The sequence below is a fragment of the Rivihabitans pingtungensis genome (assembly GCF_003201855.1).
GTDB classification, from domain to species: domain Bacteria; phylum Pseudomonadota; class Gammaproteobacteria; order Burkholderiales; family Aquaspirillaceae; genus Rivihabitans; species Rivihabitans pingtungensis.
Genome location: NZ_QJKI01000015.1, coordinates 1 through 82,641, shown reverse-complemented (window position 1 = coordinate 82,641; position 82,641 = coordinate 1). Strand labels below are relative to the sequence as shown.

63 protein-coding genes and 2 pseudogenes are annotated in these 82,641 nt (G+C 63.7%); 40 read left to right on the top strand and 25 right to left on the bottom strand.

The window, feature by feature from the left end; translation table 11 throughout:
* The 9 genes and pseudogenes from DFR34_RS17390 to DFR34_RS11410 all read left to right on the top strand — a co-directional run.
* Window positions 1–205, top strand: a 205-nt coding sequence (locus tag DFR34_RS17390; RefSeq protein WP_211309382.1) for a hypothetical protein, incomplete at its 5' end; no start/stop codon positions are given.
* A gap of 419 nt (window positions 206–624) precedes the next feature.
* Window positions 625–1,020, top strand: coding sequence for a MerR family transcriptional regulator (locus DFR34_RS11440; protein WP_110391290.1), 396 nt, complete (start codon window positions 625–627; stop codon window positions 1,018–1,020).
* 125 nt (window positions 1,021–1,145) lie between these two features.
* Window positions 1,146–2,318, top strand: a complete 1,173-nt coding sequence (locus DFR34_RS11435; protein ID WP_110391289.1) for an isovaleryl-CoA dehydrogenase — start codon at window positions 1,146–1,148, stop codon at window positions 2,316–2,318.
* 31 nt (window positions 2,319–2,349) lie between these two features.
* Entirely contained in the window at window positions 2,350–3,948 is a 1,599-nt protein-coding gene (locus tag DFR34_RS11430) for a carboxyl transferase domain-containing protein (protein ID WP_110391288.1), read from the top strand.
* A 16-nt stretch (window positions 3,949–3,964) separates the two neighbouring features.
* Window positions 3,965–4,765, top strand: coding sequence for an enoyl-CoA hydratase/isomerase family protein (locus tag DFR34_RS11425; RefSeq protein WP_110391287.1), 801 nt, complete (start codon window positions 3,965–3,967; stop codon window positions 4,763–4,765).
* 22 nt (window positions 4,766–4,787) lie between these two features.
* Window positions 4,788–6,131 (top strand): annotated as a pseudogene (locus tag DFR34_RS11420) (acetyl-CoA carboxylase biotin carboxylase subunit); the annotation flags it as partial.
* Between the two features lie 42 nt (window positions 6,132–6,173).
* Entirely contained in the window at window positions 6,174–6,746 is a 573-nt protein-coding gene (locus DFR34_RS17955) for an acyl-CoA carboxylase biotin carboxyl carrier protein subunit (protein ID WP_444544403.1), read from the top strand.
* Window positions 6,747–6,775: 29 nt separating this feature from the next.
* Window positions 6,776–7,690, top strand: a complete 915-nt coding sequence (locus DFR34_RS11415; protein ID WP_110391285.1) for a hydroxymethylglutaryl-CoA lyase — start codon at window positions 6,776–6,778, stop codon at window positions 7,688–7,690.
* A 197-nt stretch (window positions 7,691–7,887) separates the two neighbouring features.
* The gene (locus DFR34_RS11410) at window positions 7,888–9,834 is read left to right on the top strand and encodes an acetoacetate--CoA ligase (protein ID WP_110391284.1); all 1,947 of its coding nucleotides are present in this window, start codon (window positions 7,888–7,890) and stop codon (window positions 9,832–9,834) included.
* Window positions 9,835–10,050: 216 nt separating this feature from the next.
* Here the strand turns inward: DFR34_RS11410 and typA are convergent, their stop codons facing one another.
* Together typA and DFR34_RS11400 are read right to left on the bottom strand one after the other, a co-directional pair.
* A complete protein-coding gene (typA, locus tag DFR34_RS11405) occupies window positions 10,051–11,865 on the bottom strand; it encodes a translational GTPase TypA (RefSeq protein ID WP_110391283.1) in 1,815 nt (604 codons plus the stop codon).
* A gap of 195 nt (window positions 11,866–12,060) precedes the next feature.
* Window positions 12,061–12,684 (bottom strand): MarC family protein, encoded by a 624-nt coding sequence (locus DFR34_RS11400; protein ID WP_110391282.1) that lies wholly within the window; start codon window positions 12,682–12,684, stop codon window positions 12,061–12,063.
* A gap of 228 nt (window positions 12,685–12,912) precedes the next feature.
* On the opposite strand from DFR34_RS11400, the gene DFR34_RS11395 reads away from it, so the two are divergent.
* Entirely contained in the window at window positions 12,913–14,106 is a 1,194-nt protein-coding gene (locus DFR34_RS11395) for a DesA family fatty acid desaturase (protein WP_110391281.1), read from the top strand.
* Between the two features lie 118 nt (window positions 14,107–14,224).
* Window positions 14,225–14,587: a RidA family protein gene (locus DFR34_RS11390; protein WP_110391280.1), complete on the top strand. Its 363-nt coding sequence runs from the start codon at window positions 14,225–14,227 to the stop codon at window positions 14,585–14,587.
* Window positions 14,588–14,677: 90 nt separating this feature from the next.
* Here DFR34_RS11390 and DFR34_RS11385 read toward each other — a convergent pair whose 3' ends face one another.
* On the bottom strand, window positions 14,678–15,628 hold the full coding sequence (locus tag DFR34_RS11385) for an RsmB/NOP family class I SAM-dependent RNA methyltransferase (RefSeq protein WP_110391279.1): 951 nt from the start codon (window positions 15,626–15,628) through the stop codon (window positions 14,678–14,680).
* A 164-nt stretch (window positions 15,629–15,792) separates the two neighbouring features.
* Here DFR34_RS11385 and DFR34_RS11380 point away from each other — a divergent pair, with 164 nt between their 5' ends.
* Both DFR34_RS11380 and DFR34_RS11375 read left to right on the top strand, forming a co-directional pair.
* Window positions 15,793–17,205, top strand: coding sequence for an exonuclease domain-containing protein (locus DFR34_RS11380; protein ID WP_110391278.1), 1,413 nt, complete (start codon window positions 15,793–15,795; stop codon window positions 17,203–17,205).
* Window positions 17,206–17,468: 263 nt separating this feature from the next.
* Window positions 17,469–20,354 carry a TIR domain-containing protein gene (locus DFR34_RS11375; protein ID WP_110391277.1) on the top strand — a complete coding sequence of 962 codons (2,886 nt, stop codon included), beginning with the start codon at window positions 17,469–17,471 and terminating at the stop codon, window positions 20,352–20,354.
* 243 nt (window positions 20,355–20,597) lie between these two features.
* Here DFR34_RS11375 and DFR34_RS11370 read toward each other — a convergent pair whose 3' ends face one another.
* Both DFR34_RS11370 and DFR34_RS11365 read right to left on the bottom strand, forming a co-directional pair.
* Window positions 20,598–21,965, bottom strand: a complete 1,368-nt coding sequence (locus DFR34_RS11370; protein WP_245906877.1) for a deoxyguanosinetriphosphate triphosphohydrolase — start codon at window positions 21,963–21,965, stop codon at window positions 20,598–20,600.
* A 128-nt stretch (window positions 21,966–22,093) separates the two neighbouring features.
* On the bottom strand, window positions 22,094–22,741 hold the full coding sequence (locus tag DFR34_RS11365) for a histidine phosphatase family protein (RefSeq protein WP_110391275.1): 648 nt from the start codon (window positions 22,739–22,741) through the stop codon (window positions 22,094–22,096).
* Between the two features lie 257 nt (window positions 22,742–22,998).
* Here DFR34_RS11365 and DFR34_RS11360 point away from each other — a divergent pair, with 257 nt between their 5' ends.
* The 3 genes from DFR34_RS11360 (at window position 22,999) to DFR34_RS11350 (ending at window position 26,850) form a co-directional block, all read left to right on the top strand.
* Complete coding sequence (locus DFR34_RS11360; protein WP_110391274.1) at window positions 22,999–23,490, top strand: DUF2867 domain-containing protein; 492 nt, start codon at window positions 22,999–23,001, stop codon at window positions 23,488–23,490.
* The gene (locus DFR34_RS11355; RefSeq protein ID WP_110391273.1) at window positions 23,484–24,956 is read left to right on the top strand and encodes an amidase; all 1,473 of its coding nucleotides are present in this window, start codon (window positions 23,484–23,486) and stop codon (window positions 24,954–24,956) included. The genes DFR34_RS11360 and DFR34_RS11355 overlap by 7 nt, the downstream gene beginning before the upstream one ends.
* Window positions 24,957–25,206: 250 nt before the next feature.
* Window positions 25,207–26,850 carry a methyl-accepting chemotaxis protein gene (locus tag DFR34_RS11350; protein WP_110391272.1) on the top strand — a complete coding sequence of 548 codons (1,644 nt, stop codon included), beginning with the start codon at window positions 25,207–25,209 and terminating at the stop codon, window positions 26,848–26,850.
* Between the two features lie 192 nt (window positions 26,851–27,042).
* On the opposite strand, the gene DFR34_RS11345 is transcribed toward DFR34_RS11350, so the two are convergent.
* The 4 genes from DFR34_RS11345 to DFR34_RS11330 form a co-directional block, all read right to left on the bottom strand.
* Window positions 27,043–27,597: a hypothetical protein gene (locus tag DFR34_RS11345; protein ID WP_158281802.1), complete on the bottom strand. Its 555-nt coding sequence runs from the start codon at window positions 27,595–27,597 to the stop codon at window positions 27,043–27,045.
* Window positions 27,598–28,124: 527 nt separating this feature from the next.
* Window positions 28,125–28,820, bottom strand: a complete 696-nt coding sequence (locus tag DFR34_RS11340) for an RNA ligase family protein (RefSeq protein ID WP_110391270.1) — start codon at window positions 28,818–28,820, stop codon at window positions 28,125–28,127.
* A 13-nt stretch (window positions 28,821–28,833) separates the two neighbouring features.
* Window positions 28,834–29,376 (bottom strand): hypothetical protein, encoded by a 543-nt coding sequence (locus DFR34_RS11335; RefSeq protein WP_110391269.1) that lies wholly within the window; start codon window positions 29,374–29,376, stop codon window positions 28,834–28,836.
* Window positions 29,373–30,701 (bottom strand): DUF3696 domain-containing protein, encoded by a 1,329-nt coding sequence (locus DFR34_RS11330; protein ID WP_110391268.1) that lies wholly within the window; start codon window positions 30,699–30,701, stop codon window positions 29,373–29,375. The genes DFR34_RS11335 and DFR34_RS11330 overlap by 4 nt, the downstream gene beginning before the upstream one ends.
* Window positions 30,702–30,914: 213 nt before the next feature.
* Between DFR34_RS11330 and hrpA the strand changes: the two genes are divergently transcribed.
* The 3 genes from hrpA (at window position 30,915) to cysN (ending at window position 37,540) form a co-directional block, all read left to right on the top strand.
* Window positions 30,915–34,787: an ATP-dependent RNA helicase HrpA gene (gene hrpA / locus DFR34_RS11325; RefSeq protein ID WP_110391267.1), complete on the top strand. Its 3,873-nt coding sequence runs from the start codon at window positions 30,915–30,917 to the stop codon at window positions 34,785–34,787.
* A 227-nt stretch (window positions 34,788–35,014) separates the two neighbouring features.
* On the top strand, window positions 35,015–35,935 hold the full coding sequence (gene cysD, locus DFR34_RS11320; RefSeq protein ID WP_110391266.1) for a sulfate adenylyltransferase subunit CysD: 921 nt from the start codon (window positions 35,015–35,017) through the stop codon (window positions 35,933–35,935).
* Between the two features lie 168 nt (window positions 35,936–36,103).
* Complete coding sequence (gene cysN, locus DFR34_RS11315) at window positions 36,104–37,540, top strand: sulfate adenylyltransferase subunit CysN (protein WP_110391297.1); 1,437 nt, start codon at window positions 36,104–36,106, stop codon at window positions 37,538–37,540.
* A 140-nt stretch (window positions 37,541–37,680) separates the two neighbouring features.
* On the opposite strand, the gene DFR34_RS11310 is transcribed toward cysN, so the two are convergent.
* Window positions 37,681–38,922, bottom strand: a complete 1,242-nt coding sequence (locus tag DFR34_RS11310; protein WP_211309381.1) for an eCIS core domain-containing protein — start codon at window positions 38,920–38,922, stop codon at window positions 37,681–37,683.
* A 686-nt stretch (window positions 38,923–39,608) separates the two neighbouring features.
* Between DFR34_RS11310 and htpX the strand changes: the two genes are divergently transcribed.
* Entirely contained in the window at window positions 39,609–40,460 is an 852-nt protein-coding gene (gene htpX, locus DFR34_RS11305; RefSeq protein ID WP_110391295.1) for a protease HtpX, read from the top strand.
* A gap of 70 nt (window positions 40,461–40,530) precedes the next feature.
* Here htpX and DFR34_RS11300 read toward each other — a convergent pair whose 3' ends face one another.
* From DFR34_RS11300 to DFR34_RS11265, 8 genes are all read right to left on the bottom strand, one after another.
* Entirely contained in the window at window positions 40,531–40,929 is a 399-nt protein-coding gene (locus DFR34_RS11300) for a hypothetical protein (protein WP_110391265.1), read from the bottom strand.
* Window positions 40,930–40,986: 57 nt separating this feature from the next.
* The gene (locus tag DFR34_RS11295; RefSeq protein WP_146215131.1) at window positions 40,987–41,853 is read right to left on the bottom strand and encodes a hypothetical protein; all 867 of its coding nucleotides are present in this window, start codon (window positions 41,851–41,853) and stop codon (window positions 40,987–40,989) included.
* Between the two features lie 382 nt (window positions 41,854–42,235).
* Window positions 42,236–43,021 (bottom strand): enoyl-CoA hydratase-related protein, encoded by a 786-nt coding sequence (locus tag DFR34_RS11290; protein ID WP_110391263.1) that lies wholly within the window; start codon window positions 43,019–43,021, stop codon window positions 42,236–42,238.
* A gap of 109 nt (window positions 43,022–43,130) precedes the next feature.
* Window positions 43,131–43,928: an alpha/beta fold hydrolase gene (locus tag DFR34_RS11285; RefSeq protein ID WP_110391262.1), complete on the bottom strand. Its 798-nt coding sequence runs from the start codon at window positions 43,926–43,928 to the stop codon at window positions 43,131–43,133.
* A gap of 242 nt (window positions 43,929–44,170) precedes the next feature.
* A complete protein-coding gene (locus tag DFR34_RS11280; RefSeq protein ID WP_110391261.1) occupies window positions 44,171–44,437 on the bottom strand; it encodes a hypothetical protein in 267 nt (88 codons plus the stop codon).
* Window positions 44,434–44,838, bottom strand: coding sequence for a hypothetical protein (locus DFR34_RS11275; protein WP_110391260.1), 405 nt, complete (start codon window positions 44,836–44,838; stop codon window positions 44,434–44,436). The genes DFR34_RS11280 and DFR34_RS11275 overlap by 4 nt, the downstream gene beginning before the upstream one ends.
* Before the next feature lie 444 nt (window positions 44,839–45,282).
* Entirely contained in the window at window positions 45,283–46,083 is an 801-nt protein-coding gene (locus DFR34_RS11270) for a hypothetical protein (RefSeq protein ID WP_110391259.1), read from the bottom strand.
* 86 nt (window positions 46,084–46,169) lie between these two features.
* Complete coding sequence (locus DFR34_RS11265; protein WP_110391258.1) at window positions 46,170–47,525, bottom strand: TrpB-like pyridoxal phosphate-dependent enzyme; 1,356 nt, start codon at window positions 47,523–47,525, stop codon at window positions 46,170–46,172.
* Between the two features lie 220 nt (window positions 47,526–47,745).
* Between DFR34_RS11265 and DFR34_RS11260 the strand changes: the two genes are divergently transcribed.
* Together DFR34_RS11260 and map are read left to right on the top strand one after the other, a co-directional pair.
* Window positions 47,746–47,970: a ParD-like family protein gene (locus DFR34_RS11260; protein ID WP_110391257.1), complete on the top strand. Its 225-nt coding sequence runs from the start codon at window positions 47,746–47,748 to the stop codon at window positions 47,968–47,970.
* Complete coding sequence (gene map, locus DFR34_RS11255) at window positions 47,970–48,767, top strand: type I methionyl aminopeptidase (protein ID WP_110391256.1); 798 nt, start codon at window positions 47,970–47,972, stop codon at window positions 48,765–48,767. Before DFR34_RS11260 ends, map begins: the two co-directional genes overlap by 1 nt.
* Before the next feature lie 204 nt (window positions 48,768–48,971).
* On the opposite strand, the gene DFR34_RS11250 is transcribed toward map, so the two are convergent.
* From DFR34_RS11250 to DFR34_RS11235, 4 genes are all read right to left on the bottom strand, one after another.
* The gene (locus DFR34_RS11250) at window positions 48,972–50,600 is read right to left on the bottom strand and encodes a tyrosinase family protein (RefSeq protein ID WP_110391294.1); all 1,629 of its coding nucleotides are present in this window, start codon (window positions 50,598–50,600) and stop codon (window positions 48,972–48,974) included.
* 78 nt (window positions 50,601–50,678) lie between these two features.
* The gene (locus tag DFR34_RS11245) at window positions 50,679–51,380 is read right to left on the bottom strand and encodes an alpha/beta hydrolase (RefSeq protein ID WP_110391255.1); all 702 of its coding nucleotides are present in this window, start codon (window positions 51,378–51,380) and stop codon (window positions 50,679–50,681) included.
* A gap of 317 nt (window positions 51,381–51,697) precedes the next feature.
* The gene (locus tag DFR34_RS11240) at window positions 51,698–52,924 is read right to left on the bottom strand and encodes a branched-chain amino acid ABC transporter substrate-binding protein (RefSeq protein WP_110391254.1); all 1,227 of its coding nucleotides are present in this window, start codon (window positions 52,922–52,924) and stop codon (window positions 51,698–51,700) included.
* A gap of 196 nt (window positions 52,925–53,120) precedes the next feature.
* The gene (locus DFR34_RS11235; protein WP_110391253.1) at window positions 53,121–54,344 is read right to left on the bottom strand and encodes a branched-chain amino acid ABC transporter substrate-binding protein; all 1,224 of its coding nucleotides are present in this window, start codon (window positions 54,342–54,344) and stop codon (window positions 53,121–53,123) included.
* Between the two features lie 654 nt (window positions 54,345–54,998).
* Here DFR34_RS11235 and DFR34_RS11230 point away from each other — a divergent pair.
* From DFR34_RS11230 to ubiG, 5 genes are all read left to right on the top strand, one after another.
* Window positions 54,999–57,059 carry a TonB-dependent receptor plug domain-containing protein gene (locus DFR34_RS11230; protein ID WP_110391252.1) on the top strand — a complete coding sequence of 687 codons (2,061 nt, stop codon included), beginning with the start codon at window positions 54,999–55,001 and terminating at the stop codon, window positions 57,057–57,059.
* 126 nt (window positions 57,060–57,185) lie between these two features.
* Window positions 57,186–58,490, top strand: a complete 1,305-nt coding sequence (locus DFR34_RS11225) for an ABC transporter substrate-binding protein (RefSeq protein WP_110391251.1) — start codon at window positions 57,186–57,188, stop codon at window positions 58,488–58,490.
* The gene (locus DFR34_RS11220) at window positions 58,487–59,821 is read left to right on the top strand and encodes a di-heme oxidoreductase family protein (RefSeq protein WP_211309380.1); all 1,335 of its coding nucleotides are present in this window, start codon (window positions 58,487–58,489) and stop codon (window positions 59,819–59,821) included. Before DFR34_RS11225 ends, DFR34_RS11220 begins: the two co-directional genes overlap by 4 nt.
* A gap of 182 nt (window positions 59,822–60,003) precedes the next feature.
* Window positions 60,004–61,317 carry a TRZ/ATZ family hydrolase gene (locus tag DFR34_RS11215; protein WP_110391292.1) on the top strand — a complete coding sequence of 438 codons (1,314 nt, stop codon included), beginning with the start codon at window positions 60,004–60,006 and terminating at the stop codon, window positions 61,315–61,317.
* Between the two features lie 277 nt (window positions 61,318–61,594).
* A complete protein-coding gene (gene ubiG, locus DFR34_RS11210) occupies window positions 61,595–62,296 on the top strand; it encodes a bifunctional 2-polyprenyl-6-hydroxyphenol methylase/3-demethylubiquinol 3-O-methyltransferase UbiG (RefSeq protein ID WP_110391250.1) in 702 nt (233 codons plus the stop codon).
* Between the two features lie 2 nt (window positions 62,297–62,298).
* Here the strand turns inward: ubiG and DFR34_RS11205 are convergent, their stop codons facing one another.
* Complete coding sequence (locus tag DFR34_RS11205) at window positions 62,299–63,294, bottom strand: alpha/beta fold hydrolase (RefSeq protein ID WP_110391249.1); 996 nt, start codon at window positions 63,292–63,294, stop codon at window positions 62,299–62,301.
* Between the two features lie 149 nt (window positions 63,295–63,443).
* Here DFR34_RS11205 and DFR34_RS11200 point away from each other — a divergent pair, with 149 nt between their 5' ends.
* Both DFR34_RS11200 and DFR34_RS17385 read left to right on the top strand, forming a co-directional pair.
* On the top strand, window positions 63,444–64,676 hold the full coding sequence (locus DFR34_RS11200) for a spore maturation protein (protein ID WP_110391291.1): 1,233 nt from the start codon (window positions 63,444–63,446) through the stop codon (window positions 64,674–64,676).
* Between the two features lie 286 nt (window positions 64,677–64,962).
* Window positions 64,963–66,936: a methyl-accepting chemotaxis protein gene (locus tag DFR34_RS17385; RefSeq protein WP_211309379.1), complete on the top strand. Its 1,974-nt coding sequence runs from the start codon at window positions 64,963–64,965 to the stop codon at window positions 66,934–66,936.
* Between the two features lie 115 nt (window positions 66,937–67,051).
* Here DFR34_RS17385 and DFR34_RS11190 read toward each other — a convergent pair whose 3' ends face one another.
* Window positions 67,052–69,052: a methyl-accepting chemotaxis protein gene (locus DFR34_RS11190; protein ID WP_158281801.1), complete on the bottom strand. Its 2,001-nt coding sequence runs from the start codon at window positions 69,050–69,052 to the stop codon at window positions 67,052–67,054.
* Here DFR34_RS11190 and DFR34_RS17150 point away from each other — a divergent pair.
* The 9 genes from DFR34_RS17150 (at window position 69,036) to accD (ending at window position 79,036) form a co-directional block, all read left to right on the top strand.
* Complete coding sequence (locus tag DFR34_RS17150) at window positions 69,036–69,374, top strand: hypothetical protein (RefSeq protein WP_158281800.1); 339 nt, start codon at window positions 69,036–69,038, stop codon at window positions 69,372–69,374. The genes DFR34_RS11190 and DFR34_RS17150 overlap by 17 nt on opposite strands.
* Before the next feature lie 334 nt (window positions 69,375–69,708).
* Entirely contained in the window at window positions 69,709–70,677 is a 969-nt protein-coding gene (locus tag DFR34_RS11185; RefSeq protein WP_110391246.1) for an Asd/ArgC dimerization domain-containing protein, read from the top strand.
* A 156-nt stretch (window positions 70,678–70,833) separates the two neighbouring features.
* Complete coding sequence (locus tag DFR34_RS17775) at window positions 70,834–73,908, top strand: motility hub landmark protein FimV (RefSeq protein ID WP_146215130.1); 3,075 nt, start codon at window positions 70,834–70,836, stop codon at window positions 73,906–73,908.
* Between the two features lie 6 nt (window positions 73,909–73,914).
* Complete coding sequence (locus tag DFR34_RS11175) at window positions 73,915–74,592, top strand: CbiQ family ECF transporter T component (protein WP_110391244.1); 678 nt, start codon at window positions 73,915–73,917, stop codon at window positions 74,590–74,592.
* A gap of 11 nt (window positions 74,593–74,603) precedes the next feature.
* Window positions 74,604–75,398 carry a tRNA pseudouridine(38-40) synthase TruA gene (gene truA, locus DFR34_RS11170; RefSeq protein ID WP_110391243.1) on the top strand — a complete coding sequence of 265 codons (795 nt, stop codon included), beginning with the start codon at window positions 74,604–74,606 and terminating at the stop codon, window positions 75,396–75,398.
* 39 nt (window positions 75,399–75,437) lie between these two features.
* Window positions 75,438–76,061 carry a phosphoribosylanthranilate isomerase gene (locus tag DFR34_RS11165; RefSeq protein ID WP_110391242.1) on the top strand — a complete coding sequence of 208 codons (624 nt, stop codon included), beginning with the start codon at window positions 75,438–75,440 and terminating at the stop codon, window positions 76,059–76,061.
* The gene (gene trpB, locus DFR34_RS11160) at window positions 76,048–77,247 is read left to right on the top strand and encodes a tryptophan synthase subunit beta (RefSeq protein ID WP_110391241.1); all 1,200 of its coding nucleotides are present in this window, start codon (window positions 76,048–76,050) and stop codon (window positions 77,245–77,247) included. Before DFR34_RS11165 ends, trpB begins: the two co-directional genes overlap by 14 nt.
* Window positions 77,248–77,298: 51 nt before the next feature.
* Window positions 77,299–78,090, top strand: coding sequence for a tryptophan synthase subunit alpha (gene trpA / locus DFR34_RS11155; RefSeq protein ID WP_110391240.1), 792 nt, complete (start codon window positions 77,299–77,301; stop codon window positions 78,088–78,090).
* Window positions 78,091–78,169: 79 nt separating this feature from the next.
* On the top strand, window positions 78,170–79,036 hold the full coding sequence (gene accD / locus DFR34_RS11150; protein WP_110391239.1) for an acetyl-CoA carboxylase, carboxyltransferase subunit beta: 867 nt from the start codon (window positions 78,170–78,172) through the stop codon (window positions 79,034–79,036).
* Window positions 79,037–79,783: 747 nt separating this feature from the next.
* On the opposite strand, the gene DFR34_RS17145 is transcribed toward accD, so the two are convergent.
* Window positions 79,784–79,924, bottom strand: coding sequence for a hypothetical protein (locus tag DFR34_RS17145; RefSeq protein ID WP_158281799.1), 141 nt, complete (start codon window positions 79,922–79,924; stop codon window positions 79,784–79,786).
* Window positions 79,925–80,043: 119 nt separating this feature from the next.
* On the opposite strand from DFR34_RS17145, the pseudogene tnpA reads away from it, so the two are divergent.
* Both tnpA and DFR34_RS11140 read left to right on the top strand, forming a co-directional pair.
* Window positions 80,044–80,358: pseudogene (gene tnpA / locus DFR34_RS11145) on the top strand (IS200/IS605 family transposase); the annotation flags it as partial.
* A gap of 214 nt (window positions 80,359–80,572) precedes the next feature.
* Window positions 80,573–82,641, top strand: a 2,069-nt coding sequence (locus tag DFR34_RS11140) for a DUF4347 domain-containing protein (protein ID WP_146215129.1), incomplete at its 3' end; no start/stop codon positions are given.

Below are 82,641 nucleotides of genomic sequence, written 5' to 3'. Positions count from 1 at the left end.
GCGCCTACACTTATCGGTTGTCTTTTCTGTTAAAGATCAGTTGCTTTCTGAATCAGAACCCGGTAACGTCAGCGGTTTGTTTCGCTTCGTTTCGTTGTCTGCGTCAGCAGCAGAGATGCGAACTATACGCACCGACCCTGAAACCGTCAACCCCCCGCAACACACTTTTTTGCAGAAAAATGCGAAAAACACGACAATCCGTTGAATTAACAGCGAATCTTTTTTGAAGATTTTTGCAAAAAACTGCACTTACCCGGCGAATTCTCGAAAAACACCGCAGCAAATCTTCTTTCAGCATGGGCAATTTTTTGCCTGAGCCGGCAAAAATCCGCAAAACAGGGCGGTTTTTCTTGGCCGACGGACCGATTTACCGCTGCCCGCCGCACGCAAACACCCTCACCCCCGCCTATTCCAGACCGCCAGCACGACAGATCACCCCGATTTCAGCTTTATTCCTTAATATATGTAAAAAACCACCCACTCAGCCAACACGCCACCACGCTGACATCTCATTGACACACCACCCCCACCGCACCAGCGCAAACACACCCGCCTCGCCACCCGCTTGCCAAATGCAAAGGCATAGTTTACGCTTACGTAAACGTCACAAAAGCGAGCCCCGCGATGCGTCGCACTTACACCATCACCGAGTTGTCCAGCGAGTTTGGCGTTACTTTGCGCACCATTCGTTTTTATGAAGAGCAAGGCATGCTCTGCCCGGCCCGCCAAGGACGCAGCCGGGTGTACGCCGCGCGCGACCGGGTGCGGCTGAAGTTGATCCTGCGCGGCAAGCGCCTGGGCTTGTCTTTGTCGGAAATCGCAGAAATCATTGATCTATATGAAGTTGCGCGAGATGAATCGTCGCAGGCGCTGACCCTGCTGAATAAATTGTCCACGCGCAAAAAACAGCTGATTCAGCAGCGTGAAGACATCGAGCAGGTGATGCACGATATCGAGCAACTGGAGCAATACTGCCATAGCGTGTTGCAGCCACCGGGCCTGCGCGCCGACTGCGCATAAGGATTTTCACTCGCCGCTTGATTTACGTTTACGTAAGCGTAATACACTTACCCACACTATAAATTCCCGCAGCACAGCCGGCCACGCTGCACGGCGCGCGGATCACCACCGAGGAGATTGACACCATGTCGTACACCAGCCTGCATTTTGCCTTGAGTGAAGAACTGGACATGCTGCGTGACAGCGTGCGCCACTTTGCCGAGCAGGAGATCGCCCCTTACGCCGCCGAAATCGACCAGAGCAACCAGTTTCCGCCGGCGCTGTGGCGCAAGCTGGGTGAGATGGGCCTGCTGGGCATCACCGTGGAAGAAGAATACGGCGGCGCCCATATGGGTTACCTGGCGCACATGATCGCCATGGAAGAAATCAGCCGCGCTTCGGCCTCGGTGGCGCTGTCTTACGGCGCGCACTCCAATCTGTGCGTCAACCAGATTCGCCGCAACGGCACCGCGGCGCAAAAACAAAAATACCTGCCCAAGCTGATTTCTGGCGAGCATGTCGGCGCGCTGGCGATGTCTGAACCCAACGCCGGCTCGGATGTGGTGAGCATGAAACTGCGCGCCGACAAGCGCGGCGACCGCTATGTGCTCAATGGCAGCAAGATGTGGATCACCAATGGCGGTGACGCCGACACCCTGGTGGTGTACGCCAAGACCGACGTCAACGCCGGTCCACGCGGCATCACCGCGTTCTTGATCGAAAAAGACTTCAAGGGCTTCTCGGCCGGTAGCAAGCTGGACAAGCTGGGCATGCGCGGCTCCAACACCTACCCGCTGTTTTTTGACGAGTGCGAAGTGCCGGAAGAAAACGTGCTGGGCCAGGTGGGCGAAGGCGTGAAAGTGCTGATGAGCGGGCTGGACTACGAACGCGCGGTGCTGGCCGCCGGCCCGCTGGGCATCATGCAGGCGTGCATGGACATCACCGTGCCTTATCTGAAAGAGCGTCAGCAGTTTGGCGAGCCGATTGGCAACTTCCAGCTGATGCAGGGCAAGCTGGCCGATATGTACGTCAGCCTGTCGGCCAGCCGCGCCTATGTGTACGCGGTGGGTCAGGCGCTGGATCGCGGTGAAGGGGGTCGGCAAGTGCGCAAGGACGCCGCCGGGGTAATTCTGTACGCCGCCGAGCGCGCCACCCAGATGGCGCTGGACACCATCCAATGCCTGGGCGGCAATGGCTATATCAACGACTACCCGGCCGGTCGCCTGCTGCGCGACGCCAAGCTGTATGAAATCGGCGCCGGCACCAGCGAAATCCGCCGTTGGCTGATTGGCCGTGAACTGATGGCCGAACAAGGCTGAGCGACATCCTTATCGTCCAAGGGAGGCCAAGATGCCGATTATTGATTCCAAACTCAACCCGCGCGCAGCGGATTTTCAGGCCAACGCCGCGCAGATGCGTACGCTGGTGGCCGACCTGCGCGCAAAAATCGCCCGCAATGCGCTGGGCGGCGGCGAAGGCCCGCGCAGCAAGCATGTGGCGCGCGGCAAGCTGCTGCCGCGCGAACGCATCGACTTGTTGCTGGACCCTGGCGCGCCGTTTCTGGAACTATCACAGCTGGCCGCCTGGGACATGTACAACAACGATGCCCCTGGCGCCGGCATGATCAGCGGCATTGGCCGGGTGTCCGGCATCGACTGCATGATTGTCGCCAACGACGCTACGGTGAAGGGCGGCACCTATTACCCGATGACGGTGAAAAAACACCTGCGCGCGCAGGACATCGCCCGGGAAAACCACCTGCCATGTATTTATCTGGTGGACTCTGGCGGTGCTTTTCTGCCCTTGCAGGATGAGGTGTTTCCCGACCGGGATCATTTTGGCCGCATCTTTTACAACCAGGCCAATCTCAGCGCCGCCGGCATTCCGCAAATCGCCGTGGTGATGGGCAGTTGCACCGCTGGCGGCGCCTATGTGCCGGCGATGGCGGACGAATCCATCATCGTGCGCAATCAGGGCACCATTTTTCTGGGTGGCCCGCCGCTGGTGCGCGCCGCCACCGGCGAAGTGGTGACCGCCGAAGAACTGGGCGGCGCCGATGTGCACACCCGCATCTCTGGCGTGGCCGACCACTACGCGCTGAACGACGCCCACGCGCTGGGCCTGGCCCGGCAGATTGTCAGCCACCTCAACCGCCAGCGCCCGCCGGGCCCTGTGCGCCGCGACAGCCAGCCGCCGCGCTACGCCGCCGAAGAGCTGTATGGCGTGATTCCGGTAGACGCCAAAAAGCCGTTTGATGTGCGCGAAATCATCGCCCGGCTGGTGGATGACTCCGCGCTGGACGAATTCAAGCAAAACTATGGCACGACCCTGGTGTGCGGCTTTGCCCATCTGGACGGCTGGCCGGTGGGTGTGATCGCCAATAATGGCATCTTGTTTTCCGAGTCGGCGCTCAAGGGCGCGCACTTTGTCGAGCTATGCTGCCAGCGCAATATCCCGCTGGTGTTCTTGCAGAACATCACCGGCTTTATGGTCGGCAAAAAATACGAAAACGGCGGCATTGCCCGCGACGGCGCCAAGCTGGTCACCGCCGTGGCCTGCGCGCGGGTGCCCAAGTTCACCGTGCTGATTGGCGGCAGCTTTGGCGCCGGCAACTACGGCATGTGCGGCCGCGCCTACAGCCCGCGCTTTTTGTGGATGTGGCCCAACAGCCGCATTTCGGTGATGGGCGGCGAACAGGCGGCCGGCGTGCTGGCCCAGGTCAAGCGCGAGCAACTGGGCGAGGCATTCAGCGCCGAGGACGAAGAAAAACTCAAAGCCCCGGTGCGCGAGCAATACGAACGTCAGGGCCACCCCTACTATGCCAGCGCCCGTTTGTGGGACGATGGCGTCATTGACCCGGCGCAAACCCGCGACGTGCTGGCCATGGGCCTGTCCGCCGCGATGAATGCGCCGGCTGAGCCAACACGCTTTGGCGTGTTCCGCATGTAGCCACAAGGACGCCACCATGTACTTCGAAACCCTGGAACTGGAACGCAACGGCCCGATCGCCACGGTGTGGATGAACCGCCCCGACCTGCACAACGCCTTTAACGAAACGCTGATTGCCGAGCTGATCCGCGCCTTTGTCGTGCTGGACGGCGACGACAGCGTGCGCGTGGTGATTCTGGCCGGACGCGGCCCCAGTTTCTGCGCCGGGGCCGACCTGGCCTGGATGCGCCGCGCGGCGGATTACAGCGAAGAAAAAAACCGCGCCGACGCGCTGGCGCTGGCGCGCATGCTGAAAACCCTGTACCGCATGCAAAAACCCACCATCGCCCGCGTGCACGGCGCCGCCTTTGGCGGCGGAACCGGGCTGACCGCCGCCTGCGATATGGCGATTGCCGCCGACAGCGCCACCTTTGCCCTGTCCGAAGTGCGTCTGGGGCTGATCCCGGCCACCATCGGCCCCTATGTCGCCGACGCCATCGGCTGGCGGCAGGCGCGCCGGTATTTTTTGTCGGCCGAACGCATCGACGCCGCGCTGGCGCGCCAGCTGGGCCTGGTGCACGAGATCAGCCCGGCGGAGCAGCTGGACGCCCGCATCGGCAAGCTGGTGCAAGAGCTATGCAAGGGCGCGCCCGCCGCCCAGGCCGAAGCCAAGCTCTTGCTGGCCGACCTGCGCGCCGGCTCGCCGCTGGACGACGCCCTGCTGGAAAAAACCGCCTGGCACATCGCCCGCGTGCGCAGCCAGCCCGAGGCGCGCGAAGGGCTGAGCGCCTTTCTCGATAAACGCCCGCCGGGTTGGTTGCCGGCGAAAAAGCCCTGAACTTCGCGATTGAAGGATATTTATGTTCCGCTCACTGCTGATCGCCAACCGTGGCGAAATCGCCTGCCGGATCATCCGCACCGCCCGCGCCATGGGCATCCGCACCATTGCCGTGTATTCCGACGCTGACGCCAGCGCGCGCTTTGTCCGCCTGGCCGACGAAGCCTGGCGACTGGGCCCGGCCCCGGCGCGCGACAGCTATCTGCGCGCCGAGCGGATTCTGGACATCGCCCGCGCCAGCGGCGCAGAAGCCATCCACCCCGGTTATGGTTTTTTGTCCGAAAACGCCGAATTCGCCCAGGCCTGCGCCGATGCCGGCGTGGTGTTTGTCGGCCCACCGCCGGCCGCCATCGCCGCCATGGGCAGCAAATCCGCCGCCAAACAGCTGATGGAGCGCGCCCAGGTGCCGCTGACCCCCGGCTACCACGGCGACGAACAAGACGCCGGCTTTTTGCACCAGCAAGCCGACCAGATTGGCTACCCGGTGCTGATCAAGGCCTCGGCCGGCGGCGGCGGCAAGGGCATGCGCATTGTTGAACGCAGCGCCGACTTTCCCGATGCGCTGGCCTCGTGCCGGCGCGAAGCCAGCGCCAGCTTTGGCGACGACCGCGTGCTGATCGAACGCTATTTGCAAAAGCCGCGCCATATCGAAATCCAGGTGTTTGCCGACCAGCACGGCGAGGCGGTGTATTTGTTCGAGCGCGATTGCTCGGTGCAGCGCCGCCACCAGAAAGTGCTGGAAGAAGCCCCTGCCCCCGGCATGGACGCCGCCCGCCGCCAGGAAATGGGCGAAGCCGCCTGCGCCGCCGCGCGTGCGGTGGGCTATGTCGGCGCCGGCACGGTGGAATTCATCGTCGAGCCCGACGGCCGCTTTTATTTCATGGAGATGAACACCCGCCTGCAAGTGGAGCACCCGGTCACCGAAATGATCACCGGCCAGGATCTGGTGGCCTGGCAGCTGCGCGTGGCGGCCGGCGAGCCGCTGCCGCTGCGCCAGGACGCGCTGCGCATCCACGGCCACGCCATCGAGGCGCGCATCTACGCCGAAGACCCGGACCGCGACTTTTTGCCGGCCACCGGCCAGCTGATCCGCCTGCGTCCGCCCACAGAAAGCGCCAGCGTGCGGGTGGACACCGGCGTGCAGGAAGGCGACGCCATCACCCCCTACTACGACCCGATGATCGCCAAGCTGATTGTCTGGGGCGACGACCGCCAGCAGGCGCTGGCGCGGCTGGACCAGGCGCTGGCCGATTACCGCGTGCTCGGCCTGACCACCAATATCGCCTTTTTGCGCCGGCTGGCGCGCCATCCGGCCTTTGCCGGCGCCGACCTGGACACCGGCCTGATTGCCCGTCACCAGGCCGAGCTGCTGCCGCCGGCCAGCGCCCTGCCCGACGCCGACGCGCTGGTGGCCGCCGCCTGCTGGCTGCTGGCCGGCGAAGCCGCCGCCACCCCGCGCCACGGCTGGCGGCTGAACGCCGAATGCCAGCGCCGCCTGGCGCTGCAATACGGCGAACACGCCCTGAGCATCGGCGCACACCTGCACGCCGACGGCAGTTGGTCGCTGAGCTTGCCCGATGGCGCAGTCGGCCAGGCCCGCGCCCAGCGCAACGGCAGCCAGCTCAGCATCCAGCTGGACGCCCGCCGGCTGCACGCCGACTGCCTGCAACACGGCGACGCCTTGCAGGTGTATCTGCCCAGCGGCCTGACCGCCTTCACCCTGCCCGACCCGTACGCCGCCGAAGCCGACATCCAGCACGGCGACACCCACCTGAAAGCGCCGATGCCCGGCCGAGTGGTGGCGCTGCTCGCCCCGCTGGGCGAGGAGGTGGAAAAAGGTGCGCCGCTGATGATTCTGGAAGCCATGAAAATGGAGCACACCCTGGTCGCCCCCGGGCCGGGTCATGTGGCGGCGTATTACTTTGCCGTGGGCGAGCAGGTCAGCGAAGGCAGCGACCTGCTGGACTTTGTGCTGCCCTGACCGCCGTGATTCACCACAGGACGCCCCACATGCGCTATCCCTCTCATATCACCCTGGTGGAAGTCGGCCCGCGCGACGGCTTGCAAAACGAAGCCACGCCGGTGCCGACCGACGTCAAGCTGCAACTGATCCAGCGCCTGGCCGCCGCTGGCCTGACGCATATCGAAGCCGGCAGCTTTGTCTCGCCCAAGCGCGTGCCGCAAATGGCCGACAGCGCCGACATCGTGCGTGCGCTCCAGCCAGCCGCCAGCCCGCTGCATTACCCGGTGCTCACCCCCAATCTGCAAGGCTTTGACGCCGCGCTGGCTGCCGGCGCGCGCGAAGTGGCGGTATTTGCCGCCGCCAGCGAGCGTTTTTCCCAGCGCAATATCCAGTGCAGCATTGCCGACAGCCTGGCGCGCTTTGCCCCGGTGCTGGCCGCCGCCCGTCAGCACGGCGTGGCGGTGCGCGGCTATGTCTCCTGCGTGCTCGGCTGCCCCTACGAAGGCGACATCGCCCCGCAGGCAGTGGCCGACGTCAGCCTGCGCCTGCTGGAGATGGGCTGCACGGAAATCTCGCTGGGCGACACCATCGGCGTCGGCACGCCAGCCGGGGTGCGCCGGCTGCTGGACGCGCTATTGCCGCAGATTCCAGCCAGCCAGTTGGCCGGGCATTTCCATGACACGTACGGCATGGCGATTGCCAATATCGTCGCGGCGATGGAATGCGGGCTGGCGACCTTCGACAGCTCGGTGGCCGGGCTGGGCGGCTGCCCATATGCGCAAGGCGCGTCGGGCAATGTGGCCACCGAGGATGTGGTGTGGTTGCTGAATGGCCTAGGGGTGGAATGCGGGGTGTCGCTGGAAGCCTTGCTGGACGCCAGCGCCTTGATCAGCGGCTTTTTGGGCAAACCACCGGCCTCGCGGGTGGCGCGGGCCTTGTTGGCCAAGCGGGGGAGTGAATAGCGAAGGGATGAGTTAGGGCAGAACTTCGCTCCGAATCCTATTTGCTGGAGGCTTGAACCCAGCTATACCGTGGCTGCGCGAGCATGACAAAGCGGAAATGGCTGCAGATTTTTCCGTTACAGTCACACGAATAACTTAATTTTGCACAGACATCACGCCGTCCGGCAGCGCCGGGCGGTGATCAGGGAGATTTCAGCATGCACACTCCTTTGTGGACGCCCAGCCCGGAGCGGGTTGCCGGCTGCGCGATGACCCAGTTTCGGGCGCGCGCAGCAGCCTTGGCCGGGCGGGATTTGCCGGATCAGGCGGCGTTGTACGCGTGGAGCCTGGCCGAGCCGGGCGCATTCTGGCGTTTGCTGTGGGACGAAGCCGAGGTGATTGGCGAGCCGGGCGATGTCGCCCTGGCGCCAGGGGCGACGATGCGTGAGGCGCGCTGGTTTCCTGAAGGGCGCTTGAATGTGGCCGAGAACCTGCTGCGCCGCCGGGATGATGGCGAAGCGCTGGTGTTTTGTGGCGAAGGGCAGGTCGAGCGGCGGTTAAGCTGGGCCGAGCTGCACCAGCAGGTGGCGCAGGCGGCGCAAGCCTTGCGCCAGGCGGGCGTGGGGGTGGGCGACCGGGTGGCGGGGATGTTGCCGAATATGCCGGAAGCCATCATCGCCATGCTGGCCAGCGCCAGCCTGGGCGCGGTGTGGTCGTCGTGCTCGCCGGATTTTGGCGTGGATGGCGCGCTCGACCGCTTTGGCCAGGTGGCGCCCAAGGTGTGGCTGGTGCCGGACGGTTATTACTACAACGGCAAGCGGGTGGCGGTGGCGGATAAGGTGGCGGCGATTGCCGCCGGGCTGCCGGACGCGCCGCAAGTGGTGGTAGTGAACTACACTGGCGACAGGGAAGTGGCGGCGCTGGCCGGCGTGGTGAGCTGGGCCGCCTGGCTGGCGCCACACCCCGGCGGCGACATTGAATTTGCCCGCCTGCCGTTCAATCACCCGCTGTACATCCTGTTTTCCAGCGGCACCACCGGCAAGCCCAAGTGCATTGTCCACGGCGCGGGCGGCACGCTGTTGCAGCATCTGAAAGAACACCGGCTGCACGCCGATCTGCGCCCCGGCGACCGGTTTTTTTACTTCACCACCTGCGGCTGGATGATGTGGAACTGGCTGGTCAGCGGCCTGGCCAGCGAAGCCACGCTCTTGCTGTTTGACGGCAGCCCGTTTGCCCAGGATGGCCAGCTGCTGTGGGACTGGTTCGCCCGCGAGCGCGGCACCCACTTTGGCACCTCGGCCAAATACCTGGACGCCGCCGCCAAGCAAGGGCTGGCGCCGGCGCGCAGCCATGATTTGCGCGCGCTGCGGGCGATTTTCTCCACCGGCTCGCCGCTGGTGGCGGAAGGCTTTGATTACGTCTACCGCGACATCAAGGCCGATGTGCAGCTGTCGTCGATTTCTGGCGGCACCGATATTGTCTCCTGCTTTGCCCTGGGCAGCCCGGTGCTGCCGGTGTATCGCGGCGAGCTGCAATGCCGGGGGCTGGGCATGGCGGTGGACATCTGGAACGAAGCCGGCCAGCCGGTGCGCGAAGAAAAAGGCGAGCTGGTGTGCACCGCGCCCTTCCCCAGCATGCCGATTGGCTTCTGGAACGACCCGGACGGCAGCAAATACCACAACGCTTACTTTGCCCGCTTTGCCGATGTCTGGTGCCATGGCGATTTTGCCGAGCTGACCGCGCACGACGGCATGGTGATCTACGGCCGCTCGGACGCGGTGCTCAACCCCGGCGGCGTGCGCATCGGCACGGCGGAAATCTACCGGCAAGTCGAGCGGGTGGAAGAAGTGCTGGAAAGCCTGGCCTGCGGCCAGCGCCATGACGGCGACGAGCGGGTGCTGCTGTTTGTCAAACTGCGCCCCAGCGTCACGCTGGACGACGCGCTGCGCGAACGCATCGCCCGGCAGATTCGCCAAGGCGCCAGCCCGCGCCATGTGCCGGCGCGGATCGTGCAGGTGGCGGATATCCCGAAAACCCTCAGCGGCAAGATTGTTGAACTGGCGGTGAAAAACGTGATTCACGGCGAGCCGGTGAACAATCTGGGCGCGCTGGCCAACCCGGAAGCGCTGGAGCACTTCCGCGATCGGGCAGAACTGCGCAGCTGAGCACCGTGCGCCAATGCCCGTGGAGCTCTGCGGGGTGGATTTGCCGGGACGACCGGCACGGTCTGCGCATGTGGAGCCAGGGCTGTTTTACTGCATTCGGTGAGCACGTCTCACCCCCCACCAAGCGTAACAGGCGTCATGCCCAAACAAAAACCCCCGCCAACGCAAAGCGCCAGCGGGGGTTTTTACTGTGGGGCCAAGCGGCCCGAGCCAGTCTTACAGCAGGCCGCGCACGGCCTTTTTGCGGTCGTGTTCGTTCAGGTGACGCTTGCGAATGCGGATGGATTGCGGGGTGATTTCCACCAGCTCGTCGTCGTCGATGAATTCCACGGCGGATTCCAGCGTCAGCTTGATCGGCGTGGTCAGCCGCACGGCTTCGTCGGTGCCGGAGGCGCGCACGTTGGTCAGCTGCTTGCCCTTGATCGGGTTGACCACCAGATCGTTGTCGCGGCTGTGGATGCCGATGATCATGCCTTCGTACAGCTTGTCGCCGGGGCTGACAAACATGCGGCCACGGTCTTCCAGCTTCCACAGCGCGTAGGCCACGGCGTCGCCGTTTTCTTGCGACACCAGCACGCCATTGTGGCGACCCGGCAGGTCGGCCTTCACCGGGGCGTAGTCGTCAAACACGTGGCTCATCAGGCCGGTGCCGCGGGTCATGGTCATGAAGTCGGACTGGAAGCCGATCAGACCGCGCGCCGGGATGTGGTATTCCAGGCGGGTGCGGCCCTGGCCGTCGGATTCCATATTGGTCAGCTCGCCACGGCGGCGGCCGATTTCTTCCATCACCGCGCCTTGGTGGCCGTCTTCCAGATCGATGGTCAGGTTTTCATACGGCTCGCACTTCTCGCCGTTGATTTCCTTGTACACCACGCGCGGCTTGGCCACGGCCAGCTCGAAGCCTTCGCGGCGCATGTTTTCCAGCAGAATGGTCAGGTGCAGTTCGCCACGGCCGGACACGCGGAACAGATCGGCGTCGCCGGTGTCTTCCACGCGCAGGGCGACGTTGGTCAACAGTTCTTTGTTCAGGCGGTCGCGGATCTGACGGCTGGTGACGAACTTGCCTTCGGTGCCGGCCAGCGGGCTGGTGTTGACCATGAAGTCCATGGTCAGGGTCGGTTCGTCCACCGACAGCATCGGCAGGCCCACCGGGTTTTCGCGGTCACAGATGGTGACGCCAATGCCGATGTCTTCCAGGCCGGAGATGATGATGATGTCGCCGGCTTCGGCTTGGTCCACCGGCACGCGCTCCAGGCCCTTGAAGCCCAGCACTTGGTTGATGCGGCCTTGCGCCACCTGGTCTTCGTGGTTCATCACCACCACGGCCTGGCCCGGCTTGATGCGGCCGTTCAGCACGCGGCCCACGCCCAGGCGGCCGGTGTAGGTGGAGTAGTCCAGCGCGGAGATTTGCAGTTGCAGCGGGGCTTCGGCGTCACCCGGCGGGGTCGGCACGTGTGCGAGCACCACGTCAAACAGCGGGCGCATATCGTTGGATTCTTGATCCAGCTCCAGCTTGGCAAAGCCGTTCAGGCCCGAGGCGTAGACAATCGGGAAGTCCAGCTGCTCGTCGGTGGCGCCCAGTTTGTCGAACAGGTCGAAGGTTTGGTCCACCACCCAGCCCGGACGCGCGCCCGGACGGTCGATCTTGTTGATCACCACGATCGGGCGCAGGCCCAGGGCCAGCGCTTTTTTGGTGACGAAACGGGTTTGCGGCATCGGGCCTTCTTGGGCGTCCACCAGCAGCACCACGCCGTCCACCATGCCCAGCACGCGCTCCACCTCACCGCCAAAGTCAGCGTGACCTGGGGTGTCCACGATATTGATGTGGGTGCCTTCGTATTCGATGGCGGTGTTTTTGGCCAGAATGGTAATGCCGCGCTCTTTTTCCAGGTCGTTGGAGTCCATCACCCGTTCGTCAACCTGTTGGTTGTCACGGAAGGTGCCGGATTGGCGAAGCAGTTGGTCAACCAGGGTGGTTTTACCGTGGTCAACGTGGGCGATGATGGCGATATTGCGCAGATTACGGGACATAAGTGGTTCAATGCGTGGAAAAAAATAGGCGCAATTGTAGCACGGCGCAAGGCGCTGTCACCTTGGCCCGACAAAAATTCATTGCGTCGCAACACAGCGGGGGCAAAACCGCCGCAGAGGGCGGCGGGCAAAACTCCGCGCAGCAGGCTGCGCCCGCCGTGCGCCAAGGTCGGCTTACGCCATCCCGCGGGGGGCTCAATGCCCGAGCGCCGGAAACAGCTTCACTGCCCCATCGGCGATGATTTCCACCGACAAGGCCGCCAGCAGCATGCCCATCACCCGGTTGACGATATTGATGCCGGTCTGCCCCAGCATGCGCGACACCGGCGTGGCGGCAATCATCGCCACATAGCAGGCCAGCGCAATCAGCAAGGCGCAGATCACCAAGCTCAGATAGCCCCACCAGCCATGGGCGTGGCCAGAATAAATAATCACCGTGGAAATCGTTCCCGGCCCGGTCAGCAAGGGCAGCGCCAGCGGCACCACGGCAATATTGGCGCGGCCGCCGGCTTCTTCGGTTTCCTGGCGGGTGGTTTTGGTGGCGGTGGGCGCGGCGTTCATCATCGACAGCGAAATCATCATCACCAGAATCCCGCCGCCCACCTGAAACGAGCCCATGGAAATCCCCAGCAGGCGAATCAGCGAGTCGCCCAGGGCGACAAAGGTCAGGATGATCACCGCCACGGCAATCGAGGCGGTTTTGGCGATGCGCTTGCGCTCTTGCGCGCTGGCGTCCGGGGTGAGGCCGATAAAAATCGGAATCGCGCCGATCGGGTTCACCAGCACCAGCAGGGCAATGAAAATCTTGACGGCATCCATTGTGATTGGCTCCACGGCAGCGCGCCCGGATGGGGCGCAACGCGCCAGCAGGGATAGGGCGGGGCGCGCGGGTTGAATTCAGCGTAGCACGCCTGTTCCGTGGATGTTGGGACAGGCGGTGAGCGCGGCAGTGTAGCCGATTTTGTCCGGCAAATCTTGCCGGCTGCACGCCACAGGCGGCAATTGCGGTAAAATGACCTGTTACGTCATTCGACGAAAGGAAGTCAAATGGAATACCTGAACGGGCTGATTGATCTGCCGTGGTGGGGTTATGTGCTGGTGGCCCTGGGCCTGACCCACATCACCATCGCCTCGGTCACCATCTTTCTGCACCGCCACCAGGCGCACCGCGCGCTGGATTTGCACCCGCTGCCCAGCCATTTTTTCCGCTTCTGGTTGTGGCTGACCACCGGCATGATCACCAAGCAATGGGCGGCCATCCACCGCAAGCACCACGCCCGCTGCGAAACCCCGGAAGACCCGCACAGCCCGCAAGTGCTCGGCCTGAAAAAAGTACTGTGGCAAGGCGCCGAGCTGTACCGCGCGGCCTGCAAAGACCAGTCCATCATGGATAAATTTGGTCACGGCACGCCGGACGACTGGCTGGAAAACAACATCTACACCCCGCGCAACGGCCAGGGTATTTTCCTGATGCTGGCCATCGACCTGATCCTGTTTGGCCCGGCTGGCCTGGCAATCTGGGCGGTGCAGATGGTGTGGATTCCGTTCTGGGCAGCCGGCGTGGTGAACGGCATTGGCCACTACTGGGGCTACCGCAATTTTGAAAACGAAGACGCCGCCACCAATCTGGTGCCCTGGGGCATCCTGATTGGCGGGGAAGAGCTGCACAACAACCACCACACCTTTGGCACCTCGGCCAAGCTGTCGTACAAATGGTACGAATTCGACATCGGCTGGATGTATATCCGCATGCTGGAAATCGTCGGCCTGGCCAAGGTGCGCCGTGTGGCGCCGCATCTGGCGCTGGGTGAGGGTCAGCCGGCCGCCCCGCTGGCTGCCGACACCCTGCAAACCATCATCACCAACCGCTACGCCGTGGCCGCCCAGTACGCCCGCCAGCTGAAGAGCGAATACGCCAGCGAAATCGAACGCCTGCTGAAATCGGCCAAGCTGCCGGATTTCCACGGCATCCACCTGCCGCGCAAGATGAAAATCTGGCTCAAGCAGGATGCCAAGGACACCCCGGAATGCGACCGTGTGGCGCTGGACACCCTGCTGGCGCACAGCGACAAGCTGCACACCATCTACACCATGCGCCAGGAGCTCACCCGCCTGTGGGAGCGCTCCAGCCGTTCGCGTGACGAACTCTTGCACGACCTGCAAGACTGGTGCGCCCGCGCCGAAGCCAGCGGTATCCGCGCCCTGCGCGAGTTCTCGCTGGGCCTGCGCGCCGCCAGCTAAGCACGCGACTGACGCCATCACAGCCCGACGCGCCCACCGGCCCGCCGGGCTGTTTTGCTCAACCCGCCCACCATGAATGGGCGATTTCTGTACTGCAACCCTGATAAAGGATGACCTCATGACCCTGCATCGTCACCTGCCTGGCGCCCGTCTGGCCGAAGCCGTGGTGTGCAATGGCATTGCCTGGCTGGCCGGCCAGGTGCCGGAAAACCTCGACGCCGACGCCCAGGCGCAAACCGCCAATGTGCTGGCGCAAATCGACACCGTGCTGCGCGACCTGGGCAGCGACAAAAGCCAGGTGATCGACGCCACCATCTTTCTGGCCGACCTGGCCGACTACGACGCCATGAACGCCGCCTGGGACGCCTGGGTGATCCCCGGCCAAACCCCGGCCCGCGCCACCGTACAGGCCAAGCTGGCCAACCCGGCCTGGAAGGTGGAAATCAAGATTGTGGCGGCAGTGAACGCCAGCAAAGCATAAGCGCCGCCCCCCGCTCGCAAGCCAACCAAACCTTTCTGGCGCGGTGGCGACCCCTGTCATATTGCGCAAGCTGAATTGTGTCGGCGGCGCTTACTGCGTTGAGCGCTGCTTGACCAGCCGCGTCAGATAAAACCCATCCACCAAGCTATCCGGCAGCACGCGCACGCTGTGCGCCAGCTGCGGGTTAAGCATCTTGCCGTCCCATTCGGTCAGCCCTGGCTGGTGCAGCACCGGGATGTCCACCGGGGTGACTTCCACCGCGTCGCCCAGCTTGTGCAAGGCGGCATGGACAATGCATTCGTTTTCTTCCGGGGCAAACGAGCAGGTGGAATACACCAGCACGCCGCCCGGTTTGAGCGCATGAATGGCCGACAGCAACAGGCGCTTTTGCTTGTGCGCCACCTCGCGCACCTTGCCGGGGCTCCAGTGCGCCATCGAATCCGGGTCGTTCAGATCAAAGCGCGCCTCGCTGGAACACGGCGCGTCCAGCAGCACGCGGTCAAACCGCTCGGGCGTCAACGCGCCCACCGCGCGGCCGTCTTTCTGGTAGCAGTGGGCGATGCTCACCCCCTGTTGGTCCAGATTGTGCTTGAGCCGAAAATACCGGTCGCGCACCGGCTCGACGGCGGATAGCCAGCCCTGATTGCCCATCAGCGCCGCCATCTGGCAGGTTTTGCCGCCGGGCGCGGCAGCCAGGTCCAGCACCATTTCGCCAGGCTGCGGCGCCAGCGCCAAGGGCGCCAGCTGGCTGGCCAGGTTCTGGATGTAAATCTCGCCCTGATAAAACGCCGGGGTTTCGGTCAGCGCGCGCTTGGCGGCGGCGTCCACCACCCAGGCCAGCGGCGACCACGCCACCGGCCGTGGGTTCAGCCCGGCGGCGCGCAGGCCGGCCAGCACGGCGTCCGGCTGTGCTTTCAGGGTGTTGATGCGAAACGCCACATCCTTGACCGCAGCAAAGCTGGCCAGCACACCGTCCAGGCGGTCGGCAGGCAGGATGCGGGTCAGGCGGTCGGCAAAGGCGGCGGGCAGGGTGGCGGTCATGGTGGGCCTCTCGTCAAAATCCGGGGCGGATTGTAATCACAGCGCGCCCCTGCGGGAATTCCCCCGCCTGAAAAAACTGCGCCTCTGCACTATGACTTTCCCGGTGCGGCCTGTCACAATGCCAGCCGGTCGCATCGGGCGGCCGGCGTTTTGAGAGAACTTGCGTGTTTGACACTCCCCTTGCCATCGTGGACCTGGAAACCACCGGCGGCCACATCACCCGCGACCGCATCACCGAAATCGGCATCCTGCTGGTGGACGGCGATCAGGTGCGCCCCTGGCGCGCGCTGGTCAATCCCGGCATGCCGATTCCGCCGTTTATCGAGCAGATGACCGGCATCAGCAACGCCATGGTGGCCGAGGCGCCGCCCTTCGAGGCGCTGGCCGCCGAGCTGCTGGCGCTGCTGCACGGCCGCCTGTTCATCGCCCACAACGCCCGCTTTGACTACGGCTTTTTAAAAAACGCCTTTCGCCGGCTGGAGCTGCCCTGGCGCGCCCAGCAGCTGTGTACGGTCAAGCTGTCGCGCCTGCTCTACCCGCAACACTACAAGCACAATCTGGACAGCCTGATTGCCCGCTTTAACCTGGGCTGCGCCAACCGTCACCGCGCGCTGGACGACGCCGAAGCAGTGTGGCGCTTTTTGGGTGCGGCGCGCGCCGAGCTGGGCGACGACGCCATCGCCCACGCCGTGCGCCAGCTGATGGGCCGCCCAGCGGCGCTGCCGCCGCAGCTGGACGCCAACCTGATTGACGAACTGCCCGACACCCCCGGCGTTTACCGCTTTTGGGACGCCAGCGGCGCGCCGCTGTATGTGGGCAAAAGCATCAATCTGCGCAGCCGGGTGCTGTCGCATTTCAGCGCCGACACCCGCATCAACAAAGAAATGCGCCTCAGCCAGCAAGTGGCGCGCATCGACTGGATCGACACCGTTGGCGAGTTTGGCGCGCTCTTGGTGGAGTCACGCCAGATCAAAACCTTGCAGCCCGTGCACAATGTGCGCGGCCGCCGCGAGCGCGAGCTGTGCGCCTGGCAGCTTTACCCGCGCGAAGATGGTTTTTTGGTGCCCCGGCTGATTCGCGGTGACGAGGTGGACCTGGGCGAGGCCGACAGCGTGTTTGGCGTGTTCCGCAGCGCGCGCGAAGCCAAAAAAACCCTGACCGACGTCGCCGACGCCTACCGGCTGTGCCACGCCGTGCTGGGCATTGACCGGGTGACCGGCAAAAAAGGCCAACCCTGCTTTGCCCGCCAGCTTGGCCGCTGCCACGGCGCCTGCATCGGCAAGGAAAGCGCCGAACAGCACAATCAACGCCTGCTGGCGGCGCTGGCGCGCATGCAGCGCCAACCCTGGCCGTTTGCCGGCGCCATGGCGGTGGTGGAAGAAGACCCGGTCAGCGGCAGCATCGAGCGCCATGTGTTCGACCGCTGGCGCTTTTTGGGCAGCTGGCGCGACGGCGAGCCGGTGCTGGAAGCCGAGCCAGGCTTTGAACTGGACACCTACAAAATGCTGGCCGGCTGCCTGCGCAAACTGCCCAAAGGCGCACGGCTGGAGCCGTGGGACGGCTGGCCGGCGGCGTAATAGCGCGCCTGCGCGCAGGGGCACAGCGTGCTGAACGTGTGGCGCGGCATGCGCACAACAACACCGAACAAATCGCCATGCCCAGACACACCGCCATGCCTCGCGCACGCAGCACGCGCCACGCCGCCATCCCGTGGCGCAGACTTCTGGCATAATTTCTCGCATCATCCGCCCCGCCGCCCTCCTGACCGGATTTCTCATGCGATCAAGCGCGAAGCCGAACGCTGGGGCGGGCATCGAGAAACCACCCCGGAATCCATGCTGTGCGCCAAATATTCATCAGCTATAGCCACCAGGACGAAGACTGGAAGAACCGTGTTGTCAAACAGCTCCGCGTGCTTTCCCGCGCCGGCCTGGACAGCTGGGATGACCAACGCATTGACGCTGGCGATGACTGGCATCCAGAAATTCAACAAGCCATCGAGCGTTGCGATGTAGCGGTATTGCTGATTTCGGCTGACTTTCTTACCTCGTCATTCATTCGCGATCAGGAAGTCCCGCGGTTGCTGCAACGGCGTCAAGAGCAAGGCATCCGGGTGATTCCGCTGATCGTCAGCCCCTGCCAGTGGCGGCGCATCGACTGGCAGGAAGGGATACAGGGCCGGCCGCGCGACGGCAAACCCCTGTCGGGCATGAGCCAACATGACGCTGACCTTGCGCTTTCCAACCTGGCAGGTGAGATCGCCGACCTGCTGCTAGCGCCGCCGCCCGGCACGCTTTCTTCGCCAGAGGCCGAAGCGCCTGAACAGCAAGGGACGTCAAGCGCCACGGGCCAGAACGCCCCCATCCGCACCGACCTCACCCACCTCCCCGCCGGCGCCGCCCACTTCCTCGGCCGCGAGCACGAACTCGCCGCCCTCGACGCCGCCTGGGCCTCTGCCGGCAACACCGCCCTGGTCGAACTCATCGCCCCTGGCGGAACCGGCAAAACTGCGCTGGTCAAGCGCTGGTTGGAAAGCCTCAAGCAGGACAATTGGCGCGGCGCTCGCCGGGTATTTGCCTGGAGCTTCTACAGCCAGGGCAGCGGCGACGAGCGTAACGCCTCGGAAGACGTGTTTCTTGCCGAAGCCATCCAGTGGTTTGGTGTTTCAGTCGCCGCCAGCCTTAACCCCGCCGACAAGGGCCGGGCGCTGGCGGAAGCCATTGTCGCCCACCGCTGCTTGCTGGTGCTGGACGGCCTGGAGCCGCTGCAACACCCGCCTGGCCCGCTGGCTGGCGAGCTGCGCGCGCCTGGCCTTAAAGCCTTGCTCACCCATCTGGCTACCGCCGGCCGCCCTGGCCTGGCTTTGCTGACCAGTCGGGAGGCGCTGAAAGATTTGGACGAATGGGCCAACAGCCCGAGTGTCCAACGCATCGACCTTGGCAATCTGAGCGACAGCGACGGCGCGGCCCTGCTGCATGCCGAAGGGGCCAACAAGGCCGGCAGCGCGCCCATCGCCGCCGACGATGCCGAGCTTCTGCACGCCAGCCGGCAGGTCAAGGGCCATGCTTTGACGCTGAGTTTGCTGGGCAATTATCTCAGACGCGCACATGGCGGTGACATCCTGCGCTGCGGTGACGTGGATTTTGCCAAGGCCAGCCAGAAAAGTGGCGGCCATGCCTTCCGTGTCATCGCCGCCTATGAGCATTGGCTTGCGGGGAACGGCGGCGAGAGTGCGCAAGAACTGGCTGCCCTGCGCCTGCTTGGCTTCTTCGATCGCCCGGCCTCCCCGGAGAACCTGGCTGCGCTGCGCGCGGCCCCGGCCATCACCGGCCTGACGGAAGCGCTGCAAGACATTGATGACACAGACTGGCACATAGCGCTATCCAATCTCGCCGACAGCCGCCTCGTTGAGCATGACGCAGACACCGGCCGCCTGGACGCCCACCCCCTGCTGCGCGAATACTTTGCCGCTACGCTGAGCAAAAACCAGCCTGAGGCCTGGCAAGAAGGCCATCACCGGCTGTACCAGCAACTTAAAGACAGCGTGCCTCATCACCCGGAAGGCTTGACCGGCCTGCAACCGCTTTATCAGGCGGTGGTGCATGGTTGTCGGGCGGGGTTGTATGAAGAGGCGCGTACCGAGGTGTATCGCGACCGCATTTTGCGCGGCACGGGGCCGGACGGCGCCTATAGCACCAAGAAGCTCGGCGCCTTCGGCACCGACCTGGGGGCGCTGGCCTGTTTCTTCGCAGAACCCTGGCAGCGGCTGGCGCCAGGCTTGTCAGCAACTGCCCAAGCCTGGCTGCTCCACCAAGCGGCCTTCCGTCTGCGCGCCCTGGGCCGGCTGGCGGAAGCGCTGGAGCCGATGCGGGTTTCGGGTGAAATGTATGTTCAAGTCGCTCAATGGAAAGGTGCTGCCATCATCTACAGCAATCTTTCCGAACTGCAACTGAGCCTGGGCCATATCGCGCTGGCCGTGGCTGACGCCGAACGCTCGGTGGACTACGCCGACCGCAGTAACGATGCCTCTTACCGCATAATCTTTAGCACCACCCTGGCCGATGCCCGCCACCAGCAAGGCGAGCGGGAAGCCGCTCGTCGCGGTTTTGCCGAGGCCGAGGCCATGCAGGCGGAGTTTCAATCCCAGTACCCGCTGCTCTACTCGCTGCAAGGCTTTCAGTATGGCGAGCTGCTGCTGGCCGAGGCCGAGCGGGCCGCCTGGGGTGGGCCGGCGGCGGGAGTGGGTAGCGAAGACTGTGCAGAAGTGGCGCAGCGGGGCCGGAAAATGTTCGAGTGGCGCGTTCCTGGTGATTCACTCCTCAGCATCGCCCTCGACCACCTCACCCTCGCCCGCTGTGCCCTCTACGCCGACCTGCTGCACGGCCGCACACCCGGCGAGGACGCCCAGCAGCACACCGAAGCCGCTGTCACCGGTCTGCGTCAGGCTGGTGTTGAAGAGTTCATCGTCCTTGGCCTCCTCACCCGCGCCTGGCTACGCCACTGCCTGCACGACCTCGCCGGCGCGCAAGCCGATCTCGCCGAAGCTCAGCGCATCGCCGAGCGCGGCGGCATGAAGCTCCATCTCGCCGACATCGCCCTGACCCGCGCCCGGCTGTTTGAGGACACAACTGAACTGGCCAAGGCCCGTGCGCTGATTGAGGAATGCGGCTACGGACGACGCTTGCCGGAGCTGGAGGATGCCGAGGCGGCTGGCTGGGCTCAGTGACTGAGGGGGATTAACCGCCCCGCCGCTGACCACCCGCCCCCGGCGGGTGATGCCGGGTTTTATGGTCTATTTGCCCCAATCAGCAAAAACCCCCGCGAGTCACCCACGGGGGTTTTTGCTTGGCCCAGCGGCGGGTTGCCCGCCCGCTGTCCGCGGTGGACACGCCTGGATTCCCGCCTGCGCGAATGACTCGGTGGGGTGCGGCGAGGGGTTTGAACCCTTGTGTTTCAGCATGACTGCCTACTACAGAATCCCCACCCCAGAGATTTCCCGCGCCAGGGTGGCGGCGGCGTTGTCGGTCATGGCGCCGATCCAGTCCAGCACGCGCAGGTACGCGGTGTAAGGCGTGTCGTGTTCGCCAATCTGCACATCCTGCAACAAGCCCAGCTGGATCTGCTGGCGCGGGCTGAGCTCGCCGTGACTGACGCGGGCGTGCACCGCCGGCATCACCGCGTCCAGCAGCGCCGCCAGGCAGGGGTAGGCGGCCACTTCGGTGACCAGCTTGGTGCGGTGGCGGTAGATTTTCTGGCTGGCCAGCTCTTTGGCGGCAATCAGCACATCGCGCACCTCGGCGCGGCACACGGCAATCAGGTCTTTGGCCGGAAACTGGCCGGTGAGCAGGTCGTCATGGTGGGCCATGAAGCGGTCGGCCACTTCGTTGACGCAGCGGCCCACCACCGCGCCGCGCATCGCCGCGCAACGCTGCTGCGGGCTGTCGGCGCTCCACACCCGCGCAGGGTCGATCAGCGGGCTCATCAGTTTTTCGAATTCCAGCTCGTGCAGGATGCCGATTTCGGTGGCGTCTTCCAGATCGACAATGGCGTAGCAAATATCGTCGGCGGCTTCCATCAGATAAGACAGCGGGTGGCGCGCCCAGCGGCGCTCGCCCAGGCGGATCAGCCCCAGCGCCTCGGCGGCGGCCTCGAAATACGGCAGCTCGGCGCAGTAGATATTGAACTTGCCATCGCGCGGCGAGCCCAGCGCCGTCCACGGGTATTTCACCAGGCTGCCCAGCGCCGCGCTGGTCAGGCGCATGCCGCCGCTGTCGGCGTACATTTCCAGCGTGGCCACCATGCGCAGGCCGTGGGCGTTGCCCTCGTAGGTTTGCACATCGCAGCGCTCGGCCTCGCTCAGCCCGTGCAGATAATGCGCGTGCGCTGGCTGGCGAAACCAATCGCGCAGGGCGTCTTCGCCGGTGTGGCCAAACGGCGGGTTGCCGATGTCGTGCGCCAGGCAGGCCACCTGCACCACGCTGCCGATGTCAAACGGCGTATAGCCGGCCGGCAGCTGGCCGCCGGCCTGCAACATGGCGCCCACCCGGTTGCCCAGGCTGCGGCCCACGCAGCTGACTTCCACGCTGTGGGTCAGCCGGTTGTGGGTGTGGTCGTGGCTGGCCAGCGGGTGCACCTGGGTTTTGCGCCCCAGCCGGCGAAACGCCCGCGAGAACACCACGCGGTCGTGATCGACATGAAATTCGGTGCGCAGCCCGGCCATGGCGTCGGCGTCGCCGCCGGCCTGCGGGATGATCTGCCCGCCCTGACGCTGAAAACGCTGGGTGGACAGCAGTTGTGTCCAGTGCATGCGGCTTGGGTTCATGGTGGGGCTCGGCATCAAAATGGCTCAGGCTGAGGAAGGCGCTGAACAAAGCGTCATTCCCGCGCAGGCGGGAATCCAGGGTGTTGATTTGGCTGGGTTTTGTTTTTGGCCAACATGGTTTTTTTGAATCAACCCGCGCCTGCTCAGATTTCGTCCAGCGCGGCGCCTTGCAAGTGGCGGGTGTCGGCCCAAAGCTCAATCTGCCAGCCGTCGGCGTCGCGGCGCAGCCAGTTCAGCGCGGCGTTGGGAATCAAAAAATCACGCGGGTGGCTGCTGGGCAAGTTGTAAACATGGCGATAAATAATGTCCAGCACGCCGCCGTGGGTGACCACCAGCCAGGTTTGCCCGGCCGCGCGCGCCGCCAGCGCATCCAGGCAGTCCATCACCCGGTGTTGATGATCGACAAACGATTCGCCGCCGTCCTGCGGTCGCCAATCCGCCGGGCCGCTGCGCAGCAGGGCAAAATCTTGCGGGTGCTGGCTGCGCGCCTGATCCGGCGTCAGCCCCTGAAAACAGCCGTAGTGGCGCTCGCGCAGCGCCGGGGTGTATTCCACCGTCAGCGTGGGCTGCCGCGCCAGCAGTGGGGCGACGGTTTGCCGGGTGCGGGTCAGATCGCTGCACAGGCAGCCGGCAAAGTCATGCGCAGCCAGGCCGGCAATCAGCTGGCGGGCCTGGGTGTGGCCGGTGGGGTTCAGTGGGATGTCCAGATGGCCTTGCAGCCGGCGCGCGGCGTTCCAGTCGGTTTCACCGTGGCGCACCAGACACAGGCGAAGGGGGGCGGATGTGCTCATACGCTGGATGATAACAAACCTGACCAGCATGCCGCACGCGCGCCCTGCATCTGGTGGGCATGTCGTTTCGCTACAAGATCAGCGCCCGGCCTCAGCGCTAACCTATGCCCTGACAGCCGCTTAGAGCGGCTAACAAAACCCTCCTGGTGTGATTGCGCGACTGTGCGGCCACAGCCGGCGCGGTGTTTTGTGAGCGACGCTCGGCACGGCACACCGCGCGCGTGTCGCCATGCCCTTACTTTGCCCGGAGCTTTGCCATGTTTGCCACGTTTGCGGTGGATTCCTGCCTGAATGGACAGGCGGCCGATTACCCGTATCGGGATCATTTTCACACGCCTTGCCCTGGCCAGCCGCCGGACGCGCAGGCGCTGTTGCAGGCTTTTATTGGCGCACCACCGGCCTGGGCGCAGGCGCTGATGCGCGCACGCAACCGGCTGATGGCCCCGCTGGGCCTGAAAACCGCAGAGTTACCCCGCCAAGCGCCGCAGGCGCGCGTGGGCGAGGCGGTGGGGGTGTTTTGCGTGTGGCATGCCGGGCCGGACGAGCTGCTGCTGGGCCAGCGCGACCGCCATCTGGATTTTTGCCTGTGGCTGGGCGTGCGCGCCGGGCGCTTGCATCTGTATACCGGCGTGCGCCCGCATCACCTGGGCGGCTGGCTGTATCTGGCGCTGGTGTGGCCGTTTCACTGGCTGATTGTGCGCCGCAGCCTGGCGCGCATGGCCGCACACTACTCGGAGGCAGCATGCTGAGCGCCACCGCCGCGCTGCGTGCGCTGGCGCTGGGCGATGGCGCCGCCAGCCAACTGCTGGAGGCGCATGTGGCGCGCATTGCCCAGCACAACCCGCGCATCCGCGCGCTGGTGACGCTGGACATCGAGCGCGCCCGCGCCGCCGCGCAGGCGGTGGACGCGCTGCCATTGGCCGAGCGCGCGCGCCGGCTGGCGGGCGAGCAGCCGCTGCTGGGCCTGCCAATCAGCATCAAGGACGCCTTTGCCACCCAGGGCTTGCGCACCACCAGCAGCCACCCGCCGCTGGCGAATTATCTGCCCGCTGCCGACGCCACTCTGGTGGCGCGGCTGAAGGCCGCCGGGGCGATTGTGCTGGGTAAGAGCAATTTGTCTGAACTGGCCGGCGACCCGCAATGCTGGAGTCCGCTGTTTGGCCCCACCCATAACCCTTGGGACCTGAGCCTGACGCCGGGCGGCAGTTCCGGCGGCAGCGCGGCGGCCATCGCCATGGGCTTTGCCGCGCTGGAGCTGGGCAGCGATATTGGCGGCTCCATCCGCATTCCGGCCGCCTGCTGCGGCGTGGTGGGCTTCAAGGCCAGCGAAAACCGCCTGCCGCGCACCGGGCATATTCCGCACCTGCCCGGCCAGCCGCGCAGCGTGCGCCATATGCTGTCGTTTGGCCTGCTGGCGCGCACGGTGGCCGACGTGGCGCACGCCATGCCCAGCCTGGCCGGCGCCGATGGCGAGGATCAGGAAGTCCCGCCGCTGCCGTGGCGGCCGCAGCCCCCGCTGACGCGGCCCTTGCGGCTGGCCTGGTGCGATGATTTTGCCGGCCTGCCGCTGTGCCCGCGCACCCGCGCCGGGCTCACGCAGGCGCTGGCTGGCGCGCGCGCCGCCGGCCATCAACTGCTGCGCCGCCAGCCGGCCGGCCCGCCGCTGGCGCAGGTGTGGCGGGCGTTTGGCGTGCTGGCCGGCAGCGAAATCGGCCTGGCCCTGCCCGCCCGACAACGCTGGCCGCTGGCGCTGCTGGCTGGGCTGCTGCCGGCCAGCCAGCCGATTGCGCAAGGCTTTGCCCAAGGCGCGCGGCTGTCGCTGCGCCGGCAGCAATGGGCACTGGGCGTGCGCGACGCCTGGTTGCGCGCGCTGGAAAGCATGCTGTACGAGGTGGATGCCTGGCTTTGCCCCACCCTGCTGTGCACCGCCTGGCCAGCCAGCCCGCCGCCGCGCCATGGCGGCCTGCCGGCGCCGCTGAATATCGGCGGGCGGCGCGTGCCCTATCTGGAAGCCACGCTGAGCCTGACCAGCCTGTTTTCGCTGTCGGGCAGCCCAGTGCTGAGCCTGCCGGTGGGGGTATTGGATGGCGTGCCGGTGGGCGTGCAATTGGTGGGGCGCAAATGGCGCGACGAGGCCCTGCTGGCGATGGGCGAGTCACTGGCCAGCGCCTGGCCGGCGATGCCAATGCCACCGGGGGCGCAGGTGGACGACTGAGACGCTCAGCCCCCGCGCACCATGACCCTGCGCGGGGGCGGGCCGACAACGCGGACGGCGACTGTACCGGCCGGCTGCCTGCTTGTGAGGGGCTCGATTGTTTTTATCTATGATAATAAGATAAACAATTAATTTTCCCTGTGGCAGACAAACCGGCATACTGGAACCGATTACCCTTCCTCCGGTCATCTCCCCGGTGTCCGCGCCATCATGGCGCGCCGACCGCACTGTGCATCCCAAGGAGCATGTCATGTCACTGTTTTCCCGACTCACCCTCGCCTGGCGGCTGACGCTGGGCTTTGGCCTGGTGCTGGCCCTGATGGTGGGCATCACCCTGACCGGCATCCAGAAGGTCAATTTCATCGACCGCAGCTTGCAGCAAGTCACCGACGTCAACGCCGTCAAACAGCGCTACGCCATCAATTTTCGCGGCAGCGTGCACGACCGCGCCATCGTCATGCGCGACGTGGCGCTGGAAACCGACCCGGCCCGCCACCCGCCCTTGCTGAGCGAAATCACCCGGCTGGAGAAGTTTTACCAAGAATCCGCCGTCGAGCTGGACCGCGCCATCGCCCGTGACGGCGACCCGGAAGAACAGCGCCGCTGGCAAGCCATCCAGGCCATCGAGCAGCGCGCCCAGCCCTTGGTCAAGCAGGCGCTGGCTCATCTGGAATCTGGCCGCCATGACGACACCCGCGCCGTGCTGATGGGCGATTTGCGCCCGGCCTTCACCGACTGGCTGGCGGCGATCAATGCGCTGATTGACTACGAAGAACAAAAAAGCCAGCAAGTCACCCCGCTGGCGCGCGCCGTGGCCAGCCAGTTTCAAACCCTGATGCTGGCGCTGTGCGGCGTCAGCCTGGTGATTGGCGCGCTGGTGGCGCTGGGCATCACCCGCCAGCTGCTGCGCAGCCTGGGCGGCGAACCGGCCGAAGCCGCCGCGCAAGTCACCCAGATGGCCAGCGGCGACCTGCGCGCCAGCATCCGCGCCCGCTACCCGGACAGCATGCTGGCGGCGGTGGCGCATATGCAAACCCGGCTGAAAACCCTGCTCACCGGCATGCTGGACTCGTCCGGCGAACTGGACCAGCGCGCCCGTCACGTCACCCAGGCCGCGCAAACCGCGCAACAAGCCGCCCAGCGTCAATCCGACGCCAGCGCCGGCGCCGCAGCCAGCATCGAGCAACTGACGCAAAGCATCGAGCAAGTGGCGCAAATTGCCCGCCAGACCGAACACAACTCCGGCCAGACCGCCGAGCTCTCGGAAAACGGCCGCCAGGCAGTGCGCACCGCTGCCGACGAAATCGGCCGCATCGCCCAGGCGGTGCAAGGCTCGTCGGCGCATATGCGCGCGCTGCGCCAGCGCTCGCAAGACATCGGCAGCATCGCCAGCGTGATTGGCGAAATCGCCGACCAGACCAATCTCTTGGCGCTGAACGCCGCCATCGAAGCCGCCCGTGCCGGCGAAACCGGCCGGGGTTTTGCCGTGGTGGCCGACGAAGTGCGCAAACTGGCCGAGCGCACCACCAGCGCCACCGCCGAAATCGGCAAGGTGATCGAAGAAATCCAGCGCGACACCGAAACCGCCGCCCGCACCATGGACCGCGCCGTGGAACAAGTGGATAACGGCCTGGCCCGCGCCACCGACGCCACCCAGGTGCTGGAGCACATCCACCGGCAAGCGCTGGATTCGCTGGCGCGGGTGCGCGACGTCGCCCAGGCCACCGACCGCCAGGTGAGCACGGTGAACGAAATCGCCGGGCATATCGAGCAAATCGCCCAGATGTCGGGCGAAACCAGCACGCTGATGCAACGCAGCAGCCAGGCCGCCGGCGAACTGGAACACATCGCCGTCACCCTGCGCGAGCAGACGCGGCAGTTTAAGGTGAGTTGAGCGACGCTAAGAGCCGCTCACAACCCCCCCTGGCGTTGTTGTGTGACCTTGCCGTACTTGTTGTACTGTCTGCGGTCACACGCCTAGCGGGCCGCTTCGCTGAGTTTTGTTAGCGGCTCTAAATAAACAACGCCCCAAAAAAACAGGCCCCGGCAGCGTGCTCGGGGCCTGTTTTTTTGGGGTGAAAATGGCTTAGCGGCCGCCAATGCGTGCGTAATACGAGCGCTCTTCCGCCATCAAATCGCCTTGCGTAGGCGCTTTTTGGTGCAGGCCATAACTGGTGGAAACGGCATTGGCGCCAAATGCCTGAATCAAGGATTGGCGCATGGCCATGCGATATTCATTCTGACTCAGATACCGGTTTGCTTCTGACAGCTGGCTGATGTTCACGCCCGCATTGTCATGCCAGTACACGCTGCCATCCTTGTACAGCACCGCCAATATCTGATCGCCCCGGCGAAACACCGTGTCAGCTTCCATGTTCATCTGCTGAGTCATTTCAGCCTGGCGGGCTTGCGTATCATAAGCCGCAGCCAGATCGGCATCATTTTCTTGCCTGCGCGCAGCCAGTGCTTTGCCTGCTTCAGTGTTAAGCCATTCCTGATTGGAGTACAGCAAGGGCGCATCAGCCTGCGAGCCATCTGCCCGTCGGGAAGGGTTGCTGGTTAATGCGCTGAAATTGCCTTGGGATGCGGGGGAAATCTGCATGGTGACAGTCCTTTTGTGTAAGAGCCGCTCACAAAACACTCCTGGCGTCGTTGCCCGACCTTGCCGTACTTGTTGTACTGTCTGCGGTCGTGCACCTAGCCAGAAACGCTGCGCTGGGTTTTGTGAGCGACTCTAAGTACATACGCGCTGAAAACTGGGTAAGCTGAATGTGCTAGATAGCCGCGCACGGCTCAAAGTTGATAGCCCGTGGTGTTGATAATTATGTACACAGAAATATTGCCAATTATTTTCATGACATCAAGATGGACGCCGCTGCAAAAATTGCCGCAAACATGATCTTGGCTGGCCATGTCATTCAAGAAAAATAGTTTTTATTTCTATTGGAACATATAAATTTTACTCATGCTTTTTTGCTGAGATTTAAAATATTTGTGTTTAATTTTTTATAGGGTAAAGCAATGATGGCATTCCCTATAACGAGTGTCAATGAGTAGTATTACTCTAGTAAAATTACGAATTTTCCGTGCTTGAAACGGTGAGTTGACACCAAGCCGCCCGCCAGAAGGCGGGCGGCTATTTGTGTGCTGTGGTGTGCGGCAGCGGTTTTATGCGGACCCGGCGCGAGAAAAGTCCACCCGGTTCCATTCAATTGCCCGCCGCCGCCAATGCGCGTCAATCGCCTGCGTGAAATCCGGGCGCACCAGCTTGGCGCGCGCTTCACACCACAAAGCCGACTCCTGGCGCACCACCACACCTTCCAGCGGCCCCGGCCGATAACAGCTGGGTTGATCCAATAATTGCCGCAAGGCCGCCAGCGAGGTTTGGCCATGCGCCCGCTGCGGCGTGGTCACCAGCCCCGCCGCCATGGCCAGCGCATTGCGTCGCGGCACACTCCAAAAACGGCCAGCGGCGCGGTCGTACACATCAAACAGCAAAAACCAGTCAGGCAAGGCCGGATAATCCAGCGAATGCCGGGCGGCGCACCATTCGCCAAACAGCATCAAACTTGGCGTCAACGCCGCATGCAGCGCCGCGCCATGCTGCGCCAGCCATGCCGGCAAACGCGCAAACTGCCCACTATGCGGGTCAGCCAGATATTGCCCCCGATTCTGCGCGCGCAATTCGCCATCCGCCGCCAAAGAAAACCCCAGATTGGCGCCATCCAGCTTTTCTTCCACCACCACCTCGCCCGCCAGCAAGGCTTGGGCTTGCGCGGCGGACAACACTTTGTCGTCGCGCGGCGAACCCGCGCCCAGCCAGGCCAGATGAGGAGTGTGTGGGAAGCGGAAAAAATCGGACATGGTTTTATCGTTTTTAGGATGATGGTCGTGACTGGCGTTGCTTTTTCTCAGCGTGCTTTTGACGTGACCAGGCTTCGATAATTGGCTCCAGCAACACTTGATGCTGATGCAGAGCATCCTCCCAGTCATGCCAATCGGTGTCGCCGGCAAATGCCACACATCCTTCGCCATATAATTCATGGGCAGCCAGGGCCGTCGCCACTATTTTTCTGTCTGCGGGGTCATGCACCAGCGCTAAAGTGGGCGGCAAGAGGCCATGCCCGTCAGCGTCATAATCCACCGGCACGAGGTCTACGGCACACATGTCCCATTTGTGCTGAACGACTTGAGGGCCAAAATCATAAAAGCCAAGCTTGTTTTGGTATTCTTCAAAAATCTTTCCAGCATCATCCAGCACCAGATGGGCTGAACTTTGCTGAAACTGAACCAGCCAATGCCATACTTGCTTACGCAGCGCCGGATCTGTCGGCGTGGCGTCAATGTCTTTGGGGTGCTGTGGGTCTGCCGCGCTGGCGGCGATGAGCACATTGGTGTCCACCACATAGCGCGCTCTCATGCTTGCCCCGCTTGCTCACGCGCGGCTTTCTGGCGGGCAAACATCCGGCTGGCCTGCTCGCGGGTTTCGCCCAAGGCATCACCAAAAAAGCCATCTGGCCAGTTTTTCACGCGGCCAAATTCGTCCAGCTCTAATTGGCGCAATGTGGCGGGTGACGGGGTTTTGTGTTCGGCGGCTGGCTGGGCTTCGCGCTCGACAAAATACATGGCCACGCTATCCGGCGTGACTTCTTCTCTGGCCATCAAGGTTTGCATGCGGCGGAACAGATGCTCAGAATGGGTTTCCACAATAAATTGCACTTTGCGCTCTTGACTCACCTGGACAAACAACTCGGCCAGCACCGCTTGCGCCAAGGGGTGCAGATGGATTTCGGGTTCTTCCAGAATAATGGTGCTGCCCGGTGCGGCAAAATACGCCACCACCAGCACCGGCAACACTTGCGAGACGCCAATCCCCACATCACGCAGATTACTCGCTACCCCATCACGATGAATAATCAGTTCGTAGCGGTTAGCGCGCCCTTGCTGGCGCACTTCCAGTTTGTCCGCCACTTTCATGCGCGCCAACCAGCTGGAAACGCCATTTACTACGTAGTTTTGTTCTTCACCTTTCAGCAAGGCGCTGGCCAGCAACACATCCACTGCGCGGCTGCCATCCACCCCGATGTCTCCCGGTTTGGTTCGGTTCCAGGGGTAGTCCCGCTCGGGTTTGCGCCGCAAGGGGCCTAAATAGCTGATGGACTCCAACTCACGGCGAATGGCCAGGCTAAGGTCTTCAAGCAATGGGCCATCGTGCTCAAGCGCAGCAATCGCATCTGCTGAAAATGCGATGGAACGTTCAGGGGCATAATTGCGGCCTTTGCAGCGAGGCTGAGTTTCCTTGTCCACCATAATGGAGTATGCCCCTTTTTCACGGCGAATTGCACGGAAACAGCGCCTACCAGTAGTCAACCACAAATCTTTAACTATGGCTCTGCCAGAGGAGTCTTGGACATAGGTGCAATCAAATGTGTTAATATCAACACCCATGCCATTGTTTTTATGAAATTCAAATGTGATAATGAACTGACGTAACCCTTCGACACCCTGATAAAGTACATCATTAAATCTGCCAAAGTTGAAAAAGTCGTTTACTTCATCACCACTAAGATTCAGATGCATCTTCCGATCAGGAGATTGTGCAGTTTGTTTGAGTAGCAGCAAACTCTGAATTAGAGTTGATTTTCCGGAGGAGTTAGTGCCTAGTAACATGGTCACTGGCTTCAAGTCAACTCCATCCATATGCTGCCATGCTTTAAAGTTGGTAAGTACAAGATGAGTAAACACCAGATTTTATTCCTTGTGCATGAGTTGAAAGATGATAACCTAGGTCAGTTACACTGGCTTGATGTCAGTGGTGTAAAACCTGTGCAGCAAGCCTGTACAGCACAGCCAGCAAATCACGCTGGAAAAATTCTCGCTCAAATTTCTGGCATGCGCCAGCGCCGCTTGCCCACTCCATCGTATAATCCCCGGCTTTCCCGTCACTTTCTGCCCGCAATGACCACCCCCGCCGAACTGAAGCGCGCCCTTGATGAGTGTATGGCGCGCGACCGCCATGCTTTGTTGTCCCGCATCCGCCAATGGGAGCAGCGCCGCCGTGAGGGCAAGCCGACCGACCGGCTGGCGGGCGAGCTGGCGCAGGCGGTGGCGCGTTCAGCGGCGCGGGCGGCTGAGCGGCGCGCGGGGCTGCCGCAGCCGGAGTTCGACCCGGCCTTGCCGGTCAATCAGCGGCTGGACGAGCTGCGCGCGGCGATTGAGCGCCATCAGGTGGTGATTGTCTGCGGGGAAACCGGCTCGGGCAAAACCACGCAGCTGCCCAAGCTGTGCCTGGCGCTGGGGCGGGGCGTGCGTGGGCTGATTGGCCACACCCAGCCGCGCCGGCTGGCGGCGCGTTCGGTGGCGTCGCGGATTGCCCAGGAGCTGAAATCCACGCTGGGCGAGGTGGTGGGCTTCAAGGTGCGCTTTACTGAGCGCAGCTCGGACAAAAGCTATATCAAGCTGATGACTGACGGCATTTTGCTGGCGGAAACGCAAACCGACCGTTATCTGACGGCTTACGACACGCTGATTATCGACGAGGCGCACGAGCGCTCGCTGAATATTGATTTCCTGTTGGGCTTTCTCAAGCAGTTGCTGCCGCGCCGGCCTGACCTGAAAGTGATCATCACCTCGGCCACCATCGACGCCGACCGCTTCAGCCAGCATTTTGACGGCGCGCCGGTGATGGAAGTCTCTGGCCGCACTTTTCCGGTGGAGGTGCGCTACCGGCCGCTGGACGAGCGCGACGAAGACCAGCACGAGCTGGATATGGAGGCGGCGATTGTCGAGGCGGTGGAAGAGCTGGCCCGCCACGGCCCTGGCGATATTCTGGTGTTTTTGCCCGGCGAGCGGGAAATCCGCGACACCGCCGAGCAGCTGCGCAAGGCGCGGCTGAGCGCGTATGAAATCCTGCCGCTGTTTGCTCGTTTGTCCAATGAAGACCAGCAAAAGATTTTCCGGCCCTCGGGCGGGCGGCGCATTGTGCTGGCCACCAATGTGGCGGAAACCTCGCTGACCGTGCCGGGCATCAAGTATGTGATCGACACCGGCCTGGCGCGCATCAACCGCTACAGCCCGCGCGCCAAGGTCGAGCAGCTGCTGGTGGAAAAAATCAGCCAGGCGGCGGCGCGCCAGCGCGCCGGCCGTTGCGGCCGGGTGGCGGCCGGGGTGTGCATCCGGCTGTATTCCGAGCAGGATTTCAACGCCCGCCCGGCGTTTACCGACCCGGAAATTGTCCGCTCGAATCTGGCGGCGGTGATTTTGCGCATGGCGGCGCTGCGGCTGGGCAAGGTGGATGAGTTTCCGTTTTTGGAGGCGCCGTCGTCGCGGCTGGTGGCCGATGGGTATCAGCTCTTGCACGAGCTGGGCGCAGTCAGCGAGCGCGGCGAAATCACCGAGCTGGGCCAATCGCTGTCGCGCATCCCGGTAGACCCGAAAGTGGGCCGCATGTTGCTGGCTGGCGAGCAGTTTGGCTGCCTGCGCGAGATGCTGATTCTGGCCTCGGCCTTGTCGATTCAAGACCCGCGCGAGCGGCCGTTTGACGCCCGCGAGGCGGCCACGCGGGCGCATGCGCGCTTTAGCGACGAGAAATCGGATTTTCTGTCGTTTTTGGCGCTGTGGGACTTTTTTGACGAAGCCCTGCAAAACAAAAGCTCCAACCGCCAGCTGATCCAGCTGTGCCACACGCATTTTTTGTCGCACCTGCGCATGCGCGAATGGCGCGAGCTGCACGCCCAGTTAAGCCAGATTGCCGATGAACTCAAGCTGCGCCGCAATGAACTGCCGGCCACTTACGAGCCGCTGCACAAGGCGCTGTTGACTGGCTTATTGGGCAATGTCGGCATGAAATCGCTGGAAGGCGACGATTATCTGGGCGCGCGCGGCATTCATTTTCATATCTTTCCCGCCTCTGGCCTGAAAAAAGCCCGGCCCAAATGGCTGGTGTCGGCCGAGCTGACCGAAACCAGCAAGCTGTACGCCCGCTGCGTGGCCAGCATTCAGCCGGAATGGCTGGAGGCGCTGGCGCCACATCTGGTCAAGTACCATTACTTTGAGCCGCATTGGGAAAAAGCCCGCGGCGAGGTGGTGGCCAGCGAGCGGGTGACGCTGTACGGCCTGAATATTGTGCCGCGCCGCATGGTGTCGTATGGCCGGGTGGCGCCGCAGGAGGCGCGCGAGATTTTCTTGCGCGAGGCGCTGGCCAATGGCCAGCTGAGCACCCAGGCGCCGTTCTACCGACACAATCAGGCGCTGATTCGCGACATCGAACAGCTCGAACACAAGGCCCGCCGCCAGGATGTGCTGGTGGACGAGCAAACCCTGTTTGATTTTTACGCCGAGCGCGTGCCGGCCGAGGTGTGCACCGCCGCCGGCTTTGACGCCTGGCGGCAGGACGCCGAGCGCAGCAACCCCAAGCTGCTGTATCTCACCCGCGATTACCTGATGCAGCACGCCGCCAGCCATATCACCGAGGACCAGTTTCCGCCCAAGCTGAGCACCCCGGACGGCGAGCTGACCTTGCGTTACCGCTTTGAGCCCGGCCACGCGCTGGACGGGGTGACGGTGGACGTGCCGCTGCCGCTGCTGAACCGGCTGAACCCGGCGCAGCTGGAATGGCTGGTGCCGGGCATGCTGCGGGAAAAACTCGCCCTGCTGATCAAATCCTTGCCCAAGGCACTGCGCCGCGCCTGCGTGCCCGTGCCGGACAGCGTGACGCGCTTTCTGGAGCGTCAGCCGGACGGCCAGGTGGCGCTATTGCCGCAGTTGGCCTTGTTTGTGCAGCGCCTGGTTGGCGCGCCGGTCAGCGTGGCCGACTTTAACCCGGACACCCTGCCGGCGCATGCGCACATGAATATCCGCGTGCTGGACGACGGCAAGCAGGAGCTGGGCATGGGCCGCGATTTGCTGGCGCTGCAACGCCAGTTTGGCGACGTCGCCCAGCTGACCTTCCGCGACACCTCGCTGGATTTCGAGCGCGATTCGGTCACCAGCTGGGATTTGGGCGACCTGCCGGCCACGCTGAAATTTGCCCGCAACCGCCAGCAGCTGACCGGTTTTCCGGCGCTGGCGGTGGAAGACGACCGGGTGGCGCTGCGCTTGTTCGACACCGCCCGCACCGCCGACGCCGCCATGCGCGGCGGGGTGATTCGCCTGTTGCAATACGCGCTGAAAGAGCAAATCAAGCAGTTGAACAAGGGCCTGCCCGGCAATTTCACGCAAACCGCCATGCTGCTGCGCAACCTGGGCCACGCCGACGGCCTGCTGGCCGACGCCATCGCCGCCATTTGTGATCGCGCCTTTATTGGCGAAGACCCGCTGCCGCGCACGGAAAAAGCCTTTAACGAACAAAACAAACGCGCCCGCGCGCGCCTGCCGGCTGTCACCGAGGCCGTCAGCCGCTATCTGGCCGACATCGCCGCCGAATACCAAAAAACCCTGAACCAGGCCGAGCGCCACAAGCTGGGCCCGGCGCTGCGCGCCGAAATCGGCCAATTGGTCTACCCCGGCTTTTTGGCCGCCACGCCGTGGGACAAGCTGGCGCATCTGTCGCGCTACCTGAAAGCCAAGCAGCTGCGCATGGACAAATACGCCGCCAACCCCAGCCGTGACGGCCAGCGCGGCGCCGAAATCGCCCAGCTGTACAAACAATGGGAAGCCAAACTGGCCGAGGCGGAAGCGCTGGAAGGCGCCAGCCAGGGCCTGAAAGACTTCCGCTGGCTGATTGAAGAACTGCGCGTGTCGCTATTCGCCCAAGAGCTGAAAACCCCGTTCCCGGTGTCGCTGAAACGCCTGCAAAAAGCCTGGGGCGAGATCGAGGAAAACCGGCGCTGAGCGGCGCCTTGCCCGGCCGGGTGTGCGTGGCTTATGCCCAAACCCACAGGAAGCACCCGGCTTGCACGTTAATTTCAATATATGGATATGGCGAATTGGTTTATGCGCTTGCTGGCGCTTGCGGTAAAGTGCCAGCCTGCCAGAGCCAAACGCCTCTGACTGTATCCCTTCCGCGCGCCGGCTGCCGGCCCGCCTGACCGAACCTTGCTTGGAAAGCTGCAACCACCATGGCGATTGACATTCCTGACTCCCGGCTGACGCATCTGAAGCAGCTTGAAGCCGAATCCATTCATATCATCCGCGAAGTGGCCGCCGAGTTTGATAACCCGGTGATGCTGTATTCCATTGGCAAGGATTCCGCCGTGATGCTGCATCTGGCGCTCAAGGCGTTTTATCCGGGCAAGCCGCCGTTTCCGCTGCTGCACGTGGACACCACCTGGAAGTTCCGCGACATGATCGCCTTCCGCGACAATGTGGTGAGCAAATACGGCCTGAAGCTGTTGACCCACACCAATCCGGCCGGCGCCAATGGTGAAATCACCCCGTTCACCCACGGCAGCGCCAAGTACACCGACCTGATGAAAACCGACGCGCTCAAGCAGGCGCTGGATTTGCACGGCTTTGACGCCGCCTTTGGCGGCGCGCGCCGCGATGAAGAAAAATCCCGCGCCAAAGAGCGGGTGTACTCGTTCCGCGACAAAAACCACCGCTGGGACCCAAAAAATCAGCGCCCGGAGCTGTGGAACATCTACAACAGCCAGGTGAACAAGGGCGAATCCATCCGCGTGTTCCCGCTGTCCAACTGGACTGAGCTGGACATCTGGCAATATATCTACCTGGAAAACATCGACATCGTGCCGCTGTATTTCTCGGCGCCGCGCCCGGTGGTCAACCGCGACGGCCTGCTGGTGATGGTGGACGACGAGCGTTTGCCGCTGAAAGAAGGCGAAACCCCGGAAATGCGCTCGGTGCGCTTCCGCACCCTGGGCTGTTATCCGCTGACCGGCGCGGTGGAATCCACCGCCGCCACCCTGCCGGAAATCATCCAGGAAATGCTGCTCACCCGCACCAGCGAACGCCAGGGCCGCGCCATCGACCATGATCAGTCGGGCTCGATGGAAAAGAAAAAAATGGAAGGCTATTTCTAAGGCTGCGCTGAACCGCCCGTGATTCCCGACGGGGCTTGACCGTGGCAAACCCGTGTTTTGCCCCGTCAAGCAGCGCACCCCAAGCCCGGCGCAGCGTGCGCCACGCCATTTACCGGATTGCCGCCGCCGCCCGACACGGGCGACGGCCACACAGTAGAGAACCCGATCATGTCCCACCAGTCCGAACTGATTGCCAGCGACATTCTTGGCTATTTGAAGCAACACGAAAACAAAGACCTGCTGCGCTTTATCACCTGCGGCAACGTCGATGACGGCAAATCCACGCTGATTGGCCGCCTGCTGCACGACTCCAAACTGATTTTTGAAGACCACCTGGCCGCCATCGCCAAGGACTCGCAAAAGTACAACACCACCGACCAGGAAATCGACTTGGCCCTGCTGGTGGACGGCCTGCAAGCCGAGCGCGAACAAGGCATCACCATTGATGTCGCCTACCGCTATTTCAGCACCGACCAGCGCAAATTCATCATTGCCGACTGCCCAGGCCACGAGCAGTACACCCGCAATATGGCCACTGGCGCTTCCACCTGCGACCTGGCGGTGATCCTGATCGACGCCCGTCGTGGCGTGCAAACGCAAACCCGCCGCCACAGCTTTATTGTTTCGCTCTTGGGCGTGCGCCATGTCATCGTCGCCGTCAACAAAATGGACCTGGTGGACTTCAGCCAGCAGGTGTTTGACGACATCCGCCGTGACTATCTGGCCTTTGCCGAAGGCCTGAACATCCCCGACATCCGCTTTGTGCCGATTTCCGCGCTGCGCGGCGACAATGTGGTCAGCGCCAGCGAGCGCGCGCCGTGGTACAACGGCCCGACGCTGATGAACCTGCTGGAAACCGTCGAGCTGGAAAGCGACGCCCCGCTGGCCGCCTTCCGCCTGCCGGTGCAATACGTCAACCGCCCCAACCTGGATTTCCGTGGCTTTTGCGGCACCATCGCCGCCGGCCACATCCGCCCCGGCGACACCGTGCAAGCCCTGCCCGGCGGCAAAACCAGCAAGGTGAAAGCCATTGTCACCGCCGACGGCGAGCTGCCCTACGCCCACGCCGGCCAGGCCGTGACGCTGACGCTGGAAGACGAAATCGACATCTCGCGCGGCGATATGCTGGTACACGTGGGCGAAACCGCGCCGAAAGTGGCCGCCACGCTGACCGCGCATCTGGTGTGGATGGACGAAACCCCGCTGACCCTGGGCAAGGAATATCTGTTCAAGCTGGGCGGCAAAAAAGTCACCGGCCGGGTCAGCGCTATCGACGCGCGCATCGACGTCAACACCCTGGCCGCCAGCGCCGCCAGCGAGCTCAAGCTGAACGAAATCGGCCGCGTCACCGTGGCGCTGAACGCCGCCGCCGCCTTTGACGCCTACACCGCCTGCCGTGGCACTGGCGGCTTTATCATCGTGGACCGCATCAGCAACGCCACCGCCGCCGCCGGCATGGTAATCGACGCGGTGGCCGACGCCAGCCAGCACAGCGACGCCGACGAACTCGCCCGCCTGCGCGCCTTTGAAGTGGAGCTCAACGCCCTGGTGCGCCGCTACTTCCCGCATTGGGAAGCGAAGGATATTGTCAGCAAGTTGGCGTGAGCTTGCGGAAAAAAGCCAGGCAATTACGCAACGCTACCAAGTTTTAATGGCCATCCCCGTATTGGCGGGGATGGCCATTTTGGCTTTTGCAATCGAATATCAAGCAGACACCGGGCGCGCCAGAATCACGCCGCAGGTCATCAGGGGGCGGGCTGTGGTGGATCAGCCAATGCGCTGTTTGGGTAGAAAGTGGCATTGCCGGGGCTGTCCAGGGCAAGCTGATCGGTCATCTGGTGTGCCTGCGGACCAAAACTCAGCAAAACACACGCGGTAATCTTGGTTTCATTCCAGCTGTTGGGAAAGAACGTCGAGATTTTCAACTTGTTATTGGCAAGTTGCCCTCGCTGCTTGGTCCACTGTTTGTACACCGTGTTTGGCCCAATCCCGACCGGATTGGTCGGTCCCACCCCAACCGAGGTGGCACCGGCGCCCAGTGCCTTGCTGTGGTAGCCGGTCGGCGGTGCACCGCCACCTCCCCGCATGACGTGGTCACGCACGGCCGTCCAGGTGGCTTGATGGTCACGGACAGAGTTCAAAATCTGTACCCGGCTTTGATTGCTTTTTTTCTTCCAGCCATGGCTGTAGCGTTTGACTGCTGCCACATAATTGGCATTGCATTCGGCTTCCGCGTCTGTCACGGCCTGGTCCGTCACTCTTTGCAGCGTCACGGTGCCTTGGGCAGTGAATGCCGGGGCGGAAACCCTCCGCATTGACACACCCGGCACAGTACGCAGCTGGCTGGCCTTTGCCCCCATCACATCCGCCTCGTGTTCCAGCCCGGCATCATCATTGACCGGTACGCCGCCTTTCATCTGCCGGGTTGGCTTCACCCGTCCCTGGGCCTGTTGCACCACATGCCATGCTTCGTGCGGCAGGTGCTTTTCCTGCCCCGGTGCCACGTGAATATCCGTACCTTGTGCATAGGCCAGCGCATTCAGTTGGGCGGGCTGCGAAGAGTTGTAATGCACGCGCACCTTGTCCAGCGACAATCCAGACAGGGATTCAATCCCGCTCTTGAGCTGGTTTGGCAGGCCGGTGTGATTGAGGGCGGTGGTCTGGTCCTGTCGTGGTGCGCTGGGCGACGTGGCAAACTTGCCCTGAACCTGCAGTTTTTCTTCTTCAGGTGATGCGGCTGGGTGGGCTTTGTGCTGGCGTGGTTCTTCTTCGATCACCTGGCGTTGGACGCTGTTGTCCATGGCCTGCTGAAGCTGGCGTAGCTGTGTGGCCTGCTGGCTGTGTCGGGCGAGCTGGGCGAGACGCTGAACAGTGACACCGCCAGCGCGATGATCGGTAAAACCAGCTTGCAGGCTGGCTTGCCTGGCGGGTGTGGCTGCCGGTGTGTGCTGTTCGCGGCTGATTTTGGCTTGGGAAGAGCGCAGCATGCTTGTTTCCTGTCGCGAGACTGCATCGTCCTGGATACAGTGGCGAAGCAAAGTGGAGAACACATACACTTGGAGCCGCTGACAACACGCCCTTAGAGCCGCTAACAAAACCCTCCTGGCGTCGTTGCACGGCCTTGCCGTACCCGTGTGCTGTCTGCGGCCGCGCGCCTAGCCAGGAGCGCTTCGCTGAGTTTTGTTAGCGACTCTTAATGTTGTTGCACGACCTTGCTGCACAGCCTGTACTGTCTACGGTCGCGCGCCTAGTCAAGAGGGTGTTGTGGGCGGCTCTTATGGCATACAGGGCAAGACTCACGAGGTGGTCTTTGATGCCAATAGTATTGTTGTATCACGCCTTGTGGCTGGCACGCCATGATGATCAGCCATTCTGTATCAGTCATGCCGGTCATGTGAGTTGGCCTTGCCACACCTGGCGTAAGAGCCACACACCAGCCCCTCCTGGTGTGCTCCGCGACACGCCCCGCCAGGACGGCAATAGTGCGTGTTGTGAATAGCGTAAGAGCACGGTGCGGTTGAAATCCTGACGGCTGCCATCCATATACAGAAATGCAGCGTACCCGGTATTCGCCGGGGCTTTTTGCGTTGGCAGGCAGCGAAACTTTTTGTGCTGACTGCCGACACACGGTTTATCTTGTCCATTTTATTGTGCGGAATTGCCTGCGATGAACATCAAACGTGTTGTGTTATTTCTTGCCACCAACCTGGCGGTAATGCTGGTGCTCAGCCTGGTGGCCAGCCTGCTGGGCTTTGGCCGCCATGGCGGCCTGGGCTCTTTGCTGGGGCTGGCCATGGTGATGGGCTTTGGCGGCGCTTTTATTTCGCTGTTCATGTCGAAAATGATGGCCAAGTGGTCTACTGGCGCCGAGATCATCGACCAGCCGCGCAACCAGACCGAAGCCTGGCTGGTGGACACCGTTGCCCGCCATGCCCAGCGTGCTGGCATTGCCATGCCGGAGGTGGCCATTTATGAGGGCGAGCCCAATGCCTTTGCAACGGGGCCATCGCGCAATAATTCGCTGGTGGCGGTGTCCACGGGCTTGCTGCACAGCATGAATCAGGAAGAAGTCGAGGCGGTGATTGCCCACGAAGTGGCGCATGTGGCCAATGGCGACATGGTGACGCTGACGCTGATTCAGGGGGTGGTGAATACTTTTGTGTTTTTCCTGGCGCGGGTGGTGGGCTCGGTGGTGGACAGTGCCTTGCGCCGCGACAATGAATCGTCCGGCCATGGCATTGGCTATATGGTGACGGTGTTTGTCTGTGAAATCGCCTTTGGCATCCTGGCCAGCATGATTGTGGCCTACTTCTCGCGCCAGCGCGAATACGCTGCCGATGCCGGCGCGGCCCAGTTGATGGGGAACACTCGCCCAATGATCAATGCCCTGCGTCGTCTGGGTGGGGTGGATGCCAACGATCTGCCCAAAGATATGCAGGCAATGGGCATTGCCGGCGGCGCGGCATCGCTGTTTGCCAGCCATCCCAGCCTGGAAGAACGTATCGCCGCACTGCAACAGCAATAAAACCCATCACGGCGGTTACGCCACGTCTCAAGCCCCCTGCCACTGCTGGCCTGGGGGCTTTTTCATTGGTTCAGACGCTGGTGCTGATGGCGGTCTTGAGCTGGCCAAGCGCCTGGGTGATGTCTTTGGGTTTGCCCGCCATGGCAGCCTGGGCCAGCCCCAGGGCACTGGCGGCAATCTCCAGTACGCGTTCGATTTTTTTCAGTCGGCGCAATTGGGCCTCGGCGGCCTGGGCGGTGCTGGCCACTTCATCGCGGGCTGCCTTGCTCTGGCGGGCCAGGGCAGTGATGCCCTGGGCGCGCATTTGGGCGCAGGCCTGGTCCAGCGCCACTTCGGCGGCTTCCAGCCGGGTGCGGTCGGTGGCGCTCAGGCTGGCGCGCTGTCTGAGGCGAAAGCGCAGCAGTTCGCTGGAAATCAGCGCAATCTGGTCAGCCAGGTCAAACAGCTGGTCGGCAGAGGCGTCGGGCATGATGGGCTCTCCTGGGTGAAGGGCCGGTGAGGCCGGCCGGGGTGATTTTTTGTTGTGTTAGCGCCTCAGGGTGGCAAGGTGCTTGCGCACGGTGTTGACTTCCTTGCCCAGTTTGCGCAGTTCGGCCAGCAGCTCTGGCCGGGATAGCTGATCGATATTGGCGCGTAATGCGTGCAGAGAGATTTTCAGCTGTGCCACGGCGGCGTGCAAAGCATCAATGGTTTGCTGCTGGGCCTGAAGGGTAGTGATCTCACGCTGGATATCCAGCATGCGCAAACGGGCGTCGATGGGTGCGGCTTTTTGCTGGCGCAATTGCTCAAGCAGCAGCGGTTGATCACGCAGCCGATCGTTGAGCGTGGCGCGATACACCCGTTCGGCATAGCGCGCCAGGGCATCGGCCAGCGCCCCCACGGCCTGCTCGTGGTTGAGGGCCTCGATGATGGCGTCGCGCTGACTGCGCTCCAGCACGCGATGGCCCACAAACCTGATCAGCCCGTTCACCGCATCGACCTGGTCCGCAGGCAGCGCGGAAAAACGCTTGGCCTGCGCCGCGACGGCGTCCAGATCATCGTCGGCGCGCTGTGCCACGCCATCAGCCGCCAAGGCGGCCAGTTGCGCGGCGTATTCGGTCAGGGTATCGGCCAGGGCCAGGGCAGCGGCATTTTCCTGGGCAATCGGCTGGCAGGTGCTGCGGGCTGCAGCCAAGGTAGCCGCGGGATCAAAGCGGGATAGCGGGGCATCGGTGGTATACACCCGACGATCCAGAAAGGCTTGCTCGCATTGCTGGACGGCGTGATCCAGCATCGGGGTAAAGCTGGTGCTCAGCCGGCGGGTGTCATTGGCAAAATCCCGGACGGCCGTCAGCGGGGTGGCGCAGCCGGTCAGCAAAAGCAGACAAAGGCAGGATGACAGTGAAGTGCGCATGTGATTTCCCGTGCCCGGCGCAAAAATGGGCCAGCCACGCAGGCTCCGGACAGGCCTGGCGGGCCGGGGTGTCCGCCTGGGCGGAGTGAAGATATTCACCAAGCATGGCAGAAATGCACAATGGACACAATCACACAAGCTGACCGGCCGCCATGCAGGGCAGGGCGGCCGGTCGTGGTAAGCCACAGTATGGTCTGAGGCGAAGCAGGCACTTGGCTCAGGCTCACTGAGCACGGTAAGGCAGGGCGTCTGACAGATTGCGCAGCGGCGGGCATTTAGACCCCCCCCCTGGCGTCGTTGCGCAGCCTTGCCGTACTCCGTACTGTCTGCGGTGGTGCGCCAGGCCAGGATCGCTTCGCTGAGTGTCGTGAGCGACTCTTACTCAGGCCTGCCAGTTGGGTTTGCGTTTTTCCAGCAGCGCCGCCACGCCTTCGCGGCCTTCGTCGCTGGCACGGGCGTGGGCAATGCGCTCGGCGGTAAAGTCCACCAGTCGCTGGTCAATCACCTTGCCCCACACATCGCGCAGCAGTGCCTTGCTGCCGGCAATGGCGTGCGGGCCGTTGCGCACCAGGGTTTCAGTCAGGTAGGTGACCTGGGCGTTGAGCGCTTCGTGCTCGACCACAATATGCACCAGCCCCAGGCGCTTGGCCTTTTCGGCGTTGAAGCGCTCTGCGGTGATGAAATAGCGACGCGCCGAGCGCTCGCCAATGGCGCGCACCACATACGGCGCGGTGGAGGCCGGAATCAGCCCCAGGCGCACTTCCGAAAAGCCAAACAGCGCTTCGGCGGTGGCCACCGCCACATCGCAGCAGGCCACCAGGCCGGCGCCAACGCCAAAGGCCGAGCCTTGCACGCTGGCGATGGTGGGCAGGCGCAAGGTGTCCAGCTTGTGCAGCACGCGGGTGAGCGCCTGGGCGTCGGCCAGATGCTCGGCCTCGCTGTAACCCTGCATGCGGCGCATCCAGTCTTGATCCACCCCCGAAGAAAAACTCAGGCCATTGCCGGTGAGCACCAGCACGCGCACGTCCGGATTGGCTTCCACTTCGTCCAGCAGCTCGCTCAGGCGGGCAATCAGGGCGTCGTCGATGGCGTTGTGCAGCTCCGGACGGTTCAGCGTCAGCGTGGCCACGCCATTGGCGGCCAAGGAATACAGAATGGAATCAGTCATTGATGAGAACTCGGCGTGCGGACGGGTGAAATTAACAAACATTGTAACGACAAGGGCAGCGCTGTGGTTGACGCTTTCATGACAAGCCACCCCGTCAGATCAGGCGGCATCAGGCCTCGCGCAAAAAGGCGCTGGTCAGCGCGACAAACTGCGGCAGGGCTTCCAGGTGGCTGGCGTGGCCCACGCCCGGCAGCACTTCCAGCCGGGCGCCGGCAATGCCGGCCACCAGCGCGTCGGCCTGATAGCGCGGAGTCATGCGGTCTTCGCTGCCGACCACCACCAAGGTGGGTTGGCGCAATTGGCCCAGCCAGGGGCGGGCGTCGTGCGCCAGTACGCCATTGCTCAGCCGGCGCACCGGCTCCCACGGCGCTTGCGCGGCCAGCGCGCGCATGGCTTGCAGCATGGCTTGCTGGCTGGCCAGAAACTGGCTGCCAAACACCCAGGGCAGCATGTCGGTGAACAATTGGTCGCCGCCGCCAGTGCACTGGGCGGCTTCCCAGCTGGCGGCAATGGCGGCATTGGCGGCGTCGGAATACGCCAGCGTGCTGGCCAGCACCAGCCGCGCCACCTTGGCCGGATGCTGGCGCGCCAGGTGTTGCGCCACCATGCCGCCATAAGACAGCCCCAGCACATGGGCGCGGGCAATGCCCAGCGCGTCCAGCAGGCTGGCCACATCGTCGGCCTGCTGGGCCAACGAGTAGGCGTCCGCCTCGGGCTTGCTGCTTTGCCCCTGGCCGCGCAAATCCAGTGTCAGCACCTGAAACTGGCCGGCGTACAGCGGTGTGTGCCAGCCCCAGGCGGCGGTGTTCATGGTCAGGCCGTTGAGCAAGACCAGGGTGTCCGCGTCGGCGGGACCGCTGAGTTCGTAATACAGCGAATGGCCATCGGCCAGGGTGTGCATGGGCATGTCGGCAAATCCTGCGGGGTGAGTGGGCCAGGCGGTCGCAAGGGCCGCTGGCTGGGATGGCCTAGTGTAACGGCAAGTGCGGGCCATGTCAGCGCAATGGCATGCCCCCGGCCTGTCAGCGCCGGGGGCATCACGGATTTTATGCACAGCGCCAAGCGCCACTCACCACACTCCGCGCACCGGCGCATGACCGCAGACAGGCAAGGTCGCGCCACTACGCCAGGGCATTGAGTGAGCGGCGCTTACTGGCAGGCTTTGACGGCGGCTTCCAGTTGGATTTCGTAGCCCTGGCGTTGCAGGCGTTCGCTGCGCAGCGCCTGCATTTGCCGCCAGATACCGGCATTCAGTGGCAGGGCATCCACCGCAAACGCCGGGCGAGCCACGTCCGGGGCTTTGCATGGCACCGGCACCGGGATGTGCACTTCCTGCACCGGGCCGGGTAGCGGGGCGCTGGCGCAAGCGGCCAGCAACAGGGCGCAGGGCAGCGCGCAAATCAGAGAGCGTTTCATGATGTGGCACGCTCCCGTTTCAGTTCGGCGTCAAAGGCAGCGCTGGCAGCCTGGCAGGCAGCAGCGTGGCCACCGCTGGTGGGGGCGGTTTCGCGTTGCACGGCCTGAGCCTGCACCATCAGCTGCTGGGCCTGGCCCTGGGCTTGGCTGACGGCCTGGCGGGCTTGTTGTTCGCGCTGCTCGGCATCGCTTTGCAACTGGGCGACCGCCGCATTTTGACGCTGGGCGGCGTCGGCCAGCGCCTGATAGGCGCGGGTGGCTTCGGCAGCTTGCTGGCGGGCCAGCTCCAGCCGGGGTTGATAAAAAGCCGAAGCGGCAGCGGCGCCGGCGGCGGCAATCAGCGCGACGCCAATCGCCATGGCCACCCAGCGATAGGGGGCGGGGATCAGGTTGAGTAACATGACTATTCCTTGGGCGTTAAGTGCCGCTCACAAAACCCCGCGCAGCGCGTCCGGCCAGGCGCACGACCGCAGACAGTGCCCGTCGCACAGCAAGGTCATGCAACCATGCCAGGTAAGGTTTGGTGAGCAGCGCTAAATCAGAAGTGCTGCCTGAACAGGAACGCCAAAGGCAAAAGTGTGTGCCATGCCCACTGTAAAAAAATTTGCCCCGGGTTCTGCTGAGCAGCCTAGCGGCGGTCAGCACCCGGGGCATGTTGAGGCGCGTCAGTGGTTTTTGCGTGTGTCGATATACACCGAAAGATCATGCCAGGCAAAAGCAAAGCCTAAAAAAAATCAACCCCCTGGATTCAGGGTGGCGTATATGCGGCGGCTGTTTCAGCCTATCCTTGGAATGCAGCGTCACGCGCCTGGCCAAGCGCGCGGCGCGGGGTGTGGTGAACCAAACTAACTGGCGCTCAGGCCCAGCACGCAGCCCTGGGCCATCACCTGACGGCAGATTTCATCCCATACCGCCCCGGCGGGCAGCAGGGTTTCCCGGCCACGAAAATTATGCGGCAGACGCGGCTGCACCAGATCTTCCAGCGCGCCGACCGGCGTCAGCGTGGGCCGGTTAAAGGCGGCAATCTCGCCAGCAGTCGCCGGTTTGGCCGGAAAAAAACTCACCAGCGCGCCCAGCGGCTGGTTCAGGCAGGCGCCGCGATACACCGGCAGGGAGGTGTCGTCAAAGCAGCTGTCGTTCACCCGGCGAAACAGCTGCGAGACTTGGGTATCGCCTACCGGCGTGCGGCCATTCACCACAAACACCGTGTCCAGGGCAAATTGGCCATGCAGGTGCGAGCCAAACACGACGATATCGCCCGGCTCCAGCCGGCTGAGCATGCGGTTGGGGCTGTCCTTGCCGGGCAAAAACAAAAACGGCGCGTCAAACACAAAAGGATGGGTCGGCAGCGCGCGCACGGCGTCCTTGCCGTGGCGGGCACGGCCGGACAGCACCGGCTGGTGTGCGGCCACCGGCGCGGCTTTGTCGCTGCTGGCCGGTAGCGGGGTGTAGCGGGTGGCTTGCTCCCAGCTGCCCCAGAAGGCCAGCGGGCCTTCTTGCACCGGCGCGTGGGGAGCGGCCTGCCAGTGGCCGCTGGCCACCTGGAAAAACTTGCGCTGGTGGCGCGGGCCAGGGTTGGCGGGGCACAGGCCGCTGGCGTCCGTGCGGGCTTGGGCGGCCGGGTGCATGTACTGGATGAAGCGCATGAATTCAGCTTCCTCTGTGGGCAAAAAACCCGCTCCGGCGGGGGCGGGAGCGGGCTGTCCGGGGGCGCGACCTCAGCGCGGCGGCATCAGGCGCCCACGCACGGCAGGCGCGCCAGCGCGGCGCGGATGGCGTCTTCGGGGTAGTCGTAATCTTCCAGCGCGCCAGCAAAGTATTTGTCGTAGCTCGCCATGTCGAAGTGGCCATGCCCGGACAGGTTGAAGAACAAAGCCTTGGACTCGCCGCTTTCCTTGCAGGCCAGCGCTTCGTCCAGCGCGGCCCGGATGGCGTGGCAAGACTCCGGCGCAGGGATGATGCCTTCAGCGCGGGCAAAAGTCACGCCGGCCTCAAAGGTGGCCAGCTGCGGCACGGCGCGCGCTTCGATCAATCCCTCGTGATACAGCTGGCTGACCAGCGAGCTGGCGCCGTGATAGCGCAAGCCTCCGGCGTGAATCGACGGCGGCATGAAGTCGTGGCCCAGGGTGTATTGCTTCATCAGCGGAGTCAGCCCGGCAGTGTCGCCAAAATCATACGCATAGTGGCCACGGGTCAGCGTCGGGCAGCTGGACGGCTCCACCGCCACCAGCCGCACCGGCTTGCCGCAGGCCTTGTCGGCCAGGAAGGGGAAGGCCACGCCGCCAAAGTTGGAGCCGCCGCCGCACGGGGCAAACACCATGTCCGGGTAGTCTTCGGCCAGGGCAAACTGCTTGATTGCCTCCAGGCCAATCACCGTTTGATGCAGCAGCACATGGTTGAGCACCGAGCCCAGGCCATAGGTGGTGTCTTTGCGGCTGGCGGCTTCTTCCACTGCTTCGGCAATCGCCAGGCCCAGCGAGCCAGGGTTGTCGGCGTCAGCCTCCAGCGCGGCGCGGCCGGCGGCGGTGTGCAGGCTGGGGCTGGCCAGCACTTCGGCGCCCCAGGTTTGCATCATCGAGCGGCGGAACGGCTTTTGTTGGTAGCTGACCTTGACCATGAACACCCGCACATCAATGCCAAAGGCCTGGCCGGCAAACGCCAGCGAGCTGCCCCACTGGCCGGCGCCGGTTTCGGTGGTCATGCGGCGGATGCCGGCTTGGCGGTTGTAATAAGCCTGGGCGATGGCCGAATTGAGCTTGTGGCTGCCGGCCGGGCTGCTGCCTTCGTATTTGTAATAAATGCGCGCCGGGGTGCCCAGCGCGGCTTCCAGCCGGCGGGCGCGCACCAGCGGGGTGGGCCGCCACAGTTGATACAGCTCGCGCACCGGCTCGGGAATGGCAATCCAGCGCTCGCTGGAGATTTCCTGCTCGATGATGGCGTCGGTAAAGATGGCCGACAGCGCGTCCGGCCCGATGGGCTGGCCATCCGGCCCCAGCACCGGCGCGGGCGCGCTGGGCAGGTCGGCGACAACGTTGTACCAGTGAGTGGGAATATCAGTCTCGGGCAGGATGAAGCGGGTGGCGGCCATGATGCTCTTCTCGGGTGAGTGCGGTTGTTGGGTAAAGTGCCCCTGGCCAGATATCCGGACGTTCACGGCATGGGGCAAGCCGTGAGCATAATCCATCGTGACCAGACCGGGCAATTGCCCGCCCGCCAGGCGGAATCGGTCCGCATGGCAGGGCTGTTTTCCTGAACGCGATCATGCTAGTATACGATTCATATACAAACCATATATTTCTACTTTCCCCATGGGTATTGTCAAAATCTCCGATTCCATGCACGAAGCGCTGCGCCACAGCAGCGCCGCGCTCAGCCGCTCGATCAACTCCCAGGCCGAACACTGGCTGCGGGTGGGCATGCTGGCCGAGCTCAACCCCACGCTCAGCTATGCCGACATCTGCCAGTTGCTGATTCAGCAAGCCGCCGCCGCGCCGGCCGATGAAAACTCCCTCACCGTGATGCGGGTGGCGTGATGAGCCGTTCGCGCACCGTGCCGATTCGCAATCAAGAAGAACTCACCCAGCTGCGCCGCGCCGGCGCGCTGGCCGCCGATGTGCTGCACATGATTGGCGAGCACGTCAAAGCCGGCGTCACCACCAACCAGCTGGACCGGCTGTGCCACGATTACATCGTGCATGTGCAGCAGGCCGTGCCGGCCAATGTCGGCTATCACGGCTACCCCAAAACCATCTGCGCCTCGGTCAATCAGGTGATTTGTCACGGCATCCCGTCCGATGCGCCGCTGAAGGATGGCGATATCGTCAATATCGACGTGGCGGTGATCAAGGATGGCTGGTACGGCGACAGCAGCCGCATGTATTGCGTGGGCAAATCCAGCGGGCTGGCGCGCCGGCTGGTGCGCACCACCTACGACGCCATGCGCGCCGGCATTCTGCAAGTGCGCCCCGGCGCCACCCTGGGCGATGTCGGCTACGCCATCCAGCGGGTGGCGCAGCGCGAGGGCTTTAGCGTGGTGCGCGAATACTGCGGCCACGGCATTGGCCGCATCTACCATGACGAACCGCAAGTGCTGCACTACGGCCAGCCGGCCTCCGGGCTGACGCTGAAGGCCGGCATGGTGTTCACCATCGAACCGATGATCAACGCCGGCCGCCCGGACATCCGCCAACTGGCCGACGGCTGGACCGTGGTCACCCGCGACAACAGCCTGTCGGCGCAGTGGGAGCATATGGTGGCGGTCACCGAGCATGGCTTTGAAGTGCTGACGCCCTGGCCGGATGGCCAGGGCGGGTATCCGGCGATTGATTGAAGGCAGGGCGGGATGAAACAGCGCGCCACCCTGCTGATAGGCAGGGTGGCGTTGTGCTGCATTCAGCTTAGAGCCGCTAACAAAATCCCCTGGCGTTGTTGTGTGACCTTGTCGTACTACTTGTACTGTCTGCGGTCACACGCCTAGCCAGGACCGCTTCGCTGGGTTTTGTTAGCGGCTCTTAGTGAACGGCGCTCAGCCGGATCAGGGCTCCAGGCGGATGCGGGCGACTTCCACGTAATTGTCTGCACTGCCGCCTGGCGCGCCCAGCGTTGAGAAGGTGACGCTCAAGGCGCCGCTCTTCCACTTGCCGGTGGCCTGGGCGTGCGCCAGGGCCTCGGCCAGCGGATAGCGGAAGTCCACCGCCGGCGCCGGTTGATGGCCGGCATGCTCGCCAGCCGCCATATTCATCGGCCGGCCAGTGTCGGCATCAAAGCGGAACAGATTCAGACGGCCGACGTGATAAGGCGAATCCAGCGTAGCCGGCGCATCCTTGGGCAGGTTGACGAACACATGAATCGGCGCGTGCGGGCGTTTCAGCAGCCGCACGTCTTCCAGCACCAGCATCGGCCCTGAGCTGGAAACAGCCTTGGCGGCGACGCCCAGTGCAGCCTTCAGGGTCACCGTGCTGTCCTTGCCGCCAATCTGCACCTTGCCGCTTTGCTGCACGGCCAGCTTGAGCTTGCCGGCTGCCGCCAGCGCTCCTTTCACCGTGGCGCCCGGCGCGCTGGCCAGGCGGTCGTAGGCATAGCCCAGCGTGGTGGTGTTCATGGTGGGGCCAGCCTGCACGCTGACCACTTGCCCGGCGTCGTTAACAAAGCGGAAGGTTTGTCCGGTCCAGGTGGCCTGGCTGGGCGAAGCCGCGTCATTGCCCCAGTTGTAGTTGGCGCCGATCAAGGCCGACCAGCTGGCCCACAGCCGGTCGATCTGGCAATGGTGCACATAGAACACCGGGTCGCCGGCTGCCGACGGCACATTGCCCATCCAGCCGCCAACATTGTCATGCACAAAATCATGCGGCAGCACTTCTACCCGGCCGGAGAAGCCAAACGCCTGGAAAGCCGGGGTGCCGGGGTTGGCGTAGGTGGTGTCGCTGGGGAAGATCGGCAGCGCCTGCAGAGCAGGCGCGTAGGTGGATTCGGTGAACGGCATATAGCCGCCCTTGTTCATCTCCACCGTGCGCGATCCACTGCCTTGCGCCGAGGCAAAACCCATGCCGCGCGCCTGGAAGAACAACGAGCTGCTCGCATCGCGGAACATCGCCGGCAGTTGCTCTGCCGGGCCAGTGTTGGAGCCGTAGTTCCAGTAAGGCAGGGTAAAGTGCGGCGCGTCGGCCATTTTGGCGCACACCCGCTCAAAGTAATACACATACCAGCGGTGCCAGCTGACAAAATTGGGGCTGCCGTGCGGGCAGGAGCCCCAACAGGCGGCAGCCGCCGCTTTCCAGGCTGCCTGCGGCGTGCCTGCAGCGGGAAAGCCATAAATCTGATCAATGCGCGCCTGTAGTGCGGCCGAGCCATTCATCAGGCCGCTCGAACTGGCCGGATCTGCCATGTTTTTCGGCACGCCGTGGATAAAGGACTGGAAAGTCCAGCTGTGCGGCTGCGGCGGGTTATTGATGGCCGGATCCTGCATGGCGCGCACCGCCTTGGCGTACAGCGACAGCATGCCCTGGCCGCCAGGGGTGGCGATGTCATAACGGGTGGCGACACCACTTGCCGTCGGCCCAATCAGGCTGCTTTGGCAAGCGCTGAGTGTGGCCGTGGCGCCCAGTGCGGCGGCGCCAGCCAGAAACTGACGGCGGCTGAGCGGATATTGAACCAGATTTTCCATGGGGGCTCCTCATGTGGTGGTACATGAACAAGCGCCCATCTTGCTCTGCTTTCCCGCCTTGCTGACAATGACAAGGAATTACACCGTGGCGGTTTTGTCTGCCTGACGCAACACACTGGTCAGCCAGCCACCCAGCTCGCTGATTTCTTCCTCGCACACCGCGTGCATCATCGGGTAAGTGCGCCAGCTGATCGGCTGTTGGCGTTGTCGCAGCGCCACCACCGCCTGCTGGCCCAGCGCCAGCGGCACCACATTGTCAAACTCGCCATGCGCGGCAAACACCGGCGTGGCGTGGTTGGCCGGTTGGCGCAGCGCGTCAAGGTCGGCCAGGTTGGGGATATAGGTGGACAGCGCCGCTACCCCGGCCAGCGGCTGGGCATGGCTCAGCCCGGTGACATAGGCCATGGCGCCGCCTTGGGAAAACCCCACCAGCGCCAGCCGCTCGGCCGGCACGCCGCGCGCCGCCTCGCGGGCAATCAGCGCCTCGATCTGCTGGCGCGAGGCGTGAATGCCGGCCTGATCCACCGTGCGCTCGACACCATCGGCGTGCAGGATGTCGTACCAGGCGCGCAGCAGATAGCCATGGTTGATGGTCACCGGGATCATCGGTGCGTGCGGAAACACAAAGCGCACCGGCAAATCATCTGGCAGATTGAGTTCGGGGACGATGCCGGCAAAGTCGTGGCCGTCAGCGCCCAGGCCATGCAGCCAGATCACCGCATGGCGCGGCTGGCCGTGGCCGGTGGTGAGTTCAACGCAATCCAGCAAGGGGGTGGTCATGGTGGGGCTCCTGGTGTGTTAAGAGCGGCTAACAAAACCCTCCTGGCGTTGTTGCACGACCTTGCCGTACTCCCCGTACTGTCTGCGGTCGTGCGCCTAGCCAGGATCGCTTCGCTGAGTTTTGTTAGCCGCTCCGCCGCACACAGAACGCTCTGGCGCTGTTGCACAACCTTGCCATACCGCTTGTTCTGTCTACGGTCACACGTCTGGCCAGGGTCGCTGCGCTGAGTGTTGTGAGCGGCTCTTATTGTCTCATTAAGGCAATAAAAAACGGCATCGTTGCCGATGCCGTTTTTGCGGTCAAGCCTGCGAGAAGATTACTGCTTCTTCTCTTCGGCCGGAGCTGCCGCCGGGGCCGGAGCGGCAGCGCCACCCACGGTGCCCATGACTTCCCACTTGCCGCCCTTGACTTGGTAGACGGTGATGGCGCCGTTCAGCACATCGCCCTTGTCGTCAAACTTGATCTTGCCCACCACGCCATCGTACTCGATGCCAGCCAGCGCCGGCAGGTACTTTTTCGGATCAGCCGAGTCGGCCTTCTTCATGGCGGCGGCCACCAGCTTGGTGGCGTCGTAAGCGTACGGGGAGTACAGCTGCACTTCGCCGTACTTGGCCTTGAACTTCTCGTTGAAGGTGGCAAAGCCCGGCAGTTGTTCTTTCGGCACACCGGTGTTGGAAGCGAACTGGCCTTCAGCAGCGTCAGCAGCCAGCTTGATGAATTCCGGGGTCTGGAAGCCGTCGCCGCCGATCAGCTTGGCGGTGATGCCCAGCTTCTTGATCTGCTTGGCCATCGGGCCGGCTTGCGCGTCCATGCCGCCAAAGAAGATCACGTCCGGCTTGGCGCCCTTGATCGAGGTCAGGATGGCCATGAAGTCGGTGGCGGTGTTGGTGGTGAACTCGCGCTTGACGATTTCCACGCCCTTGCCCTTGGCGGCTTTTTCCACTTCGTCAGCCAGACCCTGGCCGTAAGCGGTGCGGTCGTCAACGATGGCGATTTTCTTGGCTTTCAGGGTGTCGGCGATGAAATCACCGATGGCCTTGCCTTGCTGCACATCATTCGGGATCACACGGAAGGCGCTCTTGAAGCCCTGGGTGGTGTAAGCCGGGTTGGTGGCGGACGGCGAGATCTGCACGATGCCGGCGTCAGAGTACACCTTGGAAGCCGGGATGGTGGTGCCGGAGTTCAGGTGGCCGATCACAGCGGCCACCTTGGCGTCCACCAGGCGCTGGGCCACCTGGGTGGCGATTTTCGGGTCGGCTTGGTCGTCTTCGGAGATCAGCTCGAACTTGACCTTCTGGCCACCGATGGTCACGCCTTCGGCGTTCAGTTCGTCAACAGCCAGCTTGACGCCGGATTCGCTGTCCTTGCCCAGGTGGGCGATCGGACCGGTCAGCGGGGAAACTTGACCCAGCTTCACCACCAGTTCGCCGCTGGGGGCGGCAGCCGGGGCGGCGGCTTGTTCAGCCGGCTTTTGTTCACCCTTGCCGCAAGCGGCCAGTGCCAGGACAGCGGTGGCGATAAGGCTCAAACGCGCATACTTCATGAAAACGTTCCCCTGTGAAATTATTTGGAAGGCGAACCGATTATTCATGATGCGATTTCACACTGTCAACGGCGATTTGACGGGCGTTTGAATTTGCCACCAAGCCTTATCCGGCGGGAAATGTTCCATTGCAGTGCACAAAAAACGCGGCGCCCACAGGGACGCCGCGTCAAGGTGCGCAAAGGCCGGCAAATGCTTATTGTGCGCCGGCAGCCTTGCCCGCTGTCGGTGCATCGGCCTGTGCAGTATTTTCACCACCCACCACGCCGATCACTTCCCATTTGCCCTGCTTGACCTGGTAAATGGTCACTGCCGAGCGCTGGCGATTGCCCTGGGCGTCAAAGGTGATATGGCCGGTGGCGCCCTGGTAATTGGTGGCGGCCAGCTTGGGCAGGTATTGCTTGGGGTCGGCCGAATCGGCGGCTTTCATGGCCATGGCCATCACCTTCACCGCGTCGTAGCTGTACGGCGAGTAAATCACCACTTCGGCGTTGTATTTGTTTTTCAGCTTCTCGGCAAAGCTGGCGTAGCCCGGCAGTTGCTCTTTGGGCGCGCCGGCGGCCGAGGCGTACTGGCCTTCGGCGGCGTCTGCCGCCAGCTTGATGAAGTTGCCGGTTTGCGTGCCGTCGCCGCTGAGCAGCGCGGCTTTCACGCCCAGCTTTTGCATCTGCTTGACCATCGGCGCGGCTTGCGCGTCCACCCCGCCAAAGAAGATCAGATCCGGCTGCGCGCCCTTGATGCCGGTCAGGATGGCCATGAAGTCGGTGGCGCTGGTGGAAGTGAATTCGCGTTTAACAATTTCAACACCCAATGCCTTGGCAGCCTTGTCGAATTCATCGGCCAGGCCCTGACCATAGGCCGAGCGGTCGTCGATGATGGCGATTTTCTTGGCCTTCAGGGTATTCACGGCAAAATCCGCCAGCGCCTTGCCTTGCTGCACATCATCGGCAATCAGGCGGAAAGTGGTTTTAAAGCCCTGCTGGGTAAATGCCGGATTGGTGGCCGACGGGGTGATTTGGCCAATATTGGCGTCGGCGTAGATTTTCGAGGCCGGAATGGTGGTGCCGGAATTCAGGTGGCCAATCATGCCGGCGATTTTGGCGTCCACCATGCGCTGGGCAATTTGCGTGGCCATTTTCGGGTCGCCCTGGTCGTCTTCCGACACCAGCTGGAATTTCACCGGTTTGCCGCCCAGGGTGAAGCCTTCGCCATTGAGCTCATCGACGGCGATCTGGGCGCCGTATTCGGTGTCTTTGCCGATATGGGCAATCGGGCCGGTCATCGGCGAGGCGTGGCCCAGCTTGATCACTTGCTCGCCGCTGGCGGCGGCCGGGGCGGCGGCTTGTTCGGCCGGCTTATTGCAGCCGGCCAGCGCCAGCAAGGACAACATCAACAAAGAAACGGGGCGGATTGCGCGCATTCTGGGTGCTCCTGAAAAAACGGTCGGCCGCCTGCGGCGTCAAGGCCGGGCGGCAAGGTCGGTGCTCAAATCTGGAATGTCAAACATGGGCGCGGGCAATGGCGGCGCTCTTGGCGCAAGCCTGCCGCGCCGACCGTGGCGGATGGCGTGGACGACGCGTAGTCTCAGGAAAGGGTGGCCTGGGCGGCGCGAATGGTTTGACAGCTTGTCCGTTATTGTCCCAGAACGGGGATTTTTGGCAATTTTGTTCTGGGTGATTGGTGTTTTTGTGAAACAACAGGTCGCAAAAATACAAAACTGCGCATATCCACCGCTGTCCACCGGCAGCCCGAGCGCACTCCCTCGTAGTGATGCCCCCTGACGTGCTTGCCCAAGCCTGCCGCACTTCTCGCACGGCCCGCGTGCATCTGGCCAGGATCGCGGCGCTGAGTTTTGGGCACGGCACTGAGTTTTGGACGCGGCGCTCATGGCAGGCAGGGCCGTTCTGTCGCAAAGCGCACAGCATTATGTAGTGATTTATACAACGACATGACAAAATCGGGAAAATACTGAGTCAATGTGCTGGCACATGACTTGCAGAACCAGATCAAGCCGGGCGATTCGACACGGCCATCGATATATACAAAAAGATACAACCATACCCGGAGAACCCGCATGATGACGCCCCCTTCCCTGCGCGCCTGTTTATATGGCTGCGCTGCCGCCAGTTTGAGTCTGCCAGCCCTGGCCGCCGATGGCGGCGCTTTTGAGCTGGGCGTGGTGGAGGTGATTGGCCCGCGTGCCACGCCGCCGGCCAGCAAGCAAACCGTGATCAGCCAAAGCCTGTTGCGCCAGTTCAACCGCGACACCCTGGGGGAGGCAGTTGGGCTGACGCCCGGCCTGAGTGTGTCGCGCAACAGCCGCAACGAAGACACCGTCTACCTGCGCGGCTTTGATATCCGCCAGGTTCCGCTGTTCATCGATGGCATTCCGGCTTATGTGCCCTACGACGGCTATGTGGATTTTTCCCGCTTTACCACTGCCGACCTGGCGGAAGTGCGCATCGACAAGGGCGCCGCCTCGCTGCTGTATGGCCCCAACGCGTTGGGCGGGGCCATCAATCTGGTGACGCGCAAACCCACAGAAAAACTGGAAGGCGATATCCGCGCCGGCTTGGCGGCGGGCAACCGTCAGCAATACGCGCTGAACCTGGGCAGTCGGCAGGACAGCTGGTATGTGCAACTGGGCGCCAGCTATAGCGACAGCCATAGCTTTCCGCTGTCTGGCAGCTACGATGTGCGCGCCTTGCCCACCAGCGCCAGCAACCCCAGCCGCACCGCGCTGGAAGACGGCGGCAACCGCAACAACGCCTACCAGACCGACAGCCGCATTTCGCTCAAGCTCGGTTTTACCCCCAATGCCAGCGATGAATACGCGCTGGGCTATGTGCGCCAGGACGGCCGCAAAGGCAACCCACCTTACGCAGGCGACGCGCCCGGCCAGTACCTGAGCATTGGCGGCGGCGCCAACAGCCGCTTCTGGCAATGGCCGTACTGGGATCTGGAAAGCGCTTACTTCATCAGCAACACCGCGCTGGGCGACGCCCATCAGCTGAAAACCCGCGTTTACCACGACAGCTACCGCAACAAGATTCTGGCCTACAGCACCGGCAGCTACAGCACGCAACTGAGCAACACCAGCAACTTTCCCAGCTGGTACAACGACAGCACCAGCGGATTTTCTGTCGAGCTGACCAGCTTTGCCATCAACCAACATGTGCTGAGCCTGGCCTATCACCACAAGATCGACAAACACGCCGACAACGGCCTGACGCTGACCAAGCGCTATGAAGACCTGACCCGCTCGCTGGCGCTGGAAGACCGCTGGCAGCTGGCGCCGGCCTGGCAGTTGCGCCTGGGCGCCAGCCACGACAGCCGCAGCGCCAAAGAGGTGTATTACTGGCCCACCGGCAGCACATCCGCCAACAACTGGCTGGCCGAGCTCAGCCACACCCTGCACGGCGGCGCGGTGGCCTATGCCAGCGCCGCGCGCAAGACCCGCTTTCCCACCATCAAAGACCGTTACTCCGCCTCCTTGGGCAGCGGCCTGCCCAATGCCGGCCTGACGCCAGAAACTGCGCTGAACCTGGAGCTGGGCATCAAGGGCTCGCCCTGGGGTGGCGCGCAGGGTCAGGCGGCGCTGTTTCACAGCGGCATCCGCGACTTGATGCAGCGCGTCAACATCACCCCGGTCAGCCGCTGCAACCAGCCCGGCATGGGCGCCGCCACCAGCTGCACACAATTGCAAAACATCGCCAAGGCGCGCCATCGCGGCGTCGAATTGCAGCTGGAGCAAACCCTGGGCAGCGCCTGGAAGCTGGGCGGCCATTACACCTGGCTGGACCGCGACAACCGCAGCGGCGATACCCCACTGACCGACACTCCGCGCCACAAGCTGTTTGCCTACCTGAACTGGAAACCCAGCGAGCGCTGGGATGCCCAGCTGTCGGTGGATGCCGAACGCGGTCGGGTGGTGGCCTACGGCAGCGGCAATACGGCCAGCTACACCACCTTGCCGGGCTTTGCCCTGGCCAACGTCAAGCTGGGCTATCAAGCCATGCGCAATGTGCGGCTGGAGGCCGGGGTGAACAATCTGTTCGACGCCAATTATCGGTTGAGCGACGGTTATCCGATGCCGGGGCGGGTGTGGTTTGTCAACGGGGTGTATCAGTTTTAAGCGCTACTGACACAAGCTGCCCGGCGTGCTTGCCTGGCCCTGTCGTCTGGCCAGGATCGCTACGCCGGGTTGGGTGAGCGACGCCCGGCGCCACGCAGCCTGAACTGAATCTGTCTGGAGAATGCCATGTCCATTCCACCTTCCCCTGCCCGTCGGGCCCTATTGCGTGGCGGCGCTGCGCTGGCGCTGGCCGCCTGGGCGCCGTGGCTGCATGCCGCGCCGCGCCGCGACATCACCGTGCTGACCGCCTACCCGGATGCCGTGGTGTCGCGTGTGGAAGCGGCTTTCGAGCGGGCGTTTCCGCACTACCGGCTGCGTATGGTCTGGCGCATGCCGCACGACGCCGGCCCCTATCTGCTGGAGCCCGGCCAGCATGGCGTGGACGTGTACTGGAGCGCCTCGCCCAACACCTACGCCCGACTGAAGGCTGCCGGTGCACTGCAAGCCCTGAACGTGGATTTCACCGGCCTGCCGGCGCGGCTGGGCGGCAGCCCGCTGCGCGACGCCGATGGTTATTACACCGCCAGCGAAACCGCCGGTTACGGCTTTGTGCTCAACCCGACCCGGCTGGCCGCGCTGAATCTGGCTGCGCCCAGCGACTGGCCAGAGCTGGCAGCGCCGGCCTACGCCGGCCAGCTCTTGCTGCCCAACCCGATGGAAGTCGGCTTTGCCCCGGTGCTGGTGGACATCCCATTGCAATCTTACGGCTGGGACACCGGCTGGGCCTTGTGGAGCGCCATCGCCGCCAATGGCGATTTCATCGGTCGCGGCGGCGGTTTTGTCTCGGAAGAAATCGCCAGCGGACGCAAGGCGATTGGCCTGTCCATCGACTTTTTTGTTGTCGCCGCCATCGCCAATGGCGCGCCCTTGCGTTTTGTTTACCCACGCCAGGGCGGCATCAACCCCGGCCATATCGCCATCACCGCCAGCAGCCCCAACCCGGCCGGCGCGCGCGATTTTGTCCGCTTTGTGCTGTCGGCCGACGGCCAGGCGCTGCTGACTCACCCGGACATCCGCAAGCTGCCGGTGCGCCCGGCCAGCTATGCGCGGCTGCCCGCCGGCCACGCCAACCCGTTTGCCGTGGCCGACAGCGGCGGCTATCGCTACGACAATGGCGTCGGTCAGGCGCGCGCCGCGCTGGTGGCGGCAGCGTTTGGCCAGGCCTGCGTGCGCCCACACGCCCGCTTGGTGGCGCTATGGCGCGCCTTGCGTGCAGGCGATCCGGCACAGTGGGGCAAGGTGTGGCCGCTGCTGGTCAGTGCGCCATTGACCGAGGCAGAAGCCAGCCAGCCGGCGCTGCAACAGCTGTTCGCCAACCGCCGCGACAATGCCGACAGCGAGCAGCAAGCCCGCGCCCACGAGGCACGCTGGGCCAAACAAGTAGACGCCCGGCTGGATCAGGCGGCGCGCCTGTTGGGGGTCAGCGCATGAGCCACGGCCAATGGGTTTTAGCCCTGGCGCTGAGCCTGGGCGGCATGGCGGCACATGCCGTGGATGGCGCAACGGGTGAGCGTGAGGCGTTTTCCCGGCCGATGCCGGGGCTGAGCGAGGACGAGCGCGGGCAATTCACCCGTGGACGCAGTCTGTTCAACCAAAGCTGGGTGGCGGCGCCGGCGCGCGACAGTGAGGTGGATGGCCTGGGGCCGCTGTACAACCGGCTGGCTTGTGTGTCCTGCCATGCCCGCAATGGCCGTGGCCTGCCGCCGCAGCGGCTGGGTGAGCGCATGCTGGCCATGCTGGTGCGGCTGTCAGTTCCGGGCCAGGGGCCGCATGGCGGGCCGCGCCCGCATCCAGCGTATGGCGATCAATTTAACGAAGAAGGCATCCCCGGCGTGCCCGGCGAAGGGCGGGTCAGCCTGCGCTGGCGGCCGGTCGAGCATCGGCTGGTCAGCGGCGAGCGCCGCACGCTGCGCGCGCCACAACTGCGCTTTGCCGAGCTGGCCTACGGCCCGCTGGGCCAGGTGCTGACTTCGCCGCGCGTGGGTCAGCAGTTGGTCGGCATGGGCCTGCTCGACGCGGTGCCGGCCGACACCCTGCTGGCGCGCGCGGCCCAGGCCAAGCCGGATGGCGTGCGCGGCCGGGTGAATCAAGTCTGGAGCGTCAGCCAGTCGCAGCACACCGTCGGACGTTTTGGCCACAAGGCCAATATGGCCAGTCTGCGCGAACAAATCGCCGGCGCATTTTTGGGGGATCTGGGCATCACCTCAGCGCTGCACCCACAAGAAAACTGCACCTCGGTGCAAACCGCCTGCCAGCAGGCGCCCAGCGGCGGCGCGCCCGAGCTGGACGACAGCCAGCTGGACGCAGTGACTTTTTATCTGGCCCAGCTGGAACCGCCAGCGCCGCGTCCGCTGCCGGCGGCCGAGCTACGGCGCGGTCAGGTGCTGTTTGCCCGCGCTGGCTGTGCGGTGTGCCATCTGCCCAGCCTGCGCACCGCCGCCCAGGCCGCCACACCGCGCCTGGCCGGGCGCGAGCTGGCCGCCTACACCGACCTGCTGTTGCACGATATCGGCCCCGGCCTGGCTGATGGCCGCCCGGATTTTGCCGCCAGCGGCCGCGAATGGCGCACTGCGCCGCTGTGGGGCGTGGGCCTCACCCGCATCATCAGCGAGGGCGAAGGCTATCTGCACGACGGCCGCGCCCGCACGCTGGAAGAAGCCGTGCTGTGGCACGACGGCGAAGCGCGCCGCGCCCGTCTGCGCTTTGAAGGCTTCAGCGCCGCCGACCGCGCCGCCCTGCTGCGCTTTGTCGCCAGTCGCTGAGCCGGCTCCTGTTGCACCCTGTTTGGCGCGCCTCCCCCGGCGCGCTTTTTTTTATCCCACTCATGCTTTCATGAAACCGCATCATGCCGCTGCGCTGCCGCCCCGGGCCGATTGCGGTAAAATCCTGCCTTTGCCGCGCGCCGCGCGGCGCTTGCATGCCCTATTTATTGACGAAGGCCGCCATGTCCCTGACCGCAGACCTGCTGATTCACGCCCGCTGGATCGTGACCGTTGAAACCGATGGCGAAGTGCTCGCCGACCACGCGCTGGCCATCCGCGATGGCAAGATTGTCGCCATTGTGCCGCCGGAAGGCGTGGCCGCCGTGTCGGCCAAAGAAACCGTACACCTGCCGCGCCATGTGCTGATGCCCGGCCTGGTCAATCTGCACTGCCACGCCGCCATGACCCTGCTGCGCGGCTACGCCGACGACCTGGCGCTGATGGACTGGCTGCAAAACCACATCTGGCCGGCCGAAGGCAAACATGTGTCGGATGAGTTTGTCTACGATGGCACGCTGATCGGCATGGCCGAGATGATTCGCAGCGGCACCACCACGGTCAACGATATGTATTTTTACAATTCGGCAGTGGCCCGCGCCGGTCTGGCCGCCGGCATGCGCACCTTTGTCGGCTGTTCGATTCTGGAATTCCCCACCAATTACGGCCTGAACGCCGATGATTACATCAACAAGGGCCTGAAAGAGCGCGACGAATTTGTCGGCGAATCGATGGTGACTTTCACCTTGGCCCCGCACGCGCCGTACACCGTCAGCGACGCCACCTTCCGCAAGGTGGTCACCCTGGCCGAGCAGCTGGATTTGCCGATTCACTGCCATATCCACGAAACCCAGGACGAAATCAACGGCAGCCTGACCGAGCACCAGGTGCGCCCGCTGGCGCGCCTGGCCGCGTTGGGCCTGCTGTCGCCGCGCCTGGTGGCGGCGCATATGGTGCACCTGAACGACGAAGAAATCGCCCTGGCCGCCCATCACGGCGTGTCGGTGGCGCACAACCCGACCTCGAACATGAAGCTGGCCTCGGGCATCGCCCCGGTGCAAAAGTTGCTGGCCGCTGGCGTGAATGTCGGCATCGGCACCGACGGCGCGGCGTCCAACAACAAGCTGGACATGCTGGCCGACACGCGCATGAGCGCGCTGCTGGCCAAGGTGGGCACGCAAGACCCGACCGCCGTGCCGGCCGCCACCGCGCTGCGCATGGCCACGCTGAACGGCGCGCGCGCGCTGGGCATTGAGGCGCGCACCGGCAGCGTGGCGCTGGGCAAGGACGCCGACGTGATCGCCCTGGACCTGGGCGCGCTGGAAACCGCGCCAACCTTCGACCCGATTTCGCACATCGTCTACGCTGCCGGCCGCGAGCAGGTCAGCCATGTGTGGGCGGCTGGCCGCGCGCTGTTGCGCGAGCGCCAGCTGGTGACGCTGAATGAGGGCGAGCTGTTGGGCAAGGCTGAGGCCTGGCGCCTCAAGATCGCCGGCTGAGAGCTGCACACAAAACCCTCCTGGCGTTGTGGTTTGACCTTGCCGTACTTACCCGTACTGTCTGTGGTCACACGCCTAGCCAGGACCGCTTCGCTGGGTTTTGTGAGCGACTCTAACGCAGCTAGCAAAACCCTCCTGGCGTTGTTACCCGACCTTGCCGTACGACTTGCACTGTCTGCGGTCACACGCCTCGCCAGGAACGCTGCACTGGGTTCTGTGATGGGCAGAGCGCATGCCCAACGGCCCTATTGTTGACCGATGTTTTTAAGGACGGACGATGAGCAATGTCGATCAGGCTGAACTGGAAAAATTCAGCCAGGTGGCCCACAAATGGTGGGACACCAGCAGCGAATTCAAGCCGCTGCATGACATCAACCCACTGCGGCTGGACTATATCAGCCAGCAGGCTGGCGGCCTGGCCGGCAAGCGCGTGCTGGACGTGGGCTGCGGCGGCGGCATTTTGTCCGAAGGGCTGGCGCGCGCCGGCGCCGAGGTGCTGGGCATCGACCTGGCGAAAAAGTCGCTGAAGGTGGCGCAGCTGCACGCGCTGGAATCCGGCGTGGCGGTCAGCTACCGCTGTGTGGCGGTGGAAGACCTGGCCGCCGAAGCGCCGGGGTCGTTTGACGTGGTGACCTGCATGGAAATGCTCGAACACGTGCCCGACCCGCAAAGCGTGGTGCGCGCCTGCGCCACCCTGGTGAAGCCGGGCGGCGCGGTGTGTTTTTCCACGCTGAACCGCAATCTGAAAAGCTATGCACTGGCGGTGCTGGGGGCGGAATACGTGCTGAACATGCTGCCGCGCGGCACGCATGAATACGCGCGCTTTCTCAAGCCGTCCGAACTGGCGCGCATGGCGCGTCATGCCGGGCTGGATGTCAGCGACATCTGCGGCATGAGCTACAACCCGCTCACCCAGGTGTATCGACTGGGCGAGGACAGCGCAGTGAATTATCTGATGGGCTGCCGACGCATCGGCTGAGCCTACGGCCCCATCGGCGCATCGGTCGGCCCTAGTCGCACGGTACGTGATGGGTCCAGCGGCATCGACAGCGCCAGGCGCAGCGCCTGTACGGCCATGGCCGGCTGATCGGCCAGCAGGCTGTGGCCGGCGTTTTCCACCAGAATCATCGGGGCTTGCAGGTGTTCAGCCAGCACACGGCCCAAGGGCGGTGGAAACACTGCGTCACCTTCGCTCCACACCACCACGCTGGCCGGACGGACATCCAGCAGGCGCTGGCTGTAGCGTGCCTGACTGGCTTGCAGATCGTGCAGCAGTTCCAGCATACCTGTTTCGTGGCCACGGTAGTAACGCGCCAGCATATCGTCCAGCAGCCAGTCGCTGGCATCCACCGGCTGGGTGCGGGTCATGCCGATCAGCCGGCGCAGCTCGGCCGGGGTGCGCGGCACAAACAACTCGTCTACCGAACGCACCTGGGCACGCCGCTCCAGTGCGCGCAGGTCGGCCGGCTGGTAAATCGGTCCGGGCGAGTTGATCAACACCACCCGACGCACGCTCAATGGCAGACGCCGGGCCAGCTCCAGCGCGACAAAGCCGCCGTAGGAAATCCCCGCCACCCGCACCTCGCCCAGCCGGCGCGCTTCGATCAGGGCAATCAGCGCATCGACCTGGGCATCCAGGGTCAGTGGCCCGGGCGCGTGGGAGTCGCCAAAGCCAAGCAGGTCAGGAGTGACCACGTGATATTGTTCGACCAGTTCGCTCATGGTGTGTCGCCAGTGCAAAAGGCCATTGCCGCCAAAGCCGTGGATCAGCAGTAGCGTAGGGCCGTGACCGGCTTCGCGATAAGCCAGCTGGCCGCCATGGGCCAGACTGAGTCGGGCCGGAGCAAAGCCCTGGGCGCGGGCGCTGGATTCGCTCCACCAGGCGTGCAGCGCCACCGGAGAGCAGGCGGCCAGGCCCAGCGACAGGGCGACCAGCAGGGTGAGAATCAGGCGCACGCGGTGCGCAAGGGATGTCATGGGTAGGGGATGTCCGGAAAACAGGCAGGGGCCGCGCCAGCTTCAGGCTACGGTTCAGGCTGATATCATAATGCTTGCAGATATTGTCAACAATTCGCAAGTTTACGGTGGGCGGGCTGTTTTCTGCTCATCCACAGGAAATGATCAACATGGTGCTTAATGTCATCTGGTCGGCGTTTATCCTGCTCGCCCTGGCCGCTGCGCTGGCGCAAGCGGTGTGGCTGGGGCACACCGATATCTTTGCCGCCATGGTCAAGGCGCTGTTTGACGCCGCCAAGAGCGGCTTTGAGATTTCACTCGGCCTGACCGGCGTGATGGCGCTGTGGCTGGGTTTGATGAAAATCGGCGAGCGCGCCGGCCTGGTGGCGCTGGCGGCGCGCGCGCTGGCGCCCTTGTTTGCCCGCTTGTTTCCCGGTGTGCCACGCGACCATCCGGCGCTGGGCAACATCACCCTGAACATGGCGGCCAATATGCTTGGGCTGGACAACGCCGCCACCCCGCTGGGGCTGAAGGCCATGCGCGAGCTGCAAACGCTCAACCCCAGCGCCGACACCGCCAGCGATGCGCAGATTCTGTTTTTGGTGATCAACACCGCGTCGATTACTTTGTTTCCGGTGACTATCTTTGCCTACCGCGCGCAAATGGGCGCCGCCGACCCCACCGATGTGTTTATTCCGCTGCTGCTCACCAGCTATCTGGGCACGCTGTCGGCGCTGGCGCTGACCGGCGCCATTCAGCGGCTGAAATTGTTGGACCCGGTGGTGCTGGCTTATCTGGCCGGCCTGAGCGCGCTGGTGCTGGGCAGCGCCTGGTGGTTTGCCCACCTGCCGGCTGCACAGATGCAGGCGCAATCATCCTTGCTCAGCAACGCTGTGCTGCTGGCCATGATCGGCGCGCTGCTGTTGGCGGCGCTGTACAAGCGGGTAAATGTCTACGACAGCTTTATCGACGGCGCCAAAGAGGGTTTTCAGGTGGCGGTGGGGATTATTCCCTATCTGATTGCCATGCTGGCGGCGATTGCCCTGCTGCGCGCCTCGGGCGCGCTGGACTTGCTGATGGGCGGCTTGAAGCAGCTGGTGGCGGCCGGCGGCTGGGATACGCGCTGGGTGGATGCACTGCCCACCGGGGTGATGAAATCGCTGTCAGGCAGCGGCGCGCGCGCCATGATGCTGGACACCCTGAAAACCCAGGGCGCGGATTCGTTTGCCGGCCGGCTGGTGTCGATTTTGCAAGGCAGCAGCGAAACCACGTTTTATGTGCTGGCGGTGTATTTTGGCGCGGTGAACATCCGCAACACCCGCTATGCCGCCGCCTGCGGGGTGTTTGCCGATGTGATGGGTTTTGTGGCGGCGGTGTGGGTGGCCTATCTGTTTTTTGGCTGATTTCCGGTGGAGAAACATGCCACTATGCTGCTGTGCGTCATGCCAGCCAGGGTGCGTTATGACAAAAAAATCACCCATGCCGACTTAGGTCAAGGTTTTGCGCATTTACCCGGCGCAGCGGCTACAACTGGGTATACTGCCCTCACTGCTGCTGGCGGTGTCGGCGCGAATGTTGCACTGCATTGTTCTGCCCCGGCACTGACTGGCATGAAGAGCCATCGTCAGTATGGCTGCACCGCATCCGTGCGCGGCGCACGCCGCGTCAGAACGAGAAGAAAACACCATCATGACCCACCGTCTGACCTTGGGCCAGCGTCTGTTTCTGCTGGTCAGTCTGCCGCTGCTTGGCATGGTGGGCTACGCTGCGCTGACAGCGTGGGCCCACTGGCAAGAAGCCGTCAACATGCGCCGCGCGGCGGCGCTGATCGAAGTCTCCACCCGTTCCGGTGACGTGATCCATCTGATGCAGGTCGAGCGCGGCGCCAGCGTCACCGGCGATCAGGCTCTGCTGGCCCAGGCGCGCAGTGCCCTGGATGGTGTGATCCGCACCATGCGCGCCAGCGTGGACAGTCTGGATGATCTGACCAGCGACGACCGCGCCCTGGCCCTTCAGGAATTGCAGGCACTGGACACGCTGGCCACTGTGCGTCAAGGCGTGGATCAGCATAGTCTGACCTCCACGCAATTCATTGCCCAGTACACCGGGCTGATTGAAAAACTGATGAATCTGGCCACTGTGGGTGTGCAGCGAGCCACCCACGCCGACCTCACCCGACAGATGACCGCCCAACTGGCGCTGCTGTGCGAAAAAGAATTCGCCGGCCGTGAACGTGCGCAACTGGCCACGGCACTGACCGCTGGCCGGCTGGATGATGCCGCCCGGCGTCTGTTGCTGGAGGGCGTGGGGCGTCAGCAAAGCTGTCTGACCGAATTCAACGCCCTGGCCGATCCAGCCTTGCGCGATGCCTATGTGGCGGTCAGCGCCACCCCAGCCTATCAGGATGCGGTGAACATGCGCGAAAAAATCCTGACACTGGGTCCCGAGCAATCCGGCATCGACAAGGACACCTGGTTTGCTGCCGCCACCAGCCGTATGGAAGCCATCAAGGGCATGCTGGATACCTTCTCGCACGCCATGATTGCCCAGGCTGACGGACTGAAGGACGCCGCCAGCCAGCGCGCGCTGTTGTCTGCCGGCGTAGCCCTGGTGGCCATCCTGCTGGTGCTCACACTGTCCATGCTCACCATGCGCGCCTTGCGTCGTGAAGTCCGCGCCTTGCAGGCCGTGATGGACAACACCAGTCGTCAGCTGGATCTGACCCACCGGGCCAATCTGCCGGGCGAGGACGAAATCGCCAGCATCGGCCGCTCGTTTGATCAACTGGTGGAAGCCTTTGCCCGTGCGCTGGGCCAGGTGGAACACGATGCCCGGCAACTGGCCGATGCCGCGGGCGGCCTGTCGTCGGTGTCGCGTCAGGCCGCAGCCGGTTCGGCCGAGCAAACCCATGCTTCCAGCCAGATTGCCGTCTCCACCGAAGAAATCAGCGCCGGCATCACCCAGGTGGTGGACAGCGCCAATGCCAGCGAAGCCTGTGCCGGCGAAACCCGCCGCCAGGCCAGCGCCGGTCGCGACAGCATGCGCCAGGCGGCGGCTGAAATCACCGAAATGGCCGATGCCGTCCAGCAGGCGTCCGGCACCATTCACCAGTTGCACGAGCGCTCACAGGCCATCAGCCAGCTGATTGGCTCAATCCAGGGCATTGCCGACCAGACCAATCTGCTGGCGCTGAATGCCTCGATCGAAGCCGCCCGCGCTGGCGAACAGGGCCGTGGCTTTGCCGTGGTGGCCGATGAGGTGCGCAATCTGGCTGAACGCACCAGCCAGGCCACCGGGGAGATCACTCGCCTGATCGAAGCCATCTGCCAGGATACCCAGGGCACGGTGGATGGCATGCGCGAAGTCAGCCAGCGCATGCAGGATGGCCTGGCCCGGCTGGAAGACACCCAGCAGGTGCTGGCACACATCGAAACCACCGCTGAAGATACGCTGGAAAAAGCCACTTCAATCAGCCATGCCATGCGCGAACATAGCCAGGCCAGCCATGATGTGGCCGAGAATGTGGCACGCATTGCCAGCCACGCCCAGGAAAACAGCGCGCTGATCGGCGAAGCCTCGCGCATTGCGCAAACCATGAATGGCACGGCCCAGGAGCTTAACGCCCTGGTTGGACGCTTTGTGCTGCCACGCAACGGCGCCTGAGCTTGCTGTAATACGCTAAAAAAACCGCCGCCGGTTTTACAACCGGCGGCGGTTTTTTCTGGGCGACGGGGTCACTCACCGGCAGGCCAGCCCCGGCGTGCAGTGGCCGCCAGACTTACACCTTGAAGCGCGACACCATACCATCCAGATCGCTGGCCAGCTGGCTCAGCTGACGGGTGTGTTCGCGGTTGTCGCGGCAGGCCTGGCTATTGGCTTCCGACATGGCGGCGATGGTTTCCACACTGTCGGCAATGCTTTGGCTGGAGCCGCTTTGCTCGCGCATGCTGACGGCGATGCCGGCCACGGCGGTGACCGCCTGCTTGCTTTGCGCCTCGATCTCGCCCAGCACCTGGCCGGCGTTTTCCACCGCCTGCACGCCGGCGGCGATGCGCTCGACCACCTGTTCGATGCGGCGCACCACTTCACCAGATTCTTGCTGCACCGAGCCAATCGAACTGGAGATTTCCATGGTGGATTGCGTGGTGCGCTCGGCCAGCTTGCGCACTTCGTCAGCCACCACGGCAAACCCCCGCCCTTGCTCGCCGGCGCGGGCAGCTTCAATCGCCGCGTTCAAGGCCAGGAGGTTGGTCTGGTCGGCGACTTCCTTGATCAGCTGAATCACCTGATTGATTTCGCTGGTGCGCTGACCCAGGGTGTGCACCACTTGGGCGGCAGACATGATTTCGTTTTCAATCTGGTGCATTTCGCTGGCCACTTCGCTGACCTTGTGGCTGCCGGCCTGGGCAGCGTCGGCGGTTTGCTGGGCCAATTGCTCGGCCTGGGTGGCGTTGTCGCTGACATGACCAATGCTGTTGGCCATTTCTTCGGCAGTGCGCGCCAGCGTGGCGGCGGCGTCAGCCTGATGGCCCGAGCTGTCCATCACCTTATCCGAGCTGTGATCCAGCTGGCCAGCCACCTGACCCAGGGCACGCGCCGAATCGGCCATGCGGCGCAACACGCTTGCGATGTCGCGCTGGGTGCCGCTCAGGCTGTTTTGCAGGCGGTCCACCTCATTACGGCTGGCCTCATCACTGGCGTTCAGCGTGCGACTGAAATCACCGGCGCCCATTTGCCGCACGCTTTCCACCAGAGTTTGCACCGGCGCCAGGCCACGGCGAATGGCCCAGGCGATCAATGTGACCGTCAGCACGCCACTCAAGGCGGCAGCCAGAATCAGGCCATTGCGCAGATTGCGCGCTTCAGCGGTGAATTCGTCTTCCCAACTGCCCGAGCCGACAATCCAGCCAGCGTTCTTGACTTCGGCCACCGCGGCAATCTTGTCGCCGCTCACCCCGCTCTTGGCGTCATCCCAGCGGTAATGCAGCACACCGTTACGGGTGGCGATCAGCTCGCCCACCACCCGGGTGAGCTGTTCGTTTTTCATGTCACCTACCCGCTTGCCGGCGAGTGACGGGTGCACCAGCATGATGGTGTCGTCCACCGTTTTGCCTGGCTGCATCACATAGGCGTAACCGGTTTGTGCCACCTTGATATTGCTGATGCTCTGACGCAGGCGCGCCATGATGTCATCGACGCTGACCCGCACCGAAATGGCGCCGATCAGCTTTTTATTGGCGTCGTACACCGGCTCGAAAATTGACATGTAGAACACACCGCTGCGGTTGACCATGCCATAAAACGTTTCGCCTTTTTGCAGGGTTTGCGCTTCCTTGCTGTCGTCGGCCAACGGCACGCCAATCTGTGATTTGCCGTCTTTTTTCAGGAAGGTGGCCACTCGGACAAATTTGCCATTGTGCAGCACCAGCACCGCCGGATCGGCATCCAGCATGCTTTTGACCTTCTCCAGAAAGGCCATATTGTTGTTCAGTGCCAGCTCGCCAGCTTTGATTACCGGCACACCAGCCAGCAGCCCTTCGCTGGGCACCCCCTCTTGCGTCACAGTGAAGCTTTGCGAGGGCAGCATGTGCTTGTACATGCCCAACCGCAGTTTGGCCGATTGCTGAGCCGACAGAAAGTTGTCTTCCAATGCAATGGCAATGGCGCTCATCTGCTGTGACAAGTGCTCATGCACCTGTTTGACCGCCGTGCGGTTGGATGACCAGGACAGAAAACCGATCAGACAGGAAAAAATCACGGTGATGACCAGCGACGCCATGATGGCAATGGCAGTGGCCAATGGCAGATGTTTGATTCGCAAGGCAAATCTCCTCATTCACGCGTGTGGCGATGCACCGCGTCTTGTTTTTTTGAATAACCGGGCCGTCACCCCGCGCGGACGGCCCATGCGCAGTGATACCAAATTCTTTTGCGCCCACACAAGCGGTTTTTATAGAACGAATGCCCGGCGCGTTGGCTTTTCAGACAAAAGCAAACGATTGTTTTTATTGAATTTCAACACTTTTATCATGAAACGGCCAGACATCGGGCAAAAAGTGCAACGTGACAGGACAGATGACGCCAGATCGAGGGAGGCGTGACAGGCACGCGCAGTATGGCTGGCCACAGGCCGGGCAGGATGATGATCGACGTCGGCAGCATGCCTTGCGCATGCCAAACGCGAATCTGGTGCGAGCAGGACAGCAGATAAAACCGTAAACATCTAAATCATATGGCATTTTTTGCGCAAAAGCAAGCCTGATGTCGGGCGGATCAACGCAAATCGCCACCATCTTCTGCGCCCGTGAAACACGCTGGGCCTGTTACAATCGCCACACCCGGCCCCCGTATGGCGGGTATGGGCCCAATCGCCCATGATCGGGCCGCCCCACCGGGCCGACTCTTGTTTTTTGAATTTCGCGAGGATTTTGACCGATGAACACACCTCTTGACATCGCCGTAGTTGGTGCAACCGGCGCCCTGGGTCGGGTTTTGCTGGAGGTGCTCGGTGACAGCCGTTTTCCGCTGGGCCGGCTGTACCCACTGGCCAGCGAGCGGGCCGAAACCGAAGGTGACACCCTCACCTTCCGCAACCGCGAACTGACGGTGGGCGACGCCGAAGGTTTTGATTTTTCCCGCGCGCAACTGGTGCTGCTGGCCGTGCCTGCCGACTGCGCCGACAGCCTGGCGGCCGACGCCTGCGCCGCAGGGGCGGCCGTGCTGGATTTTTCCAGCGCCCAGCGCAACAACCCGGCGCTGGTGCTGGCTGGCGGCCAGGCCGAAGGCCCGGCGCCTGGCCAGCGCGTGCGCTGCCCGGATGGCCTGAGCCTGGCCGTGGCCAGCCTGCTGGAAGGCCTGACTCCAGCCGGCGTGGAATCGGTCGATATCACGGCATTGTTGCCGGCAGGGGTGCATGGCCGCGCAGCCATGGACGAGCTGGCCGGGCAAACCACCGCGCTGTTCAACCTCAGCGAAACCACCACCCAGGTGTTTGACCGCCGGCTGGCATTCAACCTGTTGCCGGCCTCGCTGGACGAACACCAGCAGCGCAGCCAGGATGTGGCCCGCCTGCTGGGCGATGCCGCCCCGACCGTGGCGCTGAACCTGGCCGTGGCCCCGGTGTTTTTTGGCGCCAGTCTGTCGCTGACCTTGCACGGCAGCGCGCTGGATGAAGCCGCCGTACGCGCGGCCTGGGCAGCCAACACCCTGATCCGCCTGGACGATGACAGCGCCGTGCTCAGCCCGGCCGATGCCGCCACCCGCCCGGATCTGGCCGTGGCTGGCCTGCATCGCCAGGGTGATGCGCTGTGCGCCTGGGCGGCGTTTGATCCGCTGCGCTGGGTGGCGCTGCACGCGCTGCGACTGTCGGCACGCACCCTGGCCAGCCTGCAACAACCGGCCTGAATCGCCGGTATTTTGCCCGCCATGCGCACGCACTGGCGGGTTATACGCAACGATCTGCATGGCATTTTGCCGCCATGCTGGGTATCATCCGCACACATCGTCCTGGCAGTGCGCCAGCGACGACGGGCTTTACTGACATTCGTAAGGGCAGGCTTCGTGACGATTCGAGCGAAACTCACTGCCAGCGCCTTGGCGCTGGCGCTTATCGGTGCCACTTATCCGGCCATGGCCGGCGGGCTGGGCCGCATGCATGTGCAATCCGCGCTGGGGCAGCCGTTCCGCGCCGAGATCGACATCACCGGGGTTCGCTCGCAAGAACTCAGCCAGATTCGCGTCAACATCGCCTCACCGGCCGCTTTTGCCGAGATGCAGATGGATTACCCCGAAGTCCTGCAAGGGGTTAGCGTCAACGTGGTGCGCAAACCCGATGGCAAGATGGTGGCCCGCGTACAGGGCGCTCAACCAATCAGCGACCCTTTCCTGTTCTTGCTGCTGGAACTGAACGACGGCGGAGCCCGCTCGTTCAAGGAATTCACCGCCCTGCTGGAGCCCAGCGACAAGCCCACGCCCGCGGCGCCGGCGGTAAGCACAGAACAAGCCAAGCCGGCTGCCAGTGCAGCGCCTGCGCCAGCCGCGCCGGCAGCAGCCCCCACACCGGCCCCTGCAACCAGCAAGCCTGCCGACAGCAAACCAGCCACCAAGGCCGAAGCCAAGCCTGACGCTGACGGCCCACTGCCCAGCGATGGCCGCCAGCACACCGTCAAGCCCGGCGACACCTTGTCTGGCGTGGCGGCCAAACTCAAACCGGCGGATGTCTCGCTGGAACAAATGATGGTTGGTCTGTACCGCAATAACAGCGGAGCGTTTGCTGGCGACATGAACAAACTGCGCGCCGGCGCCACCCTGGATGTGCCCGCCGCCGACGGCGTGCGCAGCATTCCGCCGCGCGACGCGCTGGACACCGTGCGCGCCCAAGTCAAAGACTGGCGCAATTATGTGCTGGGTGGCGCAGACGCCGCCGCCGCCGCACCAGCGCGCGACCCAGGCAAAACCCGCACCCCACCCAGCGACGCCAGCGCCGAAGTAGCGCCACAAGACAATAAAGAAGGCGTGCTCAAGCTGAGCAAGGCCGACGGCAAACCCGGCGAAGAACGGGCCGGCCAACTGGAAGAGGAACTGGTCAGCCGCGAAAAAGCCCTGAAAGACGCCAACGAACGCATCACCACGCTGGAAGCCCAGCTGGAAGAAATGCGCGGCCTGCTGGCCTTGCGCTCGCAAATGGGCGCCGAAGCCGAAAAACAAGCCAAGGAAGCCGAAGCCGGCAAGGCTGAAGCCCCGCCGCGTCCGGCATCAGGCGCTCAAGCCAGTGCCAGCGAAGGCCAGCATAACGCCATGTTCCTGCTGGGCGGGCTGGGCCTGGCCGGCGCCCTGCTGGCCGGCGTGCTGTACGCGCACCGTCGCAAAGACACCTTCCGCCGCTGGTGGGAACAACTGATGGCGGCCCGGCGCAAAAAAGCCGAAGAAAAAGCAGCAGAAAAAGCCGCCAAAGCCGACAGTCTGGCCGCCAGCACCGAGCCCGCCCCCGCTGCGGCTGACAGCAACGACGAAGATCCACTGGTCGTGGCCGACCGCCTGATCGAATACAACAAGCTGGCCCAGGCAGAAACCGTGCTGCTGGACGCGCTGAACAAAACCCCGGATCGCCACGAACTGCGCCTGAAGCTGCTCAAGGTGTACTACGCCATGCCGCTGGTGGACAAATTCAACGCCCAGGCCGCCCGCCTGCTGGACGCCGTGAGCAAAACCAGCCCGCTGTGGGTGCAGGCGCTGGAAATGGGCCGCAAGCTTGACCCCAACCACCCACTGTACGCCGCGCCCAAGCCGGTTGAACCGGCAGCCAGCGATGACTTTGGCTTTGACGAAGCCGACATTGAGCCGGCGCCGGCGCCAGAACCCGCCCCAGCGCCCAAACCCGCCGCCAAACCGGCCCCGGCGCCGGTGGCCGAAGACCCGTTTGACCTGGATGGCGACCTGCTGCCTGACGACGCGGTGATGCAAGGCGGCGGCAGCTTTGTGCAAGACCCGACAGACGACGAACTGGAAGACAAGCCGCTGCTGAATTACGACTTCCAGATCGACAAAGACAAAAAACCCGCGCCAGAAGCCGCGCCCGCCGCCCCGGCCAAACCCGCCGCGCCGGCCGCCGCCGACAGCCTGTCAATGGACGACGTGTTCGACTTTGGCCTGGACGCCCCGGCCGAACCGGCGCCGGCCCCTGCCGCTGCCAAACCGGCCGCGCCAGCACCCGCCCCGGCGCCGATTGCCGACCCGGTGGCCGACACGCTCAGCCAGGATGATCTGGACGACCTCTTTGCCCAACCGGCGCCCGCCCCGACCGCCAAGCCCGAGCCGGCCCCGGTCAACGATGTGCTGAGCCAGGACGATCTGGACAATCTGTTTGGCGAAACCCCGGCCGCGGCAGAACCCGCAGCGGATGACGGCGAACTGGACATCGACGCGCTGATTGCCGCCGAGCAAGCCAAACAAGCCGAAGAAGCCGCCGCCCAGGCCGCCGCCGCCAAACCGACGCCGAGCAAACCGACCAAACCGGCCATTCCGTCCGGCGACGAACTCTCGCTGGACTTTGACGGCATCTTCGAAGACACCGTGCCGCCGCTGCCGGCGCTCGACCCGGAAGCCCTGGCCGCCGCCCTGGCCAACGCCCCGGACATGGACGACCTGCCGCCGCCGGACGACACCGTGCTGGAAGCGTCCGACATGCCGCTGGAAATCCCCGACGAGGGCGCGCTGGCCGCCGAACTGGCCGAACCGGAGCTGCAAGAAGGCGACGACAACCCGCTCAAGGACGAAATGAGCGAGCCCTCGCCGCTGCTGACCGGCGAGATGGCCAATATCGACCCGGACCTGGCATTTGACTTTGACGCCGTGTTCCAGGACGCCGCCCCGGCCGCGCCCAAGCTGGACCGCAGCGCGCTGGCCGCCGCCCTGGCCAGCGCCCCGGACCTGGAAGAATTGCACCAGGAAGACGCTGTGACCGCCGACAGCGGCGAAGCTGTCACCCCGGAACAAGTGGACACCAAGCTGGATCTTGCCCGCGTCTACATCGACATGGGCGACGAAGAAGGCGCCCGCGAAATCCTGGTGGAGGTCATGGCCGAAGGCACCGACGAACAACGCGACACCGCGCTGAAGCTGATGGAAAAGCTGTAAATCGTGATGGGTTTTTCTGTTTCCAGCCCCGACCGGCCCGCCGGCTCGGGGTTTTTTCATCCCGCCACCCCGCTGGCCGCCTGGCTGATGCTGGCGGTGATGCTGCCCTTGTGGCCGTGGCCGCTGCAACTGGCCGCCGCAGCGGCTTGCGCCGGCCTGGCGGCGCGGCGCGAGCGGGCGGCGCCGTGGCTGGCGGCGCGGCGGATGCGCTGGCTGTTGGCGGCGCTGCTGGCGGCGATGGCGTGGAGCACGCCCGGCCAGGCGCTGTGGCCGGCGGACTGGGCGCCCACCCGTGAAGGCGTGCTGGAAGGCGGCCTGCACGCGCTGCGGCTGCTGGCCTTGCTGTGGTGCATGAAGGCGCTGTTCGCCAGCCGCAGCCGCCAGACCTGGCTGTTGGGCCTGCGCACGCTGTGCTGGCCGCTGACCTGGCTGGGGCTGGACATCAACCGCGCGGCGCTGCGGCTGTGGCTGACGCTGGAAGAAAGCGAACGACTGACCGGCCAGGCACCGCCGCGCTGGCGCGACCTGTGGCAAGCCTTGTCCGCCGCGCCAACGGCGGGGCCAGACCACGCACAGGGCGACGAGGGGCGGGCATTGACGCTACAATTGCAGGCTTTGACCGCCCGCGACCTGCTGGCCTGGCTTGTCCTGGCCTTGGCGCTGGCGGCTTCGGTTTTCGGATAGCACAGTCACCCATGAGAATTGCATTAGGCGTCGAATACGACGGACGCGGGTTTTCCGGCTGGCAAACCCAGCCCAAGGGCAACACCGTGCAAGATGCGCTGGAGCGCGCAGTGGCGGCGATTGTCGGCGCGCCGGTGCGCTGCCACGCCGCCGGGCGCACCGACGCTGGCGTGCACGCCACCGGCCAGGTGGCGCATCTGGATTGCGATGTGCCGCGCCCGCCCGGCGCCTGGGTGCGCGGGGTGAACAGCCATTTGCCGCCCGGCGTGGCGGTGTGCTGGGCGCAGCCGGTGCCCGAGCATTTTCATTCGCGTTTTTCCGCCTATGCGCGCTGCTACCGCTATGTGCTGCTGAACCGCCCGGTGCGCCCGGCGATTGCCGCCGGCCAGGTGGGCTGGTTTCATGCGCCGCTGGAGGTGGAGGCCATGCGTGAGGCCAGCGCGCATTTATTGGGCCAGCATGATTTTTCCAGCTTTCGCGCCGCCGAGTGCCAGGCCAAGACCCCGGTGAAAACCCTCACCCGGCTGGATATCGAGCGGGTGGGCGACACCCTCACCTTCAGCCTGGAAGCCGACGCCTTTTTGCATCATATGGTGCGCAATCTGGTCGGCGCCTTGCTGATGGTGGGCAAGGGCGGCAAGCCGGCCGAATGGATGGCCGAGCTGCTGGCGGCGCGCAGCCGCGCCAGCGCGCCGCCCACCTTCATGCCCGATGGCCTGTACCTGACCGGCGTGCGCTACCCGGAAGAATTCGGCCTGCCCTCGCCGCCGCCGCTGTATGGCCCGCGCCGACAGGCGGATGTTTGAGCGGTTTTCACCCTGTTATTTTTGCCGAGCCCATTCACCATGCCCGTTCGCATCAAAATCTGCGGCATCACCCGCCCCGAAGACGGCCAGGCCGCCGCCCAGCTGGGCGCTGACGCCATCGGCCTGGTTTTTTATCCCAAAAGCCCGCGCCATGTCAGCCTGGAGCAAGCGCGCGCCATTGTCGCCGCCTTGCCGCCGCTGGTGACGGTGGTGGCGCTGTTTGTCGATCCCGAGCCGGACGAGGTGCACCGCGTGCTGGCCGCCGTGCCGATTGACGTCTTGCAGTTTCACGGCGAAGAAAGCCCGGATTTTTGCCGGCAGTTTCAACGCCCTTATCTGAAAGCCGTGCGCGTCCAGCCCGGCCTGGATTTGCTACAATACGCGATTGCCCACGCCGGCGCGCGCGGTTTGCTGACCGACGCCTTTGTGCCGGGCGTGCCGGGCGGGACCGGCGCCACCTTTGACTGGAGCCTGCTGCCAGCGGATTTGCCGCTGCCGCTGATCCTCTCGGGCGGGCTGGAGCCCGACAACATCACCGCCGCCATCCGCGCCGTGCGTCCCGCCGCCGTGGACACATCCAGCGGCGTGGAAGCCAGCAAAGGCATCAAGGACGCTGCCCGCATGGCGGCATTTATCGCAGGAGTTCACCATGCATCCGTATGACCTTCCCGACGCACAAGGCCACTTTGGCCGTTACGGCGGCGTGTATGTCGCCGAAACCCTGATGTCGGCGCTGGACGAATTGACGCGTGAATACGCCCGCTACAAGAACGACCCCGAGTTTCTGGCCGAATACCAGAACGAACTCAAGCACTACGTCGGCCGCCCCAGCCCGATTTACCACGCCCGCCGGCTGAGCGAAGCCTGTGGCGGCGCGCAGATTTACCTCAAGCGCGAAGACCTCAACCACACCGGCGCGCACAAGATCAACAACGCCATCGGCCAGGCGCTGCTGGCCAAGCGCATGGGCAAAAAGCGGGTGATCGCCGAAACCGGCGCCGGCCAGCATGGCGTGGCCACCGCCACCGTGGCCGCCCGCTACGGCATGGAATGCGTGGTGTATATGGGCGCTGAAGACGTCAAGCGTCAGGCGCCCAATGTGTTCCGCATGAAGCTGCTGGGCGCCACCGTGGTGCCGGTGGAATCCGGCTCGAAAACCCTCAAGGACGCGCTCAACGAAGCCATGCGCGACTGGGTGACCAATGTGGACAGCACCTTCTACATTCTGGGCACCGCCGCCGGCCCGCACCCCTACCCGATGCTGGTGCGGGATTTTGTCTCGGTGATTGGCGAAGAATCCAAGGTGCAAATGCCCGAGATGATCGGCCGCCAGCCGGACGCCGTGGTGGCGTGCGTGGGCGGCGGCTCCAACGCCATCGGCATGTTCCACCCGTATATCCCGGTGGAAGGCGTGCGCCTGATTGGCGTGGAAGCCGGCGGCGACGGTCTGGAAACCGGCCGCCACGCCGCGCCGCTGTCGGCAGGTCGCCCTGGCGTGCTGCACGGCGCACGCAGCTATCTGATGCAGGACGCCAACGGCCAGATCATCGAAACCCATTCGGTGTCGGCCGGCCTGGATTATCCGGGCGTGGGCCCCGAGCACAGCTACCTGAAGGACATCGGCCGCGCCGAATACGTGGCGGTGACCGACGCCGAGGCGCTGACCGCCTTCCACGATCTGTGCCGCTACGAGGGGATCATCCCCGCGCTGGAATCCAGCCACGCGCTGGCCTACGCCGCCAAGCTGGCGCCCACCCTGGGCAAGGATCAGGTGATTCTGGTCAATCTGTCCGGCCGTGGCGACAAAGACATCAACACCGTGGCCGGCCTGGCCGGCATCACGCTCTGACAAGCCAACCCAGCCCGGCCGCGCGCCGGGCGCGCAATTGATGGATGATGCATGAACCGTATTGACCGCTGTTTTGCCGAGCTGGCCGGGCGCAAGGCGCTGATCCCGTTCATTACCGCCGGCGACCCCGAACCGGGCCAGACCGTGGCGATGATGCACGCGCTGGTGGCCGGCGGCGCCAACGTGATTGAGCTGGGCGTGCCGTTTTCCGACCCGATGGCCGACGGCCCGGTGATCCAGCGCGCCAGCGAGCGCGCCCTGGCCCACGGCGTGGGCCTGCGCGATGTGCTGGCCATGGTGGCGCAGTTTCGCGCCGACGACGACGCCACCCCGGTGGTGCTGATGGGCTACCTGAACCCGGTGGAAGCCATGGGCTACGCCGAATTTGCCAAGGCGGCCCGCGCCGCTGGCGTGGATGGCCTGCTGACGGTGGATTGCCCGCCAGAAGAAGCCGAAGCACTGTCGCTGGCGCTGCACGCCGAACAACTGGCGCCGATTTACCTGATTGCCCCGACCACCCCGGCCGAGCGGCTGTCCGGCATTGCCCGCCACGCGCGCGGCTATGTGTATTACGTGTCGCTCAAGGGCGTCACCGGCGCCGCCAACCTGGATGTCACTGAAGTGGCGCGCCGGGTGGCGGAAATCCGTCAGCACATCCAGCTGCCGATTGGCGTGGGCTTTGGCATCCGCGATGGCCAGACCGCCCGTCAAGTGGCCGATGTGTCTGACGCCGTGGTGATTGGCAGCCGGCTGGTGCAGGCGGTGGAAGCCGCCGCCCCCGGCGAGGCCGCCGCCACCTTGCAAACCCTGCTGCGCGACATCCGCGCCGCCCTGGACGCCTGAGCCCGGCCCGCCCGGACTCAGCCCGATAGACCCCAGCCCGCCGCCGCCCACGACGCGACGGCCGGGCGCAGGAGAGAACATGAGCTGGTTGAACAAGCTCCTTCCCCCGAAGATCAAAAAAGACAACAAAACCGGCAAATCCGCCGTGCCGGAAGGGCTGTGGAGCAAGTGCTCGGCCTGTGAGGCCGTGCTGTATCACACCGATCTGGAAAACAATCTGCACGTCTGCCCCAAGTGCAGCCACCACAACGCGGTGGGCGCGCGCGCGCGGCTGGACATGCTGCTGGACGCCGAAGGCCGCTTTGAAATCGGCAGCGAAGTCACCCCGGTGGACATCCTGAAGTTCAAGGACAGCAAAAAATACCCCGAGCGCCTCACCGCCGCGCAAAGCAGCACCGGCGAAGACGACGCCCTGGTGGTGATGCAGGGCAGCATCCACAATCTGCCGGTGGTCGCCGCCGCGTTTGAGTTCCGCTTTATTGGCGGCTCGATGGGTTCGGTGGTGGGCGAGCGCTTTGTGCGCGGCGTGCGCGCCGCCGTTGAGCAGCGCGCGCCGTTCATCTGCGTGTCAGCCTCCGGCGGTGCGCGCATGCAGGAAGGCCTGAGCTCGCTGATGCAGATGGCCAAAACCAGCGCCGCGCTGCAACTGCTGACTGACCACAAACTGCCGTTCATCTCGGTGCTGACCGACCCGACCATGGGCGGCGTCTCCGCCAGCTTTGCCTTTTTGGGCGATGTGGTGATGGCCGAGCCGGGCGCGCTGATTGGCTTTGCCGGCCCGCGCGTGATCGAGCAAACCGTGCGCGAAACCCTGCCGGAAGGTTTTCAGCGGGCGGAATTCCTGCTGGAAAAAGGCGCCATCGACATGATCGTCGATCGCCGCGAACTGCGCCGCCGCATGGCGGAAGTGCTGACCCTGCTGACCCGTCAGCCGGCCGTGGCCTGAGTTAAGCGCCGCTCACAAAACCCTCCTAGTAGCCAGTCACCATGATTTGAACAGACTGGCGGGTGCTTGGACCGCTGTACGCTGTAGACACGCCTGGACTCCCGCCTGCGCGGGAGTGGCGCGAGGTTCTTCGTGGCGCATGAACCCTTGTGTTTCAATGTGACTGGCTACTAGCGTTGTTGCGCGGCCTAGCCGTACTGCTGCCTGTCTACGGCGGCGCGCCTAGCCAAGATCGCTTCGCTGAGTTTTGTGAGCAATGCTGGAATGGTGCTTACAAAATCTAAGTGGTCAGTCGGCGGCGCAACAAGCACGTCCCAGCAAGCCACACCCATGTCTCGGCAACCTGCGACAGTCGATCATGATGCACGATCAAACGATGCGATCGTTCGTTCTAGGCATGGGTGTGTTCAACTCTCCAACGCTTGGTTTGCACGACAACCCCCTGCGCGTCCGTCTCAACGGTGAACAGATCCGCTTGTTTATCGCTCACCCAGCGCCCAACGTTGCGATTCGCCGGATAACGCACCACTTGTATCCGGATGTTATGGCAGTGCGAGATCAGTTGTGCGCCCCCCCCTGCATAAGCGGAATCCACGAACAAGTCTTAAACCATCACGGGGAATCCCCTAGCTGTGCCGGGGTAACAGTAGAAGTTTGACATTTATGGGAGTCCATCAATGAAACTTCCGGAGTGAGCCGCTAAGCACACTCGATAAAGGGAGTTTCACGATGGACGAATTTGAGAGCCTAAGCCACAGTTGGTGGGAGTGCAAATACCATGTGCAGGGCAATCGCATGAACGGATATCAGCTCAAGTCTGCAGAGCAGTTGATGACCATTTTCATGAAATGAACACTCGGCCAGCCGCTGCGGGCCTTCTTTTTCCATGATGCCGTCCAAAAAAACCTACAAGTAGAGAGGGTGTGGATAGTGTCTGGCTTGTTGGTTGTGGGCAAATACCTGCCAGGTACATGATAAAGACATTCATGCGATTGCCCTGATACCATGTGGTGTTCATTCCGAAGTGCCGAAGGAAGGCGTTGTATGCGAGCCTGCGCAAGCACTTGGGAGAGATGTTCCGACTGTTGGCGCAGCGCAAGGAATGCGAGATTCTGGAAGGGCATTTGATGCCGGATCATGTGCACATGCTGATTGCGATTCCGCCAAAGCATGCGGTGTCGCAAGTGGTGGGGTACATGAAAGGGAAGAGTGCAATCCACATTGCCCGAGTGTACGGAGAGCGCAGGCGCAACTTTGTGGGACAGAGTTTTTGGGCGAGAGGGTATTTTGTCTCGACAGTGGGGCGGGACGAAGAAGTGATCTGAAAGTACTGGGGAGACTTCTTCCTCAGGCCAAAAAACAAGCCCACGCTGCCCGCACAGCATGGGCTTGTTTTTTGGCTTACACACTTTTCCAAACGACTCAGTCGCCCATCGCAAAAAAATCTACCATGGCTTATGATATAGCCGTTTCTAATTTATCGGAATATGGCTCGTTGCTACAGGCAACTCGCTTTTTACTTACAATAGGAAAGCTATGTTTCCACCCTCCCTCCAGCAAATAGCACTGATCGATGCCACCCTACCAGACTGGCAAGCCCTGGCCGCTAGCCTGCCTGATGGCACAGCGCTCAAGACATTCACCAACCTGGCCGAACTGAGCCAATGGGCAAGCGTCCACACGGGTGAATACTCTGCCCTCCACCTGTTCGGCCACGGCGCTGCCGGCATTCTGCAACTGGGCAGCGACACCCTGAACACCGCCAAGCTCGGCCAATCCGATGTGCAGGCACAACTGCGTAGCCTGGGCCAGGCATTGACCCCGGATGGCGACCTGCTGCTGTATGGTTGCGATGTGGCCCAAGGCCAGACCGGCAGCGATTTTATCGGCACACTGGCAAACCTTACCCAGGCGGATGTCACTGCATCCACTAACCTGACCGGCATGCACGGCGACTGGACGCTAGAAGCTGTGAACGGCGTGTTACAAGCCAGCCCGCTAGCTCCAGATTGGCAAGGCGACCTGGCGATGAGCATCACCCCCGTGCGGATGAGCTATCCAGGTAAGGCTGCCGGAGAATTTCGCAACGAGGCCGCCTTTGCTGCACTGAAAAGCGATGGCAGCGTGGTCACTTGGGGGTATGCCGGCTACGGTGGCGACAGCAGCGCAGTTGTCGCCAGCCTGAGCAGTGGCGTCAGCCAGATTTACAGCACCCCCTGCGCCTTTGCTGCGCTGAAAAGCGACGGCAGTGTAGTCACGTGGGGGGACAGCAGCAAGGGCGGAGACAGCAGCGCTGTTACCGCCAGCCTGAGCAGTGGCGTCAGCCAGATTTACAGCACCAACTGGGCCTTTGCTGCGCTAAAAAGCGATGGCAGTGTGGTTACCTGGGGGAATAGCAGCTACGGCGGCAACAGCAGTGCGGTGGCAAGCAGCCTGAGCAGTGGCGTCAGCCAGATTTACAGCGCTTACAGCGCCTTTGCTGCGCTGAAAAGCGACGGCAGCGTGGTCACCTGGGGGTATTCCGGCGCTGGTGGCGACAGCAGCGCAGTTGTCGCCAGCCTGAGCAGTGGCGTCAGCCAAATTTACAGCACAAAAGGTGCTTTTGCTGCGCTGAAAAGCGATGGCAGTGTGGTTACCTGGGGGAATAGCAGCTACGGCGGCGACAGCAGTGCGGTGGCAAGCAGCCTGAGCAGTGGCGTCAGCCAGATTTACAGCGCTCACAGCGCCTTTGCCGCACTCAAAAGCGATGGCAGCGTGGTCACCTGGGGGGACCCCGTTTTCGGCGGCGACAGCAGCGCGGTGACCAGCCGCCTCGCCAGCGGCGTCAGCCAGATTTACAGCACCCCCTTGGCCTTTGCTGCGCTGAAAAGCGATGGTAGTGTAGTCACTTGGGGATCTAATGACCGCGGCGGTGACAGCAGCGCCGTTACCGCCAGCCTGAGCAGTGGCGTCAGCCAGATTTACAGCACCAACTGGGCCTTTGCTGCGCTGAAAAGCGACGGCAGTGTAGTCACTTGGGGGGATGGCAGTGGCAGCGGCATCAGCAGGAGCGGTGACAGCAGCGCCGTGGCCGCCAGTCTGAGCAGTGGCGTTAGCCAGATTTACAGCGCCAGCGACGCCTTTGCTGCGCTAAAAAGCGATGGCAGCGTGGTTACTTGGGGGGATAACAGCTACAGCGGCGGCGGCGGCGGCGACAGCAGCGCAGTCGCCGCCAGCCTGAGCAGTGGCGTCAGCCAGATTTACAGCACTTACGGCGCCTTTGCTGCGCTGAAAAGCGACGGCAGCGTGGTCACCTGGGGCGGTACTGGCGGCGACAGCAGCGCAGTCGCCACCAGCCTGGCCAGCGGCGTGGTGGGGCTGGCCAATATCGCGACCGATGACCGCTACAGCAATTCGGCGCCGACCCACATCGCCCTGAGCCATAGCAGTGTGGCAGAAAACACCGCCACCGCCAGCGCGCTGACCATCGGCTCCCTGAGCAGCACCGACCCGGATGCCGGCGACACCTTTACCTACAGCATTGTCGGCGGCGCCGACCAGGCACGCTTTCAGCTCAGCGGCGCCAACCTGCAATTCAAGGCCGGCACCACGCTGGACTACGAAAC

What these genes read in the sequence shown, in the direction of transcription:
- DFR34_RS11440 (WP_110391290.1), top strand. Translation starts at nt 625, where the DNA reads ATGCGTCGCACTTACACCATCACCGAGTTGTCCAGCGAGTTTGGCGTT.
- DFR34_RS11435 (WP_110391289.1), top strand. Translation starts at nt 1,146, where the DNA reads ATGTCGTACACCAGCCTGCATTTTGCCTTGAGTGAAGAACTGGACATG.
- DFR34_RS11430 (WP_110391288.1), top strand. Translation starts at nt 2,350, where the DNA reads ATGCCGATTATTGATTCCAAACTCAACCCGCGCGCAGCGGATTTTCAG.
- DFR34_RS11425 (WP_110391287.1), top strand. Translation starts at nt 3,965, where the DNA reads ATGTACTTCGAAACCCTGGAACTGGAACGCAACGGCCCGATCGCCACG.
- DFR34_RS11415 (WP_110391285.1), top strand. Translation starts at nt 6,776, where the DNA reads ATGCGCTATCCCTCTCATATCACCCTGGTGGAAGTCGGCCCGCGCGAC.
- DFR34_RS11410 (WP_110391284.1), top strand. Translation starts at nt 7,888, where the DNA reads ATGCACACTCCTTTGTGGACGCCCAGCCCGGAGCGGGTTGCCGGCTGC.
- typA (WP_110391283.1), bottom strand. Translation starts at nt 11,865, where the DNA reads ATGTCCCGTAATCTGCGCAATATCGCCATCATCGCCCACGTTGACCAC.
- DFR34_RS11400 (WP_110391282.1), bottom strand. Translation starts at nt 12,684, where the DNA reads ATGGATGCCGTCAAGATTTTCATTGCCCTGCTGGTGCTGGTGAACCCG.
- DFR34_RS11395 (WP_110391281.1), top strand. Translation starts at nt 12,913, where the DNA reads ATGGAATACCTGAACGGGCTGATTGATCTGCCGTGGTGGGGTTATGTG.
- DFR34_RS11390 (WP_110391280.1), top strand. Translation starts at nt 14,225, where the DNA reads ATGACCCTGCATCGTCACCTGCCTGGCGCCCGTCTGGCCGAAGCCGTG.
- DFR34_RS11385 (WP_110391279.1), bottom strand. Translation starts at nt 15,628, where the DNA reads ATGACCGCCACCCTGCCCGCCGCCTTTGCCGACCGCCTGACCCGCATC.
- DFR34_RS11370 (WP_245906877.1), bottom strand. Translation starts at nt 21,965, where the DNA reads ATGCCGAGCCCCACCATGAACCCAAGCCGCATGCACTGGACACAACTG.
- DFR34_RS11365 (WP_110391275.1), bottom strand. Translation starts at nt 22,741, where the DNA reads ATGAGCACATCCGCCCCCCTTCGCCTGTGTCTGGTGCGCCACGGTGAA.
- DFR34_RS11360 (WP_110391274.1), top strand. Translation starts at nt 22,999, where the DNA reads ATGTTTGCCACGTTTGCGGTGGATTCCTGCCTGAATGGACAGGCGGCC.
- DFR34_RS11355 (WP_110391273.1), top strand. Translation starts at nt 23,484, where the DNA reads ATGCTGAGCGCCACCGCCGCGCTGCGTGCGCTGGCGCTGGGCGATGGC.
- DFR34_RS11350 (WP_110391272.1), top strand. Translation starts at nt 25,207, where the DNA reads ATGTCACTGTTTTCCCGACTCACCCTCGCCTGGCGGCTGACGCTGGGC.
- DFR34_RS11340 (WP_110391270.1), bottom strand. Translation starts at nt 28,820, where the DNA reads ATGTCCGATTTTTTCCGCTTCCCACACACTCCTCATCTGGCCTGGCTG.
- DFR34_RS11335 (WP_110391269.1), bottom strand. Translation starts at nt 29,376, where the DNA reads ATGAGAGCGCGCTATGTGGTGGACACCAATGTGCTCATCGCCGCCAGC.
- hrpA (WP_110391267.1), top strand. Translation starts at nt 30,915, where the DNA reads ATGACCACCCCCGCCGAACTGAAGCGCGCCCTTGATGAGTGTATGGCG.
- cysD (WP_110391266.1), top strand. Translation starts at nt 35,015, where the DNA reads ATGGCGATTGACATTCCTGACTCCCGGCTGACGCATCTGAAGCAGCTT.
- cysN (WP_110391297.1), top strand. Translation starts at nt 36,104, where the DNA reads ATGTCCCACCAGTCCGAACTGATTGCCAGCGACATTCTTGGCTATTTG.
- DFR34_RS11310 (WP_211309381.1), bottom strand. Translation starts at nt 38,922, where the DNA reads ATGCTGCGCTCTTCCCAAGCCAAAATCAGCCGCGAACAGCACACACCG.
- DFR34_RS11300 (WP_110391265.1), bottom strand. Translation starts at nt 40,929, where the DNA reads ATGCCCGACGCCTCTGCCGACCAGCTGTTTGACCTGGCTGACCAGATT.
- DFR34_RS11295 (WP_146215131.1), bottom strand. Translation starts at nt 41,853, where the DNA reads ATGCGCACTTCACTGTCATCCTGCCTTTGTCTGCTTTTGCTGACCGGC.
- DFR34_RS11290 (WP_110391263.1), bottom strand. Translation starts at nt 43,021, where the DNA reads ATGACTGATTCCATTCTGTATTCCTTGGCCGCCAATGGCGTGGCCACG.
- DFR34_RS11285 (WP_110391262.1), bottom strand. Translation starts at nt 43,928, where the DNA reads ATGCCCATGCACACCCTGGCCGATGGCCATTCGCTGTATTACGAACTC.
- DFR34_RS11280 (WP_110391261.1), bottom strand. Translation starts at nt 44,437, where the DNA reads ATGAAACGCTCTCTGATTTGCGCGCTGCCCTGCGCCCTGTTGCTGGCC.
- DFR34_RS11275 (WP_110391260.1), bottom strand. Translation starts at nt 44,838, where the DNA reads ATGTTACTCAACCTGATCCCCGCCCCCTATCGCTGGGTGGCCATGGCG.
- DFR34_RS11270 (WP_110391259.1), bottom strand. Translation starts at nt 46,083, where the DNA reads ATGCGCTTCATCCAGTACATGCACCCGGCCGCCCAAGCCCGCACGGAC.
- DFR34_RS11265 (WP_110391258.1), bottom strand. Translation starts at nt 47,525, where the DNA reads ATGGCCGCCACCCGCTTCATCCTGCCCGAGACTGATATTCCCACTCAC.
- DFR34_RS11260 (WP_110391257.1), top strand. Translation starts at nt 47,746, where the DNA reads ATGGGTATTGTCAAAATCTCCGATTCCATGCACGAAGCGCTGCGCCAC.
- map (WP_110391256.1), top strand. Translation starts at nt 47,970, where the DNA reads ATGAGCCGTTCGCGCACCGTGCCGATTCGCAATCAAGAAGAACTCACC.
- DFR34_RS11250 (WP_110391294.1), bottom strand. Translation starts at nt 50,600, where the DNA reads ATGGAAAATCTGGTTCAATATCCGCTCAGCCGCCGTCAGTTTCTGGCT.
- DFR34_RS11245 (WP_110391255.1), bottom strand. Translation starts at nt 51,380, where the DNA reads ATGACCACCCCCTTGCTGGATTGCGTTGAACTCACCACCGGCCACGGC.
- DFR34_RS11240 (WP_110391254.1), bottom strand. Translation starts at nt 52,924, where the DNA reads ATGAAGTATGCGCGTTTGAGCCTTATCGCCACCGCTGTCCTGGCACTG.
- DFR34_RS11235 (WP_110391253.1), bottom strand. Translation starts at nt 54,344, where the DNA reads ATGCGCGCAATCCGCCCCGTTTCTTTGTTGATGTTGTCCTTGCTGGCG.
- DFR34_RS11230 (WP_110391252.1), top strand. Translation starts at nt 54,999, where the DNA reads ATGATGACGCCCCCTTCCCTGCGCGCCTGTTTATATGGCTGCGCTGCC.
- DFR34_RS11225 (WP_110391251.1), top strand. Translation starts at nt 57,186, where the DNA reads ATGTCCATTCCACCTTCCCCTGCCCGTCGGGCCCTATTGCGTGGCGGC.
- DFR34_RS11220 (WP_211309380.1), top strand. Translation starts at nt 58,487, where the DNA reads ATGAGCCACGGCCAATGGGTTTTAGCCCTGGCGCTGAGCCTGGGCGGC.
- DFR34_RS11215 (WP_110391292.1), top strand. Translation starts at nt 60,004, where the DNA reads ATGTCCCTGACCGCAGACCTGCTGATTCACGCCCGCTGGATCGTGACC.
- ubiG (WP_110391250.1), top strand. Translation starts at nt 61,595, where the DNA reads ATGAGCAATGTCGATCAGGCTGAACTGGAAAAATTCAGCCAGGTGGCC.
- DFR34_RS11205 (WP_110391249.1), bottom strand. Translation starts at nt 63,294, where the DNA reads ATGACATCCCTTGCGCACCGCGTGCGCCTGATTCTCACCCTGCTGGTC.
- DFR34_RS11200 (WP_110391291.1), top strand. Translation starts at nt 63,444, where the DNA reads ATGGTGCTTAATGTCATCTGGTCGGCGTTTATCCTGCTCGCCCTGGCC.
- DFR34_RS17385 (WP_211309379.1), top strand. Translation starts at nt 64,963, where the DNA reads ATGACCCACCGTCTGACCTTGGGCCAGCGTCTGTTTCTGCTGGTCAGT.
- DFR34_RS17150 (WP_158281800.1), top strand. Translation starts at nt 69,036, where the DNA reads ATGACCAGCGACGCCATGATGGCAATGGCAGTGGCCAATGGCAGATGT.
- DFR34_RS11190 (WP_158281801.1), bottom strand. Translation starts at nt 69,052, where the DNA reads ATGGCGTCGCTGGTCATCACCGTGATTTTTTCCTGTCTGATCGGTTTT.
- DFR34_RS11185 (WP_110391246.1), top strand. Translation starts at nt 69,709, where the DNA reads ATGAACACACCTCTTGACATCGCCGTAGTTGGTGCAACCGGCGCCCTG.
- DFR34_RS11175 (WP_110391244.1), top strand. Translation starts at nt 73,915, where the DNA reads ATGGGTTTTTCTGTTTCCAGCCCCGACCGGCCCGCCGGCTCGGGGTTT.
- truA (WP_110391243.1), top strand. Translation starts at nt 74,604, where the DNA reads ATGAGAATTGCATTAGGCGTCGAATACGACGGACGCGGGTTTTCCGGC.
- DFR34_RS11165 (WP_110391242.1), top strand. Translation starts at nt 75,438, where the DNA reads ATGCCCGTTCGCATCAAAATCTGCGGCATCACCCGCCCCGAAGACGGC.
- trpB (WP_110391241.1), top strand. Translation starts at nt 76,048, where the DNA reads ATGCATCCGTATGACCTTCCCGACGCACAAGGCCACTTTGGCCGTTAC.
- trpA (WP_110391240.1), top strand. Translation starts at nt 77,299, where the DNA reads ATGAACCGTATTGACCGCTGTTTTGCCGAGCTGGCCGGGCGCAAGGCG.
- accD (WP_110391239.1), top strand. Translation starts at nt 78,170, where the DNA reads ATGAGCTGGTTGAACAAGCTCCTTCCCCCGAAGATCAAAAAAGACAAC.
- DFR34_RS17145 (WP_158281799.1), bottom strand. Translation starts at nt 79,924, where the DNA reads ATGGAAAAAGAAGGCCCGCAGCGGCTGGCCGAGTGTTCATTTCATGAA.